This is a genomic window from Microbispora sp. CSR-4, from assembly GCF_008033685.1.
Lineage (GTDB): Bacteria > Actinomycetota > Actinomycetes > Streptosporangiales > Streptosporangiaceae > Microbispora.
In genome coordinates, this window is sequence record NZ_VJVX01000008.1 from 1 (window position 1) to 114947 (window position 114947).

At 71.7% G+C, this 114947-nt stretch carries 100 protein-coding genes and 1 pseudogene (1 of these 101 running past the window's edge); 55 read left to right on the forward strand and 46 right to left on the reverse strand.

What is annotated here, in order from left to right:
• Positions 1-1820, forward strand: a pseudogene (locus FLV34_RS40295) (DUF222 domain-containing protein); the annotation flags it as partial.
• 940 nt (positions 1821-2760) lie between these two features.
• On the opposite strand, the gene FLV34_RS09215 reads toward FLV34_RS40295, so the two are convergent.
• Positions 2761-3873 carry a L,D-transpeptidase gene (locus FLV34_RS09215; RefSeq protein ID WP_147942878.1) on the reverse strand — a complete coding sequence of 371 codons (1113 nt, stop codon included), beginning with the start codon at positions 3871-3873 and terminating at the stop codon, positions 2761-2763.
• 165 nt (positions 3874-4038) lie between these two features.
• Between FLV34_RS09215 and FLV34_RS09220 the strand changes: the two genes are divergently transcribed.
• Positions 4039-4647 carry a cupin domain-containing protein gene (locus tag FLV34_RS09220; RefSeq protein ID WP_147942937.1) on the forward strand — a complete coding sequence of 203 codons (609 nt, stop codon included), beginning with the start codon at positions 4039-4041 and terminating at the stop codon, positions 4645-4647.
• A 260-nt stretch (positions 4648-4907) separates the two neighbouring features.
• On the opposite strand, the gene FLV34_RS09225 is transcribed toward FLV34_RS09220, so the two are convergent.
• Positions 4908-5450: a hypothetical protein gene (locus tag FLV34_RS09225; RefSeq protein WP_147942879.1), complete on the reverse strand. Its 543-nt coding sequence runs from the start codon at positions 5448-5450 to the stop codon at positions 4908-4910.
• Positions 5451-5537: 87 nt separating this feature from the next.
• On the opposite strand from FLV34_RS09225, the gene FLV34_RS09230 reads away from it, so the two are divergent.
• Positions 5538-6968 (forward strand): aldehyde dehydrogenase, encoded by a 1431-nt coding sequence (locus FLV34_RS09230; RefSeq protein ID WP_221889946.1) that lies wholly within the window; start codon positions 5538-5540, stop codon positions 6966-6968.
• 128 nt (positions 6969-7096) lie between these two features.
• The gene (locus tag FLV34_RS09235) at positions 7097-7648 is read left to right on the forward strand and encodes a hypothetical protein (RefSeq protein ID WP_147942880.1); all 552 of its coding nucleotides are present in this window, start codon (positions 7097-7099) and stop codon (positions 7646-7648) included.
• 64 nt (positions 7649-7712) lie between these two features.
• On the opposite strand, the gene FLV34_RS09240 is transcribed toward FLV34_RS09235, so the two are convergent.
• From FLV34_RS09240 to FLV34_RS09255, 4 genes are all read right to left on the reverse strand, one after another.
• Positions 7713-12116: a cation-translocating P-type ATPase gene (locus tag FLV34_RS09240; protein WP_147942881.1), complete on the reverse strand. Its 4404-nt coding sequence runs from the start codon at positions 12114-12116 to the stop codon at positions 7713-7715.
• A 431-nt stretch (positions 12117-12547) separates the two neighbouring features.
• Complete coding sequence (locus FLV34_RS09245) at positions 12548-12898, reverse strand: STAS domain-containing protein (RefSeq protein WP_187280584.1); 351 nt, start codon at positions 12896-12898, stop codon at positions 12548-12550.
• A 148-nt stretch (positions 12899-13046) separates the two neighbouring features.
• Positions 13047-13904 (reverse strand): SAM-dependent methyltransferase, encoded by an 858-nt coding sequence (locus tag FLV34_RS09250; protein ID WP_142648996.1) that lies wholly within the window; start codon positions 13902-13904, stop codon positions 13047-13049.
• A 228-nt stretch (positions 13905-14132) separates the two neighbouring features.
• Positions 14133-14636, reverse strand: a complete 504-nt coding sequence (locus FLV34_RS09255) for a VOC family protein (RefSeq protein WP_142648997.1) — start codon at positions 14634-14636, stop codon at positions 14133-14135.
• A gap of 163 nt (positions 14637-14799) precedes the next feature.
• On the opposite strand from FLV34_RS09255, the gene FLV34_RS09260 reads away from it, so the two are divergent.
• The gene (locus FLV34_RS09260; RefSeq protein WP_147942883.1) at positions 14800-15012 is read left to right on the forward strand and encodes a hypothetical protein; all 213 of its coding nucleotides are present in this window, start codon (positions 14800-14802) and stop codon (positions 15010-15012) included.
• A 173-nt stretch (positions 15013-15185) separates the two neighbouring features.
• On the opposite strand, the gene FLV34_RS09265 is transcribed toward FLV34_RS09260, so the two are convergent.
• Together FLV34_RS09265 and FLV34_RS09270 are read right to left on the reverse strand one after the other, a co-directional pair.
• Positions 15186-15404, reverse strand: coding sequence for a hypothetical protein (locus tag FLV34_RS09265; protein WP_142648999.1), 219 nt, complete (start codon positions 15402-15404; stop codon positions 15186-15188).
• Positions 15405-15832: 428 nt separating this feature from the next.
• Positions 15833-17188, reverse strand: coding sequence for an ROK family transcriptional regulator (locus FLV34_RS09270; RefSeq protein WP_147942884.1), 1356 nt, complete (start codon positions 17186-17188; stop codon positions 15833-15835).
• A gap of 297 nt (positions 17189-17485) precedes the next feature.
• Here FLV34_RS09270 and xylA point away from each other — a divergent pair, with 297 nt between their 5' ends.
• The 3 genes from xylA to FLV34_RS09285 all read left to right on the forward strand — a co-directional run bounded on the left by xylA (position 17486) and on the right by FLV34_RS09285 (position 20809).
• Positions 17486-18631 carry a xylose isomerase gene (gene xylA / locus FLV34_RS09275; protein WP_142649000.1) on the forward strand — a complete coding sequence of 382 codons (1146 nt, stop codon included), beginning with the start codon at positions 17486-17488 and terminating at the stop codon, positions 18629-18631.
• 28 nt (positions 18632-18659) lie between these two features.
• Positions 18660-20030: a xylulokinase gene (xylB, locus tag FLV34_RS09280; protein WP_142649001.1), complete on the forward strand. Its 1371-nt coding sequence runs from the start codon at positions 18660-18662 to the stop codon at positions 20028-20030.
• Positions 20031-20155: 125 nt separating this feature from the next.
• Positions 20156-20809 (forward strand): DUF998 domain-containing protein, encoded by a 654-nt coding sequence (locus tag FLV34_RS09285; RefSeq protein WP_147942885.1) that lies wholly within the window; start codon positions 20156-20158, stop codon positions 20807-20809.
• A gap of 254 nt (positions 20810-21063) precedes the next feature.
• On the opposite strand, the gene FLV34_RS09290 is transcribed toward FLV34_RS09285, so the two are convergent.
• Positions 21064-21759: a type 1 glutamine amidotransferase domain-containing protein gene (locus FLV34_RS09290; RefSeq protein ID WP_147942886.1), complete on the reverse strand. Its 696-nt coding sequence runs from the start codon at positions 21757-21759 to the stop codon at positions 21064-21066.
• A gap of 133 nt (positions 21760-21892) precedes the next feature.
• On the opposite strand from FLV34_RS09290, the gene FLV34_RS09295 reads away from it, so the two are divergent.
• Positions 21893-22831, forward strand: a complete 939-nt coding sequence (locus tag FLV34_RS09295; RefSeq protein ID WP_142649004.1) for a LysR family transcriptional regulator — start codon at positions 21893-21895, stop codon at positions 22829-22831.
• Positions 22832-22932: 101 nt separating this feature from the next.
• Here the strand turns inward: FLV34_RS09295 and FLV34_RS09300 are convergent, their stop codons facing one another.
• The 4 genes from FLV34_RS09300 to FLV34_RS09315 are packed head-to-tail and all read right to left on the reverse strand — an operon-like array spanning position 22933 to position 26815.
• A complete protein-coding gene (locus FLV34_RS09300; RefSeq protein WP_142615891.1) occupies positions 22933-23508 on the reverse strand; it encodes an ATP/GTP-binding protein in 576 nt (191 codons plus the stop codon).
• The gene (locus FLV34_RS09305; protein ID WP_142615892.1) at positions 23489-23854 is read right to left on the reverse strand and encodes a DUF742 domain-containing protein; all 366 of its coding nucleotides are present in this window, start codon (positions 23852-23854) and stop codon (positions 23489-23491) included. Before FLV34_RS09305 ends, FLV34_RS09300 begins: the two co-directional genes overlap by 20 nt.
• 13 nt (positions 23855-23867) lie before the next feature.
• Entirely contained in the window at positions 23868-24275 is a 408-nt protein-coding gene (locus FLV34_RS09310; RefSeq protein WP_030507694.1) for a roadblock/LC7 domain-containing protein, read from the reverse strand.
• Entirely contained in the window at positions 24272-26815 is a 2544-nt protein-coding gene (locus tag FLV34_RS09315) for a nitrate- and nitrite sensing domain-containing protein (protein ID WP_168066114.1), read from the reverse strand. Before FLV34_RS09315 ends, FLV34_RS09310 begins: the two co-directional genes overlap by 4 nt.
• A gap of 186 nt (positions 26816-27001) precedes the next feature.
• Between FLV34_RS09315 and FLV34_RS09320 the strand changes: the two genes are divergently transcribed.
• Together FLV34_RS09320 and FLV34_RS09325 are read left to right on the forward strand one after the other, a co-directional pair.
• Positions 27002-27817 carry an SDR family NAD(P)-dependent oxidoreductase gene (locus FLV34_RS09320; RefSeq protein WP_142649006.1) on the forward strand — a complete coding sequence of 272 codons (816 nt, stop codon included), beginning with the start codon at positions 27002-27004 and terminating at the stop codon, positions 27815-27817.
• A gap of 307 nt (positions 27818-28124) precedes the next feature.
• Complete coding sequence (locus FLV34_RS09325) at positions 28125-29174, forward strand: acyltransferase family protein (protein ID WP_147942887.1); 1050 nt, start codon at positions 28125-28127, stop codon at positions 29172-29174.
• Between the two features lie 131 nt (positions 29175-29305).
• On the opposite strand, the gene FLV34_RS40300 is transcribed toward FLV34_RS09325, so the two are convergent.
• Positions 29306-29443, reverse strand: a complete 138-nt coding sequence (locus FLV34_RS40300) for a hypothetical protein (RefSeq protein WP_168066116.1) — start codon at positions 29441-29443, stop codon at positions 29306-29308.
• A 92-nt stretch (positions 29444-29535) separates the two neighbouring features.
• Here FLV34_RS40300 and FLV34_RS40305 point away from each other — a divergent pair, with 92 nt between their 5' ends.
• From FLV34_RS40305 to FLV34_RS09340, 3 genes are all read left to right on the forward strand, one after another.
• On the forward strand, positions 29536-29898 hold the full coding sequence (locus FLV34_RS40305) for a M23 family metallopeptidase (RefSeq protein ID WP_168066118.1): 363 nt from the start codon (positions 29536-29538) through the stop codon (positions 29896-29898).
• 247 nt (positions 29899-30145) lie between these two features.
• A complete protein-coding gene (locus tag FLV34_RS09335) occupies positions 30146-30346 on the forward strand; it encodes a hypothetical protein (protein ID WP_030507699.1) in 201 nt (66 codons plus the stop codon).
• Positions 30347-30394: 48 nt separating this feature from the next.
• Positions 30395-31903: a flotillin family protein gene (locus tag FLV34_RS09340; protein ID WP_147942888.1), complete on the forward strand. Its 1509-nt coding sequence runs from the start codon at positions 30395-30397 to the stop codon at positions 31901-31903.
• Between the two features lie 49 nt (positions 31904-31952).
• Here the strand turns inward: FLV34_RS09340 and FLV34_RS09345 are convergent, their stop codons facing one another.
• Positions 31953-32795 (reverse strand): helix-turn-helix transcriptional regulator, encoded by an 843-nt coding sequence (locus FLV34_RS09345; protein ID WP_187280585.1) that lies wholly within the window; start codon positions 32793-32795, stop codon positions 31953-31955.
• 161 nt (positions 32796-32956) lie between these two features.
• Between FLV34_RS09345 and FLV34_RS09350 the strand changes: the two genes are divergently transcribed.
• Entirely contained in the window at positions 32957-33988 is a 1032-nt protein-coding gene (locus tag FLV34_RS09350; protein WP_312845753.1) for an aldo/keto reductase, read from the forward strand.
• A gap of 19 nt (positions 33989-34007) precedes the next feature.
• Here FLV34_RS09350 and FLV34_RS40310 read toward each other — a convergent pair whose 3' ends face one another.
• Positions 34008-34166, reverse strand: a complete 159-nt coding sequence (locus tag FLV34_RS40310; RefSeq protein ID WP_168066120.1) for a hypothetical protein — start codon at positions 34164-34166, stop codon at positions 34008-34010.
• Between the two features lie 22 nt (positions 34167-34188).
• Complete coding sequence (locus FLV34_RS09355) at positions 34189-35019, reverse strand: AraC family transcriptional regulator (protein ID WP_222709458.1); 831 nt, start codon at positions 35017-35019, stop codon at positions 34189-34191.
• 76 nt (positions 35020-35095) lie between these two features.
• On the opposite strand from FLV34_RS09355, the gene FLV34_RS09360 reads away from it, so the two are divergent.
• Entirely contained in the window at positions 35096-36499 is a 1404-nt protein-coding gene (locus FLV34_RS09360) for an MFS transporter (RefSeq protein ID WP_147942890.1), read from the forward strand.
• Between the two features lie 22 nt (positions 36500-36521).
• Here FLV34_RS09360 and FLV34_RS09365 read toward each other — a convergent pair whose 3' ends face one another.
• The 6 genes from FLV34_RS09365 to wecB form a co-directional block, all read right to left on the reverse strand.
• Positions 36522-38054: an MDR family MFS transporter gene (locus tag FLV34_RS09365; protein ID WP_221889947.1), complete on the reverse strand. Its 1533-nt coding sequence runs from the start codon at positions 38052-38054 to the stop codon at positions 36522-36524.
• 114 nt (positions 38055-38168) lie between these two features.
• A complete protein-coding gene (locus FLV34_RS09370; RefSeq protein ID WP_142649013.1) occupies positions 38169-38828 on the reverse strand; it encodes a response regulator transcription factor in 660 nt (219 codons plus the stop codon).
• Complete coding sequence (locus FLV34_RS09375) at positions 38816-40069, reverse strand: sensor histidine kinase (protein ID WP_185949004.1); 1254 nt, start codon at positions 40067-40069, stop codon at positions 38816-38818. The genes FLV34_RS09370 and FLV34_RS09375 overlap by 13 nt, the downstream gene beginning before the upstream one ends.
• Before the next feature lie 46 nt (positions 40070-40115).
• Positions 40116-41105 (reverse strand): CPBP family intramembrane glutamic endopeptidase, encoded by a 990-nt coding sequence (locus FLV34_RS09380; protein ID WP_147942891.1) that lies wholly within the window; start codon positions 41103-41105, stop codon positions 40116-40118.
• 168 nt (positions 41106-41273) lie between these two features.
• The gene (locus tag FLV34_RS09385; RefSeq protein WP_142649015.1) at positions 41274-43343 is read right to left on the reverse strand and encodes a glycosyltransferase; all 2070 of its coding nucleotides are present in this window, start codon (positions 43341-43343) and stop codon (positions 41274-41276) included.
• Positions 43344-43453: 110 nt separating this feature from the next.
• The gene (gene wecB / locus FLV34_RS09390; protein ID WP_142649016.1) at positions 43454-44581 is read right to left on the reverse strand and encodes a non-hydrolyzing UDP-N-acetylglucosamine 2-epimerase; all 1128 of its coding nucleotides are present in this window, start codon (positions 44579-44581) and stop codon (positions 43454-43456) included.
• 98 nt (positions 44582-44679) lie between these two features.
• Here wecB and FLV34_RS09395 point away from each other — a divergent pair, with 98 nt between their 5' ends.
• From FLV34_RS09395 to hisC, 8 genes are all read left to right on the forward strand, one after another.
• On the forward strand, positions 44680-46347 hold the full coding sequence (locus FLV34_RS09395; RefSeq protein ID WP_147942892.1) for a glycosyltransferase family 4 protein: 1668 nt from the start codon (positions 44680-44682) through the stop codon (positions 46345-46347).
• A 110-nt stretch (positions 46348-46457) separates the two neighbouring features.
• A complete protein-coding gene (locus FLV34_RS09400) occupies positions 46458-47720 on the forward strand; it encodes a nucleotide sugar dehydrogenase (RefSeq protein WP_147942893.1) in 1263 nt (420 codons plus the stop codon).
• Positions 47721-47734: 14 nt separating this feature from the next.
• Entirely contained in the window at positions 47735-48823 is a 1089-nt protein-coding gene (locus FLV34_RS09405; RefSeq protein ID WP_187280586.1) for a glycosyltransferase, read from the forward strand.
• A gap of 113 nt (positions 48824-48936) precedes the next feature.
• Positions 48937-50763, forward strand: a complete 1827-nt coding sequence (locus tag FLV34_RS09410; RefSeq protein WP_147942894.1) for a DUF4434 domain-containing protein — start codon at positions 48937-48939, stop codon at positions 50761-50763.
• Positions 50764-51052: 289 nt separating this feature from the next.
• Positions 51053-51640: a hypothetical protein gene (locus FLV34_RS09415; protein WP_142649020.1), complete on the forward strand. Its 588-nt coding sequence runs from the start codon at positions 51053-51055 to the stop codon at positions 51638-51640.
• A gap of 160 nt (positions 51641-51800) precedes the next feature.
• Positions 51801-52457 (forward strand): NUDIX domain-containing protein, encoded by a 657-nt coding sequence (locus FLV34_RS09420; RefSeq protein WP_079314646.1) that lies wholly within the window; start codon positions 51801-51803, stop codon positions 52455-52457.
• Positions 52458-52796: 339 nt separating this feature from the next.
• A complete protein-coding gene (locus FLV34_RS09425; RefSeq protein ID WP_142649021.1) occupies positions 52797-53273 on the forward strand; it encodes a hypothetical protein in 477 nt (158 codons plus the stop codon).
• 75 nt (positions 53274-53348) lie between these two features.
• Complete coding sequence (gene hisC / locus FLV34_RS09430; RefSeq protein WP_142649022.1) at positions 53349-54413, forward strand: histidinol-phosphate transaminase; 1065 nt, start codon at positions 53349-53351, stop codon at positions 54411-54413.
• A 271-nt stretch (positions 54414-54684) separates the two neighbouring features.
• Here hisC and FLV34_RS09435 read toward each other — a convergent pair whose 3' ends face one another.
• The 8 genes from FLV34_RS09435 to purD all read right to left on the reverse strand — a co-directional run bounded on the left by FLV34_RS09435 (position 54685) and on the right by purD (position 62409).
• Positions 54685-55134: a Clp protease N-terminal domain-containing protein gene (locus FLV34_RS09435; RefSeq protein ID WP_147942895.1), complete on the reverse strand. Its 450-nt coding sequence runs from the start codon at positions 55132-55134 to the stop codon at positions 54685-54687.
• A gap of 427 nt (positions 55135-55561) precedes the next feature.
• Positions 55562-56524, reverse strand: coding sequence for an EamA family transporter (locus FLV34_RS09440; RefSeq protein WP_147942896.1), 963 nt, complete (start codon positions 56522-56524; stop codon positions 55562-55564).
• 36 nt (positions 56525-56560) lie between these two features.
• A complete protein-coding gene (locus FLV34_RS09445) occupies positions 56561-57790 on the reverse strand; it encodes a transcriptional regulator (RefSeq protein ID WP_142616314.1) in 1230 nt (409 codons plus the stop codon).
• Positions 57791-58067: 277 nt separating this feature from the next.
• Positions 58068-59345 (reverse strand): UDP-N-acetylglucosamine 1-carboxyvinyltransferase, encoded by a 1278-nt coding sequence (gene murA / locus FLV34_RS09450; RefSeq protein ID WP_142649025.1) that lies wholly within the window; start codon positions 59343-59345, stop codon positions 58068-58070.
• 173 nt (positions 59346-59518) lie between these two features.
• A complete protein-coding gene (locus FLV34_RS09455) occupies positions 59519-60367 on the reverse strand; it encodes a phosphoribosylaminoimidazolesuccinocarboxamide synthase (RefSeq protein ID WP_147942897.1) in 849 nt (282 codons plus the stop codon).
• 69 nt (positions 60368-60436) lie between these two features.
• Positions 60437-60562 carry a hypothetical protein gene (locus FLV34_RS42270; RefSeq protein ID WP_260617349.1) on the reverse strand — a complete coding sequence of 42 codons (126 nt, stop codon included), beginning with the start codon at positions 60560-60562 and terminating at the stop codon, positions 60437-60439.
• A 4-nt stretch (positions 60563-60566) separates the two neighbouring features.
• Positions 60567-61082, reverse strand: coding sequence for a DUF262 domain-containing protein (locus FLV34_RS09460; RefSeq protein WP_147942898.1), 516 nt, complete (start codon positions 61080-61082; stop codon positions 60567-60569).
• A gap of 85 nt (positions 61083-61167) precedes the next feature.
• Positions 61168-62409, reverse strand: coding sequence for a phosphoribosylamine--glycine ligase (gene purD / locus FLV34_RS09465; RefSeq protein WP_147942899.1), 1242 nt, complete (start codon positions 62407-62409; stop codon positions 61168-61170).
• Positions 62410-63042: 633 nt separating this feature from the next.
• Here purD and corA point away from each other — a divergent pair.
• From corA to FLV34_RS09480, 3 genes are all read left to right on the forward strand, one after another.
• Positions 63043-64164 carry a magnesium/cobalt transporter CorA gene (gene corA, locus FLV34_RS09470; protein ID WP_147942900.1) on the forward strand — a complete coding sequence of 374 codons (1122 nt, stop codon included), beginning with the start codon at positions 63043-63045 and terminating at the stop codon, positions 64162-64164.
• Positions 64165-64350: 186 nt separating this feature from the next.
• Positions 64351-65547, forward strand: coding sequence for a cytochrome P450 (locus FLV34_RS09475; protein ID WP_147942901.1), 1197 nt, complete (start codon positions 64351-64353; stop codon positions 65545-65547).
• Between the two features lie 20 nt (positions 65548-65567).
• Complete coding sequence (locus FLV34_RS09480; RefSeq protein WP_147942902.1) at positions 65568-65762, forward strand: ferredoxin; 195 nt, start codon at positions 65568-65570, stop codon at positions 65760-65762.
• Between the two features lie 181 nt (positions 65763-65943).
• Here the strand turns inward: FLV34_RS09480 and FLV34_RS09485 are convergent, their stop codons facing one another.
• From FLV34_RS09485 to fbaA, 4 genes are all read right to left on the reverse strand, one after another.
• Positions 65944-66870 (reverse strand): glycerophosphodiester phosphodiesterase family protein, encoded by a 927-nt coding sequence (locus FLV34_RS09485; protein WP_142649031.1) that lies wholly within the window; start codon positions 66868-66870, stop codon positions 65944-65946.
• Between the two features lie 73 nt (positions 66871-66943).
• Complete coding sequence (locus tag FLV34_RS09490) at positions 66944-68227, reverse strand: adenylosuccinate synthase (protein WP_142649032.1); 1284 nt, start codon at positions 68225-68227, stop codon at positions 66944-66946.
• A 194-nt stretch (positions 68228-68421) separates the two neighbouring features.
• Complete coding sequence (locus tag FLV34_RS09495; protein ID WP_142649033.1) at positions 68422-68844, reverse strand: DUF3151 domain-containing protein; 423 nt, start codon at positions 68842-68844, stop codon at positions 68422-68424.
• Between the two features lie 108 nt (positions 68845-68952).
• Positions 68953-69975 (reverse strand): class II fructose-bisphosphate aldolase, encoded by a 1023-nt coding sequence (gene fbaA, locus FLV34_RS09500; RefSeq protein ID WP_142649034.1) that lies wholly within the window; start codon positions 69973-69975, stop codon positions 68953-68955.
• 176 nt (positions 69976-70151) lie between these two features.
• On the opposite strand from fbaA, the gene FLV34_RS09505 reads away from it, so the two are divergent.
• Positions 70152-70832: a DedA family protein gene (locus tag FLV34_RS09505; protein WP_260617350.1), complete on the forward strand. Its 681-nt coding sequence runs from the start codon at positions 70152-70154 to the stop codon at positions 70830-70832.
• A gap of 132 nt (positions 70833-70964) precedes the next feature.
• A complete protein-coding gene (locus tag FLV34_RS09510; RefSeq protein ID WP_147942903.1) occupies positions 70965-71402 on the forward strand; it encodes a hypothetical protein in 438 nt (145 codons plus the stop codon).
• Here the strand turns inward: FLV34_RS09510 and pyrE are convergent.
• On the reverse strand, positions 71374-71931 hold the full coding sequence (gene pyrE, locus FLV34_RS09515) for an orotate phosphoribosyltransferase (RefSeq protein WP_147942904.1): 558 nt from the start codon (positions 71929-71931) through the stop codon (positions 71374-71376). The genes FLV34_RS09510 and pyrE overlap by 29 nt on opposite strands.
• Before the next feature lie 189 nt (positions 71932-72120).
• On the opposite strand from pyrE, the gene FLV34_RS09520 reads away from it, so the two are divergent.
• Together FLV34_RS09520 and FLV34_RS42275 are read left to right on the forward strand one after the other, a co-directional pair.
• Complete coding sequence (locus FLV34_RS09520) at positions 72121-76440, forward strand: sigma factor (protein WP_187280587.1); 4320 nt, start codon at positions 72121-72123, stop codon at positions 76438-76440.
• A gap of 262 nt (positions 76441-76702) precedes the next feature.
• Complete coding sequence (locus tag FLV34_RS42275) at positions 76703-78739, forward strand: NYN domain-containing protein (protein WP_261985714.1); 2037 nt, start codon at positions 76703-76705, stop codon at positions 78737-78739.
• Between the two features lie 58 nt (positions 78740-78797).
• Here the strand turns inward: FLV34_RS42275 and FLV34_RS09535 are convergent, their stop codons facing one another.
• On the reverse strand, positions 78798-79424 hold the full coding sequence (locus FLV34_RS09535) for a two-component system response regulator (RefSeq protein WP_142649038.1): 627 nt from the start codon (positions 79422-79424) through the stop codon (positions 78798-78800).
• Positions 79425-79427: 3 nt separating this feature from the next.
• On the reverse strand, positions 79428-83639 hold the full coding sequence (locus tag FLV34_RS09540; protein WP_142649039.1) for a HAMP domain-containing protein: 4212 nt from the start codon (positions 83637-83639) through the stop codon (positions 79428-79430).
• Between the two features lie 152 nt (positions 83640-83791).
• On the opposite strand from FLV34_RS09540, the gene FLV34_RS09545 reads away from it, so the two are divergent.
• Positions 83792-85330: a PP2C family protein-serine/threonine phosphatase gene (locus FLV34_RS09545; RefSeq protein ID WP_142649040.1), complete on the forward strand. Its 1539-nt coding sequence runs from the start codon at positions 83792-83794 to the stop codon at positions 85328-85330.
• Between the two features lie 97 nt (positions 85331-85427).
• On the opposite strand, the gene FLV34_RS09550 is transcribed toward FLV34_RS09545, so the two are convergent.
• The gene (locus FLV34_RS09550; protein ID WP_147942906.1) at positions 85428-87224 is read right to left on the reverse strand and encodes a prolyl oligopeptidase family serine peptidase; all 1797 of its coding nucleotides are present in this window, start codon (positions 87222-87224) and stop codon (positions 85428-85430) included.
• A gap of 359 nt (positions 87225-87583) precedes the next feature.
• Positions 87584-88414, reverse strand: a complete 831-nt coding sequence (locus FLV34_RS09555; RefSeq protein WP_261985715.1) for a putative RNA methyltransferase — start codon at positions 88412-88414, stop codon at positions 87584-87586.
• Positions 88415-88487: 73 nt separating this feature from the next.
• Between FLV34_RS09555 and FLV34_RS09560 the strand changes: the two genes are divergently transcribed.
• From FLV34_RS09560 to FLV34_RS09605, 9 genes are all read left to right on the forward strand, one after another.
• Entirely contained in the window at positions 88488-89219 is a 732-nt protein-coding gene (locus FLV34_RS09560) for an MBL fold metallo-hydrolase (protein ID WP_261985716.1), read from the forward strand.
• A gap of 74 nt (positions 89220-89293) precedes the next feature.
• Positions 89294-89569: a DUF1778 domain-containing protein gene (locus FLV34_RS09565; protein ID WP_260617352.1), complete on the forward strand. Its 276-nt coding sequence runs from the start codon at positions 89294-89296 to the stop codon at positions 89567-89569.
• Positions 89566-90150, forward strand: coding sequence for a GNAT family N-acetyltransferase (locus FLV34_RS09570; RefSeq protein ID WP_147942907.1), 585 nt, complete (start codon positions 89566-89568; stop codon positions 90148-90150). The genes FLV34_RS09565 and FLV34_RS09570 overlap by 4 nt, the downstream gene beginning before the upstream one ends.
• Positions 90151-90523: 373 nt before the next feature.
• Complete coding sequence (locus tag FLV34_RS09580) at positions 90524-90955, forward strand: ester cyclase (protein ID WP_147942908.1); 432 nt, start codon at positions 90524-90526, stop codon at positions 90953-90955.
• Positions 90956-91114: 159 nt separating this feature from the next.
• Positions 91115-92350 (forward strand): YbfB/YjiJ family MFS transporter, encoded by a 1236-nt coding sequence (locus FLV34_RS09585; RefSeq protein WP_187280588.1) that lies wholly within the window; start codon positions 91115-91117, stop codon positions 92348-92350.
• Positions 92351-92403: 53 nt separating this feature from the next.
• On the forward strand, positions 92404-93384 hold the full coding sequence (locus tag FLV34_RS09590) for a GlxA family transcriptional regulator (RefSeq protein WP_147942910.1): 981 nt from the start codon (positions 92404-92406) through the stop codon (positions 93382-93384).
• 30 nt (positions 93385-93414) lie between these two features.
• Positions 93415-93888, forward strand: a complete 474-nt coding sequence (locus FLV34_RS09595) for an NUDIX hydrolase (protein WP_142649047.1) — start codon at positions 93415-93417, stop codon at positions 93886-93888.
• A gap of 73 nt (positions 93889-93961) precedes the next feature.
• Positions 93962-94186 (forward strand): hypothetical protein, encoded by a 225-nt coding sequence (locus FLV34_RS09600; RefSeq protein WP_147942911.1) that lies wholly within the window; start codon positions 93962-93964, stop codon positions 94184-94186.
• A 154-nt stretch (positions 94187-94340) separates the two neighbouring features.
• Positions 94341-96749 (forward strand): LuxR C-terminal-related transcriptional regulator, encoded by a 2409-nt coding sequence (locus FLV34_RS09605; RefSeq protein ID WP_147942912.1) that lies wholly within the window; start codon positions 94341-94343, stop codon positions 96747-96749.
• On the opposite strand, the gene FLV34_RS09610 is transcribed toward FLV34_RS09605, so the two are convergent.
• Entirely contained in the window at positions 96712-97227 is a 516-nt protein-coding gene (locus tag FLV34_RS09610; RefSeq protein ID WP_142649050.1) for an ATP-binding protein, read from the reverse strand. The two genes, FLV34_RS09605 and FLV34_RS09610, sit on opposite strands and share 38 nt — an antisense overlap.
• Positions 97228-97265: 38 nt before the next feature.
• Positions 97266-97457: a DUF5999 family protein gene (locus tag FLV34_RS41350; RefSeq protein WP_147942913.1), complete on the reverse strand. Its 192-nt coding sequence runs from the start codon at positions 97455-97457 to the stop codon at positions 97266-97268.
• A gap of 469 nt (positions 97458-97926) precedes the next feature.
• Here FLV34_RS41350 and FLV34_RS09620 point away from each other — a divergent pair, with 469 nt between their 5' ends.
• The gene (locus FLV34_RS09620) at positions 97927-98388 is read left to right on the forward strand and encodes a PPOX class F420-dependent oxidoreductase (protein ID WP_147942914.1); all 462 of its coding nucleotides are present in this window, start codon (positions 97927-97929) and stop codon (positions 98386-98388) included.
• A 16-nt stretch (positions 98389-98404) separates the two neighbouring features.
• Positions 98405-98659, forward strand: coding sequence for a hypothetical protein (locus tag FLV34_RS09625; protein ID WP_222709459.1), 255 nt, complete (start codon positions 98405-98407; stop codon positions 98657-98659).
• Here the strand turns inward: FLV34_RS09625 and FLV34_RS09630 are convergent.
• Positions 98635-99462 carry an AraC family transcriptional regulator gene (locus FLV34_RS09630; protein ID WP_261985717.1) on the reverse strand — a complete coding sequence of 276 codons (828 nt, stop codon included), beginning with the start codon at positions 99460-99462 and terminating at the stop codon, positions 98635-98637. The two genes, FLV34_RS09625 and FLV34_RS09630, sit on opposite strands and share 25 nt — an antisense overlap.
• Before the next feature lie 66 nt (positions 99463-99528).
• On the opposite strand from FLV34_RS09630, the gene FLV34_RS09635 reads away from it, so the two are divergent.
• Positions 99529-99939, forward strand: a complete 411-nt coding sequence (locus FLV34_RS09635) for a DUF2000 domain-containing protein (RefSeq protein WP_142649052.1) — start codon at positions 99529-99531, stop codon at positions 99937-99939.
• Here FLV34_RS09635 and FLV34_RS09640 read toward each other — a convergent pair.
• Entirely contained in the window at positions 99914-100576 is a 663-nt protein-coding gene (locus FLV34_RS09640; protein WP_142649053.1) for a GNAT family N-acetyltransferase, read from the reverse strand. The two genes, FLV34_RS09635 and FLV34_RS09640, sit on opposite strands and share 26 nt — an antisense overlap.
• A 228-nt stretch (positions 100577-100804) precedes the next feature.
• Here FLV34_RS09640 and FLV34_RS09645 point away from each other — a divergent pair, with 228 nt between their 5' ends.
• The 8 genes from FLV34_RS09645 (at position 100805) to FLV34_RS09685 (ending at position 111675) form a co-directional block, all read left to right on the forward strand.
• Positions 100805-101677, forward strand: a complete 873-nt coding sequence (locus FLV34_RS09645; protein WP_147942915.1) for a GNAT family N-acetyltransferase — start codon at positions 100805-100807, stop codon at positions 101675-101677.
• Between the two features lie 704 nt (positions 101678-102381).
• Complete coding sequence (locus FLV34_RS09655; protein ID WP_222709460.1) at positions 102382-103956, forward strand: class I adenylate-forming enzyme family protein; 1575 nt, start codon at positions 102382-102384, stop codon at positions 103954-103956.
• Between the two features lie 65 nt (positions 103957-104021).
• Positions 104022-105590 carry an NAD(P)-binding domain-containing protein gene (locus FLV34_RS09660; protein ID WP_222709461.1) on the forward strand — a complete coding sequence of 523 codons (1569 nt, stop codon included), beginning with the start codon at positions 104022-104024 and terminating at the stop codon, positions 105588-105590.
• A complete protein-coding gene (locus tag FLV34_RS09665) occupies positions 105587-106669 on the forward strand; it encodes an alpha-hydroxy acid oxidase (protein WP_205830502.1) in 1083 nt (360 codons plus the stop codon). The genes FLV34_RS09660 and FLV34_RS09665 overlap by 4 nt, the downstream gene beginning before the upstream one ends.
• Positions 106663-108039: a cytochrome P450 gene (locus tag FLV34_RS09670; protein ID WP_147942917.1), complete on the forward strand. Its 1377-nt coding sequence runs from the start codon at positions 106663-106665 to the stop codon at positions 108037-108039. Before FLV34_RS09665 ends, FLV34_RS09670 begins: the two co-directional genes overlap by 7 nt.
• Positions 108040-108178: 139 nt before the next feature.
• Positions 108179-109567, forward strand: coding sequence for a cation:proton antiporter (locus FLV34_RS09675; RefSeq protein WP_147942918.1), 1389 nt, complete (start codon positions 108179-108181; stop codon positions 109565-109567).
• A gap of 138 nt (positions 109568-109705) precedes the next feature.
• A complete protein-coding gene (locus FLV34_RS09680; protein ID WP_205830503.1) occupies positions 109706-110359 on the forward strand; it encodes a response regulator transcription factor in 654 nt (217 codons plus the stop codon).
• Positions 110356-111675: a HAMP domain-containing sensor histidine kinase gene (locus tag FLV34_RS09685; RefSeq protein WP_205830504.1), complete on the forward strand. Its 1320-nt coding sequence runs from the start codon at positions 110356-110358 to the stop codon at positions 111673-111675. Before FLV34_RS09680 ends, FLV34_RS09685 begins: the two co-directional genes overlap by 4 nt.
• Before the next feature lie 131 nt (positions 111676-111806).
• Here FLV34_RS09685 and FLV34_RS09690 read toward each other — a convergent pair whose 3' ends face one another.
• A complete protein-coding gene (locus FLV34_RS09690; RefSeq protein WP_261985718.1) occupies positions 111807-112583 on the reverse strand; it encodes a TetR/AcrR family transcriptional regulator in 777 nt (258 codons plus the stop codon).
• A gap of 82 nt (positions 112584-112665) precedes the next feature.
• Here FLV34_RS09690 and FLV34_RS09695 point away from each other — a divergent pair, with 82 nt between their 5' ends.
• Entirely contained in the window at positions 112666-113127 is a 462-nt protein-coding gene (locus FLV34_RS09695) for a nuclear transport factor 2 family protein (protein WP_205830525.1), read from the forward strand.
• A gap of 267 nt (positions 113128-113394) precedes the next feature.
• On the opposite strand, the gene FLV34_RS09700 is transcribed toward FLV34_RS09695, so the two are convergent.
• On the reverse strand, positions 113395-114132 hold the full coding sequence (locus tag FLV34_RS09700; protein WP_147942919.1) for a hypothetical protein: 738 nt from the start codon (positions 114130-114132) through the stop codon (positions 113395-113397).
• A gap of 285 nt (positions 114133-114417) precedes the next feature.
• Between FLV34_RS09700 and FLV34_RS09705 the strand changes: the two genes are divergently transcribed.
• Together FLV34_RS09705 and FLV34_RS09710 are read left to right on the forward strand one after the other, a co-directional pair.
• Positions 114418-114933 carry a hypothetical protein gene (locus FLV34_RS09705; RefSeq protein ID WP_205830506.1) on the forward strand — a complete coding sequence of 172 codons (516 nt, stop codon included), beginning with the start codon at positions 114418-114420 and terminating at the stop codon, positions 114931-114933.
• Positions 114933-114947, forward strand: the 5' end (the start) of a protein-coding gene (locus tag FLV34_RS09710; RefSeq protein ID WP_187280589.1) for a hypothetical protein. 1611 nt of this gene lie beyond the right edge of the window; only the first 15 of its 1626 coding nucleotides appear in the window; its start codon is at positions 114933-114935; its stop codon lies beyond the right edge, outside the window. The genes FLV34_RS09705 and FLV34_RS09710 overlap by 1 nt, the downstream gene beginning before the upstream one ends.

Here is a 114947-nt window from a genome sequence, read left to right on the forward strand (position 1 = left end):
CGCTGATCGCCCTGCTGGAGCAGAAGATCGCCGCCGAGCTCCTCGTCGTGGTCAGCGCCGAATCCCTCCCCACCGACCCCGAAACCACCGACCCCACCGCCGACCCGGCCACCCAAGACCCCGCTGCCCCGGCCGCCGACGACGACATCAGCGACCACTTCGCAGACCTCGACGACAGCACCCCCAGCGACTCCGCCCCCGCCCCCGCCGCAAGCACTGACGAGCCGAGCCAGGCCGACGACACCACCGACCACTCCGAAGACACGCGGGACGCCAAGGACTTCGAGGAAGGCCAGGACCACACGGACGACCCTGCACCCGGCGAGGCCGACGGACTCGACATCCCGGAGGAGTTCGACACTGCCGAAGCTGAGGCCGAGGCGGATGCCGGTGCGGACAGCACCGACGCCTCCGCCCCTGCGCCCGGCGAGGCCGACGACATCAGCGACCACTTCGCAGACCTCGGCAACAGCACCCCCAGCGGCCACGCTCACCACGCGACCGGAAACCCCGAGGCCCCGAACGAGACCGTTGCCACCGGCGACTGCGAGGGCGACGCCGAAAGCACCGACCCCGCCACCAACTCTCCCCAAGCCTCGAGCGGACTTCGCGACGGGGAGTCTCGCGGCTGTGGAGCCGGTGAGCGCGGGGCCGGTGAGCGCGGGGCCGGTGAGCGGCGACTCGGCGAGTGCGAGCCGCGCGACACCGTGAACACCGCCTCTACCGAGGGCGACCACACCGCGAACGCCGCCTCCCCCAAGGGCGACGAGATCATCAGCACCAGTTCTGCCGAGCGCGACGAGACCGCGATCGTCAAGGGCGCAGACGGCGACCGTGCCACGACTCAGTCAGGAGCACCGCACGCCACACGGCACGCGTCAGCATGGCCAGCCGACGGTGGCGAGCATTGGCCCACAGCACCTTCGGACACAGCACCTTCGGACACAGCACCTTCGGACACAGCACCTTCGGACACAGCACCTTCGGGCGCGACGGCTCCGGACGCACAACCATCGCAGGCAGCACCCTCGGTGGCGGCGTCTTCGGAGGCGGCGCGGCCGGATCCTCCGCCCGAGGACGTCTCCGCATGTCACACCCACGCCGGGCCTCGGCCTGCGGGGGACTGCCGGCATGGCCAGGACACGTGCTGGTGCGACGGTGAGGCGCGCTGCTGCTGCGCGACCGGGGCAGCGGAAATGTTGGGGACACCTGGAGCCGGGCGTGGGACGCCGGGGACGGCGCAAGCAGCGTCGCAGGGTGCGTCACCGGGAGCAGCTTCCGGGGTGTCACCCGGAGCAGCTCCGGGTGCGTCGGCGGGCACGATGCCCGGGGCGTCGCTGGGGTCGGCGCTGGGAGCGTCGGCAGGCACGCTGCTGGGGGCGTCTCTGGGAGGGGCGTTGGGGATGGTGCCGCCGGGGTTGTTGCTGGCGACGGGGCAGGTGCTGCCCGTCTCCAGCGTGCACCGGCTCGCCCGCACCAGTACGTTGGTGCGGATCGTCATGAACGCCGACGGGCAAGTCCTCGACATGGGGCGCAAGGTCCGTCTGGCGACTCCTGCCCAGCGGCGGGCCATCTTCGCCCGGTATGCCACGTGCTGGGTCGACGGCTGCCCGCTCCCGGCGACCATGTGCCAGATCGACCACGCCGACAACTGGAGCACCGGCGGGCTCACGGACCTGAAGCTGCTGGGCCCGGCCTGCCAGTTCCACAACCGCGACCGCTACCAGCACCCCGACCGCTACACCCGCCGCAACGTCGGCGAAGACCGCTGGGCCTTCACCTACCACCGCCTCGGACGAGCCCGACGACTACACGAGTAAGGCCGAAGGCGCGGGGGTGAGCGATGCGCAGGGCAAGCCCGGGCGACACGCGGACAGGCCTAGCGGCTGCGGGCGGGAGGCGGGAGGCGCGAGCGCGGACGACGCACAGTGCAGGGCCGCGCGGCTGCCGGAGTGAGGTCGGAGGCACAGTGGACAACGCACAGGGCAGGCCCGGGCGCACGCACGGGCAAATCCGGGCGGCGCGCGGACAGGCCCCGCCGGCTGCGCGCGTGACCACCCGAGCCGAGGGTCGAGGGGCAACACGGGGATCGACGGGAGGCGTGAGGAAAGAGTCGCCGGTGCGCTGGCCACTGGGCTCACAGTCCTTCACAGTGCGCCGCTGGGCCTCACTGTGCGCCGACGGTTCTCACACTGTGCACGAAGCTTCGCAGCGCGGCGCAGGGCTTCGCCGTGCGCCGTAGGGCTTCGCAGCGTGCTGCAATGCTTCACGCGCGCCGGAGTTCGGTCATCGCTCCCGTCCGCTCCGCTCCCTCGAGCCTGGCGGGCCACTGTGAAACACGGCCTCGCGTGGCACCGCAGCATGGCGTCCGGGGTCACGACGCCTTGACCGCAGATCTGAGCCGCTGGGCGGCACTGTGAAGCCCCGTGGGGTGGACGGCGAAGCCGAGCGCCGCCTGGTGCCGGAAGCAGGCGGCGCCCCGCCCAGGTCGTGCGGACCGAGGGCGGGAGCGCCGCGCGGAGCCAAGCGAAAGGACATCGCGGGGGTAGTACGGACCGAGGGCGGGGAGCGCCGCGCGGAGCAAGGGAAGGGGCACCGCGGGGGGGTAGTCCGGACCATGGACGGGGCACCGCCCGGAGCGCGGAAGGGAGCGCCCGTGCGGGGCAAAGGGAATGGGCACCGCGCGGAGCGCGGAAGGGCGCACCGCGCGGTGCTGGGGAAAGCGCCCTGCGGGGTGGTGGGCCTTCCCTGAAGGGCGTCCTATCCCTGGAGGGCGTCCTGTCCCTGCGGGGCGTCCTGGTCGGGGGTCGGGGACGCGGAGGGCGAAGCGGACGCTGACGCCGAGGCCGAGCCGGCGGGCAGTGCGCTGCCGCGCTTCCACTGGTTCCAGCTCAGCTGCCAGTAGCTCCAGCCGTTGCGCCAGTCGAGCTTGCGCTTGGTGCCGGTGACCGTGATGACGTCACCGCGCTGGCTGATGCCGTAGAACCACTGGGCTCCAGCGGGGGTGGCGCGCACGCAGCCGTGGCTCTGGTTCGACTTGCCCAGGAACTGGTAGTCGCCCGCGCTCTGGTGGACGTACTCGCCGCTGTCGGAGATCCGGACCGCCCAGGGGATCTCCAGCTTGTAGTAGAGCGGGTCCTTGGGGTCGGTGACGCCGAGCCAGGACGAGGTCATCGTTTCGACCCGCTTCTTGCCCATCGCGAGGTGCACGCCGGTGGTCGTGAGGTAGACGTCGACGCCGTTGCGCTTAAGGCCGCCGCGGCCCGCGCTGATGGGGATGGTCTTGGCGAGCTTCCCGTCGCGGCGCACCTTCATCACGTGCCTCTTGGTGTCGACCACCGAGATGTTGGCGGTGCCGACGGCGAAGCGGCGCGAGACGTCCTTGGCGGCCTCGTTGCCGGGGATCTGGCTCAGCCTGGCGGTGAACAGGACCTTCTGGTGCGGCTTCCAGTAGGTCTTGGTGCGATAGATGACCTTGCGGTCGGAGATCCAGCGCCATGCGCCCTCGACGGGCTTTTGGGCCTGGACCTGCAGCACCGCTTCCGCGGCCGCCTTGTTTCGTACGGCGCGGTCGAAGGTGACGATGATCGGGAAACCGACGCCGACCCGCTCGACCTTCTCGCCCATGGGCGTGATGTCGGCGATGCCGAGCTTCGGCTTTCCTGTCTTGCGTGCCGTCTTGGACGCCGCGCGCGGGGCGAGTGCCGCCGCCTCGACGCCCTGGGCCTGAGTGGCCGGGGCCTGAGTGGTCGTACCGGCCGCACCAGTGACTGATGCGGCGGGAGCGGTTGTGCCTCCCGCCGAGCAGGCCGTAGCGACGGCGATGGCGGCAACGCTGAGTGTTACGTGGGCCGCCCGCCGGAGGGTATTCACGGTCTACTCCTCATAGGGGGTGTTCACAGCGAATTGCACTGAGTTGGAACGTGCGAAACGGTGGTTTTGTGCGGCCGATTCTGTAACGATCAAGTAACACCGATATGGGTGGTCCCGGTCGGATTTGCCGGGCCGCTCTGCCGTACGATCGGCCGCGTGCTGCTGATGACGCTGGACGCCTGTCCCGGCGGGCCCGGACTCTCCGCCCGCGACGACGAGGAGGCGCTGCGGATCGCCGCCGAGGCCTTCTCCGGGACGGATCCCGTCGTGGCGGTGGACGAGGACGACCGGGACGCGCCCCTCCGCTTCCTGCGGCGTGACGTCACCGGCGCGTTCGTGGCGATCCAGACGCGTCCCCCGATCGCCGAGGCTCTCGGCCTGCTGCCGCACCCCGAGGGCGGGTGGTATCGCGAGACGTGGCGGACGGCCGCCTCCGTCGAGCCTCCCGGGTACGGCGGCACGCGGGCGACGGCGACGGGAATCTATTTCCTGTTGGAGCCGGGCGAGGAGTCGGTCTGGCACGCCGTACGGTCCGACGAGGTGTGGTTATGGCACCGGGGCGGGCCGTTGACGCTCGTGCTCGGCGGTGCGGGCGAGCGGCCCGGCCGGGAGGACGTGATCGTCCTGGGGCCGGACGTGGAGAACGGGCAGGTCCCGCAGGCGGTGGTGCCGGCGGGCACCTGGCAGGCGGCCCGCCCGGCGGGAGACGAGGGCGTGCTGGTGAGCTGCGTCGTGTCACCCGGCTTCGACTTCGCCGACTTCACCGTGCTCTGAGGCCCGACTTCACCGTGCTCTGAGGCCCGACTTCACCGTGCTCTGAGGCTGATTCACCGTGCTTTGAGGTCGGCTGCGCCGCGTCCAGTGACGGGTCGCCCCTGTGTCCATAAGGTGGCGCGGCTCATGAGGTTGCGCTGCTCATGAGGTTGCGCTGCTCATGAGGTTGCGCTGCTCATGAGGTTGCGCTGCTCATGAGGTTGCGCTGCTCATGAGGTTGCGCTGCTCATGAGGTTGCGCTGCTCATGAGGTGGTGCGGCTCAGGTGGTGGTGCCGGGGAGGCCGACTCGGTCGGGCACCTGGCGGGGCAGGCCGCGCAGCCACCCTTCCACGTCGGCGGGCCACCAGCGGCCCGCGGACAGCCCGCGCAGCGTCTCCTTGACGGCGCCGGCCGAGGCGGGGCTCGGCACCACCCGGGTCGGCGCGGCCCCGGCGAGCACGCCGAGCCACCAGTGCCGCCACGTGGGCGTGAGGCTGTCGGGGTCGAGGACGATGTAGTAGTCGGGGAGCACCAGCCGGTAGGCACGCAGCGCCCCGGCCGCCGCCTCGATGGCCACCTCCAGGCCGCCCACCGGCGTCGTACCGTCGAAGAAGCCGGTCCACGCCTCACCGACGTCGGCCAGCGGATCGGCGTCGTGCAGTACGTACGTCGCGCTCGCGCGCGTCACCACGTCGGTCATCTCGGCGGGCGTCCGTTCCCCGCGCAGAATCGCCCGCACGTTGTGCAGGCCGTCGAGCCCCGCGATCACCTCGGCCGCCCGGTCACCCACCACCACGACCACCGTGCTGCTCAGCCGTCGCATACGGGAAGTCTAGGAAGCCTGGTGATAACCGTACGGACCCGGGGGTAGGCGAGCACGGGTGGAGCGAGCAGCGGGGGGAGAACCGGGGTGCGGGACAGGGACCGCTGGGTGCTGACCGACGGCGCGTGGACGGCGAGCGCGAGCGAACGTGACCGTACGGTCGCCGACCCGGCGACCGGAGAGCCGGTGGGCGACTTCCCCGCCGGGTGCGCCGAGGACGTGGAGCGGGCGGTCCACTCGGCTCGCCGCGCCCAGCCCGCATGGGCCCGTACGGCTCCCGCCGACAGGGCGGCGTGCCTGCACCGGATGGCCGGCCGGATCGAGGCCCGCGCGGACGAGCTGGCCGCGCTGGTGACCAGGGAGATGGGCAAGCCGATCGGCGACAGCCGCGGCGGTGTGGCGGCGGCGATCGGCACGCTCCGGCAGTATGCCGAGCTGGGGCCGCTGCACCGGGGACGGAGCCTGCAGGGCGGCTGGGACGCCACCGATCTCATGGTCCACGAGCCGCTCGGCGTGGTCGCGGTGATCACACCGTGGAACGACCCGGTGGCCATCGCCTGCGGGCTCGTCGGAGCGGCCGTGGTGACCGGCAACGCGGTGGTGCACAAGCCGTCGGAGCGCACACCGCACACGGGGGCGCTGCTCGCGGAGCTGATGGCGGCGGAGCTGCCGCCGGGCGTGCTGACGATGGTGCCGGGCGACCGGCATCCGGGCGAGACCCTGGCCGCGCACCCGGGTATCGACCTCGTCGCGCACGTCGGCTCGACCGCCGCGGGCCGGGCCATCGCCGCCGTCGCCGCGCGCACCGGCGCGAGGACCCTGCTGGAGAACGGCGGCAAGGATCCGCTGATCGTGGACGCGGGCGTGGACGTGAAGTGGGCGGCGGGACAGGCGGCGACCGGCTGCTTCGCCAACGCCGGGCAGATCTGCACCTCCGTCGAGCGGGTCTACGTCCACCGCGACGTCGCCGAGGAGTTCCTCGCCGCGCTCGTGCAGCGGGCCGAGGAGCTGCGCATGGGGCCTGGCATGAACGAGGAGACGACGCTCGGCCCGCTCGTCGACCGGGCGCAGCGCGACGTCGTCGACCGGCACGTACGCGGCGCGATCGAGGCGGGGGCGCGGCTGCTGACCGGGGGATATGTGCCCGAGGGGCCGGGGGCGTTCTATCCGCCGACCGTCCTGGCCGACTGCACGGAGAACATGGACGTCATACGCGAGGAGACGTTCGGCCCGGTCGCGGCGGTGCGGGTGGTGTCGTCGTTCGACGAGGCGCTCGAGCTGGCCCGCGAGTCGCGGTATGGCCTGGCGGCCACCGTCCTCACCCCGTCGATGGCCAACGCCCAGCGGGCCTGGCGCGAGCTGCCGGTGGGCACGGTGAAGATCAACGCCGTCTTCGGCGGAGCGCCCGGCGGCGCGGCCCAGCCGGTGCGCGCCAGCGGGCACGGGTTCGGGTACGGCCCCGAGCTGCTCGACGAGATGACCCACACCAAGGTCGTCCATCTGAGCCCGCTCCCCTGAGTCGATCACCGGGACCGGCTGTCAAGAGATTCTGAGCTTTGACCCGACACTGAGCGCGGGGCGCGCGATCGGCGGTGACGTGCTGCCTACGGTCTTTCTCGTACGATCCGTCACCTCGGGGGAGACTCATGATCATCAGCTCGGCCGCCGCCGCCCTCGCCGCAACCCTGATCGCCGGACCGGTCGCGTTCGCGGACCCAGCGCCGCCCGGGGGAGCTTCCGGGGACGACGCGATCCCGGTCGCGACCACGATCTCGGCGCCGCTCGACACGGCGGTCTACGACCCCCGCTACACCAGCGAGTACGGCCCCTCCGGCCCCGACGGCCTGGGGATGGCCGGCACCGCACCCGCCGCGCTGCCCGTCACGAGGCCCGTCACCATGCCGGTCACGAGGCCCGTCACGAGTCAGGCCATGGAGCCGAAGCAGGCCGTCTATCACACGAAGGGCAAGGACGGCGTGCGGCACGACGTGTACGTCGTCCCGATTTCGGATGATCCCTCCCAGCCGATCACGCTGCCCGACTTCGGCTTCAAGACGTTCCACGTGGCGAACAAGCCGCGCGCCCACACCAAGCAGCGTGCGCACAAGCCGAAGAAGGCCCAGCACCGTACGGCCGTCCGCGGTGGGGGGAAGAAGAAGCACCGCCACGGCGGCAAGGGCATACACCGCGGCCGCTGACCGATCACGCGCTGACCGATCACGTGCTGACCGATCACGTGCTGACCGATCACGTGCTGACCGATCACGCTGCCGGTGCGGGCAGGTGGGCGGCGGCCCTGCGGCGTTCGGCCTCGGCGCGGGTCGCCGCCTCCCTGACCGGGCGCTGCACGAGCATTCCGGCCAGTGTGGCAGCGGTCGCGCTGCCCAGCCCGATGACCCAGCCCACCGGGCCGAGCGGCCGGCAGCCGAAGACGGCGCTGACCCCCGGCACCGTGACGATGAACCACAGGACGGCCAGCGACGACAGCGACGCGAGCACGACGATCCTGTCCCGGCCGCCCCCCGCGAGCGTCTGCAGGAGCTGCGCGGACACGAGGGCGACCAGGCCGATCGTGTTCGCGCGCCCGCGGGTGCCCGTCATGCGTCCGAGGATCCACGCGACCGTCGCCGCCGCCGTCGTGACCGCCGCCCGCAGGTAGATGTCGCGGGTCAGCGACGCGCCCAGCGACGCCTCGGGGCCCTCGGCCAGCAGCTCGTCCGGATCGGTCGACGCGGGCGGCCGTACGGCGACCGCCATGGCCGGCACCATGTCGGTGAGCAGGTTCACCAGCAGGAGCTGCCGGGCGTTGAGCGCGCTCCCGCCGGCCAGCAGGTTGGACCCCACGGTGAACGCGATCTCGCCGATGTTGCCGCCGAGGAGGATGCTCAGCGAGTCGCGCACCGAGGTCCACATCGCCCTGCCCTCGACGATGGCGTCCACGATCGTCTCGATGCGGTCGTCGGTGACGACGAGGTCGGCGGCGGACCGCGCGGCGGGCGTCGCGCGGGAGCCGAGGGCGATCCCGACGTCGGCCGTACGGATGGCGGGCGCGTCGTTGGCGCCGTCACCGGTGACGGCGACGACCTCACCGGCCCGGCGCAGGCACGTGACGATCCTGGCCTTGTGCGCGGGGGTGGTGCGGGCGAAGACCGCCACCTGGGGCAGCACCTTGGTCAGCGTCTCGTCGTCGAGCTCGTCCAGCTCGGGACCGGTCATGACGCGCCGGCCGTTCAGCGCGTTCAGCTCGACCGCGATGGCCTCGGCGGTGCTGGGGTGGTCGCCGGTGACCATGACGATCCGCACCCCGGCCCGCATGAGGCGCCCGACGCTCTCCGCGGCCGTGGACCTGACCGGGTCGGCCAGGCCGAGGAAGCCGAGGAAGCACAGCTCGTCGATGCGCGACTCGTCGAGGTCGCTCCGGTCGGAGGCGGGCCGCTGCGCGACGGCGAGCACCCGGTAGCCCTGCCGGGCCAGCCGCTCCACCTCGTGCTCCAGCTCCGCGCGTACGGTCTCGTCGCAGGGGACCGCCCCGGTGTCGCGGTGCACGGTGGTGCAGTGGGTGAGCACGATCTCGGGCGCGCCCTTCACGCTGAGCAGGTGCCCCTGCTCGGTGCGGCCGAGCACGGCGTGGTAGCCCCGGCCCGGCTCGAACGGCATCTCGTCCACGCGTTCCCAGCTCTCGAACCCTTCGGCCGGCGTGACGTCCATCCGATGGGCGCCTTCGAGCACCGCGCGGTCGGTCGGGTGGGCGATCACCCGTCCCCCGCCGGACTTGGGGCTGGCCCGGACGGCCGCGGCGAGGACGCGCCGCAGCCACGCGTCCGCCTCCTCCAGCGGACGGCCCGACCACCCGTTCGACAGGTGCCGCAGGCTGATGCGGCCCTCGGTCAGCGTGCCGGTCTTGTCGAAGCACAGCACGTTGACCCGGCCCAGGGCCTCGATGGTGGACGGGTTGCGCACCAGGGCGGCGCGCCTGGACAGCCGCCGTGCGGCGGCCAGCTCCGCCACCGTGGCGACGAACGGCAGCCCCTCGGGCACGGCGGCGACCGTCAGGCTGACGGCGGGCGTGAGCGCCGCGGCCAGCGGCCGTCCGCGCAGGAGGTCGGTGAGGAGCAGCACCACACCCGAGGCGATCGACAGCGGCAGGATGCGCCGGCTCAGGTCCCGAAGGCGCAGCTCGACGCCGGTCGGCGGGCTCGGCTCGCCCGCGAGCCTGGCGCTGCGCCCCGACTCGGTCATGTCGCCGGTCGCGACGACCACCGCCCGGCCGCTGCCCGCCGCGATCGAGGTTCCCTGGTAGACCATCGAGCTGCGGTCGGCGACGGCCGCCGCCACGGTCGGCGCGGCCGTCTTCGTGACGAGCTGCGACTCGCCGGTGAGCGTCGACTCGTCCACCTCCAGCCCGACGGCCTTGATGACGCGGGCGTCCGCGGGCACGGCGTCCCCTGCCCGCAGCTCGATGACGTCGCCGGGCGCGAGGTCGGCCTTCGTCGTCTCGACGACGCCGCCGGGGCGGCGCAGCCGTACGAGGACCTCGGTCGACTCGGTCAGGCTCAGCAGCGCCCGGTCGGCCTTGAACCGCTGCACGCCGCCGAGGAACGCGTTGATGACCATGACCCCGCTGATCAGCACGGCGTCGAGCACCGAGCCGACGAGGGCCGAGATGCCCGCGCCGGTCGCGAGGGCGGGCGTGAGCGGGTTGGCGAGCTCCTCCAGCGTGGCCCGGGCCAGCGAGTGCGGCCCCTCCGCCTCCTCGGGCACGGCCTGCGCGCGGCGCCTGCCCGCCTCCTGCTCGCCGATGCCCTCCGACGAGGAACGGAGCCGCGCGAGCACCTCACGCGCCGACATGGCGTGCCATGGTGTGCTGTCGGCGCGGGCCGGGGTGGAGACGCGGCCGGCGTTCTGCCCGTCCCACTCGCCGAGCACGATGGCGCCCAGCGAGACGGCGGCGCTGGCGAGCTGCGCCCGGCGCAGGGCGGTGGCGGCCGGGCCCGCGACGGCCAGCAGGGTGCCGACGCACGCGCCCGCCGCGCCGAGCCGTACGGCGTTCGCGCTGTTGCCGCGCGCCCGGGGCAGGCAGCGCAGGAACAGGTGGACGCCGTTCAGCTCGCCGGCGATGTCGGCGTCCCACGGCACCACGTGGCCGGGTTCCTCGGCAGCAGGATCGACCACACCGACGCCGATGTCGGCCTGGGCGAGCGCGTGCCAGGCGTTCTTCGACACGACGGCCACGCAGCGGCCCGCCGCCTGCAGGTCGTGCACGTGCCCGGCGAGCTCGGGGCCTCCGGGCAGCGTACGGACGATCCCGAGGCGCTGGGCGAGGCCCTCGTCGCCGCCCGCGAGCATGACCGTGCCGGCCGCCTTGGCGGCGCTGACGACGGGCACGGCCAGGGCGTCGATCTCCGGGGCGAGACCGGCGACGGCGACCCGTGAGCCGTCCCTCGACACCTCCACCGCCCGCAGTCCGCGTGACCGCCAGAGGTCGGCGTCCGAGAGCAGGAGATCGGGGTCGGGCAGCGGACGGACCGACCAGTCCTCCACGGTCGCCGTGTGGCCGGGGTCGGAGAAGTCGATGAGCGAGTAGAGCCGGGAGTACAGCTCGCCGGTGTCCTCCCCCTCACGCAGCGGCTCGACCCGGTCGATCGTCCACGAGCCGGTCGTCAGCGCGTCGGCGTGCAGGATGACGGTGTCGACGCGGTCCATCTTGCGCAGGCAGTCGGCGTCGAAGACGACCGTGTCGTGCTTGCCGAGCGCGCGGGTGATCGCGCCCGCGAACGCGTCGCGGCTGAGGTCGGCGACCCGTGGAGTGCCGGCGACGAGGATCGACACGGCCCGTTCGCCCCGCATGAGCGCCCGCGTCAGCGCGTACGCGGCGGCGCTGATCGGGGCGACCACGTCGGCGTAGCGCTCGATCGGCCCGTGCGGCAGGTGGGTCGGCCGCTGCCGGGTCTCGGCCCTGATGTGGTGGTAGGCGCCCGGACGCGTGGCGAGCCGCTCCTCCAGCCTCTCCCACGCGTGCCGGCTGGCTCTGGTCTCGACATAGCGGCCCACGTTGGCGACGGCCTGCACGAACAGCGCGGTGGGACGGAGCGTGAGGGTCTGGGTGACGAGGTTGGCGGTGTTGAACAGGGCGTCGGTGGGACCATGCCCCAGCCTGCGGTCGAGCTGTTCGCGGATCGCGGGCGTGGCGTTGACCAGTTGCAGCAACGCGGGCACGGCCACTGGGAGCTGCGGGGCCCGGATGGCCCTTCCCAGGAAGATCAGCCCGATTCCGGCGATGCCGGCCGTCAGCCGTACGGTCGCCCGCAGGTGCTCCTCGACGAGCTGGACGGGGCTCTCGTGGGCGTGCTCCTCCTGCTCGTCCAGCTCCGTGACGAGGGTCAGCAGCTTGTCGTGGTCGACCCGGTCCGGGTCGCAGGCGACGAAGACGGCGGAGATGCGGCCGTTGACCTCCGCCCGCTCGACGCAGGGGAGGGCCTCGAGCCGCTCCTCCAGATGACTCGCCGCGTCCTCGGAGCCCGGCCGGCCGATCCCGCGCAGGTCGATGCGCACCCCGCCGGGGCAGACGTGCATGTCGCGCGGGCAGGGAAGCAGCTCCCGGAACGGCTCGGGCAGCACGCCGCGCAACAGGGTCAGGGACGTCGTGAGCGCCTGGTTCAGGAACATTCGGCTCTCCAGCAGATGGGAGCCCGGACGCCGGGTCCGGGAAGGAACGGGCGGCCGCACCGGAGGGTCAGCCGGTGGGGGCCAGGTCGCCTCGTCACCGCGGCGCGAGCGCGCGGCTGCGGCTGTGCCACGTCGGCGGACGGCCGCAGACATCGGTGGCGGGCTGCCGGAGTGCCCGGAAACACCTCATCCCCCTCCTCGCGAGAGTCGGGGGGAACTCACGAATGGATTCCGCCTGAACCCATACGAAGGCTCAGGCGGCGGTCATAACGGTCGTGTGCGACCGTCCTCGGATACTTTTCCTCCATCCGGAGCCCGAGAAACGCGGGAATGCGAGAAACGCGGGAATACGGGCGTGAGGGGAAAATCCGGATGAGGTGGGAGTGAGGGAAACTGATCGGCGCGCCGAGGGGGCGCGCCGGGCCGCGGAGTCACCCGATGGTGAACGCGGGCCAGTCGAGCAGGGTGAGCAGCTTGCGCAGGCTCGGCTTGACGTTGTCGAGCCGGATCGGCCGGCCTAGGGGAGAGTCGGACAGCAGGGCCAGGGCGCGCAGGCCGGAGAGGTCGATGAACTGGAGCTCGGCGACGTCCACGGTTCCCGTGCCCGGGCTCGCCCACTGCCGGTGCAGGGCGTCGGCCATCGCGTCGCCGTTGGTGAGGTCGATCTGTCCGATCAGCCGTACGCCGCCGTCTTCGGAGGAGCGTACGACCAGTTGCTCGTCGAGATAGAGCAGAGTTCTCTTGCTCTGGGCCGATTCGAGCGACCCATTGACGATCATCATGTCGGTGCCGCCTTCCATGTAGAGGGGCAGCCACCTCCGAGCATCACCGTCGCCGCTCACCGGTGTCAACCCGGCCGCCGTACGGCCGAGAGCGGTTCCGTCGCCGAATGGCCCGCTGCCTGCGGCGACGCGCTCCCGGCCGTACGTTTCAGGCTTTGTGCGCGACGCCGCCGACGAACGTGTGATAGGTGATGCCGGGCTCGAAGACCTCACCCGGGTCCGGCCGCCACTCCGGGAGCGGCACCAGGCCGGGTTCGAGGAGCGGCAGGTCGCCGAAGTAGGCCAAGATCTCCTCGCGGGTGCGCCACCGGCCCGTGCCCAGGTTCTCGTTGAACAGCTTTTCGGCCGTGGTCGCCTGCGCCGACACATCGGGCATGCTCGGCCCCGGGTTGTGGAAGTGGGACAGCGCCAGATAGCTGCCCGAGGGCAGGGCCTCGCGGAAGCGCGCGGCGATCCCCTGGGGGTCCTCGTGGTCGTTGACGTGATGCAGGATCGCGAACAGCAGCAGGGCCACCGGCTGGTCGAAGTCGATGAGCGCGCGGACCCCGGGGTGCCCCAGGATCGACTCCGGGTCGCGGATGTCGGCCTCGACGACCGTGGTGCTCCCGTTGGTCGCGAGCAGCGCCCTGCCGTGCAGGAGCACGATGGGGTCGTTGTCGACGTAGACGACGCGAGCCTCCGGGGCGACCTTCTGGGCCACTTCGTGCACGTTGCCCTGCGTGGGCAGGCCCGAGCCGATGTCGAGGAACTGCCGGATGCCCGCCTCGGCGGCCAGATGGTGTACGACGCGCCGGAGGAAGGCGCGGTTCGACCGGCCCGCCGCGGGGGCGTCCGGGGCGATCCGCAGCGTGGCCTCGCCCACCTGCCGGTCGATGGCGTAGTTGTCCTTGCCGCCGAGGAAGAAGTCGTAGACACGGGCGATGCTCGGCTTGCTCGTGTCGATCCTGGCGAACGCCTGGGCGCGTCCGGCAGGGTCGTCGCCCGGGTGCTGGTCGTTGTCGGCCATGATCCGTCCTGTTCCTCGCCGTGCCGGTTCAGATCATGATCATGCTATGAGCTTCCGGGGCCGCAGAGAAGGATGTTTGCGCTAAATGGCGCGAACCGGTCGGCCAGCGAACAGCATCGGCCGGCGAAGTGTCCGGTCGGAGGGTGAAGTGTCCGGTCGGTGGGCGAGGGCGGCCGTGGTGGGCGGCCGTGGACAGCGGGCCGCCCACGGGTGCGCACGAGTGCCGGATCAGACGCTGACGCCGACCCCGCCGCGCGTCTGCGCGCCGTAGCGCTCCAGCTCCTTCGCGAGGTCGAGCGGCCTGATCTGGGCGCGTCCGTCGAGGACCTCCTGGGTGATCAGGTCGGCGGGCACCAGCCAGGACACCTCGAACTCCAGCCCGTCCGGATCCTTCGCGTAGAGGGCCTTGGTGGTGGAGTGGTCGGACGCGCCGACCAGGGCGTTCATCTCCGTCAGCCTGGTCGCGATCCGGTGCAGCTCGGCGAGCGTGTCGACCTCCCAGGCGAGGTGATAGAGGCCGACCGTCGCGCGCCCGGCGGCCGACGGCCCCGCCTGCGCCCCGATCTGGAACAGCCCGAGGTCGTGGTCGTTCGAGGAGCCCTCGGCCTGCAGGAAGGCCGCCCCGGGGAACGACTGGACGACGCGGAAGCCGAGGGCCTCCTGGTAGAAGGCCACGCTGCGGGAGACGTCCCGCACGTACAGCACGGCGTGGTTGAGTCGCTGGACCGGCATGACGCCCTCCCGAAAACTTGAACGCTCAAGTAATTGTACCTCGGTGGGTTTCCCGGAAACTGTCGGTGCCAGGTCGTACGGTTGCCACCGGGCAGCGCCGGGGGCGCTGGCCGGGAGCGGTCCGGAGATCGGTGCCGGCGAGAGGCCGGCGGAGGGGGACGACATGATCGTGGATAGGGCGACGCGGGAGCACGAGGACAACCTGGTCCTGTTCCGGGCGGTGCACGAGGTCGCGGTCCGTCATGCCGGCGCGCCGTACCACCAGGTGATCTCGGCGCTGGCCGCCTGCCTGCCCGACACTCCCCGATTGGCCGACGACGAACTGCGGCGCATCGCCGAGGAGATCACCCTCGGCCGCGATCCCTCGGGCTTGTGAGCCGCCGCCTGCGGCATCGCGAACGCGTGCCGAGGCGTCGGGCTCAGGGACCGCCATGGTTGACGCTGTGAGCCTCCACCGCCCGAGGCCGGCACTCGCCTGACCGGCGTGCTGCCGGTCGCCGCTGCCGACGCGCAATGCCCCACGGGTGGCGCGGAGCGGACGGCGAGGTGTCAGTCCATCTCGCGGACCGGCATGCTCTGCTCCATGGTGCAGGCGGTGGGCTGCGATCCGCAGAACGCGGCCTGCAGTTTGAGCGAGTGTGTCTTGGTGATCGGTCCCTGCGACCGCCCCATCACGAAGGCGGGGGAGACGGATCCGTTGAGGCTCTGGTTGAACCGGCCCGAGGCGGACCTGCCCTGGACGGCGTTCGCGCGCCCTCCTGCGATCACCTGACGTCCGCCTCCACCGGTTCTGCCGACGCGGCCGGCCGTGGGCTCCTCGTGTACGGGCGGCGGGGTGGCACGCACTGCTGCGGACGGTCGGGGGCCATGCGTCGCTGCCGGCGGTGAGGCGAGATGCGCCGTCGCGGGCTGTGCGGCGCAGATTCCCGCCGCCGGGATCATGAGTGCGGCCATGGCCAGCCGCCGGGCCGTGAGGACTACGGCGTCGACGGGGGGCCGCGTCCAGTAGCGGGACATATCGCTATAACGCCTTCCTGCTGGACGGCCGGCGAAGAGCGCCGGCCGTCCGGGTTCCGTGGATCGGCGGCCTCATACCCGGCCGGCGCGGGTCCGTGACCTGTGCTGGGCAAGATCGGCACAGGTCCTTACGGCTTCTTGGCGCCCCGGTCCACGGTGCCCGGCCGGGGTGCTCGAGGTCAGGTGTGCAGGAGCGCGGCGGGGTCGGCCATGACCTGCTCGATCACCTGGCCGGCCGCGCCGAGGGCGGCGGCCTCTGCGCCGAGCCGTGACACGACCACGGGCGGCACGGCGCCGCGCATCTGGCCGAGCCGGTCCTTCAGCGTGTCGGCGACCATGTGGCCGATCCAGGGGAAGAGCGGCGCGTAGATGCCGCCGAGGACGATCGCGTCGGGGTCCACGAGGTTGACCGCCGACGACAGAGCCACGCCGAGCGCCCAGGCCGCCCGCTCGCAGGCGGCACGCGCGTCCGCGTCGCCTTCCTGGAGCCGGGACAGCACCCACGCCACGCCCTGCTGAGCGGGCAGGAGCATCTCGGGTGAAGACGACGGTTCGCGCGGCTCCCCCGACGTGCCTGTCTCCTCCGACGTGCGTGTCTCTCGCGATTTGTCCGTCTCTCCTGCTTTGCCGGCATCCTCGCGCGGCGGCATCCCGCCCGGCGGGTTCCCGGGCGCCGCAGCCGGGGGCACGGGGGCGGGCCGGACCGAGGCGGCGGCGCGGGCGGCGGTCAGAAGGGCGTCCTGGCCCGCGTACTGTTCGAGGCAGCCCCGCCCGCCGCAGCGGCATGGCGGGCCGTCGGGGGAGACGACGACATGTCCGAGCTCCCCGGCGAAGCCGTGCGCGCCACGGAAGAGCCGGCCGCGGACCACGAGGCCCGCACCGATGCCGATCTCTCCCGACACATGCAGGAAGTCCGGCAGCCCCGACCCGAACCACAGCTCGCCGAGCGCGGCCAGGTTGGCCTCGTTCTCCACACGTACGGGGAAGGGGAACCGCAGGAGCGACGCCAGCGGCACGTCGCGCCAGCCCAGGTTCGGCGCGTTGTGGACGACGCCGCTGGTCATGTCCACAGGGCCGGGTACGGCCAGCACGCCGCCGACCACCCGCAGGCCGTTCTCCACAGCTTCATCCACAACCGCGGAGGCCAAATCCCCAAGTCGCGCGATCACATCCACAGGGGGTGCGGCCCTGTTGTCCACAGCCTGTGTGCGACGCAGCCGTACCGTCCGGGCGAGATCGACCACGCACACCGCGAGATAGTCGACGTTCACCTCCAGACCGAGCGCGGCGACGTGCTGACCGCTGATCCGGATCTCGACGCCGGGCCTGCCGCGCTCGCCGTCCCGGACGGCGCCGGTCTCCACCACGAGCCCGCCTTCGATGAGGTCGCCGACGAGCTTCGACACGGTGGTCTTGGTCAGGCCGGTCATCTCGGCGAGGGCGGCCCGGGTCACCGACTCCCGGGCGCCGACCGCGGCGAGGACGAGCGCCAGGTTGCGGGCGCGCATCGCGTCATGCCGCAGGGCCTGCGTCATCGCACCCTCCACGCCACCTCATCACGGTCGCGGCTCTCGCGCCCGTGCCGTCCGTAGCTCTCGTGCTCGTGCTCGTACCGCCGGCTGCGCTCGCGCTCCTGCACACGTGCGGCCCGCCTCACGCCGTTCCCGCCCGCGTCATCGCACCCCTCCACGCGACTCCCGCCGCACGCCCGACGGGCTGTGCCATCACATCTTCCACTGCCGGAGGTTGATAACCCGGACACACCCCCTTGACCCTGCGGCTCCTCACGTCCGATATTTAGTCCACAACATAGACTAATTCGGAGGCGACCCATGTACACCCCCACTCCCGAGGACCGCTTCACGTTCGGGCTGTGGACCGTCGGCTGGCAGGCGCGCGACCCGTTCGGCGACGCCACCCGGGCCCCGCTGGACCCGGTCGAGAGCGTCCACCGCCTTGCCGAGCTCGGCGCGTACGGTGTGACCTTCCACGACGACGACCTCCTCGCGGTGGAGCCGGACCGGACCAAGGCCATCGAGAGCTTCAAGAAGGCGCTCAGCGAGACCGGCATGAAGGTGCCGATGGCCACGACCAACCTCTTCACCCATCCGATCTTCAAGGACGGCGGGTTCACCAGCAACGACCGCGACGTCCGGCGCTACGCCCTGCGCAAGGTCATGCGCAACATCGACCTCGCCGCCGAGCTGGGCGCGAAGACGTACGTGTGCTGGGGCGGCCGTGAGGGCGCCGAGTCCGAGGCCGCCAAGGACGTGCGGGTCGCGCTCGACCGCTACAAGGAGGGCTTCGACCTCCTGTGCCAGTACGTGATCGACAAGGGCTACGACATCCGGTTCGCCGTCGAGCCCAAGCCGAACGAGCCGCGCGGCGACATCCTGCTGCCGACGATCGGCCACGCCCTGGCGTTCATCAACTCGCTGGAGCACCCCGAGATGGTGGGCCTCAACCCCGAGGTCGGCCACGAGCAGATGGCCGGGATGAACTTCGTGCACGGCATCGCCCAGGCGCTGTGGCACGGCAAGCTTTTCCACCTCGACCTCAACGGCCAGCACGGCCCGAAGTACGACCAGGACCTCATCTTCGGCCACGGCGACGTGAAGAACGCGTTCTTCCTCGTCGACCTGCTGGAGAACGGCGGCTACGACGGCCCGCGCCACTTCGACTACAAGCCGCTGCGCACCGAGGACAAGAACGACGTCTGGGAGTCGGCCGCCGCCAACATGCGGACCTACCTCATCCTCAAGGAGAAGTCGAAGGCCTTCCGCGCCGACCCCGAGGTGCAGGAGGCGCTGGCCGCCAGCAAGCTCACCGAGCTGGCCCAGCCGACCCTGGCCGAGGGCGAGACCTACGACGACATCCTCGCCGAGTCGATCGACGTGGACGAGGTGGCGGCCCGCGGCTTCCACTTCACCCGGCTCAACCAGCTCGCGCTGGAGCACCTCCTCGGCGTGCGCGGCTGACCGGTACGACGAGAGCGGAGGGACGACTGTGACGCTGGTCGCGGGGGTCGACTCGTCGACCCAGAGCTGCAAGGTCGTCATCCGGGACGCGGAGAGCGGGGCCCTCGTGCGCGAGGGCCGCGCCTCCCACCCCGACGGCACCGAGGTCCATCCCGAGCACTGGTGGTCCGCGCTGCAGAGCGCGATCGAGCAGGCGGGAGGGCTCGCGGACGTCGCGGCGGTGAGCGTGGGGGCCCAGCAGCACGGGATGGTCTGCCTCGACGAGGACGGCGAGGTGGTCCGGCCCGCGCTGCTGTGGAACGACACCCGCTCGGCCGGAGCGGCGGCCGACCTGGTCGCCGAGCTGGGCGGCCCCAAGGCGTGGGCGGAGGCCGTCGGCAGCGTCCCGGTGGCCTCCTTCACCGTGACGAAGCTCCGCTGGCTCGCCCGCAACGAGCCGGACAACGCCGCCCGCACACGGTCGGTGTGCCTGCCGCACGACTGGCTCACCTGGCGGCTCGCCGGGCGGCCCGGCACGATCACGACCGACCGGGGCGACGCCTCCGGCACCGGTTATTGGTCGCCGGCGACCGGTGAATACCGCACCGACCTGCTCGAACTGGCCATGGGCAGGGTGCCGGAGCTGCCCCGTGTGCTCGGTCCCGCCGAGCAGGCGGGCACGGCCGAGCAGGGCGGCGCGCTGCTCGCGCCGGGCACGGGCGACAACATGGCGGCGGCGCTCGGCGTCGGCATGCGGCCCGGTGACGTGGTCGTGTCGATCGGCACCTCCGGGACGGCGTTCGCCGTCGCCGAGGGGCCGTCCGCCGACCCGTCAGGGGCCGTCGCCGGGTTCGCCGACGCCACCGGGCGCTACCTTCCGCTGGTCTGCACGCTGAACGCGGCACGGGTGCTGGATGCGGCGGCCCGGATGCTCCGGGTCACGGTCCAGGAGCTGAGCGACCTGGCGCTGCGGGCCCCGGCGGGCGCGGACGGGCTGGTGCTCGTGCCCTACCTGGAGGGGGAGCGCACGCCGAACCTGCCCGACGCCACCGGTTCGCTGCACGGCCTGCGGCTGGGCAACTCCACGCCGGAGCACCTGGCCCGGGCGGCGGTGGAGGGCATGCTCTGCGGGCTCGCCGACGCGCTCGACGCCCTCGGTCTCGAACCGCAGCGGGTGCTGCTCATCGGCGGCGGTGCGCGGTCGGAGGCGGTGCGCCGCATCGCCCCGACCGTCTTCGGGCGTCCGGTGCTCGTCCCCACCCCCGGGGAGTACGTCGCGGACGGCGCGGCCAAGCAGGCCGCCTGGCTGCTGTCGGGGCAGCCGGAACCCCCGCATTGGGACACGGGCGACACCGAGTCCTACGAGGCCGATCTGACGCCTGACCTGCGCGAGCGCTACCACGAGGCCGCGCAGCAGTAGCCGTCCGAGGTGGGGCCCGGGCCGCAGGTCTGGGCCCCACCCTGAGACGACCCTGACCCCTTCTCGGGGGCATCTACGCGTTGTCCCGGATGCCGGGAACGGGGCGTGCGCGGGATCCTGACCATATGGTCAAGAGGATCTATCCCCTGCTCGCCGGTGGCGGCATCCTGTTCGCGGTCGTCACCGTGGTGGCGGCGCAGGTGGCCGGGGACTCCTCCTTGGACCCCGTCTCCATGACGATCAGCCAGTACGCCGCCCGCGACGGGGGCGGCGCCATCGAGACGGCCATGGCCGTCCTCGGCCTGGCCTCGCTCGCGCTGCTGGCCGGGATGCGCGCACTCGACGCGCCGGTGCACGGCTGGCCCGCCCGCCTGATCGGCCTGTGGAGCGTCTCGCTCGTCGGCGCGGCCGTGATCCCGTCCGGCACGGTCTGGCAGGGGGACGTTCACGGCGCCCTGTCGGTGGCGGCCTTCGTGAGCGTGCCCGCCGCCGCCATCCAGCTGGTGGGCCGCCTGGGACAGGACGAGCGGTGGAAGGCCGTCGCCCGGCCGCTGGAGTGGCTGACGCTCGCCTCCGGTCTCGGCCTGGCGGCCATCACGTACGTCGCGCTGCCCGGCCACGGCGTCATGATCGGCCTGGTGGAGCGGCTGCTGCTGACCGCCGAGGTGGCCGTCCTCGGCGTGCTCGCCGTACGGCTCGCGCAGCTCGTCTGGGGGCCGACGCTCAGGGCGTGGATCGGCGGACGGCGCGCCGCGCGCGACTTCCTGGTCCACCGCTGAGCAGCGTCCGCTGGAGGGGGCGGCACGCCGGATCGTGCGGGCGCGGGGGCGCCGCACGATCCGGCCGCGCCGTCAGTGACCTGCGGGGATCACGGATCGCCGAGCAGGTCGCGCAGGCGCTCGGCGTACGGGCGCCAGTCGAGGCCCCTGGCCGCCGCCCAGGCGTCGTCGTGGCACGGCCGGCCTTCCCCCCAGGCCATGGGCCCGCAGACGGCGGCCGATCGCGACGGACGTCGCTCCGGTGCCCGCCCCGATCAGCCGAGGGTCTTGAGCAGTTCGGCGGCCAGCGGGGCGGAGGAGGCGGGGTTCTGCCCGGTGAGGACGTTGCGGTCGACGACCACGACGGGCGCCCAGGGCTCGCCTGCGGAGAACCGCACGCCCAGGGCGACCAGCCGGTCCTCCAGGACCCACTTCACCCGGTCGGCGAGCCCGGCCAGGGTCTCCTCCGCCCTGGTGAAGCCGGTGATCTCATAGCCGGTGAAGGGCGAGGCGCCGTCCGGACCCTCGGTGGCCAGGAGGGCGGCCAGGCCGTGGCAGACCAGGGCCACCGGCGTGCCCGCGGCCATGACGTCGGTCAGCAGGCGAGCCGAGTGCGGATCGGCCGCCAGATCCTCCATCGGGCCGTGCCCGCCGGGGTAGAACACCGCGGCATACTCGGCCGGATCGACGCTCTCCAGCGCGATCGGGTTCCGGAGCTCCGCGGCGGACCGGAGCGTGGCTGCCATCGCGTCCGCGCCGTCCTGGCCGCCGTTGACCTCGGGGGCGAGGCTCGCCTGGTCGACCGGGGGCACGACGCCGCCGGGGGTGGCGACGACCACCTCGTGCCCGGCCTCGGTGAACGCCAGGTAGGGAGCCGCGAACTCCTCGGCCCAGAAGCCGGTCGGATGCTCGGTCCCGTCGGCCAGCGTCAGGTGGCGCGCACCGGTCATCACAAAAAGGATCTTCGCCATTACTCGTGCTCTTTCCGGAGTCCTCGCTCAAGGCGAGGGTGAGGTGAGCCGACGACGCCCTGCGGCCCGTCAGCGAGGGAACGAGCTGGATCGTAGGCGGCTCAGGCATCAGAGAACCAATAGCATTCGCGGCATGAGCCATAGGAACGCCTATGCGTCGGGAGACCGGGCGGCGGGCGGGCCCCTGGATCTGATGCTGCTGCGGACCTTCCTCGCCGTCTATCGCGCCGGCTCCTTCACCGCGGCCGCCGCACTGCTCGGGCTGTCGCAGCCGACCGTGACGAGTCAGGTGCGCACGCTGGAGGAGCAGCTCGATCGCCAGTTGTTCGAACGGCTGCCGCGAGGAGTGGCCGCCACGTCGGTGGCCGACGAGCTGGCCGCACAGGTCGCGGGCCCGCTGGACGAGCTGGCGGTGGTGGCCGGACGAGGACGCCTGGGCGGGGAGTCCTCCGAGCCGGTGCATCTCGGGGGTCCGGCCGAGATGCTGAGCGTCCGGGTGCTGCCCGCCCTGGCACCGCTGGTCGAGCAGGGCCTGCGGCTGCGCGTCACGGCCGGGCTGGCCGACGACCTGCTGGAAGGCCTGCGCGCAGGGCGTTTCGACCTGGTCTTCTCGGCGATTCGGCCGAGGGGCCGCACCGTGGTGGCCACACCGCTCATGGACGAGGAGTTCGTGCTGGTGGCCGCGCCCGCCTGGGCGGACCGGATCGGCCCCGTCGCCTGCGATGATCCCGGCGCCCTGAACGACGCCCCGCTGGTCGCCTACGCCGAGGACGTGCCCATCCTCCGCCGATATTGGCGCCACGTCTTCCGTACGCGCCTGACCAGGTCGCCCGCGGTGACCGTGCCCGATCTGCGCGGTGTGCTGGCGGCCGTCGTCGCCGGAGCCGGAGTCACCGTGCTGCCGCGCTACCTGTGCGCCGGCGAGCTCGACAGCGGCGAGCTCGTCCTGCTCCTCGACCCGGACGACCCGCCCATCAACACCGGCTTCCTCGCGCAACGGGCGGGCGCATCCGTACGCCGCCAGGTCACCCTCGTCCGAGACCGGCTGGTGCAGGAGGCCCGCCACTGGTGAGAGCCGGAGCGCTCGTCATCGACGACGGCTGACGGACGGGAGCACCGCCCGCCGGCGCGTACGGAGTGGTCAGTCCAACATTGACGGGGGTGGGCCCGGTGCTAGCGCTGGGCCGCCGTCAGCATCTTGAGCGCGTGCTCCACGAGCGTGACGAGCACGACCTTGGCCGAGGCGCGGCGCCGTACGTCGCAGAGCAGGACGGGGACGTCCGGGTCGAGGTCGAGGGCGATCCGCACGTCCTCGGGCTCGTGCTGCTCGGCGCCGTCGAAGCAGTTGACCGCGACGATGAACGGCGTGCCGCGCTGCTCGAAGTAGTCGATCGACGGAAAGCAGTCGGTCAGCCTGCGGGTGTCGGCCAGCACGACGGCCCCGAGCGCGCCGTAGGACAGCTCGTCCCACATGAACCAGAACCGTTCCTGTCCGGGGGTGCCGAACAGGTAGACCACGAGCCCTTCCCTGATGGTGATGCGGCCGAAGTCCATGGCCACCGTCGTGGTCGTCTTGCCTTCCACGCCGTCGGTGTCGTCGACGCCGACGCCGCGATCGGACAGCACCTCCTCGGTGCGCAGGGGGCGAATCTCGCTGATCGCGCCGACCAGCGTGGTCTTGCCGACGCCGAAGCCGCCGGCCACCAATATCTTGAGGGCGACCGGCTCCTCAGAGGGCGCGAAGGCCATTGATCACTTCCTTGAGAATGCGCTCGCTTGGCAGCGGCGCCACCTTGCCCGGAGCCCGTACGTCGACGAGTCCGAGGTCGTGCAGATCCCCGATCAGGACGCGGACCACGCCCAGCGGCAGGTCGATGTCGGATGCGATGTCCGCCACCGACGCGCCTCTGCGCGCGATATCGAGGATCCGCCGCTGCTCGGGGCCAATGCCGGGGACGTCCCTCGGTGAGCCCTTGGTGGTCACCATGGTGATCAGGTCGAGCTTGGCCCCGGAGTGCCGTGCCCGGCCCCCCGTCAGCGCGTAGGGCCGGACCAACGGCCCGGCCTCCTCGTCCATCCACTGGGGTCCCGTCATGTGGCCACCAATCTCATGGGGAGATCCGCCGCGGGTTGGTGGAGATGTGCTGCCCCACCCGCTTGACCAGCATCGCCATCTCGTAAGCGATGTGCCCGACGTCGGCGTCGGAGGCGGCCAGCACGGCCAGGCAGGTGCCCTGGCCGGCGGCCGTGACGAACAGGAACGCGGCCTCCATCTCCACGATGGTCTGCCTGACCTCGCCCCCGCCGAAGTGGCGTCCCGCGCCTCGCGCCAGGCTCTGGAACCCGGCGGCGACCGCGGACAGGTGCTCCGCGTCCTCCCGGCTCAGCCCCTGGGAGGCTCCAACGACGAGACCGTCGGTGGAGAGGATCACCGCCTGGCGGACGGCGGCGACCCTGCTGATGAGATCGTCGAGCAGCCAGTTCAGTTCGCCGGTCGACGTCGCTTTGCCGGTCATTCGTCACCCTTCTCGCCGTGCGTGTTGTGTGCGTGATCACCGGGTGCGGCCCCACCCGGCTGATCGGAGTCCTCCCGGCCTCGCAGCGCGCCGCGCTGGAAGGCGCTGAACATCGCCCTGGCCTCCTCCGGTGACCGCTCCTCCACGGTCGGGGCGGACAGCGGCGGCGTCTGCGGACCGGTCTCCTGCGACTGGGCGCGAAGCTGCGGGGCGATGTTGGCCTGACGGACCCGGCGCGGCAGGCCGGCGTGGGTGCCGTTGGAGACGGGGCCCCTGGCCCGCTGCCTGCTCGTCCGCTGCGCCAGGCCGTTCGCGCCCACCCCGGCGGCGGCGGTCGCGGGCTCGGCGGCCGGTGCGGGGGTGGGGCCGGAGCCGTTGGGCCGCGGGGAGAGGTCGTCGCGCGCGGCGGAGGGCACCGCGTCGGTCCGCAGGGCGGCCGGCGTGAAGAACGGGGACGGCTCGGACGCGCCCGTGCGCTCCTCCCGGTCGCCCGTCTTCCCGGAAGCGTCACCCGATGCGGGAGCGTCGTCGGGAACGTCCTTCGCGACCTCCCCGACGAGCGTACGGACCTCGCGGGGCTCCCCGGTGGGGGCGGAGCCGCGCAGCCCGAGATCGGCCTGGAGCGTGTCGCTGAGCGAAATGTCGGTGTCGCTGCCGCCGGCGGCCAGCGCGGGCTTCGCGTGGGAGCCGCGCGAGGGCGGGCCCGCCAGCGCCGCGGGCGAGCCCTCGTCCACCACCAGGGACCGGGGCATGAGCACGATCGCCGTCGTCCCGCCGTACGGCGAACCGCGCAGGACCACCCCGATCTCGTGCCGGGCGGCGAGCTGGCCGACGACGAAGAGCCCGAGCCGGTCGCTGTCCGCCAGGTCGAACTCCGGCGGGTCGGCCAGACGCCGGTTGATCTCGTCGTACTCCTCGGGCGCCAGGCCGAGACCACGGTCCTCGACCTCCACCGCGAGCCCGTTGGCGACGACCTCCGCGCGCACCTCCACCCTGGTCTGCGGAGGCGAGAAGATCGTGGCGTTCTCCAGCAGCTCGGCGATCAGGTGCACCACGTCGGCCACGGTCGCACCGGCGATGGCGATCTCCGGCATCGGGGCCATCGTGATGCGGGTGTAGTCCTCGACCTCGGAGATCGCGGCGCGGACCACGTCGATCAACGGCACCGGCTTGCGCCACGCCCGTCCGGGCACGGAGCCGGACAGGATGATCAGGCTCTCCGCGTGGCGGCGCATGCGGGTGGTCAGGTGGTCGAGCCGGAAGAGGTCCTCCAGGCTCTCCGGGTCCTCGGTGCGGCGCTGCATCGTGTCGAGGAGCGTGAGCTGGCGGTGCAGCAGGGTCTGGTTGCGGCGGGCCAGGTTGAGGAAGACCTGGCTGACGCCGCGGCGGAGCGCGGCCTGGCCGACCGCGGCCTCCACCGCCGTGCGCTGGACGGAGCTGAACGCCCGCGCGACGTCCTCGACCTCGTTGGACCCCGTCGCCTTGATCGGGGGCGCCTCGGTCTCGACGTCCACGTCCTCGCCCCGCCGCAGCTTGCCGACGACCTGCGGCAGCCGTACGAGGGCGAGTTCGAGCGCGGCGTCGCGCAGGCCGGCGAGGTCGCGGGCGAGCCGGCGGCCGAACCGTACGGAGAAGATGATCGTGGCGATGATCACCACGAGACCGAGCCCGCCGGCGATCAGGATGCGGAGCATGATCCCGGTGGCGACCGTGGTGGCGGAGCCGCTGAGCGCGTCCGAGGCCTTCACCCGGGCCGAGTCGAGCCGGAGGATCAGCTGGTCGACGGTCGGCGACCACTTCTCGGCGTCCGCCGGGAGCGGGCCGCCGGAGCGCACCTGGTTGACGATCTCGTTCTCCAGGGCGGTGAACCGGTCGAACAGCGGCGAGGTGAGCACCTGCTCGTACGGCGCCCGCATCTCACCGCTGAGGATGGGCCGGTTCTTGCTGTAGAGGAACCGCCGGGTGGCGACCCACTCGCTGAAGGCGTTCTGCTCGTCGGCCGTCATCGTGCCGCTGGCGAGCGCGCCGCGCACGAGGGCGTCCTCACGAGTGATCATCTCGTGCGCGTTGCCCATCCCCTGCATGGCGCTGGCCTGCTGGAAGGTGGTCAGGTCGGGCACCGAGACGAGCCGCTCGTAGAGCGCGAACAGGTCGTCCATGATCGCGTTGTACGCGGTGATCGTGGTCAGCCGGTCGGACCTGCCGAGCGAGACGCCCTCCCGGATCGTGGGGAGGCGTTCGAGGGAGGACAGCAGGGACTTCAGGGGCGCCTCGAGCTCCTCGCTCATGGCGTCGCGGGTGGCCTCGTCGGCGGCGGACTTCTTGAACTTCTCCGCGGCGGCGGTGGTCTTGGCCTGTTGGGCGGTGAGCGCGGCCGACGTCGTGCGGCCGCTGCTGAGGACGCCGGCGGTCAGCGCGCGCTCGGCCTGGATCTGGGTGCCGAGGTCGGTGGAGGTGACTCCGATGGTGTCGTACAGCGTCTTGGAGTGCAGGAGGACGAGGCCGTCCCCGACCGTGAGCTTTAGGGCAAACCCCCACATAGCACTCAACATGAGCAATGGCAGGAGCAGCAACAAGAAGATCTTGAACCGAATCGACCGGTTTCTCGAACCCATGGCCACTCCTGCATTGCTGGAGGCTCGCGCCGCATTTATGGGGGAATGCACCTCCGGAAGATCGCACAGAAGGCTAGCACCGATACAGTTCTGGCGCAGTGGGAGGAACTGATGATTACTGTAATCACTGGGGCAGGTGCCGGAATCGGTGCAGCGTCTGCCCTTGATCTCGCCCGGCGAGGTCACCAAATCGTGCTCGTCGGACGCACCCCGGAGAAGCTCCGCGCCGTCGCGGACCGCGCGGAGCAGGCCGGCGGAAGCCGTCCGGACACGCTCGTCGCGGACTTCTCCTCCCTCGATCAGGTGCGCCGGCTCGCCGCGGACCTGCTCGCGCGCTACGAGCGCATCGACGTGCTGATCAACAACGCCGGCGTGATGACGCCCGACCGCCGGACCACCGTGGACGGCAACGAGATGATGATCCAGGTCAACCACCTGGCGCCGTTCCTGCTGACTAACCTGCTCCTCGACCGGCTCACGGCGTCCTCCGCCAGGGTCGTCACCACCTCGTCCCGGGCCGGGAAGTCGGGCCGCATCGACCCGGCCGACCTGTCGAGGGAGCGGCGGCGCTGGAACGGCTGGCTGCAGTACGGCGACACCAAGCAGGCCAACGCGCTGTTCACCGTGTCGCTCGCCGAGAGGGGCCTGGCCGCCACGTGCCTCCACCCCGGCGTGCTCAAGACCTCGTTCGCCGAGGGCACGTTCTTCATGAAGCTGGTGTGGCTCCTGCCGGGCATGGGCGAGCCGCCGGAGGCCGGGGCCGAGCGCATCGTCCATCTCGCCACCCACCCCGACGGGGTCGATCACCCGGGCCGGTACTTCGTCAAGAACGCTCCCGCGCGGGTGCCGGAAAGGATGTCCGACCCCGCCCTCGCCGCCGCACTGTGGGACGCGAGCCTCGCCGCCACCGGCCTGGCCGCCTCATAGGGCTCCCGCCTGGTATCGCCGGTCGCGGGAAGACCAGGAAGACGGGGCGTCCGGCTGTTCACCCTGCCGCCTCCGCACCCTGGAGTCGCTTCCGGGCGGAACTCGCCGCCTTCGGCGGCCAGAGCGTCCGGCTTCGCCACCCGCTATCGGACCGCCCGACCCGGCGGGCCGGGTCCGGGTGGTCGCGCAGGGCGGGGGTGACGGGAATGGCGGGGATGGCGGGGTGCGGACGGGCGCGGGAAGAGTTCGGGGACTGTTCGCCCGCGGTTGCGCCGGTGCTCACGGACGGTGACTAGGGTCCGGGCGCATGACCGTGATCGCCCCCGTCCGCCTGGCCGGAAGGTCCGCCGCTCGTGACCCGCTGCTGGACAACGCCAAGTTCCTGGCCATCGTGCTGGTCGTTTCCGGGCATCTCGTCGAGGACCTGCGGGACGTTCCCGCGGCGCATGCGCTCTACTTCTTCGTCTACCTCTTCCACATGCCGCTCTTCATCGTCGTCAGCGGCTATTTGTCCCGAAATTTCACGTTTTCTCCTGGTAAGGCGCGCAAGCTCATCAGCGGCCTCGCGGTGCCGTACGTCATCTTCGAGGTGGCCTATTCGCTGCCCCGCTACTTCCTGTACGGCAAGCTCGAGATCAGCCTGCTCGACCCGTACTACCTGACCTGGTTCCTGATGTCGCTGTTCCTGTGGCGGCTGTCCACGCCGGTCTGGCAGCAGTTGCGTCACCCTCTGGTGATCGCGGTCGGGCTGTGCCTGCTGTCGGGCACCAGTGCCCTGCCCGACGAGTTGTCGATGAACCGCACGTTCGGCCTGCTGCCGTTCTACGTGCTCGGCCTCATGCTCACGCCGGAGCACCTCGACCTCCTGCGCGGGCGGCGGGCGAGGATCGCGGGCGGGGCCGTCCTGGCGGCGGCGCTCGCCGCCGCGTTCGCCGTGCACAGGCTCGTGCCGACGGAGTGGATCCGCTGGCGTCACTCCAACCACCAGATCGGCGTGGACGACCTGACCGGCACGCTGATCCGGCTCGCGCTGCTCGCGGCCGGAGCCCTGCTGGTGGCGGCGTTCCTGGCGGTCGCGCCGAGCCGCCGCACCTGGTTCACCGGACTGGGCGCCGCCACGATGTACGCCTACCTGCTGCACGGGTTCGTCGTGAAGGTCGCCGAGCGCTTCCACGACGTCCTCGTCAACCCGCTCGGCGTGACCGCCATGGCGGTCTCCGGGGTGGGGCTCGCGGCCCTGCTCTGCACGTCTCCCGTACGCAGGGCCTTCCGGTGGGCGGTGGAGCCCGACATCTCCTGGGCGTTCACCCGGCTGCGCCGGCCCGGGAAGCGGGAGCCCGCCGCGCCGGCCCGATAGACGGCACCGCGGATTGTTTCGTTGGTGCGAGCCACGGCGTGGCCGGTGCGCACCAACGATCACGCTCGTACACCGGAACTCAGTCCACAGGAGGCGCACAGGAAGCAGAAAGGACGACGATGAACGCTTCGTCAGCAGCGGTGAGAGGCCTGATCCTGCTCGCCGCACTGGTCGCCGGCGTGCTCGGGGTCGCCGTTCCCGCGCAGGCGGCCACCTATCACGTGACCGGTGCGGACGCCCAGGGCCTCGCCATCCAGAGCGAGCCTCACGTCAACCATGTGATCCGCTACGTGCCCAACGGCACCGCCCTCAACGTGACCTGCCAGATCAACAACGGCGACCAGGTCGACGGACTGACCCGGTGCTGTCCCCCGGTGGCGCGGGGACGGTCAGGTACGCCGGTTGGGCGCCTTCCGGGTGGGAGAGCTGCGGGCAGTACATCGTCGTCGACCACGGCGGCGGGTGGTGGAGCGTCGTGTGCCACCTCAGCGCCGTGTACGTCAGGACCGGCCAGACGGTCACGAACAACACGATCATCGGCCTGGTCGGGTCCACCGGCACGTCCGAGGCCCACCTGCACTTCTCCCTGGTGAAGAACGCCTCCATCACCGCGGCGGGCGGCGTGTACGGCGGGCAGAGCGCTCGTCCCCGGCACCTCTACCACCTGGGCTGCGGCGGCGGCTACTACGACTGGATCTCCCAGGGCATGCGGGTCTGCTACTGACCTCCGCATTCATCCGGCGCATTCATCCGGCGCATCCGGCCGGGCTCCGATTCGGGGCCCGGCCCCGGCCGCGTACGGAACTTCCGACGGCGCCTTCCCGTTCTGTCAAGTGATGGTGCGAAGTAGGGCGGATTGCGCAGCCGGCGGGCCCGGGAACGGAACTCGGCTCTGTCACGGCGCGGTGATACGGGGTAACCTGCGCATTCGCGGTGCAGCCAGGAGCGGTGGAAACGACGGGGTGACGCGGGTGGTCGGCAGACAGGGCAGGGTCACGGGCAGGATCGGCCCGGGCCTTGTCGGCGAGGTGATGGTGCCTATCCGCGGGGGTGTCGAGGCGTTCTACGCCTATCCGAGCATTCCGGACGAGGAAATCCCGGTGGGGTCCATCGTCGTCGTCGTGGAGTATTCACCCCCGCGCACCGTCTACGTCGCTCGCGCGGTCGTCTGACCCGCGCCCTCCTCCACTCCCTGATCCCCCCACTACACGGAGGCTCCAATGTCACCGGAGATCCTGGTCGTGGGCGGTGTGGCCATTGTCGCCGTCATCGTCCTCATTCTCCTGTTCAAGGCCATCTGGCGGGTGGCCGAACCCAACGAGGCGCTGATCATCTCGGGCCTCGGCGCCCACACGAAGAACGAGCTGGCCGACAGCCTCGGCTTCAAGATCATAACCGGCAAGGGCACCGCCGTGCTGCCCGGCTTCCAGACCGCCCGGCGGCTGCGGCTCGACAGCCGGGCCACGAACCTGCAGGTCAACTGCGTGACCCAGCAGGGCATCCCGGTCCAGGTGCGCGGCGTGATCATCTACAAGGTGGGCGACGACTTCACCAGCATCGCGAACGCCGCCCGGCGCTTCCTCGACCAGCAGGACTCGATGAACGGCGCCATCCACGAGCTGTTCACCGGTCACCTGCGCTCGATCATCGGCAACCTGACCGTCGAGGATCTCATTCTCAACCGCGAGCGGCTCACCAGCGAGACCCGCAGCTCCGCCGCCGACGAGATGAGCAAGCTCGGCCTGGTGGTCGACTCGCTGCAGATCCAGGAGATCGAGGACGAGACCGGCTACATCACCAACCTCGGCAAGCCGCACGCCGCGAAGATCGCCGCCGCGGCGCGCATCGCCGAGGCACAGCGCGACCAGGAGGCCACCGAAGCCGAGCAGATCGCGGCCGCCAAGAAGGCCGCCGCCGTCCGCGAGTCGCAGATCCAGCAGGCCGGCTATCAGGCCGAGGTGGACCAGGCGGCGGCCAAGGCCCGGCAGGCAGGCCCGCTGTCGGAGGCGACCGCGCGGCAGGAGGTCGTCGTCCAGGAGACCAGGGCAGCGGAGCTGGAGGCCCAGCTCGCCGAGCAGCGGCTCCAGTCGCAGGTCCGCAAGCCCGCCGACGCCAAGGCGTACGAGACCGTCACGCTGTCGCAGGCGGAGCGCGACGCCCGCATCGCCCAGGCCGAGGCCGAGGCCAGGGAGACCGAGCTGCGCGCCGCGGCCCAGGCGTCCCAGGTGAAGCAGGCGGCGGCGGCGGACGCCGAGGCCGTGCGCGTGCGTGGTGAGGCCGCCGCGGCGGCGACCAAGGCGACCGGTCTCGGCGAGGCGGAGGCCGCCAAGGCGCGGGGTCTCGCCGAGGCCGAGGCGGCCAGGGCGAAGGGTCTCGCCGAGGCGGAGGCCGCCAAGGCCAAGGGTCTGGCCGAGGCCGACGCGATCAGGGCGCGTTCCGAGGCGCTGCGCGAGAACCAGGAGGCGGTCATCGCCCAGCAGCTCGCCGAGAACTGGCCGCAGATCGTGGAGGCCGCCTCCAAGGCGTTCGGCAACGTCGATCACATGGTGGTGCTCAACGGCGCGCAGGGCATCGAGGAGATGCTGGCCAAGGCGCTCACGCTGGGCGGCACCGGGCTGGGCCTGGCCCGCGCCCTGCTGTCCGGCGGCACCCCCGGCTCGGCCAAGGACGGCGCGAGCGTCAACGGCGCCGAGCCGCCCACGAAGGACGCCATCGACGCCGCCTCCTGACGGCCCACGTCCGTCCCCGTCCCGTCTCCGTTCGCCGGGACGGGGACGTTCAGCCGTGGGTCAGGTCCTGGAGGCCGACCACGCGCAGCAGCTCCAGCCGCTCGTACGACTCGCTGCCCGGGCGAGCGGTGTAGACGATCAGCCGCTGGTCGTGCTCCGGGCTCAGCAGCACCTCGCAGTCCAGCTCCATCAGCCCGACCACCGGATGCAGGAAGCGCTTGACGTCGGAGCGGCGTACGGCGACGTCGTGGGCCTCCCACAGCGCCGCGAACTCCTCGCTGCGGGCCCGGAGCCGGCGTACGAGCGCGGCCAGCCGCGCGTCGCCCGGGCGGCGGGCGGCCGTGGCGCGCAGATCCGCCACCGCCGTGCGGGCGGCGTTGTCACGGTCTTCGGGCGGGAAGAGCTCCCGCGCCGACGGGTCGGTGAAGTAACGCCAGATGATGTTGCGCTCCGCCTCGGGGCGGGCGGACGCGTCACCGTGCAGTGCCTTGTCCATCGCGTTCTGCGCGAGGACGTCGCCGCGGTCGTTCACCACCTGGGCGGGGGTGTCGACCAGCCGGTCGAGCACGAGCAGCAGGCCGGGACGGACATGCTCCGTGGCCGTACGGTCCCGCGGCGGCTCCTCGCCGGCCAGGTGGAAGAGATGGTCGCGTTCGTCGCCGGTCAGCCGCAGCGCGCGGGCGACGGCGGCGAGCATCTGGCGGGACGGGTGCGAGCCCCTGGCCTGCTCCAGCCGCGTGTAGTGGTCGGTGGACATGCCCGCGAGCTGCGCGACCTCCTCGCGGCGCAGTCCGGGCGTACGCCGCCGCGGGCCCTGCGACAGCCCCACGTCGGCGGGGGTCACCCGGGCGCGGCAGTGGCGCAGGAAGTCGGCGAGTTCGGTTCTGTCCACACCCTTCACCATGCCCCCGGAAACCGGACGTTGCCAGGGACGGCCTGTCCCCGGATAAGGGCGTCTCTCCCGCCGGCGCCCGCACCGCCGGAGGCTGGGAAACGGCTCGGCGGACCCGCGCCGGAGCCACGGATGACCCGCATCCTTCGACGAAAGAAGGCATGGTTCGCATGCACTACCGCACGCTCGGCCGCACCGGCATCAAGGTCAGCCCCTTCGGACTCGGCGCGCTGATGTTCGCCACGTCCATCGGCAACCCCGATCCCGACGACACGGTTCGCATCATCCACAAGGCGCTGGACGCGGGGATCAACCTCATCGACACCGCCGACGCCTACGGCGACTCGGAAGAGATCGTGGGCAGGGCGCTCAAGGGACGGCGGGACAACGTCGTGCTCGCGACCAAGGTCAGCCGCCCCGTCGGCGACGATCCCAACCAGCAGGGCGCCTCGCGGCGCTGGATCATGACCGCCGTCGAGAACTCGCTGCGCCGCCTGCAGACCGACCACATCGACCTCTACCAGATCCACCGGCCCGACCCTGCCACGGACATCGAGGAGACGCTCTCCGCGCTCTCGGACCTGATCCGCAGCGGGAAGGTCCGCGCGATCGGGACGTCCGGCATGCCGGCGTCCGACATCGTCGAGGCCCAGTGGGTCGCCGAGCGGCGCGGCCTGGCCCGGTTCCGCACCGAGCAGCCCGCATACTCGCTGCTCAACCGCGGCATCGAACGCGAGGTGCTGCCGGCCGCGCAGCGCTACGGAATGGGCACGCTCGTGTGGGGCCCGCTCGGGCAGGGACTGCTCACCGGACGGGTCCGCAAGGGGCGGCAGAACGAGCTGCGCCGCGCCGGCTTCGTCACGCACGTCAAGGACGAGCAGCGCATCGAGGTCGTCGAGCGGTTCATCGCGCTCGCCGAGGAGGCGGGCCTGCCGCTGACCCATCTCGCCTTGGCCTTCGTCATCGCGCATCCCGGCGTGACCAGCGCCCTCCTCGGGGCGCGCACGATGAGCCACCTCGACGACCTGCTCGCGGGCGTCGACGTCACGCTCACCGACGACATCCTCGACCGGATCGACGCGATCGTGCCGCCCGGCACCGACGTCGGCACGCTCGACCAGGCGTACGTGCCCCCGGCGCTCCAGCAGGAGAGCCTGCGCCGCCGTCCCCTCGCCGAACGCGCCGCGGCCTGAAACCTCCCGTACGACGTGGTCATTCGTCGTGAAGGTCGTCGAGATCCACCAGATGGACGTCGTCCCTGCGGCTCGCCTCCGCGAGCAGGTCGGCCGCGAAGCCGGACTCGCTGAAGACGGCGTAATGCGTGGCCGAGACGTCGATCTTGCCGATGGAGCGCATCCGCTTAGATGACATCAGCTAGATGACATCAGCCTGGTTAGATGACATCAGCCTGGTGCCGCTGCTCGGCGGGTGAGCTCACCAGGCAGGCATTCGGTGACAACAGCCGACGGATGTGGCCGGGCGGGCGGCCGAGCTCGGCCCGCATGGTGCGGGTGAGGTGGGCCTGGTCGGCGAAGCCGAGAGCCGCGGCGAGGCCCGCCAGGTCCTGCTCTCCCTCCTCGATGCGGGCGAGGGCTCGGCCGACCCGCACCCGGTTGCGGTAGCGGCTGACCGTCATGCCGACCTGCCTGCGGAAGGTCCGGCTCAGGTGGGAGGGCGAGACCCCGAGCGCCCGGGCCAGCCGTACGAGATCGGCCGAGTCGGGGTCGTCCGCCAGGATGGCCTCTCGCGCCCGGTCCGCCAGGACTCCGCCGCGGTCCGGGCTTCGCCGGTCGGCTCGCGGGCGGATCGTCGTGACGAGCGTGTGCACCAGCCGTTCCGCGGGGTCGGCCGAGTCGTGCGCGGTGCGCAGGAGAAGCCGGTGTGCGAGCTCGGCCCGGCCGTCGATCGCCAGCGACGGATGCGGCGGCTCGTCGCCCACCACCGCGTGCCACAGCGAGGGCCGCACCCCGACGAACGTGCAGACGTCGCCGCCGGCGGGGTGCGCGAACGCGTACTCGCCGCCCGGCCACTGCGCGTAGCCCATCGTGGGATCGGCGACCATGCGGCGACCGTCGCCGCGCACCCGGAACATCCCGCGGCGCACGAGGACGATGCCGTACGACCCGCCCTCCTCGGGCGTCGACCAGGTGTGATGCCGGGCCGTGCAGGAGACCACGTGGACGGAGAAATCCGGCGTATCGATGACTGACCTCGATGTCCGCACCGGTCCACTGTACGGATCCCCGCACGGGCAAAAATGTTCAAGACCCCGGGGCCCGCGATCGCGGAGCCTGAGGGCCATGTCGAGATTGACGAGGCCACGGCCGTGGGGGGTGCTCACCGTGCTTCTGGCCGGGCAGATGATGGCGTCGATGGACGGCTCGATCGTCACGGTCGCGCTGCCGTCGATACAGCACGATCTGCGGGTCGATGACGCCGTCCTGCAACTGGTCCCGTCGGCGTACCTGCTCACGCTCGGGGTGCTCAACGTGACCGGCGCCCGTACGGGGGATCTGATCGGCCATCGGCGGGCCTTCCTCGGCGGACTGGCGGCCTTCACACTGGCGTCGCTGCTGTGCGGGCTCGCACCGGCGGCGCCGGTGCTGGTGGCGGCCCGGGTGGCCCAGGCCGTGGCGGCCGCGCTGATGGTGCCGCAGGTCTTCTCGCTGATCCAGCTTCGCTTCGACGGCTCCGCCCGCAAACGGGCCATCGGCGTCTACTCGATGGTGCTGGCCCTGGGCGTCGCCCTCGGTCAGGTGATCGGCGGCCTGGTGGTCGGGGCCGACCTGCTCGGGCTGACCTGGCGGCCGGTCTTCCTGGTCAACGTCCCGGTGGGGGCCGTGCTGATGGTCGTGGGGCTGCGCGCGCTCCCGGAGAGCGCGCCGGTGGCCCGCAGGCTCGACCTGGGCGGGGTCGCGCTGCTCACCGCGGCGATGTCGGCGGTGATCGTCCCGCTGATCTTCGGCAGGCAGTACGGCTGGCCGGAGTGGGCCTGGGCCTCGCTGCTCGCCGGCCTGCTCCTGCTGGTGGTCCTCGTGAGGTTCGAGGGCCGGGTCGTCCGCCGGGGCGGCCTGCCGCTTCTCGATCTCTCTGTCCTGCGGCCTGCGGGGGTGGGAGCCGCGCTCGCCACCTGTGTCGCGGTGATGGGCTGTTACACCGCGTTCCTGTTCGTGCTGACCCTGCATCTCCAGAACGAGCTCGGGTTCGGCCCGCTCGCCGCCGGGCTCGCCTTCGTGCCGTACGCGATCGGGTTCGCCACGCTGAGCCTGACCTGGGCCCGGCTGCCCGAGGGGGCGCAGTCGGTCCTTCCGGTCGCCGGGCCGGCCGTCTTCGCCGCGGGCGCCCTGACAGTGGCCGCGCTGCCCGGTGACGGGTGGCCCCCGGCGCTCATGATCCCGGTGTTGTTCCTGGCCGGCGCGGGGCACGCGGCCGGTTACAGCCCGCTGGTGGCACGGGTGGCCGCCATCGTGGGCCCGGAGCGCGCATCGGCGTTGTCGGCGTTGAACTCGACCGGGCCCGTGCTGGCCGGCGTCAGCGCCGTCGCCGGGCTCGGCAGCCTCTATCTCAGCACCGGCCTCGGCTTCGCCTTGGTGGCCGTCGCCGCGCTGCTCGCGGCCGGGGCGTTGAGCGCCGCCGCCGCGCGTGCGACGTGGCGGAGCGGCTCCCATGCCCCCGAACGCGCGGCGCGGACACCGGGCGGCTGATCGGCCGCGGCGGGCCGTCCCGTCAGTCGAACGACAACTCGGTCGTACGGCGGGGCATGAGCAGCAGCGCGGCGACGCTGAGCACGGCCACGACGACGAGCGCGATGAAGATGTGGTGGACCGCGTCGTACAACGCGCCCCGGACGAAGGTCGCGGCGGCGGAGTGGGCCGCCGCGCCCTGGGCCTTCAGCACCAGGCTCGTGGCGTCGAGGCTGTCCGGCAGGTGTCCCGCGACGTCGGCGGGCGGGTGGGCGAAGCGGTCCGACAGCGTCGAGTTGGCGATGGCGCCGAGCACGGCGGCCCCGACCGTGCTGCCGAGCGAGCGGCAGAACATGTTGGTGGCGGTGACCACGCCGCGGCGTTCCCAGCCGACGACCGACTGCACGGCGACCATCGTGGGGCTGGCCGACAGGCCGAGGCCGACGCCGACGACGAAGCAGGCGGCCGCGACCTGCCAGATCATGGCGTTCTGGCCGAGCAGCGCGCACAGCACGGAGCCGGCCACCACCACGACGATGCCGATCAGCGCGGTGTCGCGGAACCCGATGCGCATGTAGAAGCGGCCGGAGAACGTCGCCGCGAGGGGCCAGCCGACGGTGAGCGCGGCGAGGGCGAAGCCCGCCACCAGCGCGCCGGTGCCCAGCACGCCCTGCGCGTACGTCGGGACGTACGAGGTGAGCCCGATCGTGAGGGCGCCGATGCCGAGGGAGGTCAGGTTGCCGCCGGTCAGCGTGCGGCGGCGGAACACCCACAGGGGCAGCACCGGCTCGGCCGCGCGGCGCTCCACGAGCACGAAGGCGGCGATCAGGAGGAGGCCCGCCGCGAAGATCAGCAGACTGGGCGCCGAGTCCCAGTCCCAGGAGACGCCGCCCTCCAGCAGGCCGAGGATGAGCAGGGAGGAGCCGCCGGTGAGCAGCACGGCGCCGGTGTAGTCGATCCGGTGGGAGCCCCGCTTCACCTGCTCCTTGAAGCGCCGGGCGAGCATCCAGGTGGCCAGGGCGCCGAGCGGCAGGTTGATGAAGAAGATCCAGCGCCAGGAGACGTACTCGGAGAAGACGCCGCCGAGCGTCGGGCCGACCACCGCCGAGATGCCCCACACGCTGGCGAGGTAGCCCTGGACGCGGGCCCGCTCCTCGACCGTGTAGAGGTCGCCCGCCATCGTCATGCTGATGGGCTGCACCGCACCGGCGCCGATGCCCTGGATCGCGCGGAACGCGATCAGCGCGGGCATGCTCCAGGCCACCCCGCACAGCACCGACCCGAGCAGGAACGCCCCGATGCCGAAGAACATCACCGGCTTGCGCCCGAACACGTCGGCGAGCTTGCCGTAGATGGGCACGGTCACGGCCTGGGTGAGCAGGTAGATCGAGAACAGCCAGGGGAACTGGGAGAACCCGCCGAGGTCGGTGACGACGGACGGCACCGCGGTGGCGATGATCGTGCTGTCCAGCGCCACCAGAGCGGTGCAGAGCATGATGGCGGCGAGCACGGGACCGCGCTCCGACCGTAGCCCGATGCCTTTCGATGCCGTCGTCGTGGTCGACTTCGTGGTCACGTGGTGGCTCCCCTGTCCCTTCGCGCACGTACACGGGACTCTTCCGCTTGAGAGCGGAAGAGTCCCGAAACAGGGCAACTATCGCAAACCGCCCGGCATTCCTCGTTGGCACCCTCAGCCGCGGCGCTGGGTGTCCTCCAGGTAGCGCAGGACGGCCGTGACCCTCCGGTCCGCGCGGTCGGTGGGCGCCAGGTCGAGCTTCGCGAAGATGTTGCGGATGTGCTTGTGCACGGCGCCTTCGCTGATGAACAGCCGCTCGGAGATGGCGGTGTTGCCCAGCCCCTCGGCCATCAGGGCGAGCACGTCGCGCTCGCGGGCGGTCAGCCGTTCCAGCCCGCTGTCGGAGCGGGTGCGCGTGAGCAACTGGGCGACGACCTCGGGGTCGATGGCCGTGCCTCCGGCGGCGACCCGGTGCAGGGCGTCGAGGAACTCGCCGACCCGGCCGACCCGCTCCTTGAGCAGATAGCCGAGCCGGTCGGTCCCCCCGGCGAGCAGCTCGGTGGCGAACGCCTGCTCGACATACGCGGACAGCACGAGCACCGCCAGACCGGGCAGCCGGCGCCTGGCCTCCACGGCCGCGGCGATCCCCTCGGTGGTGTGGGTCGGCGGCATCCGGACGTCGACGATGGCCACGTCGGGCCGGTGGGCGTCGACGGCCGCCAGGAAGGCGTCCGGGGAGTCGGTCGTCGCCACCACGTCCAGGGACTCCGCGCGCAGCAGCAGCGCGACCCCCTCACGCAGCAGCGGGTCGTCTTCGGCTATCACGATCCGCACGGCAACTCCACGTCGATGGTGGTCGGCCCACCGGGTGGGCTGGTCAGGGTGAGACGGCCGTCGTGGGCCTCGATCCGGCTGCGCATGCCGGTGAGCCCGGAGCCCTGGCGTTCGTCCGCGCCGCCGACGCCGTCGTCCTCGATCCGCAGGCGCAGCCGGCCGCCCTCACGCCGTACGGTCACGGTGGCGTGCCGGGCCCGGCTGTGCCTGGAGATGTTGGTGAGCGCCTCGGCGCTCACGAAGTAGGCGGTCGCCTCGATGGAGGCGGCGCACCTGCCGGGCGCGTCGACGTCGACCCGGCAGGGCACCCCGCAGTTGGCCGCGAGCCCGGCGAGCGCGTCGGCGAGCCCCCGGTCGGCCAGCACGGGCGGCAGGATGCCGCGCACGACCGTACGGAGCTCGGCCAGCGCCTGCTCGGCGGTCTCCTGCGCGCGTTCGAGCATGTCCTCCGCGCCCGGCCGGTTCTGCGACAGCGCGCGGCGGGCCGCGCCGAGCAGCACGGTGACGGCGACCAGCCGGTTCTGCGTCCCGTCGTGCAGGGAGCGTTCGATCCGCCGCAGCTCGGCGGCGTGGGCGTCCAGCGCCGCCGCGCGGGTGGCCGACAGCTCCGCGACGCGCAGGGAGAGGTCCATGTCCGCGGTGGGCGCCAGGAGCCGGCGTCCCGGCCACGCCTGCAACCGGGCCATTCCGCTCCCGAGCGCCAGGAAGCCGACGGCAAGCCCCACGCCGAGGAGCGCGACCGCCCAGGCGTCGGCGTCGTCGCGCACGTCCCAGAACACCAGCGTCGGGGCGGGGTCCTCCGCGGGCAGCGTCCGCCACCACAGCGGATAGGTGACGTCCTGCACGGCGTCCACCACCAGGGTCAGCGCCGCCAGGCCGAGGAACAGGCCCAGCGTGGCGTGCACGAGGAGCCAGCCCAGCTCCCGCCGCACCGCCCGGTCGGCGAAGGCCGCGCGCACACCGGCCGGTGCGGGCCCCAGGGCGACGATCTCCGGCCCCCACCGGGACAGCCGGCCGCGCTCCCGCTCGGCGACGGACCGTACGACCCGTGGCACGGTGGGCGCGAGGAGCAGGCCCACACCGATCACGCAGGTGAGCGCGACCACGACGAGCCACAGCAGAGCGGCGAACGCCAGCAGCGCGGTGCCGAGACCGCCGACGAGGTGTTCGAAGGCGTCGAAGAGGCCGCGGGCGTACGCGGCGACGCCCCTGGCCGGTTTCCGCTGACGCGCCGCCATCATGCACCCCCTCGGGCTGACGAGCTTAGGGTCTTCGCGCGGTGGCCGTTCACCGCTGCGCGGCGAGTCCCGGTGTGAGCTCCGGTGTGAGCTCCGGTGTGAGCTCCGGTGTGAGTTCCGCCGTGCGCTCCGGCGCGGGCTCCTCGGCGGGACGGTAGCCGAGGCGTCCGCGGGTCGCGATGAGCACCAGGACCGCCGCCGTGGTGCCCGCGAGCAGGGTGACGTGGCTCGCGTGCTCGGGGGTGCCGAGCGACGGGAACATGTCCGAGTAGACGATCGACATGAAGTTGTTGACGCTGACGTGCAGCACCATGATCAGCGGCAGGCTCTGGCCGGTGCGGTTGAACACCCAGGTGACGACCACGCTGAAGACGGTGGCGAAGGCGACGAACTCGCCGATCCTCGTCCAGGTGACGTCCGGCCAGCCGCCCCACTCGCTCAGGAACAGCGGCAGGTGCCAGACGCCCCACAGCGGGCCCAGGATGGCGGTGGCGCCCAGCGGGCCGAACCTCCGCTGCATGCGGGGCAGGGCGAAGTCGCGCCAGCCGGGCTCCTCGGCGAGACCGGTGGTGACCATCTGGAGCAGCAGGCCGGGCACGTACGCGACCAGCGCGGCGACGGGCGGCATGTGGATGTTCTCGCCGGAGAGCGCGAGACCGGTGACGATGATGAGGGCGGGCACACCGAGGGCGGTCCCGAGGTACCAGAGCCGGCCGACCCGCCACTTGGTCATCCGGCCGACCCACCGGCGGACGCCCTCCCTGCCGTCCGCGACCCTCGTCACGACGTACGCGGCGAAGATGGGGCCGAGATAGGCGCCGGGGAGAACGCCGGCGAACTGGGTGGTGCCGAGCACGGCGGGGAAGTCGAAGTCCCAGACCCCCAGGCCGTTGTTCGAGAGCACGTAGGGTGACCAGGCCGCCCAGCTCATGAGGTTGGCCAGGGTGAAGAAGGCGACCAGCGGGTGGCGGCGGATGAAGCCCTTGATCCCGGTCGCGTTCGTGTGGTGCCCGGCCCGCGGCCGGCTGTCGAGTGCCATTTCACGTCTCCTGTGGGAGTGCCGACTGACAGTGATCAGCACACCAGCCGGAGGCTCTCCCGGTCGCTCCCGCATGCTGCCCAATGGAGGTACAGCCAGGGGTACCAAGCGAAGACCGCCCAGAGCCGCGACAGGCCCTGAGCGGTCTCCTCCCACAGGAACGCCGGGTCAGATGAGGACGTGCGCCTCGGGGTTGCCGGCGAAGCAGAACTGCGCGTTGCGGGTCAGCTTGTAGTCGGCCGCCTGCCAGGTGTGGGCGGTGGCGTCCGAGCCGCGCATGTAGATGAAGTTGTATCGGTCGGCCGAGTAGATCCGGACGCCCTCCGCCTTGCAGCGCCGTACGAGACGGGTGTCCTCGCCCGCGTTGACCGGTTCGAACGGGAACGCCCGCAGCAGGTCGGACTTGGCCAGGATCGTCGCCCCCTGGATGAGGTGGGCGTAGCGGTGTTCCAGCCCCGGCAGGCGGAAGATCGTGACGTCCTGGTCGGGGAAGTAGGTGTAGTGCGCGCCCTTGCCGACCATCTCGGCGTCGGCGTAGTCGAACGCGCGGACCAGGTCGGACAGGTAGTGCTCGCCGTAGATGTTGTCGTCGTCCATCTTGGAGATCAGCTCGCCCTCGGCGTGGGCGATGCCGTGGTTGAGCACCTCGCCCAGCGTCCAGGACGGGTCGGCGGTCAGCACCTTCACGGCCGGGATGCCCGCCGCGAGGGCCTTGTCGCGCACGACCGCCGGGTCCTCCGACAGGCCGTGCATGACCAGCACGAGCTCCAGGTTGCGGTGCCGCTGCCGCGCCACCTGGCTGATCGCGTGTTCGAGCTGACCGGCCCGGTTGGTCGGCAGCACCACGGAGATCGACCGCGAGCGCGAGACGACCGGCAGGCCGAGGTCGGTGAGGATCTGGTCGACGCGGTGGGAGAACAGGTGCTTGTCGAACACCTCGCGCATCGCCAGGTGGCCCTGGCGCGCCCGCAGCTCGGGGCTGTTGATCAGGTAGATCGCCCGGTTGTACGCCTCCTCCTGGGAGTGCGCGACCGGGATGAGCGGGCCGAACGTCTCCTCGATGGCCCGCGACCACCCCGACAGCACCGTGGTCGAGCAGGCCGACAGCTCGAAGACCCGGCGCGCGCACATGGTGGGCGAGTCGATCACCGAGTTCACGTTCAGGAAGACCTTGTACATCTTGTACGCGGCCAGCATCTGCTCGTACGGCAGCTCGCCCACGATGTGGGGGCGATACTCCTCCGGCCAGGCGTACTTGTCGGCCACGGAGGCGTTCCTGGCGTAGATGTGCAGGCCGAGCGGGCGCACCGGCGCGAGGATCGTCTCCATCTGCTCGCGCCGCTCGGGGTGCTTGTCGCGGAAGTACATCCCCGCGAAGACCACGTCGTACGGCCGGCCCTGCTTGGTCTGGATCGGGTTGTGGATCCGGGGCTGGGCGGCGAACTGCAGCACACCGACACGGTCATGACCCAGCATCTCGCGATATTTCGGGATCATGTCGCCGTCGCACGTGTACACGTAGTCGAACAGCTTGGCCGTCTCGATGAAGAAGTCGAAGTTGGGCGGGTCCTCCTTGTTCCAGAAGACCGTGGGGATGCCCTCCTCGCGGCACCAGGCGATCAGGTCGCGCAGCTCCTGCTTGGGCGCGTTGGTCCCGGTCATCTGGTAGCGCCAGCGGCCCTGGTTGCCGTGCCAGGCCGACTCGCAGAACAGCATCTCGGGCCGCTTCTCGGCGAAGATCTCCCGCCAGTCCTGCAGCCCGAACTCGATCTGGTCCCACTCGTACTTGAACGCCATGCGGGAGAAGTCGTCGAGGATGACCGCGACGCGCAGGTCGGGCCGTACGACCGGGCCGTCGGGCCACTTGAGGCCGGGGATCTTGACCTCGGGGCCGCGCTTCTCGGCCTCGGCGGCGACCTCGATCGCGGACGGCGGCGCCTGCGGCGGCTTCTTGCCGTCCTTCATCGCCTTGCTGAGATCACGCGGCAGCCTGACGATCTTCTTGGGCTTCGCCGCGTTCGTCAGCACCTGCGCGACCCGGTAGGGCTTCTGGGTCTGGGTGGCCTGCAGCCGCCAGAGGGCGTAGTCGGCGCGGGCCTCCTGGTAGGCGAGCCGGTTCTCCAGGTCGCGGATCCGCTGCTCGTACTGCTCGATGTGCTTGCGCTCCTCGGGCAGCCAGTTCACCGGCCCCAGTCGCTGGAAACGGGGCTCTTCAGGAGTCTCTTCGGTCTCAGCCATACCTCTCCCCCTTACGGACAAGCCATCGTAAAGGGCCACAGAGACCTTTGTGCCGATATAGGGGATTCAGCCGAGCGAGGTCTTCCCCCCGTCCTGAACCGTCCTGAGAACTAACGCAGGATGCCCTTGGCGGCGGGGGAGAGGTTGTCGCCACGCAGCCAGGCCTCGATGACGCGGGCGATCCGCGGCCCGGCGGCGCCGTCCCACAGCGGCGGCAGGTCGCCGCTCGGCGTGGCCGCGCCGTCCGCGAGCGCCTTGGACGCCGCGGCGGGCAGCGAGGCGGGCGTGACGAGCCGGTTCGTGCCGTGGGTCACGGTGATCGGCCGCTCGGTGTTGGGCCGGACGGTCAGGCAGGGGACGCCCAGCATGGTCGTCTCCTCCTGCACGCCGCCGGAGTCGGTCACCACCAGGGCGGCCCCGCGCACAAGGGACAGGAAGTCCACGTAGCCGAGCGGGTCGACGATCTTCAGGTTCGGCCGGTTGACGAGACCGGCGTCCGCCAGCCGCTGCCGGCCGCGGGGGTGCAGCGGCACGACGACCTGCACCTGCTCGGCCACGCCGAGCACGGCCTCGACCAGCTCGCGGGCCGCCTCGGGGTCGTCCACGTTGGCCGGTCGGTGCAGCGTGGCCACCGCGTAGTCGCCCTCGATCCCCAGCCGCTCCCGCACCGGCGCCGGGTCGAGCTTGGGCAGCGCGGCGAACAGGCTGTCGATCATCGGGTTGCCGACGAGGTGCACCTTCGCCGGGTCCACGCCCTCGTTGGCCAGGTGCGACAGCGCCTCGGGCGAGGTGGCGAACAGCAGGTCCGACAGCGCGTCGGTGACGACCCGGTTGACCTCCTCCGGCATCTCCCGGTCGAAGGAGCGCAGGCCCGCCTCGACGTGCGCGGTCGGCACGTGCAGCTTGGCGCAGACGAGGATCGCCGCGAGCGTCGAGTTCACGTCGCCGTACACCACCACGAGCGCCGGGCGGTGTTCGAGCACGACGTCCTCAAGCCCGGTGAGCAGGGCGGCCGTCTGCCGGGCGTGGGTGCCGCTGCCGACGCCGAGGTTGGCGATCGGCTCGGGCAGCCCCAGGTCGGCGAAGAACACGTCCGACATCAGCGCGTCGTAGTGCTGGCCGGTGTGGATGATGCCCTGCCGGACCCCGAGCTCGGCCAGCCCCCTGACGACCGGGGCCGCCTTGACGAAGTTCGGCCGGGCGCCCAGTACGTGCAGGACGAGGGGGTTGTCTCTCATCTGCCTCGCCTTTCGTCTCTGGTCGTGCTCACAAGCCGTGCCCTGCCGCGCGTTTTCGCACTCCCTGGCACAAACGTTGCCTATGGTACGGTCGCGCCGTGGAAACCGAGGCCAACAAGCCCGCAAAGGCCGTGTCCGCCGCGTCCGCGAAGGCCGGCCTCGGCGGCTTCCTCCGGGGGTTCGCGAGGAACCCTGTCCTCGTCTCCCGGATCTTCGTCAGCAAGGTCAAGTCCGACCCGATGCGGGTAGCCCAGGCCGCCGCCGACGCGATCCCTCCCGGCATGCGCCCGGTCGTCGGACGCGTCGCCTGGCCCGCCGCCCGGTTCGTCAAGGTCAGGACCCGCAAGATCCTGCAGCGCGCGGCCAAGGGCCCGCTGCGGGACGCCAAGGCCCACTTCGACGCCGGCCGGCTCACCGAGGCGGTCCAGGTGCTCAAGCCGCAGTCCCGGTGGCCGTTCGTCCGCCGCAGGATGGCCTACTACGAGGGGGAGAAGGCCGCGCTCGGCCCGAACCCGATCCCGCCCAAGCCGAAGATCATCATGGGTGAGCGGGTGACCGGCCGGGTGCTGCACATGGTCACCAACGCCCTGCCGTACACGCAGGCGGGCTACACCGTGCGCACCCACCGCATCGTCACCGCCCAGAAGGCGGCGGGGCTCGACCCCCACGTCGTGACGAGCTGGGGCTGGCCCATGCTCCAGGGCCACACCGACGCCGAGCCGTACGAGGAGATCGACGGCATCCCCTACTACCGGCTCCTGCCCAAGGGCGAGGTGCCGTTCGAGAGCCAGGGCCGGATGATCCGCGGCGCCGCGGACGTCTCCGAGCTGGTCAGGACCCTCCGCCCGCAGGTGCTGCACGCGGCGACCGACCACCGCAACGGCTCCGTCGCGCTCGCCGTGCGCGAGCGGACGAACACGCCCTTCGTGTACGAGGTGCGCGGCTTCCTGGAGGAGACCTGGGTCTCCCGCGACCCGGCGAGGGTCGGCAGCGAGCGGCACAGGCTGCAGCGTGAGCGTGAGGCGCAGATCATGCGCGAGGCCGACGCGGTCGTGACGCTCGCCGAGACGATGGCCGCCGAGATCGTGGAGCGCGGCGTGCCCAGGGAGCGCATCTTCCTCGCGCCCAACGCCGTGGACGACGCCCTGCTGACGGCCGACTACGACGGCGAGGCGTTCCGCGACCGGTTCGGGATCGGGCGCGACGAGATCGTCGTGGGCTCGGTGTCGAGCATCGTCGCCTATGAGGGCTTCGCCACACTTCTGAGCGCCGCCGCGCTGCTGCGCGAGGCCGGGACGCCGGTGAAGGTCCTGCTGGTCGGGGACGGCGCCGAGCGGCCCGCGCTGCTCGAACAGGTCGAGAAGCTGCGCCTGACGGACGCGATCCTGCCCGGCCGGGTGGGCCCGGACGAGGCGCTGCAGGCGCAGGCGGCCATCGACATCTTCGTCTGCCCGCGCGAGGACCTGCGGGTGTGCCGTCTCGTCACCCCGCTGAAGCCGGTCGAGGCGATGGCGCTCGGCAAGCCGGTCGTGCTGAGCGACCTGCCCGCGCTGTCGGAGCTCGTCGGCGGTGAGGGCGCCGGCCTGCTGGTGCCGCCCGGCGATCCCGCCGCGCTGGCCAAGGCGCTCGCCGCGCTGCGCGACGATCCGGAGCGCCGGAGGATCATGGGCGAGGCGGGCAAGGCCGAGGTCGCCGCGCACCGGACCTGGAGCAGCCTGGCCCGCACGTACCAAGGGATCTACCAGTCCTTGACCGAAAACCGATAAACAGCAGAAAGTCGGATGTGTTGCATCAGGCATGCTTGGTTCCGAGTTGAGATAACCTTTGCCACCATGAAGTGTTGTTTCCGCCCCCAGGTTCCCCCCAAGGCCTCGTCGTGACAGCCTTCGATCTCACGATCATCGGGCTGGGATACGTGGGCATGCCGCTGGCCAAGGAGGCCACGGCGGCGGGCCTGCGGGTGGCTGGTCTGGACGTCGACCCCCGTAAGGTCGAGGCCCTGAACGCCGGCCGCTCCTACATCGACGACCTGACCGACGCCGACCTCGACGCGATGCTCGCCGCCGGCTTCACGGCCACGCTGGACGCATCGGTGCTGTCGAAGTCGCGCACCATCGTCATCTGCGTCCCGACGCCGCTGGACGAGGACCACCGTCCGGACCTGTCGGCCGTGGAGGGCGCCACCAAGGCCGTCGCCGAGCACCTCCAGGAGGGCACGCTCGTCGTGCTGGAGTCCACCACGTGGCCCGGCACCACCGACGAGCTGGCGCGGCCGATCCTGGAGCAGTCAGGTCTGGTGGCGGGCAAGGACTTCTACCTGGCGTTCTCGCCGGAGCGGATCGACCCGGGCAACGCCAAGTTCGGCCTGCGCAACACTCCCAAGGTCGTCGGCGGCTACACCGCAGCCTGCAAGGAGCGGGCCGCCGCCTTCTACTCGCAGTTCGTCGAGCGGGTCGTGCCGGTCAGCGGCACCCGCGAGGCGGAGATGGCCAAGCTGCTCGAGAACACCTACCGGCACGTCAACATCGCCCTCGTCAACGAGATGGCGATCTTCTGCGACGAGCTCGGCGTCAACCTGTGGGAGGCCATCGAGGCCGCCTCCACCAAGCCGTTCGGTTTCCAGAAGTTCCTGCCGGGCCCCGGCGTCGGCGGGCACTGCATCCCCGTCGATCCGTCGTACCTGTCGTACACGGTGCGCAAGCTCGGCTATCCCTTCCGGTTCGTCGAACTGGCCCAGGAGATCAACGAGCGGATGCCGTCGTACGTGGTGGCCCGCGTGCAGCGGCTGCTCAACCGGGCACGCAAGCCCGTGAACGGCTCGCGCGTGCTGCTCCTCGGCGTGACGTACAAGCCGGACATCGCCGACGAGCGGGAGACACCGGCCATCCCCGTGGCCGAGGCGCTCCTCGAACTGGGCGCCGAGCTGGCGTTCTGCGATCCGTACGTGAAGGAGTGGTCGGTCGAGGGCAGGCGGATCCCCCGCGAGGAGGACCTGGCCGAGGCCGTGGCCGCCGCCGACGTGGTGGTCCTGCTCCAGCAGCACTCGGCCTTCGACCTCGACATCGTGGAGGAGCGAGCCCCTCTCGTCCTGGACACTCGCGGCGTGCTGGCCACGAGCGAACGCGTCGAGCGGTTGTAGGAAGGGTTTCGCGCGTGCACGTGCTCGTCATGACGGTGGTGCATCACCCCGAGGACGCCCGGATCCTGCACCGGCAGATCCGGGCACTCGTCGACGCCGGTCATGAGGTCACGTACGCCGCGCCGTACACCGCGCGGGGAGTCGTGCCGCGCTCCTGGGTGACGGGTGTGGACCTGCCCCGGGCCGCGGAGCGGCGCCGCGTGACCGCGGTGCGGGCCGCCCGCAAGCTCTTCAAGAGCATGCGGGGCAAGGTCGACCTGGCCCTCATCCACGACCCCGAGCTGCTGCTCGCGGTCGCCGGGGTGCGCGGCCGCCCGCCGGTCGTCTGGGACGTCCACGAGGACACGCCCGCGACGCTGTCGCTCAAGCCGTGGCTGCCGGCGTTCCTGCGCCCGCCGGTGCGCTTCCTCGCCCGGCTCCTCGAGACCACCGCCGAGCGGCGGCTGCACCTGCTGCTGGCCGAGGCGGCGTACGCGGGCCGGTTCAAGCAGCAGCACCTCGTGGTGCCGAACGAGACCTGGGTGCCCGACCGGGTCAGCCGGCCCGGCGACGACCGCGTCGTCTATCTCGGCTGGCTGTCGGAGGCCCGGGGCGTCCAGGAGGCCGTCGAGGTGGCGCGCCTGCTCCAGCCCCATCGGGTGGCCGTGGAGCTCATCGGCTACGCCGACCCGCAGAGCCGCCCCCTGCTGAACGAGGCCGTCGCCCAGGGCGTGCTGGAATGGCGCGACTTCATGCCGAACGACGAGGCGCTCAAGCGGCTCGACGGCGCGCTCGCCGGGCTCTCGCTGCTGCACGACGAGCCCAACTATCGCCACTCGATGCCCACGAAGATCGTGGAGTACATGGCGCACGGCATCCCGGTCATCACCACCCCCTCGCCGCGGGCCGTGGAGCTCGTGGAGCGCTACCGGTGCGGCCTCGTCGTCCCCTGGCAGGACCCTCAAGCGGTGGCGCGGGCGGTGCTCAAGCTCAGGGACAACCCCTTCGAGCGGATCGGCACCGGTGGACGCGGCTACGCCGCCGCGCGGGCGAACCACCACTGGCCCAACTCCGCACGCCGCTTCGTCACCCAGTTAGAGGCGTGGGCGGGCGTCAAGAGCTGAACGCGTGGTGAACACTCCCGCAGGCGGCCGCTGAGGCCGGCCCGGCAGTGCGCACATCCGGGTAGGCTGGGCGCGGCAAGATCATTTGAACGACGGGCGGTAGTGTCCTGAAAGTGCGCTGGCTCACTCTGATCCTGGGTGTGGCGATCCTCGCCGGCGTCGCATCAGTGGTGATCGTCCTCCGTGACGGAAGCACCGGCTCCGGCACCGCCAGCGCCGGGCAGACCGTCCCCTCGACCCCCATGGTGGGGTCGCCGACGCACAGCGTGTTCACCGACCCCTGCGGGACGTTCGAGACCGCGGCGACCACGCCGTACGCCGTGAGCGGCTACTGGCTCATCCCGACCTCCGACCCCTGCACCTGGCGACGCCAGCTTGAGGCCATCCACCGCCTTGGCGGGGACACCGTCGTACGCCTCGGGTTCGGCCTGTCGCCGCGCAAGACCGACGATGAGGGGCAGGTCCTGGAGGCCTCGACCCCCGAGGGCAAGGCGCCCAAGCCCGACGCCAGGTTCGCCCGCTGCGTCGAGAACGGGCTGCCGTGCATGAAGGCGGCGGAAAAGGAGCTCCAGGCGGCCAACCCGGGCAACCGCATCACGAGGACGTACGTCTACCGCACCGACGAGCGCTTCGGCCCCGGCATCTTCCGCTGCCCCCAGATGGAGCACGAGGTCGTGGTGGGGGACGCCGTCTTCTTCCGGCTCATCGCGCCCGAGGACGGCTCGGACGACCCCACCTGCGACTTCAGCCGTGAGGGGCGCGGCTATCACCTGATCCTCGTCTCGGCGGGCACCAGGGACAGCCTCAGCGAGCTCCTCGACCTCGGCGACCGGTTCGGCATCAAGGTCTTCCCCGCCCTGCCGCTCGCCCCGCGCGACCCCGAGGAGTCGACCCGGGCCGACCCCCGCCACATCGGCACGCTCACCACGCTGACCCGGCGGGTGCTCCAGGACTACGGCGACCGGTTCAAGGGCCGCGAGTCGCTGGGCGGCGTCTATCAGCCGTTCGAGCTGCAGTTGCGCGACTGGCCCGACCCGAGCAAGGTCGACACGCTCCAGGTGTACGCCGAGCAGCACCTGATCGTCGAGCAGGAGCTGCCGGACAAGCCGATCCTCGTGAGCCCCTACATCGACAGCCGCAGGCGGGTGAAGTACACCTCCACGCCCGCCCAGGTGGCGCAGGGCTTCAAGCAACTGGCACGCACCGGAGTCGAGATCATCGCGCCGCAGGACGGCCGGGGCACGGGCAAGGTCGGCCTGTTCTGGCCCAACTGGAAGAACAAGCCGGTGGACGACACCCTCAAACCGGTCGTCGGGGAGAGCACGTACGCCACGGCCTACTACGGCAGCACCCGCGACTACTACCGCGCGATGTCGCAGGCCCGCCAGGACCTGGTCCAGGAGGGCATCCAGGTGGAGCTGTGGGCCAACGTCGAGGCGTTCGAGCCGTCCACCTCGGCGGAGCCCTGCGGCCGTCAGGGCACCCGCGGGCGTACGGACAAGCCCCGGCTGGACACCCAGGTGACGCTCGCCGCGCCGTACGTGTCGAAGATCATCTCGTACATGTGGAGCGACTTCTTCACCTGCGGCTCGCCGTCGCTGTCGGAGGAGATCGCGGCCGACTGGGACCGCCCGATCCCGATCGAGGCGCAACGGCGCGCGCGGCAGATACAGGACGGCCTGGAGATCCGCGGCTACCACCTCGGCTCGGCCAAGGTCACGCTGAGCTGGCCGGGCCTGGACACGCCGCGCGTCGTCGACTCGGCCACGGTCGGCTGGCACGACACCACCCCGATCCCGGGGCTGCCCGCGGGCACGGAGAAGATCTGGATCCCGGTGGACTGGGCCACGGTCCCCGGCGACGTCTGGGTGCGGGTGGAGGTCACCTCCGCCGACGGCAGGAAGTCCGCCGAGCCCGTCTACTACCACAACACCGGCTGATCTCCCTGCCGCCGTGTCGCGCCGGAGGCGCGCAGTGGGTACGCGCCGGAGGCGCGTGCGGTGCAGGGGCGTGATGCGCGTGTCAAGCGTAGGGTGCGGCAATGTCCGGGCAAGGAACGGGCAATGCCGCGGCGGGGCTCGCGCGCGGCGCGCCCAGCCCGCTGATCTCCTTTGCCTGCGCCGCCGCCAGTGGATCTCCATGTCGCGGCGGCGTGATGGCCGGCCCATCCCCGCCGGCGCCGAGGTGCCTCCGCAACAGGGCACCCGACGATCGACAAGGAGACCGCACATGAACCGACTTCGTAACCTCCTGCCCGCGGGTATCGCGGCGGGCGCGCTGGTGACCGGGATGGCTCTGGCCGCCCCGGCGGCCACCGCCGCCCAGACCGCGAGCGGGCGTGCGAACGTCGTCACCGCGCTCGACTACAACAGCACCGGCTGGACCTACCGCCAGGTGCCCCCCACGACCCAGGTGCCGGACTTCGCCGACCGGGGGTTCGACGACAGCGGCTGGCCGCTGGGACAGGCCGGCTTCGGCACCACCAACGGCACCTGCTCGTGGAACAACGAGAACACCGTCAAGACCCCGTGGGCGGTCGACACCGACATCCTCGTGCGCCACTGGATCCACCTGCCGCGCGACGCCCAGCAGGTGCGCATCCAGGGCACGGTGGACAACGACGCGCAGGTCTACTTCAACGGCCACCTCGTGCAGAGCGTCAAGAGCGGCAAGTGCGCCGCCGGGGCGATCGACGTCGTGGTGCCCGTGGCCGACCTCGACTGCTGCAACCTGATCGCCGTACGCGGCCATGACGGCGGCGTGGCGACCTATCTCAACCTCCGGGTGACCTACGTCAAGCCCACGAACGCGTTCTGACCCACCCGGCCGTGCGTGGCCCGGCATCGGCCCTACGGTGCCGGGCGACGCCCGACGGGGGTTACGAGGGTGTGGAGCGGTGATGAAGCTCCCGTGCGGGGCCCGGCCGGCCTACCCAGGACGGCTCGAGCCGAGGCCCGCGTCCTGTAGCGTCATGGGCATGATCCCGCGTATTCCTGTCAGCGTGGATCTTGTCGTGCTCACCGTCAGGTCCCAGCAGCTCAGCGCACTCGTCTGGCGGCGCGACCGGCCGCCGTACGAGGGCCGGTGGGCGCTGTCCGGCGGGTTCATCAAGCTGGAGGAGGACCTGCCCGCCGCGGCGGCCCGCGTGCTGGCCGAACGGGCCGGTCTTCCCGGGGCCCCGGTCCATCTGGAACAGCTTCAGACCTACGGCTATCCGGACCGCGACCCGCGCCAGCGGGTGGTCAGCGTGGCCTATCTGGGTCTCGCTCCCGACCTGCCCGCGTCCACCGAGGCCCACATGAGCTGGCAGCCGGTGGCCGAGCTGACCGAGATGGCCTTCGACCACCGCAGGATCATGCTCGACGGCGTGGAGCGGGCGCGGGGCAAGCTCGAATACACCTCGCTCGGCGCGGCCTTCTGCCCGCCCGAGTTCACCGTCGCGGAGCTGCGCCGCGTCTACGAGATCGTCTGGGGACGCCCGCTCGACCCGCGAAACTTCCACCGGAAGGTCACCAAGACCGAGGGCTTCCTCGTGCCCACCGGGCGCACCACGACCCGCGACGGCGGCCGTCCCGCCATGCTCTACCGCCGGGGCCCCGCCGTGCTGCTCCACCCGCCCATGCTGCGCACCTGACCGGCCGCGCCGGCCGTTCCCCCGGACCGTCCCGGTTGCGTGCGCGACCTGCTGCGGTTCTGCGCGGTCCTCGGAGTCGTCCGCTTCCCCTGGCGAGACACACGCCTGGGACACGCTTCACCGTTTCGGCGGGTGGCTGTTCCCCCTGGCTGTTCCCCCTGGCTGTTCGTGGGCGCTTCCGCGTGCGCGAGCGGCGAAGCGCGCGGCCGCATGCGGGCGGCGGGCGTCGTCGGTTCAGCGGGCGCGGTACGGCGGGCGTTGTCGGTTCAGCGGGCGTCAAGGGCCTTGAAAGCGGCCCGGGACACACTGCCGGCAACGACGAGGAAAGGACCCCCAGCCATGACCCTCACCCGCTCCCTCGCAGGCATCACGCTCGCTGCCGGCATCCTGGCCCTCGCCCCGCTCGCGACCGCGACGGCCGCCGAGGCCACCGCCGCCAAGTCCTGGGGCCCCTACTACGCCACCGGGTCGAAGGCCAAGGTCAGCGGCTCGCTGATCGCCGCGGCCAAGAGCGACCGGAGCCGGCCCGCGCCGTACGTCAAGGTCACCGGCAAGGTCACCAGCCTGAACCACACGTCGTCCACCTGCGGCTGGGCCCTGTTCCGCGTCAGCTACTTCGACGCCGCCAACAAGCCGCACCTGGCCTACCGCAACTACCGCACCTGCTCGTACGGCGCGAAGAAGACCTTCGCCTTCACCATCAAGAACGTCGGCGAGGTCGAGCTCAAGGTCTGCTCCGAGCGCAAGGCCACCAAGCCGTCCCTCACCTGCCAGTACGCCGGCAGCTGGAAGACGCTCTACGCCTACTACCAGTAAGACCGGGGCAGGAGAGTTATCCACAGGGGGCGTGCGGGGTGCCGCCGGGACAGGCGGATCTCCTATCGTTAGGGCATGCCTCGATTCCGCTCGATCCTCGACACCGTGCCGGCCTACAAGCCGGGCAAGGCCGTGGTCTCACCGGACGGCCGCTCCTACAAGCTGTCCTCCAACGAGAACCCCTTCGGACCCCTGCCGTCGGTGCTTGAAGCGATCGCGCGGGCGGCCACGGACGTCAACCGCTACCCCGATCCCGGCGCGGTCCGGCTCACCGAGACGCTCGCCGAGCGGCTCGGCGTGCCGTACGACCACGTGGCGCTGGGTGCCGGATCGGTCGCGGTCGCCCAGCAGATCCTGGAGGCGGTGGGCGAGCCCGGCGCCGAGGTGATGTACGCCTGGCGCTCGTTCGAGGCCTACCCGATGCTGGTCGGCTTCGCGGGCGCCACCTCGATCGAGGTGCCGCTGCGCGACGAGACGCACGACCTCGACGCCATGGCCGACGCCATCACGCCGGAGACGCGCCTGGTCTTCGTCTGCAACCCCAACAACCCGACCGGCACGGTCAACCGGGCCGACGAGCTCACGCGGTTCCTCGACCGCGTGCCCGAGAACGTCCTCGTCGTCCTCGACGAGGCCTACCGGGAGTACGTCAGGGACGCGGACGTGCCGGACGGTCTCACGTTCTATCGCGAGCGCCCCAACGTCGCCGTCCTGCGCACGTTCTCCAAGGCGTACGGCCTGGCGGGGCTGCGGGTCGGCTACCTGATCGGGCAGGAGCCCGTGGCCGCCGCGGTCCGCAAGACGCTGCTGCCGTTCGCGGTCAACCACCTCGCCCAGGCGGCCGCGATCGCGTCCCTGAAGGCCGAGGACGAGCTGCACGAGCGGGTCGAGACCGTGATCAAGGAGCGCGCCCGGGTCAGGGAGACGCTGCTGTCGCAGGGCTGGACCGTCCCGCCCACCGAGGCCAACTTCGTCTGGCTGCGCCTCGGCGAGCGCACGATGGAGTTCGCCGAGAAGTGCGCGGCCGTCGGGGTCGCGGTGCGCCCGTTCGCCGGCGAGGGGGCCCGGATCTCCATCGGCGACAGCGAGGCCAACGACGTCTTCCTCGCCGCCGCCGAGGCGTTCCGGAAGGACTCCTAGCAACGTCCACGGGGTGGAGGGAGCGGAGCGGAAGGGAACGAGGACCGCAGCGAAGGCCCAGCGGAGCGGGTTTCGCGAGGACCGGAGTTTCCTTCCGGCGCAGTGACCGACTTGCCCCAGGCCCGTGGATACGTCTGGTGCAGACCGGCAACGGTCTCCGCCACCTGCCGGCTTGCCCAAGATCTGTGAACGTCCCCCAGGCTTCGCGAGGAGCGGGGTTTCCGCACCCCGCCAGGGGGCCGTTCGCGAGGGGCGGGGTTTCCGCACCCCGCTAGGAGGCCGGGTAGTACTGCCGGATGAGCTCCTCCGTGGCCCGCGCCGCGTGGCCGGGATCGGCTCCGGAGGCGACCAGCACCCGCGTCGCCACGGTCTCGTGATCGCGGAGGAGCGCGAGCAGGATGTGCTCGGTGCCGATGCGGTCGTGGCCGCGCCGCACGGACTCCTCGTTCGACGCCTGGAGGACCGCGGAGGCGGTCGGGGTGAACGGCAGGGGCTCCGCCGTGGCGGACCGGCCGTGGCCGATGGTCTCCTTGACCCGGAGGCGCGCGTCCTCAAGGCTCAGGCCCAGGCTCGTGAGAACCTGGGCCGCCAGGCCACCGCCTTCGCGGAGCAGACCGAGCAGGATGTGCTCGGTGTCGATGGATGAGTGGCCGAGCGTCCGGGCCTCGTTCTGGGACAGGACGACGACCTGTCGTGCTCGATCGGTGAACTTCTCGAACATCGCGCGGTTCCTCGCAAAGCAGTGTCAGTGAACCCTTCCGGGTCCTGTCATGATCCGGTTGTCAGCGATCTTGTATATCGCGTGCGGCCGTCCATGGAGTCGCCCACCCTGACCGCCGCGGGATGCCCTCGCATTTGTCGTGCGAATATCGCGGGATAGTCGGCGGATCGCAGCGAAATCATGCGTCCGATTCGCGCGCGGCCTCGAATTACCGATTTCGCTCTCATGCCTCGCCAAGCCGGCCCCGTTTCCCGTTCGGTCCCCGTTTCCCGGTTCGGCCCGGTTTCCGGTTCGGCCCGGTTTCCGGTTCGGCCCGGTTTCCGGTTCGGCCCGGTTTCCGGTTCGGCCCGGTTTCCGGTTCGGCCCGGGTTCCAGGTCCGGCTCGGATTCCCGGCCCGGCTCATGCTCACGGTGCGGCGGCTCGCATTCACGGCTCGACGGCCGGCTGGGGCGCCGTGACGCGTCCGGGGCCCGCGGGGGCCTCCTCCTCCGGCGGCGTCGCGGGCCTCCCACGGCGCTCGGTGGAGACCACCAGCGCGACCCCCACGACGATCAGGACCCCCGCCACGAGCATGGCCGCGGTGACCGGCTCCGCCAGCACCGCCATCCCGAGCAGCACCGCCACCACGGGGTTCACGTACGCGTAGGTGGACACGAGCGAGATCGGCGCGTGGCCGAGCAGCCAGATGTAGGAGGTGAAGCCCACGAGCGAGCCCACCAGCACCAGGTAGGCCAGGGCCGTCCACGACTGCCAGCTCACCTCGGCGAGGTGCAGCCGTTCGCCCTGCACGAGACCCATGACCAGCAGGGCGACGCCGCCCACGGCCATCTCGACCGTGCTGGCCACGAAGGGGTTCTTCGGCATCGGGATCCGGGGGGAGATGAACGACCCCACCGACCACGACAGCGAGCCCAGCAGCACGATGGTGATGCCTACGCCGCTGCCGGACGCGCCGCCGCCCCGCAGGGAGAGGAAGGCGACCCCGGCGAAGCCCACCAGCACGCCGGCCAGCGTCAGCACGTGCGGCCGGTCCCTGAACATCGTCCTGAGCACGATCAGCCACAGCGGGGTGGAGGCGACGAGCAGCGCGGCCAGGCCGCTGGAGATGTGCTGCTCGGCCACGGCGACCATGCCGTTGCCTCCGGCGAGGAGCAGCAGCCCGACGAGCGCGGCGCCGCCGAACTCCTTCCACCGCATGCGGAGCGGCACGGCCCTGACGAGCAGGACCGTGCCGAGAACCAGCGCCGCCGCGACGAAACGGAGTCCACCGCTTGTCATCGGCGGAAGGGTCTGGATGGCGATGGCGATGCCGAGGTACGTCGAGCCCCACACCACGTACACGGCGGCCAGCGCCAGCCACACCCGTGCGTCATGACCGTTTCGTTCCATGGGTCATGACAATAGACCGTTGTTTCCGGACGGCGATTACCGGTTCAGCTTCTCCACGATCAGCCGGTAGAGCTGCCGCGGCCGGCCCGGCTGGGGGGTGCGGTTGGGCGGAAGCGGCCACGCGAGTCCCTCGTCAACCAGCGTGCGCAGCAACCGCCTGGCCGTGCGGGGGGTCACCCCGAGCATGCGTCCGGCGCCCTCCGCGTCGACGACCGTGTCGCCGCCCTCCAGCTTGGCGGCCAGGCGCGCCAGCACCTCGACCCCTTTGGGCTTGACCGGTCCGCCCGGCTGGGGAGGCATCCGGGGCGGCGGCACCAGTGCGCGGCCCTCCCGGTCCACGGCGAAGCCCTGCGGCTGCTTGCCGCCCTGGGTGCGCGCGAGCGCGCCCCTGGCGTGCGTCTCGGCCTCGTGCGTGGTGCGGCCCATCCCCACACCCACCTCGACCGCCAGACCCAGCTCCTCGCGGATCCTGGCGGCGAACGGCAGCACCCGGAACCCGTCCGTGGCCGTCGAGATCGAGCCCTTCGTCGCGACCACGAGATAGCTGTGGTCGTCGATCGGCCACACGCTCGCGTTGATCCGGTTGGCCTCCTGCACCAGCAGGCGGTGCAGCGACAGCCGCAGCTCGTCGCGCCAGTAGCGCGGCGCGGCCCGCCGTACGGGCTCGCGCAGCGTCGGCACCTCGACCAGCACGACCGTGAGCTGCGACTCCTCCAGCCGGTGGCGGGCGCCGAGCAGCGCCGCCGTGTGCAGTGCCGTACGGACGGCCGCGGAGGTCGGCCTGACGGGCACCACCGGCACCCCGGCGGCGGTCAGCCGGTCGGCCACGCCCTGGACGCACGTGAGCGCGCCCGTCGTGGCCCCCTGGCGGAACAACCGCTCGTGGAAGGCGGTGATCGTGCCCACCGGGCCCGGCTCGTCTCGGCTGTGGACCTCACCGGAGGAGAGGTTGAGGTCCGTGTACGCCTCGTCGATGTCCGGCCGGCCGAGCACGTCGAGGCTCACCCGGCGCGGATCGATCCGCTCGTCCAGCGCGGCCCGTGCGATCGCCGCCACGAGCGCGGCCCCGCCGAGCTGCACATGCGTGGCCGGCATCGTGAGCACGCCGGCTCGCCGGGCGAGCTCGAAAGGCACCGGACTCGCGAACAGGCATGCGTCCACACCCGGACCGAGCCGGGTCACCTTGTCCGCCGCCTCCTGCTCGTCTCGGTATGCGGCGGCGACCAGCCGGCAGGGCACCGGGGCAGCCGAGTGCCCCATGAGCATCACCCGCTCGACCAGATCGTGTGACCCCACCACGCCGATGGTGAGGTCGGGTGTCACCGTGCCCAGACGTGACCCGCGCGGAGTGTCTTCCGTGCGTTCGACCAATGTTCGTCCCATCCCACGTCGCCCTCGTTGTTGTGGCTTCTCTTTGGAACGATCGCTGGTTAAGGCCGTAATGTCACGCCCAGATTTACCGGAATACCATTCTGGGTGGTCTGGGGGGTTCCTTAAATCGGAAGATCTGCGCTGGTCAGGGCATTAGTAAAGGTTTCCGGACTCACCCCTCGTCCGAAGTGGAAATTTCACGCACCACATCTGCGCCGAGAGCCTGCATACGCTGCGCGAGCGCGGCGTGGCCCCGGTCGATCAGATATCCGGACCCGATCGTGGTCTCGCCCTCCGCCGCGAGCCCGGCCAGCACGAGCGCGATGCCCGACCGCAGGTCGTGCGCCGTCACCTCGGTGCCGTGCAGCGGCGTCGGTCCGTGCACGACGGCCCGGCTGCCCTCGACCTCGACGTTCGCCCCCATCTTGTTCAGCTCGCCCGCGAGCGCGAAGCGGCCGTCGAAGATCCGCTCGTGGATGTAGCTGGAGCCCTCGGCGAGGCAGGCCACGGTCATCAGCGGCGACTGCAGGTCGGTCGCGAAGCCGGGGTAGGTGTCGGTGATGACGTTGATCGGCCGCAGCGGGCGGTTGCGGCGCACCTGGAGGACCGCGCCGTGGGTCTCGAACTCGACGCCCATCTGCTCCAGCTTCCACCGGACCACGCCGAGGTGCTCCAGGGAGGCGCCGACCAGGCTGACCTCGCCACCGGTGATCGCGGCGGCCATCGCGAAGACGCCCGCGTCGAGCCGGTCGGGCATGACGGTGTGCTCGACCGCGGTCAGCTCGTCGACGCCCTCGACCGTGATGAAGCCCGTGCCGCCGCCGCGGATGCGCGCGCCCATCCGGGTCAGCATCGTGATGACGTCGAGCACCTCGGGTTCGAGGGCCGCGTTCTCGATGACGGTGGTGCCCCGCGCCAGCGAGGCGGCCATGATCAGGTTCTCGGTGCCGGTGTGCGACGGGGTGTCGAGGTAGAGCGGGGCGCCGATCAGGCCGCCGGCCTTGATGTGGATGACGGATTCGCCCTCGTCCACCATCGCGCCCAGGCGCTTGTAGCCCAGGTAGTGGAAGTCGAGGTTGCGGCTGCCGAGGTTGCACCCGCCGATGCCCTCGATGATCGCCTCGCCCAGGCGGTGGAGCAGCGCGGGGACGAACAGCACCGACCCCCGGAACCGGCGGGCGATCTCCGCGGGCAGGACCGGGCTGGTCAGGCGGGAGGCGTCGATGACGAGCGTCCGCTCGCTCTCGTGGAACTCCACCTTCGCGCCCACGGCCTGCGCGAGCTCGACCGCCCGGCGCACGTCCTCGATGACGGGCACGTTGCGGAGCACCGTGCGGCCCTCGGCCGCGAGCAGCGCCGCCCCGATCATGGGCAGTACGGCGTTCTTCGCGCCCTGGATGAAGGCGGTTCCACGCAGTACGTTGCCACCGCGCACGCGGTAACGGACCATGAATTGCTCCTATTTCGGGGGAAGGATGGGGGACTCCCGTCAGCCGGCACCCGACGCGTCGGCGAGGACGATCGGCCTAGAGTAGCCGCTGTTCCAGGAGTTTCGGGGAGGAACTACCCCCAGAACGCATGGGGGAACGAGTCACTTGAGACTACTTGCGTGACCTGTGTGATTCAGCCGCGGAAACGCTCGCCGGTGAGCCGCTCGTACGCCTCGACATAACGGCTGCGGGTGCGCTCGACGATCTCGTCGGGCAGCGGCGGGGGCGCCTCGCCGGACGACCTGTCCCAGCCCGATTCGGGGGACAGCAGCCAATTTCGGACGAACTGCTTGTCGAACGACGGCTGGGAGTGGCCGGGCTCCCACTCGTCCAATGGCCAGAAGCGGGATGAGTCGGGCGTCAGCACCTCGTCGCCCAGCGTCAGCACGCCTTCGGCGTCCCAGCCCAGCTCGATCTTCGTGTCGGCCAGGATGATGCCGCGTTCCAACGCGATCTCGGCGCCGCGGCTGTAGACGTCGAGGGTGATCCGGCGCAGCTGCTCGGCCACGTCCTCGCCCACCTCGCCCACGACCTCCTCGTACGTCATGGGCTCGTCGTGCTCGCCCATGGGGGCCTTGGTCGACGGCGTGAAGATGGGCTCGGGCAGCCTGGACCCGTCGGTGAGCCCTTCGGGGAGCGGCACGCCGGAGACGACGCCCTCCCTGCGGTAGTCCACCAGCCCGGAGCCGGTGAGGTATCCGCGTGCCACACACTCCACCGGCACCATCCGCAGCCTGCGGCACAGCACGCCGCGGCCGGCGAACTCCGCCGGGACGTCGGTCGAGACCACGTGGTTGGGGACCACGTCCTTGAGCTGCTCGAACCACCACAGGGACAGCCGGGTGAGGATCTCCCCCTTGTCGGGGATACCGGGTTCGAGCACGTAATCGAAGGCCGAGATGCGGTCGGAGGCGACCATCAGCAGCAGCCCGTCGGGGGTCTCGTAGAGGTCACGTACCTTGCCGGAGTGCAGGTGCTTCACCGTTCCATCTTCCCAGCTCTTCACCGCGCCTTGAGCAGCGGGAGCGTCCGCGGCCGCACCTCGATGTGATCACCCACGAACGGCGGGAACGGGCCCTCGGTCCGTGTACTCGAAGGTCACCCGGCCCGCTCGCATCGTGAGCATGCCGACCGGGCGTTCGCCGAGCAACACCTGAGCGGTGGTCTGTGTGCTCATGCGCTCACTCTGGCCTGATCAGATCGGGACCGTCCGGGAAACCGAAGAGCGCGTTCTCCTGGACGTGCTCCTCGATCGCCGTCGCGAGCTGGTCGAAACGGCGCGCGAGGAAGAGGTCCTCGTGTTCTGGAAGATCGCGCAGGGCGGCCTCGTCGATGACGTGGCTCCGCAGAATCTCGGGGTCCGCCTGGCCGATCGCCGCACGGATGGCCCGAGCGGGGACGTCACGAGGATGAACGAGGTGCTGGCCGTCCACCACCCAGCACGCGTCGGCCGCCTCGGGCGCGTCGATCCTCAGCGGCCCGATGTCTGGACGCGCGGCGGCGGCCGGACGCTGCCACATGAGCAGGGCGCCGATGGGATAGCCGCGCAGGACGCTGTCGAACAGCCTGACGACGTCGTCCCGGTCCCAGCGGAAGGAACGCTGGAAGGACGGAATGCGCAGCCGTCCGTCGCGCACCAGGCCAGGGAGGTGCGCGAGACGGATCTCCTCGACCCGTGGCCTGGCGACCGCGGCCATGCGCCCTCCCCTCCGCTGATCAGATCGTATGTCCGCACACCGGTCGTGCACCAACCGTTACGCGGACATCACCGATCGTCAGGCGTCAGGAGGACGCTGCGGCGAGGGCGATGTCGGAGCGGTGGTGGGAGCCGCGCATCGTGATCTGCTCCAGCGCCTCGTAGGCCCGGGCCCTGGCCTGGGCGACGTCGGCGCCCGTGCCGACCACGTTGAGCACCCGCCCGCCGTTCGACACGACCCGGTTGGCCTCGTCGAGGGCCGTGCCCGCGTGCAGCACGTACGCGCCCTCGACCGTCACAGGGAGCCCGGCGATCGGGTCGCCCTTCACCGGGTCGGCCGGGTAGTTCTCGGCGGCGAGCACCACGGTCACGGCCGCGCCGTCCCGCCACCGCAGCGGCGGATGCCCGGCGAGCGTGCCGGTCGCGCACGCGAGCAGCAGCCCGCCCAGGGGGGTCTCCAGCCGGTCGAGCACGACCTGGGTCTCCGGGTCGCCGAACCGCGCGTTGAACTCGATGACCCGCGGCCCGGACGAGGTCAGCGCCAGCCCGGCGTACAGCACTCCCGTGTACGGCGTGCCGCGCCGCGCCATCTCGGCCACGGTCGGGCGCACGATCTCGGCCATCACCCGCTCGGACAGGCCCTCCGGGGCCCACGGCAGCGGGGTGTAGGCCCCCATGCCGCCGGTGTTGGGGCCCTTGTCGCCGTCGTAGGCCCGCTTGAAGTCCTGGGCGGGCTGCAAAGCAACCGCATCGGTCCCGTCGCACAGCGCGAACAGCGACACCTCGGGGCCGTCGAGAAACTCCTCGATGACGACCCGGCCGCATGCCCTGGCGTGCTCCAGGGCCTCCTCGCGGCTGTCGGTCACGACCACGCCCTTGCCCGCGGCCAGCCCGTCGTCCTTCACGACGTACGGCGCGCCGAACGCGTCGAGCGCCGCCGCGGCCTCCTCCTGCGTGGTGCAGGTGTACGCACGGGCGGTCGGCACCCCGGCGGCGGTCATCACGTCCTTCGCGAACGCCTTGGACCCCTCGATCCGCGCCGCCTCCGCCGACGGGCCGAAGCAGGCGATCCCGGCGGCCCTGACCGCGTCGGCGACCCCGGCGACCAGCGGCGCCTCGGGGCCGATCACGACGAGGTCGGCGCCCAGCCGTTCGGCGAGCGCGGTCACGGCCGCCCCGTCGGTGGGCGTGACCTGGTGCAGGGTGGCCACCTCGGCGATCCCGGCGTTGCCGGGGGCGCAGTGGACCTCTACGACGGCGGGGTCGAGCCGCAGGGCCCGGCACAGAGCGTGCTCACGACCCCCGGAACCGATGACAAGTACGCGCACCCGACCATTGTCGCAGTCTTTGCCCGCCACACCTCCGGCGCGGCACCACCGCCCCCGCGCCATCGCCCCCGCGCCATCGCCCCCGCGCCGCCGCCCCCGCGCCGCCGTCCCCGCGCCACGCCCCCGCGCCGCCGTCCCCGCGCCGCCGTCCCCGCGCCGCCGTCCCCGCGCCGCCGTCCCCGCGCCGCCGTCCCCGCGCCGCCGTCCCCGCGCCGCCGTCCCCGCGCCGCCGTCCCCGCGCCGCCGCCCCCGACACCCGCCGGCGCGGCGACCCCGGCGTCGCGCCGTCCCCGCGCCCAGGCGGAGCGGTTTGGGGGTGGATACACATCGATGGCCAGTTTGTACGGGCGCTTTTTGGCAAGAAGTGCATGATCGACGGCACTTGACGCGGGTACGCTGGAACAGGTGTCCAACGGCCGTGTGGTAGGTTAGACAGGCTTCGCGCTGTCTCGTGGCGATTGGAGGTGGTCTGGGATGAATTCTGGTGATCCCGTCAGTACGTGCTCGCGCACGTACGTCGTGCGCATTCCCGACCACTCCGAAACTGAAGCCCGAGGGGCAGCTCACGCCTGTATGAAGGGGTGACATCACGTCGCGCGTAGAGCGTGCCGGCTCGGGCGGGAAGGGACCGCCATGCGCTCCTCTCTGCTCTTTCCCCGCATCAACAGGCACACCCGGGTCATGCCCACGCGCCTCGGCGCGGCGCCCATGAAGAACGTGGAGCCGATCGTCCGCTGTGTGCCGCCGAGCAATTCCCTCGTCGAGTTCGGCGCGTACGTCGGCGGCAAGAAGGTCGAGGCCGGCGGCATTCCCGAGGCCGTGCGCCTGGTACGCGAGCACAACGAGGTCAACGAGGTGCCCGACGCGTACGTCTGGGTCGGGCTGCACGAGCCCGCCGCGCCCGAGGTCGAGTGGCTCGCCGAGGTGTTCGGCCTGCACCCGCTCGCCGTAGAGGACGCCATCAAGGCCCACCAGCGTCCCAAGGTCGAGCGCTACGGCGACTCGCTGTTCGTGGTGCTCAAGACCGTGGCGTTCCTCGACCACGAGGTGGCGGCGGCGAGCAGCGAGATCATCGGCACCGGCGAGATCATGGTGTTCGTCGGGCCCGACTTCGTCGTGACCGTACGGCACGGCCGCTACTGCCCGCTCGGTGAGATCCGCGAGAAGCTGGAGGCCAAGCCGAAGCTGATCGCCCGCGGCCCGACCGGCGTCCTGCACGCCATCGCCGACCACGTCGTGGACAAGTACCTTCAGGTCGCCGACCTCATGCAGGCCGAGCTCGAAGAGGTCGAGGCGGCCGTCTTCGCGGAGGTCAGCTCCCGCGACATCAACCGGATCTACCAGCTCAAGCGCGAGATGCTGGAGCTCAAGCGCGCGGTCGGACCGCTCCAGACCCCCTTCAACGCTCTTCCCCAGCGGCGCAGCATCCCCTCCGAGATGCGTGAGTACTTCCGCGACGTCGGCGACCACCTGTCCCGCGTGTGCGAGGCGGTCCAGGCGTCCAACGAGCTGTCCGACTCGATCCTCCAGGCCGCGCTGGCCCGCTCCAACGCCCTCGCCAACGAGGACATGCGCAAGATCTCCTCGTGGGTGGCGATCATCTCGGTCCCCACGATGATCGCCGGCATCTACGGGATGAACTTCGAGCACATGCCCGAGTTGCGGTCGGTCTACGGCTACCCGATCGTCATCGGCGTGATGGTCGTCGCCTGCACGCTCCTGCACCGCGCCTTCCGCCGCAACGGCTGGCTCTGACCTCCCCTTTTCCCCCGGGACGCCGCCCCACGGGCGTCCCGGCGGGTGCCGACCGTTTCGGACTGCGTACGCTTCGTGACCGGAATCATGAACAATCGGTCATTGCTATCTGTCAAATGATGTTGTTAGGTGGGGGGAGCGGGCCGCTCGACACATCGACCGTTTCCACTCTCGCAGGAGCGTGTCATGACAGAGGCGACACCCCGGCTGGCCACCTATCCCCTCGCTCGCGAACGTGCCTTCGACCCACCGGACGAACTGGCACGCCGCCGCGCCGAGGCGCCGATCCAGCGGATGACGTACGCGGACGGGCACGAGGGCTGGCTGGTGACGGGTTATGCCGAGGCGCGTGCCATCCTGGCCGACAACCGCTTCAGCACCCGCCCCGAACTGTTGCACTCGCCGATCCCCCAGCGCAGCGAGTTCCGCAGTGAGCCGCTGACGCCGGGGTTCTTCATCCGCATGGACGCCCCCGCCCACACCCGCTATCGCCGCCTGCTGACCGGGCAGTTCACGGTGCGGCGGATGAAGCAGCTCGAACCGAGGATCCAGGAGATCACCGAGAGCCGCCTCGACGCCATGGAGCGCGAGGGCGCCCCCGCCGACCTCGTCGAGTCGTTCGCACTCCCCATCCCCTCGCTGGTCATCTGCGAGCTGCTCGGCGTGCCGTACGAGGACCGGGGGAAGTTCCAGCACGACTCGGCGGTGCTGCTGAACCTGAGCTCCTCGATCGAGGAGGGCCGGGCCGCGGTGCAGGACCTGTACTCCTACCTGCACGGCCTCGTCCTGGCGAAGGCCAAGGAGCCCGCCGACGACATCCTGAGCGGCCTGGTCGCGGGCGGGGAGCTGACGCACGAGGAGATCGGCGGCGTCGGGCTGCTGCTGCTCATCGCGGGCCACGAGACGACCGCCAACATGCTCGGCCTGGGCACGTTCGCGCTGCTGACGAACCCCGACCAGCTCGCCGTCGTGCGGGACGACCCGGCCGCCGTCGAGAACGCGGTGGAGGAGCTGCTGCGCTACCTCAGCATCGTGCACATCGGACCCACCCGTACGGCCCTGGAGGACGTGGAGGTCGGCGGCTGCCTGATCAGGGCAGGCGAGGCCGTGACGCTGTCGGTGGCGGCGGCGAACCGCGATCCCGAGCGGTTCGAGGGCGGCGACACGCTCGACGTGACCCGGCCGGCGCACGGGCATCTGAGCTTCGGGCACGGCATCCACCAGTGCCTCGGCCAGCAGCTCGCCCGGATCGAGATGCGCATCGCCTATCCCGCCCTGCTGCGCCGCTTCCCCAACCTGCGCCTGGCCGTGCCCGCGCACGAGGTGCCGATGCGGTCCAATATGGCCATCTATGGTGTGCACCGCCTGCCGGTGCTGTGGTGAGGAAGGTCGCAGGGGGAACGATGAAGATCAAGGCGGACACCGGACGGTGTATCGGTGCGGGGATGTGCGTGCTCACGCTGCCCCGGGTGTTCGACCAGAGCGAGGACGACGGCACGGTCGTGGTGCTCGACGCCGAGCCTCCGGCCGACCTCGAGTCCGGGGTGAAGAGGGCCATGCAGCTCTGCCCGTCCGGCGCGCTGTCCGTGGAGGAGTGAGCCGAGCGGGCCGTGTGACGGCGACACGCAGGGGCGGGTGACGCTCGGCTACTTGACGGGCACGGTCCGGTGCGCTTGGCTGTACGTCGGCTGTGAAGCCATTCTTGTGGGTGACCCTGGAGCCCCGCCTCGGTGGTTGTGAAACCGCCCACGGCGGGGCTCTTCCTTTGCGCTGTACGGCTCAGGCTCCTACGGGCCGTAGCGGGGTCACCGGGCCGGGCAGCGGCAGGCCGCGGGCCTTCCAGAGGCGGCGCATGCGGTCGGGGTAGTCGGTGACGATCCCGGCCACCCCCATGTCGATCAGCCGGGCGGCCTCGTCGGCGTCGTTGACCGTCCAGACGACGACCGGCAGGTTCTGCCGGGCCGCCCCCGTCATCAGCGCCTCGTCGACGAGCACGCGGTCGGGGGACAACGCCGTCGCCCCCACCGCCGCGGCCGCCGCCGCGAGGTCGCCGCCGACCTCGCCGAGACGGATGCCGTTCATCCAGGCGGGGGTCATCGTGTCGCGCTCGACCAGGGCGTACCGCCGCTCCAGCATCGGCCGGGCGATCTCCAGGAGGCGCCAGTCGAAGCTGAGCAGCGCCGCCCTCGACAGCCGGTCGTGCCGGTCGAGCTCGTGGACGACCTCCTCGACGAAGCGGCGCGGGTCGGCGCACAGGTCGGGACGGGTCGGATCGGACTTCAGCTCCACGTGGAGGCGCACGTGGTCGGCGCCGAGGGCGCCGATCAGGCCGAGCACCGCCCCGAGCGTCGGCATCCGGGTGTCCGGCAGCGGCACCTGCGTGAGCGCGAAGCGGTCGTCCGGCCGCTCGGGCAGCCGTACGCCGACGTCGAGGGTGCGCAGCTGCGGCAGGGTGAGCGCGATGATCGGCTTGCCGACGTAGGGGAACATCTCGTCGCCGGGAACGGCCATGCCCGTGTCGGCGCTGGTGACCGCGGACACGTGCAGGTCGTGGGTGAGCACGAGCTGTCCGTCCGCGGACATGGCGACGTCGAACTCGAGTGCGTCGACCCCCAGCTCCAGCGCGAACGCCAGGCCGGGCAGGGTGTTCTCGGGCCGCAGGCCCCGCGCTCCACGGTGCCCGTGCAGCTCAACGTATCCATGCACAGCGGCGTACCTTACCGCCTCGCCCGTCCGCGGCCCGGAACCCGCCGGTTCCGGGCGCGTACCCCACGAACCATCAGATCAGGGAACGAATCTGGATGGTCTGCGTGCGGCCCGGACCGACGCCGATGGCGGAGATCGGGGCGCCGCTCATCTCCTCCAGCGCCCTGACGTACGCCTGCGCGTTCGGCGGCAGGTCCTCGAACGTCTTGGCGCCGGTGATGTCCTCCTGCCAGCCGGGCAGCTCCTCGTAGATCGGCGTGGCGTGGTGGAACTCGGTCTGCGTCATGGGGATCTCGTCGTGGCGGACGCCGTCCACGTCGTACGCCACGCAGACCGGGATCCGCTCCAGGCCGGACAGCACGTCGAGCTTGGTCAGGAAGAAGTCGGTCACGCCGTTGATCCGGGTGGCGTACCGCGCGATGACCGCGTCGAACCAGCCGCAGCGGCGGTTGCGGCCGGTGGTGACGCCGTACTCGCCGCCGGTCTGGCGCAGCCAGTCGCCCTGCTCGTCGAGCAGCTCCGTCGGGAACGGCCCGGACCCCACGCGCGTGGTGTACGCCTTGAGGATGCCGATGATCCTGGTCAGGCGGGTGGGCGGGATGCCGGAGCCGGCGCAGGCGCCGCCGGAGGTGGGCGAGCTGGAGGTCACGAAGGGATAGGTGCCGTGGTCGATGTCGAGCAGCGTGCCCTGCCCGCCCTCCAGAAGCACGACCTTGTCCTGGTCGAGCGCCCGCGAGAGCACGAGCGAGGTGTCGGCGATGTGGGGGCGCAGCCGCTCGGCGTAGCCGAGGTACTCCTCCAGCACCTTCGCCGGGTCGATCCCGCGACGGTTGTAGATCTTGGTGAGGATCTGGTTCTTCTCGCCCACCGCGGCCTCGATCTTCTTGCCGAGGATGCCGGGGTCGAGCAGGTCCTGGACCCGGATGCCCATGCGGTAGATCTTGTCGCCGTACGCCGGGCCGATGCCGCGGCCGGTCGTGCCGATCTTGGCCTTGCCCAGGAAACGCTCGCTGACCTTGTCGATGGCCTTGTGCTGGGGCATGATCAAATGAGCGTTGGCCGAGATCAGCAGCCGGTCGCAGGAGATGCCCCGCTCGGCCAGCCCGTCGATCTCGCCGAGCAGCACGCCCGGGTCCACCACCACGCCGTTGCCGATCACCGGGACCACGTCGGGGGAGAGCACGCCCGTCGGAAGCAGGTGCAACGCGTACTTCTGGTCGCCGATGACGACGGTGTGGCCCGCGTTGTTGCCACCCTGGTAACGCACGACGTAGTCGACGTCACCACCAAGCAGGTCGGTGGCCTTCCCCTTGCCCTCATCGCCCCACTGGGCGCCAACGAGAACGACAGCCGGCATGGTTCAACTCCCGCACCAAGACGAAAAGCCCCTGACGCAAGCGCGGCAGGGGCCTCTTGCACACAGAGACTACCTGAGGGGCATGCCGACGGTGAACGGAGTCTTAAGTCACAAGACGGATTGATTGTCCCGCTTAATGCCCCGTTTGGGCGGTTTGTCCAGGAGTCATCCAGGCAATTCGTTAAAGAGATCGTTCAGGGGTTGGGTGCGAGCGCCTCCGCGGCCTCCCGGCTGCTGTCACGCAGGAACTGGGCGCAGCGCTCGGCCTCGTCCTTCTCGCCGATCGCCTGTGCCGCCCGGGCCAGGGCGTTCAGACAGCGCAGGAACCCCCGGTTGGGCTCGTGCTCCCACGGGATCGGCCCGTGCCCCTTCCAGCCCGCCCGGCGCAGCTGGTCGAGACCCCGGTGATAACCGGTGCGCGCGAACGCGTACGAGGTGACGGCGTGACCCGCGGCGAAGTAGTCGTCGGCGAGAGCGGCCCAGGCCGCGGAGTAGGCGGGGAAACGGGCTGCCACGTCGGCCGCCTTGGCGCCCGACTCGAGCATCTGCCGCGCTTCGGGGTTGTCCGGCAGCAGGGTGGGCGGCGGGCCGGCAAGGAGGTTCTCGTGCGATTCCATGGGGACAGTCTTACCCGTCCAAGAGCCACACGGGTATGGGCGGCCCGGTGGGAACCGAAGACCGATACAAGAATGCGGCTTCGCGTTTCCCGCCGGGCCGTGCCCTGACTACTTGAGCTTGGTGCCCGCGGACTTGAGCTGCTGGCACGCCTCGACGATGCGCGCGGCCATGCCGGCCTCGGCGGCCTTGCCGTACGAGCGCGGGTCGTAGGCCTTCTTGTTGCCGACCTCGCCGTCGACCTTCAGCACGCCGTCGTAGTTGCGGAACATGTGGTCCACGATCGGGCGGGTGAAGGCGTACTGCGTGTCGGTGTCGATGTTCATCTTCACCACGCCGTACGAGATCGACTCGCGGATCTCCTCCAGGGTGGAGCCGGAGCCGCCGTGGAAGACCAGCGAGAACGGCTTCTCCTTGCCGTACTTGGCGCCGACGGCCTCCTGGATCTCCTTGAGCACGCTCGGGCGCAGCTTGACGTGGCCCGGCTTGTACACGCCGTGGACGTTGCCGAAGGTGGCGGCCACGATGTAGCGGCCACGCTCGCCGAGGCCGAGGGTCTCGGCGACGGCCAGGGCGTCCTCCGGCGTCGTGTACAGCTTCTCGTTGATCTCGCCGACGATGCCGTCCTCCTCACCGCCGACCACGCCGATCTCGATCTCGAGGACGACCTTGGCGGCGGCGGTCTTGTCGAGCAGCTCGCTCGCGATCTGGAGGTTCTCGTCCAGCGGCACGGCGGAGCCGTCCCACATGTGCGACTGGAACAGCGGGTCCTGGCCGCGCGCGACGCGCTCGGCGGAGATCTCCAGCAGCGGGCGGACGAAGGAGCCGAGCTTGTCCTTCGGGCAGTGGTCGGTGTGCAGCGCCACCGTCACCGGGTACTTCTCGGCGACCACGCGGGCGAACTCGGCGAACGCCACCGACCCGGTGACCATGTCCTTCACGGTGGTGCCGGAGAGGAACTCCGCGCCACCGGTCGACACCTGGATGATCCCGTCACTTTCCGCCTCCGCGAAGCCGCGCAGCGCGGCGTGCAGGGTCTGCGACGAGGTCACGTTGATCGCCGGGTAAGCGAAACCGCCCGCTTTGGCGCGGTCGAGCATCTCGGCGTAGACCTCTGGAGTCGCGATAGGCATGCGAAGTCATCTCCTTCTGACGGTATGCGGCGTGGCAAGTATCCCGAAGGGCGGGCCGATCGGGAAAGCCGGGTATGCGGGGCACCGGGAAAGCCGCGGTCATTCCGCGATTCACGGTTTTCCACAGCCCTGCCGCTTCTCAGTCTGATCTCACCCGGGACGGGTAGGCTCGCCCCGTGGACGTGCTCTTGGACCTTCTTGACCCGAAGTGGTGGCTGAGCATGCTCGGCGCCTTCGCGACGATCGGCGTCATCGCCATCGTATTCGCCGAGACCGGGCTGCTCGTCGGGTTCTTCCTGCCCGGTGACTCGTTGTTGGTGACCGCTGGGATTTTCAGCACCGTCGCCGCAGCGGAGGGATTCGGGATCGCGCCGCTGTCACTGCCCACTCTGTTGATCGGCGCACCGCTCGCGGCCATCGCCGGAGCGCAGTTGGGCCACTTCCTGGGGGCGAAGGTCGGGCGAAAGATGTTCGACAAGCCCGACTCCCGGCTGTTCAAGAGGGAGCACGTCGAGAAGGCGGAGTACTACTTCGAGAAGTTCGGCCCCGCGAAGGCCGTGGTCGCCGCGCGGTTCATGCCGATCGTCCGCACCTTCATGAACCCGGTGGCCGGCGTGCTGGAGATGGACGCGCGCCGTTTCTTCGTCTGGAACGCCCTCGGCGGGGTCGTCTGGGTCGAGGCCCTGCTGCTGCTCGGCTATTTCCTCGGCAGCAAGGTCGAGGGCATCGACAGGTTCATCCTTCCGGGCGTCTTCGTCGTCGTCCTCCTGTCGGTGATCCCGATCGTGCGCGAGGTCCTGAAGAACCGCAAGGCCGCCGCCGCCGTCCCCAAGGGCCGACACCACGCACCCCGGTAAAGCGTCCGGCGGGGCGGTGCCGCCGTGGGCCGTCCGTACGGGGAGCCGGGGATGACCTGCGGGAAAGTGCTGCCGCACAAGAAGTGACCGGTCAGTACTGAGATATGCCTCACACCCGCTACTCTCCCGATTGTGGGACGCCACAGGTCTGATCCCCTCGGTGTCGCCAGGCTGGCGCTGGTCGGCCTGGCGGCAGTGCTGCTGCTCGCGGTCATCGTGGTCGGCGCGAGAGCGCTGCTGTCCACGTTCGGCTCGGAGGAACCCGCCTCCGACACGGCCTCCACCTCGCCGGCGCGGCCCACCGCCGAATCCTCCAAGCCTCGCGTGCCCACCGTACGCGTGGTCTGCAAGGCCGACCTGTGCCCCGTGTTCGTCCGGGTGCCCGGTGGCGACGTGCTCATCGACCGCGACCTGGCCCGGGGCGAGGAGGCGTCCTACTTCCAGCCCGAGCTCGACGTCGTCCTCGACGACGCGAGCACGGTCCAGGTCTTCGAGAACGGAACCGCCAGGTCACCCGGGCCGGCCGGTGAGCGGCAGGCGTTCAGCGTGAAGCGGTCCGAGGATCAGTGAGCGCCAGGTCCGCGAGCGAGTAGGCGGAGCGGTAGGGGATTCCCGTCGCGGCCAGCGCCTCGTCGCCGCCCCGGTGCACGATCGTCGCGATGCCCACGACCTGCGCGCCGGCCTCGCGCAACGCCTCCACGGCGGTGAGCACGGACCCGCCCGTCGTGGTGGTGTCCTCCACTGCGAGCACCCGGCGCCCGGCGACGTCCGGGCCCTCGATCCTGCGCTGCAGGCCGTGGGCCTTGCCCGCCTTGCGCACCACGAACGCGTCGAGCCTGCGGCCACGCGCCGCCGCGGCGTGCAGCATCGACGTCGCCACCGGGTCGGCGCCCAGCGTGAGCCCGCCGACCGCCTCGTAGTCCAGGTCTTCGGTGAGGTCCAGCATCACGCGGCCCACCAGCGGGGCCGCCACGCCGTCCAGGGTGATGCGGCGCAGATCGACGTACCAGTCGGCCTCCTTGCCGGAGGACAGCACGACCCGCCCGTGCACCACGGCCTTGTTCTTGATCTCGTCAAGCAGTCTCTCGCGGTCACTCATGAGCCTCAGCGTACGGCCGGCCCCGCGGTGCGGGCCGTACGGGGCGGGTGGGGTGGGCGTGGCGTGCGATGACTACTGAGAGTAAAGAGGGTCCAGCGGTTTAGCCAGGACATGGACTGCGGAATGTATGGCCGTGCAACTCATCGTAATCGCGAGGTCGCAATGCGTAGAGAAGTCCGGCATACCGACATGGAACTGCTTGAGGCCGTGCGGGGAGGCGACACGGCGGCCTTCGGGACCCTCTACCGGCGTCACTCGGCCGCCGCCCGGTCCTTGGCGCGGCAGGTCGTGCAAGGCGAGGACGCGGTCGAGGATCTCCTCGTCGAGGCCTTCGCGAGGGTTCTCGAAGCGGTGCGGCGGGGCGGCGGGCCCGCCTGCGCGTTCCGGCCCTACCTCTTGGCGTCCGTGCGCCGCTACGCCGCCGCCGGAGTGGCCGATCTGGCCGACGGCGACTCCCTCTACGTGGACCCCGAGCTCACGGGGCTGGAGCGCTCGCCGCTCGCCCGTGCGTACCGCTCGCTGCCGGAGCGCTGGCGCGCGTTGCTGTGGCACGTGGAGATCGAAGGCGGCAGGCCCGCCGACGCGGGGCCGCTGCTCGGCCTGTCGGGCAGGGCCGCGGCCCTTCTCGTCCGGAGGGCCCGCCAGGGGCTGCGGGAGGCGTACCTGCGGCTGCATCTGGAGAACGGCCCGCGCGCCGAGTGCCGCCCGATCCTGTCCATGATTCTGCGGTACGTCGAGAACGGCCTGCCCAAGCAGGAGGCGGGTGAGGTCGACGCCCACGTGGCCGAGTGCATCGACTGCCGGTCGGTCTTCCTCCAGATGATCGATCTCACCCAGGAGCTGCGGGCCGTCGTCGGGCAGCTCGTCGCCGGGCCCGCCGTGGACGGCTACCTCGCCGATCTCGCCACCGCGACCGTCACGGGAGCACGGTCGTACGGCGGCGGCATGACGGGCGGCACGAGCGGGCGCGGGCCGAACGGCAGGGCAGGCGGCAGGGTGGGCCGCAGGGTGGGCGGCAGGGCAGTAGGCGGGGCAGTGGGCAGCGTGGGCACCCGGGCGCGGGCGCGGCTGGAGGCCGTGCGCCAGCACATCGGGGCGTTGGCAGGCCGGGCGGACCTCCGCATGCGGGGCGCCGTCCGGGCAGCCGAGGACGGGACGGGCACAGCGGGGCCCACGCGCGGCCGGGCGGACGCGCTGCGCGCGGCCTGCGGCCGGGCCCTGGCGATGATCCGGCGCGCGTGGGCGAAGGCGAGCGCGGCGCCGGGCGCGGTCTGGAGCACGATCTGGGGCACGGTGTGGGGCCGTGCGCGGGCGATGACCGGGCGCGTGTACGCGAAGGTCGGCCCGGAACCGGGCTCGCGAGCGGGCCTGACCACGGGCCTGATCGCGGGCCTGAAGACGGGCTCGAAAGTGGGCCCGGCGATCGGCAGGGCGCTGAGGATGGCGTTCGCGCGGGTGCGTGCGGCGCTGGTGTGGCTGTCCGAGCTGGTGCGGAGCGTGCCGACGCCGCATCGGGCGGTGCTGGGAGGCATCGCCGTGGCGGCCCTCGCGACGGCCGCCTTCCTGCTCGTCGCCCAGCCGACGGGCGTGCTCTTCACCGGCGGCACGAGGGAACAGGACGGAACACGGGCCCTGGACCGCCCGCAGCCGGCGGCCGGCCCCTCGCGTTCGCAGGCCGCCACGGGCGACACCAGCGCGGCCGGCGTCCCGTCCGATCCGCAGACCCCGAGCGGGGAGGCGTCCCATACGGCCGCGAGCGGCCCGGCGCCGGAGATCGTGGACGACCCGGCGGCGGAGAGCGATGCCGATGGGCCGGGCGCGGGCATCGCGCTCGGCATGCCCGAGATCACCGGCGAGGTGACGCCTGGTGCCGATCAGCGGTCGCCACGCGCGGAAGGCCGTGGTAGCTCGGGTGAGCTTCCGTCGGCCACAGGTCACGACGACGGACGATCGGCGGCCCCCGGTGTCCAAGGCCGCGAGGGCGGACAGCACGCGGACGCAGGTCGGGAGAGCGGTCGTCTCACGGGTCGCGGGCAGGACGGCAGGGGACAGGGCAGCAGAGCGCAGGCAGGCACGGAGCAGACGGGCACGGGGCAGGCGGGCACAGGGAAGGGCACGGAGCAGACGGGCACGGGGCAGGCGGGCACAGGGAAGGGCACGGAGCAGGCGGGCACGGGGCAGGCGGGCACAGGGAGCACAGGGCAGGCGGGCACAGGGAAGGGCACGGAGCAGGCGGGCACAGGGAGCACAGGGCAGGCGAGCAGGGGGCAGACGGGCTCGGAGCGGGCGGGCACAGGGAAGAGCACAGGGCAGGCGGGCAGGCGACCGGTTAGCGAGCCGGACACGACCGTCCTCGCCGATCGTGAGCGGGCTTCCCGCCCTGCGGATGCCGCGAAAGCCTCGACTCCGGAACGGGAACAGGTGCGACGTCAGCTCTCTCGTCACCCGTACCAGGACCACCGTGCCCAGGCCGGGGCGCAGGGTGGTGCCCAAGGCGGCCAGGCCGGGGCGAGAGGCAGCGTTGGCAGCGCGCAGCGCAGTGTTCAAGGCAGCGCTCAGCGCAGTGCTCAGGGCAGTGCCGAAAGCAGCGCCAAGGCTGGGGCGCGGAGCAGCGCTCAGGGCGGGCAGCCTCGCTCGAAGGCGGACGCGAGCGGTGCCGAGGCCCGTGCGAAGGGCGGGGCTCGGCAGACGTCGGAGGGGGCTCGTGAGCGGCGCGAGCCGCAGGCGGGCCGTCCGGCAGCGGATCGCGCCCCGAAAGTGCGGCCAGGAACCGCTCAGGGCCCCCGGCAGGCCGGTGAGCGAGGCCGTGAGGCCCGTGAACACGCCAAGTCGGGCGGGAGCCATCCCGGAGCCCAGAAGGCCGCAGGGAGCGGGAAGAAGGCGAAGGAGGCGCTCGTCGCCGCCGTCGATCCGCTCGGCGCCCTGCTGCGCGGCCAGACCGGGCTCGTCGCCGTACGGCTGCGCAACGCGGGTGATGCGGCCACCGGCGAGATCACCGCGACGGTGACTCTGCCGCCCGGCGTCCGCTACCTGGGTCAGGACGGAGGTCGAGGCCGCGCGGCGGGCGGCGGCAAGCGACAGGGCCACGAGACGAAGCCGGGCGTCACCGGGCAGAACGGTGCAGCCCCCGAGCCGGGCGGCGGCACAGGTCAGGGGCGTGCGGCAGGGCGTACCGAGGGCGCGCGCTCGGGAAACGCGGCGAGCGGTAGCGCGGGTCAGGGGCGTGCGGCAGGGAGCACCCAGGGCGCGAACGCGGGAAGCGGGGTCGGTCCGGGGCGTACGGAGGGCGCGCGCTCGGGAAACGCGGCGAGCGGTAGCGCGGGTCAGGGGCGCGCCGCCAGCGGGGGCACGGAGGGCGCGAACGCGGGGAGCGGGGCGAGCGGTAGCGCGGGTCAGGGGCGCGCCGCCAGCGGGGGCACGGAGGGCGCGAACGCGGGAAGCGCGGTGGGTGACGGCTGGTCGTGTGAGGCGTCGGGCCGCTCGGTGACGGGCCAGGTGGTGCGGTGCGTCCGGGGACCGCTCGCCGCCGGTGAGGTGACGGCGATCTTCCTGAAGGTGGCCGTGGCGGCGGACGCGCCCACGGGACGGGCCTTCACGGTGCGGATACGGTCGGGGCGGCTGGAGACCACCGCCTCGTCGACCGTGGGAGTGCGGGCCTCGGGCGCGGCCGCGCGCTTCGCCGCGGACGGCCGCCTCCTCGCCCGGGTCGTCGGCAACACGCTCGTGGGCACCGCGCCGGCCGCTCCCTGCGGGGTCGCCACGGGCGGCCGGGGCCGGGCCTCCGGCGTGAGTGTGCCGGTGGACCTCGACAAAGACCCCTCGACGCGTACGTCCAGTTGCGCCGATCTCGACCTGCCCGCCGGAAGCCGGGTGTTGTGGGCGGGTCTCTACTGGTCCGGCGGCGGCCGGGGTGCGGCCCCCGCGGGCGACATCAAGGTGCGCGCGCCGAAAGCGCCGGGATACGCGACCCTGCACGCCGCCGAGGTCACCCGGAGGGATCTGCCCTCCGGGTCCGGCTATCAGGCGTTCGCCGACGTGACCTCTCTCGTCCGTACGGCGGGCGGGGGCCGCTGGTGGGTCGCCGGAACCCCGGCGCGTACGGGATCGGTCCGGCACGCGGCCTGGGGCCTGGTGGTGATGGCCGAGGACGAGCGGCAGCCGTACACCCGGGCCGTGGTCCTGGACGCCGCGGCGGTCATCGGGAGCGAGGAGAAGGCCCTGCGGCTCCCGCTCGACGGGCTGGCCCCCGGCGGCGCGCCCGCGCGCATCGACCTGATGGTGTGGAACGGCGAGGGGGTCAAGGCGGGGGTCGTCAAGATGAGTGATCGCGCGTCCGGCGGCGGAGCGGACCGGAGCCCGGAGGGTGTCCTCGGCCAGGGAGACGCCGGAGGCGTCGCGGTCGACACCCTGCACGCCCTGCTGGGACCTCGCCCCGCGCTTCAGCTCGCCACCCGGCGCGACCCCGTCTTCTTCGGCGTCGCGGTCGTGAGCGCGAGAACGTGGTCTTGACAGCCTCCCTTGCTGCACAGCCCTTGCCGCAAGGGGATTTCGAGCCGTGGCCGGTCGTTCCCGGGGTGCTTTTTTCCATACCAAATTGGTGAGAGGCGATACCCGGACAAACTGGTACGGTCGGCGTGAACGCTTGCGATCCCAGGGTTGTCGGCGTCCTGATCCCCCACCAGGCGGGCGAGGGCTGAATCGCCGGGAATCACCCTCGCGGGAAGACACGCTTGTCTACCCTGAGAGAGCCACGTAGGAAGGGCGGTGTCGCGTGGATCGCTGCGCGCTGTTCGTTGACGCCGGCTACTTGCTGGCAGACGGCGCGATGGCCGTCCACGGGACTCGCCATCGCGAGTCCGTCTCCTGGGACTATCCGGGCCTGCTGCAGCTCCTGACCAACCTGTCAAGAGAGCGCACGGGCCTTCCGCTCCTGCGCTGCTACTGGTATGAGGCGACCGTCGAGGGCCGCCGCACGCCGGAGCACGACGTGCTGGCGGACATCCCCGGGCTCAAGCTCCGCCTCGGCCGGATCCGGCCGGGCCGCCGGGAGGGCGTGGACGCCCAGGTCCACCGCGACCTCATGACGCTGGCGCGCAACAACGCGGTCTGCGACGCGGTCGTGGTGAGCGGCGACGAGGACCTCGCCCAGGTGGTGAGCGACGCGCAGGACCTCGGCATCCGCGTGACCGTCATGCAGATCGCCGCCGACGGCGCATGGTCGGCGGCCCGCACTCTGCGGCAGGAGTGCGACGACCTCGTCGAGATCGCGAGCGGCCACCTCCGGCCGTACGTCACGATGCTCACCGGAGCGGACCCGGGCCCCGGCCTCGGCAACGGCCAGTCGCACGGCAACGGCCTCGTTCCCCTCGGCAACGGCTCGCTGTCCAACGGGACGCACCTCAACGGCTCCCAGCCGAACGGCTCCCTGCAGAACGGCTCCCTGCAGAACGGGACACAGCACAACGGGACACAGCACAACGGGACACAGCCGAACAGCTCCCAGCAGAACGGCATCCCGTCGCAGGGGAGCCACTCTCCCGGCCTTCCCAGTGGGACGGCCCCGGTGGCGGGAGCGCACGGCGCCCTCCCCCAGAGCGCGTCGTACGACCTGGGCGTTTCCGGCGGGGTGTCGAACCTCCCCCAGCCGAACGCCACTGGAGCGCCCGGCACGGGCACCCCCAGCGGCGGCTCGCATGGCACCGGCGTCCCCGGGAGCGGCACTCCCGCGGACAGCGCCCAGGGAAGCGGTGCGCAGAGAGGCGGCGCTCACGGCACGGGCGTCCCCAATATGAGCGTCCCCAATATGAGCGCCCCCAATATGAGCGCTCCCGGTATGAGCACGCACGACTCGGGCGCCCATGGCATGGGTGCGTCCGGCATGGGCGTCAACGGCATGGCCACTCATGACTCGGGTGTCCCCGGCATCGGTGCTCCCGGTCCAGGCGCGAACGGCATGGGCACCAACAGCATGGGTGTCAACGGCATGGGCACGCACGACTCCGGTGCCCACGGTGCCGGCTCTCATGGCGTCGGCTCCCAGGGCACGGGTTCTCGCGGCGCTGGTTCCCCCGGCTCGGGTTCCCCCGGCTCGGGTTCTCACGGTTCGGGTTCTCACGGCGCGGGCTCCCAGAGCACGGGCTCCCAAAGCACGGGCTCTCACGGCACTGCTTCGCACGGCACGGGCTCTCTCAATGCCGGCTCCGCCGGCAGCACTGGGGCGCACAGCGGCGGGCGGTCCTCGGCCGCCCACGCGCGTCCGGCGCTGCCCGCGCAGCCGTCCCCGCCGGTCTACAACGGCTACTCGCCCGAGTCGCAGCAGCCCGCCCAGCCGCCCCAGCAGCAGCGCCAGGCCCAGCCGTCCGCGAGCACCCCGCTGCCTGCCCCACCGGCGTCCACCCCTCCGTCACCACCGTCGCCGCCCGTCCAGACCCCGCCGAGCAGCCCGGTGGGCAGCCCGGCGCAGAGCCAGTACGGCTCCGGCTCCACGGGCTACTCGCCCTCGCAGCTCGGGCCGTACACGGGTCCGCAGCCCGCGCCGGTGCCGGTCCACACGGGAGGCACCACGACGCTCGCCGAGGCGGTGAAGGCGGCGCACAAGGAGGGCCACGACTTCGGCGAGTCGGTCGCCAGGGACGCCCCCGCGCTCTGGTTGGAGGCCGTGCTCGCCCGCAAGCCGCGGATGCCGTCCGACCTGGAGGCCCGCCTGCTGCAGGGGTCCTCGCTGCCGATCGACTTCCTGCTGCACGACGAGGTCCGGCACGCCCTGCGCCGCGGCTTCTGGGACGCCCTGGAGCGCGCCCGCCGCTGATCCCCTCGAAACGCCGGGCCGCGACCGACCGTAACGGTCCGGTCGCGACGCGCGGTCGTCAGCCGAGGGCGTCGAACCCGGCGCGCAGGTGGGCGACGCGCTCGCCCAGCTCGGTGACGGCGCCGTTCAGGGGCGTGTCGCCGGACTTGTCCGCCAGCTCCCGCACCCGCCGCAGCTCGTCCTCCACGGCGGTGACGCGGCTGGACAGCTCGGCCAGCACGGAGGTGTGGTCGCCGCCGCCCGGCAGCTCGTTCGACAGGCGTTCGCGCAGCAACGCGGCCTGCTCGGCGAGCCGCCGGTTCATCGTGTAGAGCTCCACGAACACGGCGACCTTGGCCCGCAGCACCCAGGGGTCGAACGGCTTGGTGAGGTAGTCGACGGCCCCCGCGGCGTACCCGCGGAAGGCGTAGTCGGGGGCGCTGTCGACCACGGTCAGGAAGATGATCGGGATGTTCCTGGTGCGCTCTCGCCGCTTGATGTGCGCGGCGGTCTCGAAGCCGTCCATGCCCGGCATGCGCACGTCGAGCAGGATCAGGGCGAAGTCGGTGGACAGGAGGGCCTTCAGCGCCTCCTCACCGGACCGGGCCCGTACGGGCACGACGTCCAGCGAGCTGAGGATCGCCTCCAGGGCGATCAGGTTCTCCTCGCGGTCGTCGACCAGCAGGACCCTGGCGCGGTCGGGCATTGATCATGCCTCCTGGGAGTCTCGGGACTCTGGGGACGGCACGCCCCTCGATCGTTCTGTGCCCCCGCTGCGCCCGCGCATGAGCCATCCGCGCAGGCGTTCAAGGAGCCGGTCGACGTCGACGGGCTTGGGCACGTAGTCTGACGCGCCCGACGCGATGCTCTTCTCGCGGTCTCCCCGCATGACCTTCGCCGTCAGCGCGATGATCGGCAGGTCGGCGAACTGCGGCATGGTGCGGATCGCCGAGGTCGTGGCCCAGCCGTCCATCTCGGGCATCATGATGTCCATCAGCACGAGCGCCACGTCCTCGTTGCGTTCGAGCTGCTCGATGCCCTCGCGGCCGTTCTCGGCGTACACGACGGTCGAGCCGTGCCGCTCCAGCACGCTGGTCAGCGCGAAGACGTTGCGGATGTCGTCGTCCACAATGAGGATCTTTGCCCCGGACAGCGGATCTTCACCCTGCCAGTCGTTGCCGTCCACCAGCGGCGTGTACGGGGGGACCGGGAGGTCGGTCGGGAGGGGGATCTCCGGGAGGATGTCCTTGATGTGCAGCTCGGGCACCTCGTCCTCACGGACGTCCGGCTCCGTGGGGGTGGCGATCGCGCCGCCGTCGGGCGCGGCGAGCGGCCCCGAGTAGTCCGAGGGCAGATAGAGCGTGAACGTGCTGCCCTCTCCGGGGACGCTCTGCACGTGGATCTCGCCGCCGAGCAGGCGGGCGATCTCCCGGCAGATCGACAGGCCGAGGCCGGTGCCGCCGTACTTGCGGCTGGTCGTGCCGTCGGCCTGGCGGAACTGCTCGAAGATCACTTCGAGCTTGTCCGGCGCGATGCCGATGCCGGTGTCGACGACACGGAAGGCCAGCATGCCCTCCGGCGAGCCCTGCAGCTTCTCGTCCACGTAGGTGACGTCGGCGGGCGCGCGGGTCACCTCCAGCCTGACCTCGCCCTCGTGGGTGAACTTCACCGCGTTGGACAGCAGGTTGCGCAGCACCTGCTGCAGCCGCTGCTCGTCGCTGCTCAGGTCGTCGGGAACGGAGGGGTCGACCTGGACCGTGAACGACAGGCCCTTGTCCTGTGCCAGCGGCGCGAAGGTGGCCTCCATGTAGTCGACCAGAGCGGACAGCGACATCGTCTGCGGATGGATGTCCATGCGGCCGGCCTCGACCTTCGTCAGGTCGAGGATGTCGTTGATCAGCTGGAGCAGCGCGGAGCCGGCGTCGTGGATGGTCCGGGCGAACTCCACCTGCTGCGGGGTGAGGTTGCCCTCGTCGTTCTCGGTCAGCAGCTTGGCGAGCACGAGCAGGCTGTTGAGCGGGGTGCGCAGCTCGTGGGACATGTTGGCGAGGAACTCGGACTTGTAGCGCGAGGACACCGCGAGCTGCTCGGCCCGCTCCTCCAGCGTCCGCCGGGCCTGCTCGATCTGGAAGTTCTGGATCTCGATGGCGCGGTTCTGCTTGGCCAGCAGCGCCGCCTTGTCCTCCAGCTCGGCGTTGGACCGGCGCAGCTCCTCCTGCTGGCGCTGCAGCTCGTCGGAGCGCTCCTGCAGCTCGATCGCGAGCCGCTGCGACTCGGTGAGCAGGTCTTCGGTGCGGGAGTTGGCCATGATCGTGTTGATCGTGACCCCGATGGTCTCGACGAGCTGGGTGAGGAACGCCAGGTGGACCTCGCTGAACTGGGTGAACGAGGCCATCTCCAGGACGCCGAGCACCTTGTTCTCGAAGAGGATCGGCAGCACGACGATCTGCGCCGGGTTCGACCGGCTGAGCCCGGTCTCGACCGTGATCGAGTCGACCGGCACGCCTTCGAGGATGACCTGCTTGGCCTCCAGCGCGGCCTGGCCGATGATGCCCTCGCCCAGCTCGAAGCTCGGCTTGGGGGTGGAGCCCGGCTGGATGCCGTACCCGGCGATGAGGTTGAGCCGGCCGTCGTCGTACAGGTAGCAGGCGCCGTGGCTGGCCGAGACGAGCGGGGTGAGCTCGCTCATGATCAGGCGGGCGACCTCGATCAGGTCGCGGTGGCCCTGCATCAGGCGGGAGATCCTGGCCAGGTTGGACTTGAGCCAGTCCTGCTCCTGGTTGGTCTTGGTCGTCTCGCGCAGCGTGGCGACCATCGTGTTGATGTTGTCCTTGAGCTGGGCCAGCTCGCCGGGCGCCTCGACGGTGATCGACCGGGTCAGGTCGCCGCGGGCGACCGCGCTGGTCACCTGGGCGATCGCGCGCACCTGGGTGGTGAGGTTGCCGGCCAGCTCGTTCACGCTCTCGGTGAGCCGCTTCCAGGTGCCCTCGACGCCCTCGACCCGGGCCTGGCCGCCGAGCTGGCCCTCCGAGCCCACCTCGCGGGCGACGCGGGTGACCTCGGAGGCGAACGAGGAGAGCTGGTCGACCATGGTGTTCATGGTGCTCTTGAGCTCGAGGATCTCGCCCTGGGCGTCGACGTCGATCTTGCGGGTCAGGTCGCCGTTGGCGACGGCGGTGGTGACCTGGGCGATGTTGCGCACCTGATAGGTGAAGCTGTTGGCCATCGAGTTGACGTTGTCGGTGAGGTCCTTCCAGACGCCCGACACGCCGGGAACGCGCGCCTGGCCGCCCAGCCGTCCCTCGGTGCCGACCTCGCGGGCGACGCGGGTCACCTCGTCGGCGAACGCCGAGAGCTGGTCGACCATCGTGTTCATCGTGTCCTTGAGCTCAAGGATCTCGCCCTGGGCGTCCACGGTGATCTTCTTGGACAGGTTGCCCTGCGCCACCGCGGTGGACACGACGGCGATCTGACGGATCTGCGACGTCAGGTTGTTCGCCATGAAGTTGACGTTGTCGGTGAGGTCCTTCCAGATCCCCGACACGCCGCGCACCTGTGCCTGGCCGCCCAGCCGTCCCTCGGTGCCGACCTCGCGGGCGACGCGGGTCACCTCGGAGGCGAACGAGGAGAGCTGGTCGACCATGGTGTTCATGGTGCTCTTGAGTTCGAGCATCTCGCCCTGGGCGTCGACGTCGATCTTGCGGGTGAAGTCGCCGTTGGCGACGGCGGTGGTGACCTGGGCGATGTTGCGCACCTGATAGGTCAGGTTGTTGGCCATCGAGTTGACGTTGTCGGTGAGGTCCTTCCAGACGCCCGACACGCCCTTCACTTCCGCACGGCCGCCCAGCTTGCCCTCGGTGCCGACCTCGCGGGCGACGCGGGTGACCTCGTCCGCGAACGCCGAGAGCTGGTCGACCATCGTGTTGAGGGTCTCCTTGAGTTCGAGGATCTCGCCCTGGGCGTCTACGGTGATCTTCTTGGTCAGGTTGCCCTGCGCGACGGCGGTGGAGACGACGGCGATCTGGCGCACCTGGGAGGTCAGGTTGTTGGCCATGAAGTTGACGTTGTCGGTGAGGTCCTTCCAGACCCCCGACACGCCGCGCACCTGCGCCTGGCCGCCCAGCTTGCCCTCGGTGCCGACCTCGCGGGCGACGCGGGTGACCTCCTCGGCGAACGCCGAGAGCTGGTCGACCATCGTGTTGACGGTGTGCTTCAGCTCCAGCATCTCGCCGACGGCGTCGACGGTGACCTTGCGGCTCAGGTCGCCTCGCGCGACTCCGGTCGTCACCTCGGCGATGTCGCGGACCTGCGCGGAGACGCGGTCGGACATCGTGTTGACGGCCTCGGTGAGATCGCGCCAGCTTCCCGACATGCCGCGCAGGTTGGCCCGGCCGCCCAGCTTGCCCTCGGTGCCGAGGTCGCGGGTGACCCGCGTCACCTCGGAGGTGAACAGGGAGAGCTGGTCGACCATGCCGTTGATGGCCTTGCCCAGGCGGCGTACCTCGCCCCGGGCCGCGCGGTCCACGTCGATCCGGCGGGACAGGTCGCCCTTGGCCACCGCGTCGATGACGTCGGCGGCGCCGCTGACCGGCGTCACGATGGCATCGATGAGCTCGTTGACCGAGCCCACGCTCTCCGCCCACGCGCCGACGCCCGGCCCGGGGCTCAGCCGTTCGGTGAAACGGCCCTCCTTGACGATCTCGCGGCGGACCCGGGCGAGCTCGTTGGCGAGGTGTTCGCGCCGGTCGGCCACCTCGTTGAGCAGCAGCCGGATCTCGCTGAGGATGCCCGGCGGGGCGTGGGAGACGCGACGGCGGAAGTCGCCGTCACGCCATGTGATGAGCGTTTCCAGGAACGGCACGAGATCGGATTCGCGGTAGACCCGTTCGGTCCCGGCCAGCTCGGCGTTGGCGGGCGACATTTAGCCTCCTTTACCCCGACGGGGCTGACGCGACCAAGGCGTTCGGCCTGATACGGCCTGTCCAGCCGCGGACTCCATGCCAGTCTGTCACGTTCCGTGGGGTGCGGGGCCCCTTGCTTGACCCGAAGTCAGCAGGAAGTGTGGTAAGCACAATGGTGGTGGCGACTACCCCTCGAGCCGTCCTCGCGGCGTCCTTCACGCCGGGCGAGACGGCCGTACCCGAAGTAAAGCGGTTCACGCGCGAGGTGATGACCGCGTGGGCCGCGATGTCCGTGTATCCCCAAGCCGAGCGCCTGGTGGGCGAACTGGTCGCGGACGCCGTCGGCGCGCCCTTCGAGGTCGTGTGGCTCCACCACGGCGAGTCCGTCCAGATAGAGGTGCGGGAGAAGGCGGACGGCCACGACTTCGGGCCGCCGGCCGACGCGATCACGTGGGGCGTCACCTTCACCTCGTCGTTGCGCACCCGCTGGGCCCGCCTGGAGCTGCCGGGCGGGGAGCCGGTGCAGAGCGACGAGTGGCTGCTGGAGGCCGCGCACGGCCCCGGCTGGCTGGGCTTCCTCGCCGACGCGAGCGACCTGCTCGCGGGCACGCTCAACCCGGACATGGTCCCGGCGATCATCGCCCAGATCGTGGTGCCCCGCCTGGCGAGCTGGTGCGCCGTCTACACCGACCAGGACGGGATGGGGGAGCTGCGGCCCGCCTACCTCTGGCACGCGGACGAGACCCAGATCGACCCCATGCGCGACGAGCTGGAGGAGATCGCGCTGCCGGGCGACGACGACCCCGCCGTGCTGCCGATGAGCGACTGGCAGGCGCTCGCCTACCCGCTGACCGCCCGGGGGCGGCGGCTCGGCGTGATGTGCCTCGGCCGGCGCGACCGCTTCCCCGACGAGGCCATGCAGATCGCCGAGGACCTCAGCAGGCGCGCGGCGCTCGCGCTCGACAACGCCCGCCTGTACGCGCAGCAGGCGGCGGCCAACCGGGCGCTGCAGCGCAGTCTCCTGCCGCCCGACGAGCCCACGACCCCCGGGCTCGACTTCCACGTCATCTACGAGCCGGCCGGGGAGAACAACGAGGTCGGCGGGGACTTCTACGACCTGTTCCCGATCGCCGACGGGGTCTGGCGCTTCGCGATCGGCGACGTCTGCGGCACCGGACCCGAGGCCGCCGCGGTCACCGGCCTGGCCCGGCACACGCTGCGGCTGCTGGCCCGCGAGGGGTACGGCGTGGCCGCCGTCGTGGGCCGGCTCAACCAGGCCATCCTGGAGGAGGGGGAGCGCGCCCGCTTCCTGACGCTGCTGCACGGGCAGATCACGGTCGTGCCGGAGGGCCTCGACATCCGCCTCGTCTCGGCCGGGCATCCGGAGGCCCTGCGGCTGCGGCCGAACGGCGTCGTGGAGGTCGTCGCCTCGCCGCAGTCGTTGCTCGGGGTGTTCCCCGAGGCGAAGTTCCAGGAGGACAACCTGCGGCTCACCCCCGGCGACGTGCTGCTGGGCGTGACCGACGGGGTGACCGAGCGGCGCGCGGGCGATCGGCTGCTCGACGACGACGGCGGCCTCGCCAAGCTGCTGGCGGAGTGCGTCGATCTGTCCGCCCGCGCGGTGGCCGAGCGCATCCGCCGCGCCGTACAGGACTTCGCGCCCGAGCCGAGCGCCGACGACCTGGCCATCCTCGTCCTGCGCGCGCCCTAGCCGGAGGGTTTTCTTCCGGCGCGCGGCTGCCGCCCCGCCGAAGACGGAGGTTCCTTCCGGCGCGGTGACCGGCCGGCAGAGGTTCGCGGGACAGCCGCTAGGAACGGCCCAGGGTGCGGACGGCGAAGTCGATCGACGCGGCCATCTGGTGCACCCGCTCCTCCACCATCGACGTGCCCGGCCCGGCGCCGCACCGGTGGACGCACGCCTCCCTGCCGTGGTCCGCCAGGGCCCGCACGTAGCGTTCGACCTGCCGCGCCGGGCCGCGCGGGTCGTTCGCGCCCGTGAGGATCAGCAGCGGCGCCTGCACCATGTCGGCGTAGGTGATCGGGGAGGACGCGGCGTATCGCTCGGGCACCTCGGCCGGGGAGCCGCCCAGCAGCGCCCGGTGGGCCGCGCGCAGGCATTCGGCCTCGTCCTCGTACGCCGCCGCGTGGTCGGCGATCGGCATGGCGGCGATCCCCGCCGCCCCCGACTTCGGCTGGGTGCCGAGCGCCAGCAGGGTCAGGTAACCGCCCCACGCCCGGCCGGCGAGCACGAGACGGTCGGGGTCGGCGATGCCGCGCTCCACCGCCCACTCGCGTACCGCCGCCCCGTCGGCCAGCTCGATGTGGCCGATGTCGCCGCGCAGGGCGTCGCGCCAGGCCGAGCCGTACCCGGCCGAACCCCGGTGGTTCACCCTGATCACCGCGAAGCCGCTGTCGACCCATGCCGCGACCTGCGGCCGGAACGAGTCGTCGTCCTGGCCGCCCGGGCCGCCGCCGAACCCCGGCAGCGTGCTGCGCAGGAGGAACACCGTGGGGTAGGGCGCGGCCACCCGCTCCGGCCGGGAGACGAGGGCGTGGATGCGCCCGCCGGGGCCCTCCACGTCGATGTCCTCCAGCGGCACGGACGGCGGCGGCGTGCGCCCGGGGCTGAAGACCACGTGGCCGTTGCTCGACTTGACGACCGGCGGGTGGGCGGCGCTCGACCAGGCGTACTCGACGGTGCCGTCGGGGCGCGGCGCGGCCGCCTCGATCACCCCGTGCGGGCTCTCGATCGGGGTGAGGCCGCCTCCGGCGAGGTCGTAGCGGAGCAGTTCGGTGCGTCCCCGCTGGGTGTGGATGATGAGCAGCGCCCGGCCGTCGTCGTACCAGTCCGCGGAGATCTCGCCGCGCACCCGCAGCCAGATCTCCCGCTGCTCGCCGGTGACCGGGTCCCACACGAGCGGTTCGCGGCGGCCCCGGCGCTCGTGCAGGACGAGCAGGCGCCGGTCGCCGGGGACGGGGGCGAACCTGCCGCCGGTCACACCGCGGCCCGGCCCGTCGTTCAGCTCGGCGACCGTCGAGCCGTTCGCCCTGATCACCCGCAGGGCGGGGTGCATGACGTCGCCGTGCTCGCTGTGGTTGACGGCGATGAGCGAGCCGTCGAGCGACATGTCCGCGACCGCGGCGTACTCGTCGTTGCGATACAGCGTGACCGGCTCGCTTCCCGGCCTGGCCAGCAGGATCTCGAAGCCGTCCCGGGAGGAGCGGCCGACGGCCGCGGCGCCGTCGGAGGCGAGCGCGAGGCCGCAGGGGTGGCCGGGCGGCATGGCGAGGGGCACGTCCGGGCCGCCGTGGAACGGCTGGCGCGACCACACACCGAACCCATCGTCATAACCGTCGGTGTCGCCGGGTGTGTCGCCGAACCACCAGATCCACTGGCCGGTGGGGTCGATCGCGCCATGGCGGGTGCCGTGGGGGCGGTCGGTGACCTGGCGGGTCTGGCCGCTCGCCCGGTCCCAGGCGTAGATCTCCCAGGAGCCCGAGGCGTTGCCGCGATAGACGGCCCGCTGCGGCGCCTGGCGCGCCCACGTGGGCAGGGTCACGCGGGGTGCCCGGAACCTGGCCTGCCAGCGTTCCTCGGCCTTCATGCCGGCCCTCCCCTGCGCTTCTACGGGGTCGGGTTCAGTATGTCCCGCCAGACGCGACAATGCCTGACAAACAGGTGATGTCGGGCCACAAGTTCGGCGGCGTGCCCGTCAGGACAGGTCCAGCCCGGCGAGCTGGGCGCGGCTCGCCACGTCGAGCTTCGGAAACGGCGGTCACCCCCGCGATCCGCGCCATCCGTGCCATCGCACCATCCCACCAGGGGCGTGGCGATCCTGCGCGCGTGACCGGTGCCGCGTGGTCAGGACGTGGCGGTCCTGTGGGTGAAGGAGCGGGTGATGATCCAGCGGGTGAGGATTCAGCGGGTGAGGGCTCAGCGGGTGAGGGTTCAGCGGGTGAGGGTTCAGCGGGTGACGGCCCAGCGGGTGATGTGGAAGGACGCGGTCACCGGCACCGGGTCGGGCAGCCCGCCGATCTTCGCGGCCAGCTCCTCCGGGCGGGTGTGCCAGGCGCTCGGGCCCATCCCGACCACCGCCTCGATCTCCTCGTGGCCGAGGGAGAGCGCGATCTCCTGGGTCTCCTCCGCGACGCGGGTGAACCGGCCGCCCAGGGCGTCGTCCAGGCGGCGGTCCTTGTCCTCGTCCACGTTGAGCAGGCCGAGCCGTTCGACGAGCGGGCTCAGGTGGCCGGGGCCGGGCGTGACGACGACCAGCGTGCCGCCCGGCCGCAGCACCCGGGCGAACTCCTCCGCGTTGCGCGGCGCGAAGACGTTGAGCAGCACGTCGACGCGGTCGTCGGCGACGGGGATCGGCCGCCACACGTCCGCCACCACGGCGCCGATGCGGGGATGCGCGCGGGCGGCCCGCTTCAGCGCGTGCTTGGACACGTCGAGCGCGATGCCCACGGCGGCGTCGCCGAGCGCCGCGGCCAGGTAGTAGCCGGTGCCCGCGCCGGCGTCGGCCACCACGGCGGCGCCCTCGCACAGCCGGGCGAGGCGGCCGGCCAGCGGGGCGTAGTGGCCCGCCTCCAGGAAGCGCGCCCGCGCGGCCACCATGGCGGGCGTGTCGGCCGTGCCGGCCGGGCGGGTCAGCATGTTCACGTATCCCTGGCGCGCCACGTCGAAGGAGTGGCCGTGTGCGCATCTGACCGACCCCTCGGCCAGGTGGATCGCCGTACGGCAGGCCGGGCAGACGAGGTGGTCGATGACGTCGGCGAGCACCCGTCCATCATCCACCCCGAGCGGAGTGCGAACCGGCGGCAAGCCGGCTTTCCCAGGGGAGACCGACATTGGCCTCTATGGTGGTGCGATGTCGCACCATGAGCCGAGAATCGTGTCCGGTGCCGAGATCGTGCCGCTCTGCGATGCCGTGGGGCCGATGAAGGATCCGGTCCGCAAACCGCTGCCCGAGATGTTCGCCGGTGCCGCGTTCGCGCCCGACGAGGAGTGGGTGCTGCACTTCCACTGCTACCTGGTGCGGGCGGCGGGCCGTACGGTCCTGGTGGACACCGGGATCGGCGGCGCGGACTCGCCCGCGACCTGGGCGCCGCTGCCCGGCCGCCTGACCGAGGAGCTGGCCGCCGCCGGGACCGCGCCGGAGGACGTGGACGTCGTGGTGCTCACCCACCTGCACAGCGACCACATGGGCGGCGCGGTGGCGGGTGGCGCGCCCGTCTTCCCGAACGCCCGCCACATCGTGCAGCGAGCGGAGGTCGAGTGGGCCTCAGCCCCGGTGCGCGAGCTGATCCTCGATCCCCTGCGGGACCTGCTCGACGTCGCCGACGGCGACGTGGAAGCCGTGCCCGGCGTCCGGGTGCTGCACGCCCCCGGGCACACGCCCGGCCACCAGTGCGTCGAGGCGGGCGACGTCGTCATGAGCGGCGACGTCCTGCACCACCCCGTGCAGCTCGCCGATCCCACGATCCGTTACGTGTACGACGAGGACCCCGGCCTCGCCGTACGGACGCGCACGGACGTCCTCGCCCGCGCCGCCGTCCTCGCCCCCGCCCACTTCCCCGACCCCTTCGTGTACATGAAGTAATCATCCGGTCGCTCTTCGCTCATCTTCTTGTTAAGCTCTTGGTTATGGCTGCACAACGTACGTACGCTCTAATCGTGGGTGCCAAGGAGGAGCGCATCAACCTGCGCGTGGATGCGGAGACCAAGCGGCTGCTGGAGAACGCGAGCGAGGCTGCCGGGGACACCGTCTCCTCATTCGTCCTCGGTGCGGCTACCACGGCCGCCCGCGAGTTGCTGGCGGACCGGACGGTTTTCCGGCTTGATGAGGAGCAGTGGCAGGCCTTTGACGCGGCCCTGTCCCGGGAGTCCCGTGACGTGCCGGGGCTCGCCGAGCTCATGAGGGCTCCGACGATCCTGGACGAAGGCCCGTGAAGCTGTCTCAGGTTGCCCCCGTCACCAAAGACGACGACCTCGACGGCTTCGACTGTGGTTCTCCCGCCCAGAGTGAGTGGCTGACGCGCCATGCGCTACAGGCGCACGCGAGCGGGGGATGTCGCGTCTATGTCGTCCGCGACATCGGTTCTGGCAAGGTGGTGGGTTACTACGCGCTCGCGGCCGGGAGCGTCAGGCTCGGCGAGGCTCCTGCGCGGCTGCCCAAGGGGGCCGGTCGTCACGCACAACCCGTGGTGATCCTGGCCAGGCTGGGAGTGGACAGAGCCGCACAGGGCATTGGGCTCGGACGGGCGCTCGTGGTGGACGCTCTCCGGAGAGTGGTGCGGGTCGCAGATCAGATCGGTGTGCGAGCCATGCTCATCCACTGTGAGAGCGAGACGGCACGGGCCTTCTATCTGCGGCTCGCCGCGTTCGAGCAGAGCCCGAGCGACCCGCTGCACCTCCTGCTGCTGATGAAGGACCTGCGACGGGCAGTTCCCGGCGGTGCGTGGGATGACGTGCCGGGGACGATCCCCGGCTGCACGGTGGCGGTTGACGTGGAGAACGGCCGCGACAGTTGACGCGGGCGGGCTTTGGTGAGGCGGGGGCCGGGACGGCGGGGGTGCGCGGAGCGGCGCGGCGGCGGGCGCGATAGCGGATCACCTGTACGGCCCCGAGCAGCCAGATCGGATACTGCACGGCGAACGCCCAGCGGAAGTCGTTCTGCAGGTCCATGACGATCCCGACGAGCGCGATCAGGGACATCGAGGCGGCGAAAACCACCGCCGTTGACGATGCCGGTCGCCACGCCGATGTGCTCGGCCGGGTTGAAGGTGCGGGCGTAGTCGAAGCCGACCAGCACCCTCCCGGCGACGGTCTCCGGGAGGCCGGTGGCGTTGATTTTCCTCCTTGTTTGTCGGCATTTCGATACGCTTGTCCGGAGAGGGGGCTCCGATGTCCGACGTCGTGAACCGCATGATCGCCGCGATGAACGACCATGACATCGACGCCGTGTTGCGGTGCTTCACGCTGGACGCGGTGGTGGTCGGGCCGGAGTTCGAGGCGGGGAACCCGAATGAGATCGCTTCCTACTTCCTGCAGATCTGGGAGGGATTTCCGGATCTGCGGCTCCTGCTCTGGGGGAGGGTCGGCCACGGTGACGCGCTGGCGACGGAGCTGCTGGCCACGGGGACCCATCGGGGGCCCTACCTGATCGCCGACGGCCAGGTCCTGGAGCCGACGGGACGCTTCACCTCTCTGCGCGTCTCCTGGTTCTGGCACATAGCGAACGACCTCATCGTCAGCCAGCGCTACTACTACGACCAGCTGGGGCTCTACACGCAGCTCGGGCTGCGCATGCCGCTGACCTTCGACCCGACCGCCTGACGGGTCTTCTCCCGCACGGACCCCGGCGAGCGTATGTGCGGGCACATGCCCCTATGGCCGGATCCGAGGGATGCGTGTCCCATACGGCGGCGATGGATCGCCCGGCCGGGCGCATTGATGCCAGGTGATTCCTGCACCCGTTCATCAGGAGGACATGGCATGCGTCCTGTCGATTCCCCCGGCGTCGTCGCCGGATCCCCCGCGCCCGTCGGCGCGTCACCCGCCCGGCAGGCCCTCACCGCGCTCGGCCTGGCCGCGGGACCGGTCGTCGCGCTCGGCTTCACCCGCTTCGCCTACGCGCTGCTGCTCCCCGCCATGCACGAGCGGCTGCACTGGTCGTACGCGCAGGCGGGCGGCATGAACACGGCCAACGCGCTGGGCTACATCATCGGTGCGGGCACGGCCGCCTTCTGGGCGCGGCGGCTCGGCAACCGCGCCGCGTTCCTGTGGGGGCTCGTGGTGAGCGCGCTGTCCCTGTGCGCGACGGCGGCCACGGCGGACTTCCCCGTGCTGCTCGCCCTGCGCTTCGCCGGGGGATTCACCACTGCGGTCGCGTTCGTGGTCGGTTCCGCTCTCGCCTCACGTGTCGCGACCGGCGCCGGCCGCGGCCGTGCGGCGCTGCCGGTCGCGATCTACATGGCGGGCGTCGGCGCGGGCGTGGTGATCTCCGGGCTTGTCGTGCCGGCCGCGCTGTCGGCCGGGCAGGACGCGGGCTGGCGGCTCGGCTGGCTGCTCATGGGCCTCGCCTCGGTCGCCGCCCTGCTGCCCGCCTGGCTCGGCGCCCGCGCGGTCGCGGAGCCCACCGGCCCGCACGCGGCCATGCTCACCGCAGGTCAGGTGCGCCGCCTCGCCCCCACACTGGTCTGGTACGTGCTGTTCGGCGCCGGATACGTCAGTTACATGACGTTCGCGGTCGCACTGCTGCGCACCCAGGGACTGGGCTCCTCGATCGTCTCCGTGTTCTTCGTCGTGCTCGGCGCGGCCTCGGCGGTCGCCACGCTGACGGTGTGGAGCCACCTCGCGGGACGGCTGCGCGGCGGGCGCGCCCCCGCCCTCGTCGCCGCGCTGGTCTTCCTCGGTGTGCTGCCCGTGCTGCTCATGAGCCCCGGATCGGCCGCCGCGCTGCTGTCGGCCGTCGTCTTCGGCGCGAGCTTCATGGCCGGTCCCACGGCCGCCACCGTGATCGCCCGGCGGATGCTCCCCGCGTACGGCTGGACGGCGGGCATCGCGGTGCTGACCGTGGCCTTCTCGCTCGGCCAGGCCGCCGGGCCCCTGGTGTCGGGGTTGCTGTCCGACGGCCAGGGCGGCATCGCCCGGGGCCTGTGGCTGTCGGCGGTCCTGCTTGTCCTCGCCGCCGTCGCCGCCCTGTTCCAGCGCGAGCACACCCCGTCCTGACCGGCTCTCCGGCGGGGTCGGCGATGCGGAAGGGGGTGGCGCAGACTGGACGCATGGGCGTCCGGACGCGGGCGGGTCACTGCGTGGTCGTCGTCGTGTACGACGGCGTCCGGCTGCTGGACGTGACCGGCCCCCTGGAGGTGTTCACCGTCGCCAACGAGCACGGGGCGACGTACCGGCTGCGGACGGCCTCCCCGGGCGGGCGGGACATCAGGACCAGCGGCGGCGTCCGGCTCGGCGCCGACCTGGCGCTGGAGGACCTGGGCGGGGAGTCTCCCGACGTGCTGCTCGTGCCGGGCAGCCCGGACGTCGCGGCCACCGAACGCGACCCGGTGCTGCTCGACCAGATCCGCCTGCTGTCGGAGCGGGCCGGGTGCACGGCGTCGGTGTGCGCCGGGGCGTTCGTCCTCGCGGCGGCCGGGATCCTCGACGGACGCCGGGCGGCCACCCACTGGGACCTGGCCGACCGCCTGGCGCTCAGCTATCCCCGTGTGACGGTCGACCCGGACGCCATCTTCGTCCGGGACGGCCGCGTGATCACCTCGGCGGGGGTGACGTCCGGAATCGACCTGGCGCTGGGTCTGGTCGAGGAGGACTACGGCCCCGGCCTGGCCCGGACGGTCGCCAAGCACATGGTGGTGTTCATGCAGCGGCCGGGCGGCCAGTCGCAGTTCAGCGTGCGGTTGCGTTCCGGCGGCACGGGCGGCGGGACCCTGCGGCAGGTGCTCGACGCGGTGACCGTCGACCCGGCCGCGGATCACGGGCTGACCGCGATGGCCGCCCGGGCGGGGCTGAGCGTCCGCCAGCTCACCCGGCTGTTCAAGGGGGAGACGGGCATGACCCCCGCCCGGTACGTCGAGCTCGTGAGGGTCGAGACGGCGCGGGGCCTGCTGGAGGCAGGGAACGACCCGCTCGACGTGGTCGCGCGGCATGCCGGGTTCGGCACGCCCGAGACCATGCGGCGGGCGTTCGTCCGGGAGATCGGCGTGCCGCCCGCCGCATATCGGTCGCGTTTCCGCACTACCGGCGCGTAGCTAGGCTCGGGGCATGAGATCGGAGCTGCGATGATCCCGGCGGACGCCTTCTACGCGGGGCTGTTCAAGGTGGCCGCCGCTGCGGCCGGTTTCCTCACCGACTCCTCCGGGCGGGTCCTGCTCGTGAAGCCCGGCTATCGCGACCACTGGGGCTGGCCGGGGGGCCACATCGACGAGGGCGAGTCGCCCGAGGCGGCCTGTGGCCGCGAGCTGGCCGAGGAGCTGGGCCTCACCCGGCAGGTGGGCCGCCTCCTCGTGGTCCAGTGGGTGCCGCCGCTGGACGACCGGCCGATCCCCCTGGTCCACTTCCTGTTCGACTGCGGCACGTTCGAAGACGGCACAGGCGTCGTCCTCCAGGAGGAGGAGCTGGACGACTACGGGTTCTTCACGGCGGAGCAGGCCGCCACCCTCATGCCGGCCTACCTGGTGGCGCGGCTGAGGGCCGCGCAGCGGGCCCGCGCGACCGGCGAGACCGTCTATCTCCCTGTCACCGTCGCCGAATAGTTTGCCGTCCCCGTGGAATGGGGTGGACGAACACGCCACGGCGAACGCGCGTGACGCGACGGGACGGTGAGGCATGGACGATCCGGAGCTCAAGAAAGAGCTCGAAGAGCTGGAGGCCCAGATCGAGCGCCTGCGCAGGGAGACCGCGCAGATGCGCGAGGAGATCGGGCAGAGCTGGGACGCGCCCACGGATCCGGCGGAAAGGGCCACCCTGCTGACCAACGTCGAGCAGCAGGAGGCGCTCATCGACGACCTGGAGCTCAGGCGCGAGCAGATCCTGCGGCGGATGAAGGGCTGAGCCCGCCGCCCGGGCGCCCCACCCGGCGAAGGGCGGGGCGTACGCCCCGACGAGCGGGCAGAGCACGGCCTGACCTGCGTTTGTACGCTGGTATGTGCCACGACGTGGTGGTTTGTGCCAGGACGACGGGGGCGGCGTGGGCGTCATGACCGCGATGCGAACGAGAGTTGCCAGGGGGGAACTGGACGGGCTGCCCGCGGAGGTGACCAGCTTCGTGGGGCGGCGCCACGAGCTGGCCGAGCTCAAACGCCTGATAGGGATCTCGCACGTGGTCACGCTGATCGGCGCGGGCGGGGTGGGGAAGACCCGCCTCGCGCTGCGGGTGGCCGAGGAGGTACGCAGGACCTTCCCCGGCGGCGTGCGGTTCATCGAACTGGCCGCGCTCGAAGATCCGGATCTTCTGGTGCAGGCCGTGGCCGAGGCGCTGCCGGTCAACGAGCACTCGACCCGGTCGCCGCTCGACGCGCTGATCGAACGCCTGCGGGGCAGGCAGACCCTGATCGTGCTCGACAACTGCGAGCACCTCCTCGCCCAGTGCGCGGTGCTCGTGGACACGCTGGTCCACGCGCTTCCCGAGCTCCGGATCCTCGCCACGAGCAGGCAGGCGCTGGGCATCGCCGGCGAGCAGATCGTGGAGCTGTCGCCGCTCTCGACGCCCACCCCGGACGGCGACTCGGCGGTGCCGCTCGCCGAGTCGGACGCGGTCAGGCTGTTCGCCGAGCGGGCCGCGGCGGTCGTCCCCGGGTTCGAGGTGACCGAGGAGAACGAGGACGCGGTGGCCGAGATCTGCCGCCGGCTCGACGGCCTGCCCCTGGCGATCGAGATGGCGGCCGTACGGCTGCGCGCCCTGTCGGTGCGGCAGGTGCTGGAGCGGCTGGACGACCGGTTCCGGCTGCTCACCGGGGGTTCGCGGGCCGCGCTGCCCCGGCAGCGTACGCTGCGGGCGCTGTTCGAGTGGAGCTACGACCTGTGCACCGAGCAGGAACGGCTGATGTGGCAGCGGGTCTCGGTCTTCGCCGGCTGCCTCGACCTGGAGGCGGCCGAGCAGGTGTGCGCCGGCGACGGGATCGCCCGCGAGGACGTGCTCGAACTCATCGCGGGCCTGGTCGACAAGTCGGTCCTGCTCCGCAGGGAGTCCGACGGCATGGTCCGCTACTGCCTGCTCGACACCGTGCGGCAGTTCGGCCGGGAACGGCTGGCCGAGTCCGGCGGGGAGGCGACGCTGCACCGGCGCCACCGCGACTACTACCGGAAGATCACCTCGCGGGCCTGGGCGGAGCTGTTCAGCGCCGCCCAGCAATCGTGGGTGGAACGTCTCCAGCGCGACCACGCCAACCTGCGCAAGGCCCTGGACTGGTCGCTGCGCGAGCCGGGAGAGGCCGAGACGGGCCTGGCGATGACCGCCGAACTGCTCTACCACTGGAGCGGCTACCACCTGTCGGAGGGGGCGGGCTGGTTCGACCGGAGCCTGGCCGCCGCGACCGAACCCGGCGAGGTGCGCGCCCACGCGCTGTGGGCGGGCGCCTGGATCTCCCTGCTGAGGGGCGACTACACCACCACGCTCGCCCGGCTGGATGAGGCCGCGTCGATCGCCGAGCGGCTCGGGCTGCGGGTGACGCTCGGCTACATCGCGTTCCTGTACGGCATGGCGGCCGTGTCCGGGGGCGACCTGGAAAGCGGCATGCGGCGATATGAGGAGGCGGAGGCCATCCACCGCGCCGCCGGCAACCCCATCGGCCTCGCGCTGGCACTCAACCGGCTCGCCCTGGCCAACGCGTTCCTCGGCCGTCCGGCCGCCCGTGATCTCGCCGAGGAATGCGTGGCCCTCTGCGACCTGCACGGCGAGGTCTGGCACCGGGCGTACGCGCTGCTGGCGCTGGCGATCGACGCCTGGCACCGCGGCGACGTGCGCGCGGCCTGCGCGATCGACAACGAGAGCCTGCGCTATAACACGGCGTTGGGCGACCAGCTCGGCATGGGCATGAACCTGGAGGCCCACGCCTGGTTCGCCGCGGGTGAGCAGAAGTACGAGCGGGCGGCCCGGATGCTCGGCGTCGTACAGACCTGCTGGCAGGCCGTCGGCGCGCGACTGGCGGAGTTCCGCCACATGAGCCGATATCACGACGAGTGCGAGGCGGTGACCCGGGAGGCGCTGGGCGAGCGCGCCTTCCAGGCCGAGTTCTCCCGGGGCGCGGCCCTGACGAGGGAAGAGGCCCTGGAATACGCGTTGCTCGAACGAGCGCCCGCCGCCGCGCGGGGGCCCGCGCCGTTCGAGGGCCGGATCGCGCCGCTGACGCGCAGAGAGACGGAGATCGCGCACCTTGTCGCCGAGGGACTGAGCAACAAGGACATCGCGGGGAGACTGGTGATCTCTCAGCGCACCGCGGAAGGCCACATCGAGCACATCCTCGACAAGCTGGGGTTCAAGTCGCGCGCCCAGGTCGCCGCCTGGGTGAAGGAAAGACTGAGCGAGGGCGCGGACGGCCAGGTCGCGGACGGTGCCGCAGGCCCGAAGACCGGGCCGGTCAGTGGAGGGCGTAAGCCGGCAGCTCGAACCAAGTGATCTTGCCCTGGCGGGTGCGCTCCGCGCCCCAGCAGCAGGCCAGCGTGTCCATCAGCCGCAGTCCGCGCCCGTGCTCCTCGCCCGAGGAGGGCTGGGCCATCTGGGGCATCGTGCCGTCGGTGTCCTCCACCTCGCAGCGCAGCAGCCCCTCGACGGCCGACAGCCGTACGACAAGGTCACCGCAGCAGGTGTGGCAGACCACGTTGGTGACCAGCTCGGTCACGAGGAGCTGGGTCACGTCGGACAGGTCCTCCATGCCCCAGGTGGTGAGGCGCTCGTGGACCAGCCGCCGGGCCAGCCCGGCGGAGGTGACGTCGGCGGGCAGTCGCCAGGACGCCGTCTCCACGTCGGGCTCCTCCACAAGCCGGATCGCGAGGTCGCCCACCCGCTTCCGCAGCGCGTCCCAGCGGTGCCGGATCGCGGAGTGCCGGTGCTGCCGGGCGGTCTGCGTCTCGCCGCTCTGCGCTGACGGTGACACGGATGACAACGAATCGTCCTGAACAGGAGTGAGCAGACTCATGCGGCACACCCCAAAGAAGCGCGAGCCGGGATGCTGCGACCATCCGGCATGAGCTCACCGCTGTCGTCGAAGAGCACCACGCCGTTGCAGAGCAGGCCCCATCCCTGCTCCGGGTGGAAAGCGATCAGACAGGCCGCGTTGCGGTCAGGTGCGTCCGCTGACGGGCACTGCGGGTGGTGCTGGCACATGATCGGTCCCCCTGACTCTCATGCACTCTTTAGGACGTTTTCAGACTGCCCTCTTGTGCCTTGGTGCGAGGAGGGGGAAAACACCCGTATCGATACCTGTTCGCGACATACGTACGTAGTGGGTGCTAGTCGGGTAGAGGACAGGTAAAGAGCCACGGGTCCCTCACTCGTCCAGGGAGATCGGGTCCTTTGCCCGGTCAACGGACGCCTCGGACGCCCCACGGCCCGGGTTCTCCGTGGCCCGCGCCTGGTTCTCGGCCTCCGGCTCCTGCTCGGCGGCGTCACCTGCCTGGTGGAGCGGAGCCCCGCCTCCGGACGGTCACTAAAGTGACGGGCATGAATGAGCGGAGCGGATCAAATGGGCACGACATGCCGCTCCGCATCGGAGGCGAGGAGAGCGCATGAGTGAGCGGAGCGAGAGGCATGGCGCCTGGCTCATGCCACTTCGAGCCGGAGGCGAGGAGACAGCATGAGTCCGAGGATCGCGACCGCAGAGAAGGTTTCCCGTGAGGAGCTGCTCGACTTCATCCGGGGTCACCACCGGGCGATCCTGATCACGACGAAGCGTGACGGCGGTCCCCAGGCGTCTCCGGTGACGTGCGGAGTCGACGCCGAGGGCCGCATCGTCGTGTCCACCTACCCCGAGCGCGCCAAGACCCGCAACGCCCGCCGTGACCCGCGCACGAGCGTCGTGGTGCTGTCGGAGGACTTCGACGGGCCGTGGGTGCAGGTGGACGGCACCGCCGAGGTGCTCGACCTGCCGGAGGCCCTGGAGCCGCTGGTCGAGTATTACCGCTCGATCTCCGGCGAGCACCCCGACTGGGAGGAGTATCGCGCGGCGATGGTCCGCCAGGGCAAGTCGCTGGTGCGGATCACCCCGACGTCCTGGGGCCCGGTGGCCACCGGCGGGTTCCCGCCGCGCCTGGCGTGACCCATCGCACCGGCCTGTGAGCCGCGCGTGCCTGTGGCCCTTGTACGCCGCCGGGTTCACCACCGCCTTCGGCGCGCACGGCATCGCGGCCGGTCTCGGTGTGGCCGGTGACGGCGCGGGAGCGTCCCCGCTCCGGCCCGGCCTGCTGCTCGCCCTGTATGACGGCGCCGAGGTCGTGCTCGAACCGGCGTTCGGCACCCCGGCCGACCGGATCGGCCCGCGCCCGGTGCTCGAGGGCGGCGTGAATCAGGCCGCCGCGGCCGCCTGGTAGTTGCCCGGGCTTATGCCATAACAGCGGACGAACCAGCGGGTGAGGTGGCTCTGGTCGGCGAACCCCGCCTCGGCCGCCGCGTCGCTCAGTGAACGGCCCTGCGCGATCAGCCGCCGGGCCGTACGCAACCGGAGCAGGCGCTGGTAGTCGCTGGGCGCCATGCCGTACACGGCACGGAAGGCGCGATAGACCGCGAACCTGCTGCGCCCGGTCACGGCGGCGAGGTCGTCGGCGGTGACGTCGGCGAGCGGGGCGTCCTGGAGGTGGCCGCGCACCCGCTCGGCGATGCGGCGGGCGTCCGCGGAGGTGGCCTCCCGAGCCCGCACCGGCCGGGTGGCGGCACGCCGGACGATCGAGGAGACGACGGCGGTCAGCAACTCGTCGCGGCGGAGGACGCCGGCGCCCCCGAGCAGGGCCCTGTGCAGCGCCCGGAGCCCGGCCGCGAGCGCCGGGTCGCGTACGACGGGGTGGGGGAACAACGGCGGCCCCGTCTCCCGCCCGGCCACGTCGCCCAGCACGCCGGTGACCAGCTCGGGCCCGATGTGGACGATCCGATAGGTGAACCCGAGGGCGTCGGCGGCGTGCCCGTCGTGCGGGTCGTCCGGGTTGAACGCCATGACCATGCCCGTCACGCTCGTGTGCGCGGCTCCACGGCAGGTGAACGCCTGGTGGCCCTCCTCGGTGACGCCGAAGGAATAGGTCTCGTGGCTGTGCCGGTGATAGACGTGCTGCGCGAAGTGGGCGTGCATGGCTTCCAGCGACCGGTCGGGAGAGCGCCAGTAGCGGGACCAATCCTGTGCCACCCCACCATTGTGCGGGGCGCACGAGCGTACAAGACCGCCCGGGTGCGTGCGGGCAGGCTGGGGCGCATGCGTTTCGACACCAAGATCGGGATCGTGGTCCGGGAGGACCTCGCCGTGTGGCAGAAGCTGAACGTGACGGCGTTCCTGGCGAGCGCGGTCGCGGGGGGAGCCCCCGAGGTGATCGGGGAGCGGTACGAGGACGGCTCGGGCACCTCTTATCTGCCGATGTTCCGCCAGCCCGTGCTCGTCTACGCCGCCGACCCCGCCGGGCTGGCCCGCGTGCGCGCCCGTGCCGTCGAACGCGGGCTCGCCGCGGCCGTCTACATCGAGGAGATGTTCAAGACCGGCAACGACGTGGACAACCGCGCCGCCGTACGGGCCGTCACGGCCGAGGAGATGCCGCTCGTCGGGCTGGCCGTCTACGGTCCCAGGAACGCCGTGGACAAGACGCTCAAGGGGCTCCCCCTGCATCCGTGATCCCCTCCGCGACTCCGAACAGGGGGAGGCAGGGTGCGAGGTTGTGGATCTCGAACCCGTCCGGCGTCCTCCACTCGTCGCGTGACAGGCGCACCCGCTGCTGGACGACGGCCTCGCCCCTGCGGTTGAAGACCCCGATCCCGTCCTCCCGATAGCCGAGCTTGCGGGAGACCGCCAGCGAGGCGGCGTTGTCGGCGAAGGCGGACGACCGGGCGTACCGCGCGCCGAGCCCGGCGAAGGCGAGGTGCAGGACGGCCGCGCGCATCTCGGTGCCGATGCCCTTGCCGTGGAAGCGCCTGCCGAGCCACGAGCCGGTGGCGACCTCCCGGGTGACGGCGAAGTCGACGGCCCGCATCTCCTGTACGCCGACCACCTGGCTCTCCCACACCGTCACGAACGAGCACGCCCAGTGGCCGGGAGACCAGGTGCCCCACTGCCGGAAGTGGACCTGGACGGTGGAGCGGGCGCGTTCGTGCGGCGGGGCGTCCGTCCACGGCTCGCCGAACGGCATCTCGCCCGAGTCGTGCACCCCCTCGGCGGCCCGATCGGCGAGCGCGTCCAGGTCGTCGAGGCCGGGCAGGCGCAGCTCCAGCCGTGGGGTGGTCAGTCGTAGTGCCAGGAGCGGCCAGTGTCGCATGGCACGATCGTGACAAGATCGGCCGCCCGCTGGACAGCGGTTTTTGCCGAAATAATCGGTTTCCGCCGGTCCGGGGGTGCGGCTAGTCTCTGGTGCCGCCCTGAGCGCCGGGGCCGACGGGCCCGGCGCCGACCAAGAGCGCCGACCAAGAGCGCCGACCAAGAACGCGGACGGAGAACGCGGACGAAGAACGAAGAACGCGGGCAGAAACCGGGGACGAGAAACCGCATGCCCGACCCGCTCAACACGCCGGCCGCCGAGCTTCCCGTACGCCGGCTCGGACCCGGGGACCTGGATCGATGCGTCGCCCTGAGCGTGGACAGGCACTGGGCCCCGGAGGAGCGCAAGTGGCTGTTCCTCCTGGAGAACGCCGAGGTCTACGCGATCGACGCCCCTTCGGGAGATCTCGCGGGCACGGTCGCGCTCACCCGATATGGCACGACAGCGGCGGGCATCGGCATGATGCTCGTCGCCACGCGGTATGGCGGACGCGGGCTGGGCCGCCGGCTGATGACGCACGTGCTCGACACGGCCGGTGACGCGACCGTCTTCCTCTGGGCCACCGAGTTCGGCCGGCCGCTGTACGAGAAGCTCGGCTTCGAGACCGTGGGCGTGACCGAGGCGCGCGTGGGGCGCCTGCGCGTCGGGGACGACCCCGTACGGACGAGGCCGGCCGACCTCGACGCCGACCTCGACGCCGATCTCGGCGCCCTGCTGGCGCTCGACGGGGAGGTCTTCGGCGCCGACCGGGCCGAACTTCTGACGCGGTTGTTCGCCTTCGCCGAGGAGGTAAGGGTCACCGAGGACGAGACGGGGCTCACCGGTTACGCCGTGTCGTGGCGCAACGGCGGCACCCTGTTCATCGGGCCGGTGGTCGTCGACGACGAGGAGGCCGCCCACGCGCTCGTGATCGACCTCGCACGCCGGGCCGACGGGCTGGTGCGGATCGACGCCGACCGCTCCCGGCCGAGCCTGCTGCGCCGGCTCGGCGAGCGGGGCCTTTCAGAGGCGTTCTCGACGTCCTTCATGGTCCGCGGCGGCAGGCCGATGCCCGGCGACCGGGCCCGCATGTTCGCCCCGATGATGCTCGCGATGGGCTGACCTCGGTCGATCCTCATCGGGCCGCTCCGATCGGGCCGCTCCGATCGCCGTTCCGGCCGGGCTGCTCCCGCCGCCGCCTCCGGGAAGCCGCTCCCACGGAGCCGCTTCCCCTGGTTGCTCTCGCCGGGCCGCCCCCACCTGGGCCGTTGCCAGCGGGCGGCGCGGGCGCGACGCGGCCCTGGTCTGGGCGGCTCTGATCCGGGCGGCTCTGATCCGGGCGGCTCTGGTCTGGGCGGCTCTGGTCTGGGCGGCTCTGATCCGGCTCTGATCTGGGCCGCCTACCGTCGCGACAGCCGGTGGCACACCGGCGCCCGCGCCGCGGCGGGTCGTGTCGTCGCCGCGGGCGGGTGCCTCGCGAGACGAAGGAGCCGGACGTGAACGATCCCGTCATCCACGCCACGCACCCGGAACGCGCCGAGCCGCGCATTGCGCCACCCACCGCGCCACCCACCGCGCCGCACACCGCGCCACCCACCGCGCCGCACACCGCACCACCCACCGCGCCGCAGGCCCTGCCGCACACTGCGCCGCAGGCCCTGCCGCACACTGCGCCGGACGCCGGGCCCCGCACTGCGTCACTTGCTGCGCCGGACGCCGGGCCCCGCACTGCGTCACTTGCTGCGCCGGACGCCGGGCCCCGCGCTGCGTCACTTGCTGCGCCGGACGCCGGGCCCCGCGCTGCGTCACATGCTGCGCCGGATGCCGTGCCGGATGCCGTACCGGATGCCGTGCCGCCGGACTCCGGTGGGCCGTACGAGCAGGCCGCGGATGCCTTCCCGCGCCTGCTGCTGGAGGCGCTGCGCGGCGCGCCCGGCACCCCCGCCTTCGAACATGGCGACAGGATCGTCTCCCGGGGCGAGCTGCTGGACCTCATCGGACGCATGGCCGGTGCGATGCGCGAGGCGGGGCTCGGCCCCGGCACGGGCGTCGCGATCCGCACCGGGCTGTCACCGGAGGCGTTCGCCGCCCAGACGGCCGCGCACGTGCTGGGCTGCCGCGTCGTCAGCGTACGGCCCGGGTATACGCCCGGGCAGCTCGCCGACGTCCTCGGCGTGGGCGTTGACGCGGTGATCCTTGATCGATCGACGGCGACGCCGGACCTGCTCCACGCCGCCGGACCGGCCACGGTGCTGTCGCTGGGGCCCGTTCCCGGCGCAGAAGACCTGGTGGCTCATCCCGGCGACGGCCGCTTCCCCGGCGTGACGGCACGCCCGGACGACGTGGCCCTGCTGACCTTCACCAGCGGCAGCACGGGCCGGCCGAAGGGCTGCGTGCTCACCTATCGGGCCATGGCGGCGCACTGGTCCAGTTATCGCGGCTGGTCGTCGATCGCGCCCGGTTTCGCGGAGTCCTTCGAGCGCTACCTGCTCTTCGGCACCCTGTCGAGCCTGGTGGTGCTGGAGTTCCTGGCGCCGTGCCTGCTGTCCGGCGGCACCGCGGTGATCCCCGAGGAGGACGGCCGTCCCCTGTTCCCGTACGCGATCGAGCGGCACCGGATCACCGGCGCGATCGTGACCGTGCCCCGGGTGTGCCAGATGCTCGACCTGCTCCGCGAGGAGCGGGTGGACGTCGGCAGCCTGCGCGCGCTGACGGTCTCGGGGTCGCCCTTCAGCCCGCACCGGCTGCTGGAGGCGCTCGACCGGCTGGGCCCGGTCGTCCATGTCGCGTACGGCGCGACCGAGGCCGGGATCATCTCCCTGCTCACGCCAGGGGAAGGCCGCGACGCGCCCACCTCGGTCGGCCGCCCGCACCCCAGCGTGGAGATCAGCGTGCGCGACGAGGAGGGCCGCCCGGTCGGCACGGGACGCCCCGGCGAGATCCACGTGCGCAGTCCCTTCCTGATGGCGGGCTACTGGAACCTGCCGGAGGAGACCGGCGACGTGCTGCGGGACGGCTGGCTGCGCACCCGCGATCTCGGGCATCTCGACGAGACCGGCCTGCTGCACCTGGCCGGCCGCACCAGAGACGTGATCATGGTGAACGCGATCGTCGTCTACGCCGGTCCCATCGAGAAGGTGCTGGCCGGTCACCCCGACGTGGCCGAGGCGTACGTGACCGGCGCGCCGGACGAGCGGACCGGGGAGGCCGTCCACGCGTTCGTCGTGCCCGCTCCGGGCCGCGCCCCGGACCACGCCGCCCTGACGGAGCTGGTGCGCGCCGAGCTCGGCGCCGACAGCGTGCCCCGGACGATCACGACGGTGTCCTCCGTGCCGGTCGCGCCGAGCGGAAAACCGGACAAGCGTGCCCTGCTGGAGCGGCATCTGTCGTCTGCGCTCTGATCCGTCTCTGAGAATCACCCGCCAACACTGGTGAAACTTCAAGCACCCCAGTGAGGGAGGCGTCAGTGCCGGACAACATCCTGGACTACCTGGTGATCGGTGCCGGACCGGCGGGCCTGCAGATGGGCCACTTCCTGCACCGGGCGGGGCGCAGCTACCGGATTCTCGAGGCGGCGCCCGAGCCCGGCGCGTTCTTCCGGACCTTTCCCCGCCATCGCACGCTCATCTCCGTCAACAAGAAGTACACCGGATGGGACGACCCGGAGCTCAACCTCCGGATGGACTGGAACTCGCTGCTGTCGGACGACCCCCGTCTCCTGTTCACGCACTACAGCGACCGGTATTTCCCCGCCGCCGAGGACCTCCTCCGCTATCTGGAGGACTTCGCCGCCTTCCACGGCCTGCACGTCACGTACGACGCCCGGGTCGCGGAGATCACGCGCCCGGACGCCGCGGGGCCGTTCACGGTGACCGACGAGCACGGCCGGACCTACCGGGCGCGGCGGGTGATCGTCGCGACGGGGGTCACCCGGCCCAACGTCCCGCCCATCCCCGGCATCGAGACGGCCGAGCCGTACGGCACGCACTCGACCGACCCCGCGAACTACACGAACCTGCGGGTGCTGATCATCGGCAAGGGCAACTCGGCCTTCGAGACCGCCGACAACCTCGTCGAGACGGCCGCGGTCATCCACGTGGCCGGGCCGCGCTCGGTGCGCCTGGCCTGGCGGACCCACTTCGTGGGTCACCTGCGCGCGTTCAACGCCAACTTCCTCGACACCTATCAGCTCAAGTTGCAGAACGCCGTGCTGGACGGCGACGTCAGGCGCATCGAGCGCCGGGCCGACGGCTCCTACCTGGTCACGGTGGCCTTCGTCCGGGCCGACGAGGTCACCAAGGACATCCCGTACGACAAGGTGATCGTCTGCACCGGATTCCGGTTCGACGCCGCCATCTTCTCGCCCGAGTGCCGTCCCGAGCTGACGATCGGGGACCGGTTCCCCGCGCTGACCCCGGCGTACGAGTCGGTCAACGTGCCCGGTCTCCACTTCGCCGGCACGCTCACCCAGTCGCTCGACTTCAAGCGCGGCACCAACGCGTTCATCCACGGTTTCCGCTACGGCGTGCGCGCCCTGCACCGCTTGCTGGAGCACCGGAATCACGGCGTCCCCTGGCCGGGCCGCGACCTGCCCGCCGACCCGGACGCCCTCGCGGCGGCCGTGCTCGAACGGGTCAACCGCAGCTCGGCGCTGTGGCAGCAGTTCGGAGTGCTCGCCGACATGATCGTCCCGCACGGGAACGGCGGCATGCGCTACCTGGAGGAGCTGCCGCTCGACCTGCAGGGCCCGCCGCTCGGCGACGCGGGCCACTACGCGATCACCCTGGAGTACGGCCCGCACCATGACAAGATCGACCCCTTCGACATCAGCGTGGGGCGGATCAGGCAGAGCGACGCGGAGCGGGCGGACGAGGGCCACTATCTCCACCCGGTCGTACGCCGCTACAGAGGCGGCGTGGTGGAGGCCGTCCACCACGTGACCGAGAACCTGGAGAACGACTGGACCTCGGAAGAGGTGCACCTGCGCCCGCTCCGGGACTTCTTCCAGCGTCAGAGCCTCCCTGTTTCGGTGTGACGGCCGTGCTGGCGACGATCCGGGACTTCGAGGCGGCGGCCCGCGCCCGGCTGGACCCCGCCCACTACGACTATTTCGCCGGTGGGGCCGGCGACGAGGTCACGGTGAAGGCCAACGAGGCGGCGTTCGCCCGGCTCGGGCTGCTGCCGCGTGTCCTGCGCGGCGCGGGAACCCCGCAGATCGGGGTCACCCTGCTGGGCAGCCGCATGGCCATGCCGGTGCTGGTGGCGCCGACCGCGTTCCACCGGCTCGCCGACCCGGAGGGGGAGAAGGCCACGGCCCGCGCGGTGGCCGCCGCGGAGACCATCATGATCGTGAGCATGGCCGCCACGGTCGCGGTCGAGGACGTCGCGGCGGCGGCGCCGGGCGCCACCCTGTGGTTCCAGCTCTACGTGCAGCCCGACATGGCGTTCACCGAGGCGATCGTCCGGCGTGCCGAGAAGGCCGGCTGCGCGGCGCTGGTCGTCACCGTGGACTCGCCTGCCCGGGGACGCCGGGACCAGGACGTACGCAACGGCTTCGACGACCTGCCCGAGGGCATGCACTGCGAGAACCTGCGCGACGGCGACGGCGACCACGACGCTGACGGTGACGGCGACCGGGGCCCGGTGCGGCCGATCGTCATGTCACCGGCGATCTCCTGGGAGCATGTCGATCTGCTGCGGCGGATGACCCGGCTGCCGATCGTGCTCAAGGGCGTCACGCATCCCGCCGACGCGCGCCTCGCCCTCGACCACGGCGTCTCGGCGCTGTACGTCTCCAATCACGGCGGACGGCAGCTCGACACCGTTCCCGCCACCGTCGATCTGCTGCCGGAGATCGTGGCCGCCGTCGGCGGGGCCGTCCCGGTGCTGGTGGACGGCGGGATCCGGCGCGGCACCGACGTGGTCAAGGCGCTGGCGCTGGGCGCGTCCGCCGTCGCGGTCGGCCGTCCGGTGATCTGGGGCCTGGCGGCGGGCGGCGAGTGCGGCGTGGCCCGCGTGCTCGAAATGCTGCGGGACGAGGTCGAGCACGCGCTCACCCTGTGCGGCCTCGCCTCGGTCCGTGACCTCGAACCGGGATTGGTGCGGCGATGCTGACGGCGGTGTGGGCGGCCGCGGCCGTCGTGGTCGTGATCAGCCTGCCCCGGTGGCTGCCCGGGCGGGTCGTCGCGCTGCGCGGCTGGGTGTTCACGAGGATCAACGGCGAGGAGAGCATCACGGTGCCCGGCGACCTCGTCGGCGTCGACCGGTTCAGGGAGGTCTACTCCCATCCGGCCGCCTCCGGCCGGAGCGAGGGCGCCGCCCTGTCGGACCTGTTCTGGTATTGGCTGTCGCCGGGGCCCGAGATGCACCAGGAGCACCTGGAGGCCGGGGAGCGGTACGACGCCGTCGCCCTCGCCACGCGCCGCATCCTGTCCGTGCCGCGGGCGCGGGTGGAGGAGCTGACCCGATCGTGCGTCGTACGGGCACTGGAGGGCGGGCGCGGGGACAGACGTCGGGTGGTCCGGCTGCGCGACCTGATGATGCCGGTCTGGGCGGAGTTCTCCTACGAGCTCGTCTTCGGCGAGCCGTGCCCGCCGCATGCCCGTGATCTCATCGTCGGCAACGCGGACGACGTCGTGACCGCGCTCAAGTGCTGCGGCCTGCGGCACATGGACCGGCGCGACCGGCTGACCGCCTATCTCGTCGAGTCGCTGCCCCGCGTGAAACACGAGCTGCCCGCGGGCCTGACCACCCGGGAGTGCGCGCTGTATCTCCAGGGCGCCTTCTTCAACACGGCCGTCGTGCAGATGTCGGAGGCCACGGCCCATGTGCTGATGGCGCTCGCCCGGCACCCGGACGTACAGGCCAGGGCGCGGGCCGGAGACGACCGCTACCTCGACCAGGTGATCGCGGAGACGCTGCGGCTCTATCCGCTCTTCGGCATCGCCCACCGGATCACCACAGGCGACATCCCCCTCGGCGAGGACGTCGTCATCCCGGCCGGTTCGGTGCTGTGCTTCGACTACCCCGCCTTCCACCGCGCGGGCTTCCCCGACCCCGGGCGTTTCGATCCCGGCCGCTTCGCCCCCGGGCACGCCCCGGTCAGGGAGCTCAACCACATCCCGTTCGGCATGCCGGCGAACCGTCCCTGCCCGGCGTGGCGGCTCGCGCCGCTCGCCCTGCGGGTCGCGGTCCGGGAGATCCTGCGGGCGTACGAGCTCGACTCCACCGCCGCGCACACCCGGTCGCTGCCCAACCGGGGACCGTGCCTGCTCACCCCCCTGGATCCAGCAGGCTCGGCGGCGGCGCGGCACGGGCCGGGACGCCGCCTGACGCTGCTGTACATGCGGCTCAAGGACGGCTGGGAGGACGTCTGGCGCAGCCTGGTCCAGCTCGTCCTCGGCACGTACATGGTGTGGGACGCGCGGCGGCTGCGGCTGTGCGAGCGCCACTTCTCCGGCCACGCCCGTCCCGAGGGCACGTAGACGACCCGCCGATCTCCGGCTCCGGTCAAGATCTCAGGCCCCGCCGGATCTCCGGCTCCGGCCCGCCGATTTCAGGCCCCGAACGAGTCACAGGTTCCGAACGAGTCACAGGTTCCGACCACGAGCGGAGGCACTTGCCATGCCCGTTCCGGCCCTTCTCTCCGTTTCCGCCCCTGATTCTCCCCCCGCCCTCGCCGCCCTTGCCGAGCAGGCCCAAGCGGTCGATCCCAACCTGGAGCTGGTCCTCAGGGTGCTGCCTGCCCTGGCCGTCATCCTGCTGACCGCCGCGGTGTGCGGCCGGCTGGCCAACATGGTGCTGCAGCCGCGTGTTGTCGGCGAGATGGTCGCCGGCGTCCTGCTCGGGCCGACGCTGCTCGGCGCGGTGTTTCCCGACGCGCAGGAGGCACTGTTCCCCGACGAGGTCAGGCCGGTCCTGTACGTGCTCAGCACCCTCGGCCTGACGTTGTACATGTTCCTGGTCGGGGCGGGGATCGACCACGACGCCCGGGAGCCGGGCGAGCTGCGCAAGGCGGGCGTGCTCGCGGCGGCGGGCATCCTCTCTCCGGTGGTGCTCGGCGGCGCCGCCGGTCTCGCCCTGTGGGACAGCCTCTCCCGCCCGGACGTCGGCCGGATCGAGTTCGCCCTGTTCCTCGGGGGAGCGCTGTCGCTGACCGCGTTCCCCATGCTCGCCAGGATCCTGTACGAGCGCGGGCTGCAGAACTCCCGTATCGGCCGGGTCGCCCTGCTGGCCGCCTCGATCGACGACGCCGCGGCGTGGTGCCTGCTCGCGGCGCTGTCGGCGGTGCACCTGGGCGGCGGCACCGGTGACACGCTGCGCACCATCGCCCTGGCGGCGCTGTTCGCGGTGGTGATGCTCGGGGTGGTGGCCCCGCTGCTGCGCCCCCTCGGCCGCCGCGTCGCGCGGACCGGGAGCCTCAGCGCCGGAGCCGTGTACGTGATCGTGCTGGTGCCGCTCACGGCCGGATGGATCACCGACGCGATCGGCGTCTACTCGGTCTTCGGCGGCTTCATCGCCGGGTTGTCGATGCCGCGCGATCCGGCGTTCCGCGCCGTTCTGCACGGCCGGATGATGGACGTCGTATCGACCCTGCTGCTGCCCGTCTTCTTCGCGTTCTCGGGGCTGAACACCCATCTCGGCGGCATCGCCGGAAGCTCCGCGCTCCTGACGTTCGCGCTTATTCTGGCCCTGGCCTTCTCCGGGAAGTATTTCGGCTGTTCGCTGGCGACGCGGGCGTTGGGATTCGGCTGGCGTGAATCCTGGGCCATGGGCGCGATGATGAACGCCCGCGGACTGATGATCCTCATCTTCATCAACATCGGCCTGGCACAGGGCATGATCACGCAGGAGCTCTTCGCCATGCTCGTCCTCGTGGCGGTGCTCACCACCGCGGGGGCCATGCCCCTGTACAAGCTCGCGCTGCCGGAGCGCCACGAGCGGGCAGGCGCGGCGACCACGGGGAGCGCGACCCCGGTGGGCGCGGCGGCCGGCGAAACCGGTTTCAACTAATTTCATGTGTGAATTCGGACATTCGCAGAACACGGAGGGAGGTTTCCGGGGAAGGCGTTCCGAAGTCTGGAAATTTCCCAATTGTGGTGCCACGGTGGTCCGGTGGCACGGATATCGGGGACATCCGAACCGCGCTCCATGCGCCTGCTGCTCGTGGAGGACGACCGCGAGCTGGGAGACATGCTGGTCGAGGTGTTCGCCGACCAGGGCTACACGGTCGACCTGGCGCTGGAGGGCCAGCGGGGCCTGCATCTGGCGCTGAGCCGCGGCTACGACGTGATGATCATCGACCGTGGGCTGCCAGTGGTCGACGGGCTCGATCTGCTGCGGCGGCTGCGCAAGCAGGCCGTCACCGCTCCGGTGCTGATGCTCACCGCCTTCGGCGCCCTCGCCGACCGGGTCACCGGACTCGACGCGGGCGCCGAAGACTATCTGGTCAAGCCGTTCGAGATCGAGGAGCTGCTGGCCAGGGTGCGCGCCCTGCACCGCAGAAACCTGGACCAGGCCGCGCTGCTGCCGCTCGGCGACGGCTGGCTCGACTCCGCGTCCTGCACCGTACGGCTGCCGTCCGGCGAGCAGGTGCCGCTGTCCGGCCGGGAGTGCCGGCTGCTCCACGCGCTGGCGGCCCGCCCCCGGCAGGTGCACACGCGTACGTCGCTGCGGCAGCGGATCTTCGACGGCGCCAGGACCGAGGCCATCGTGGACACCTACGTCTACTACCTGCGCGCCAAACTGGGGCACAACGTCGTCCGTACGGTGCGGGGCGTGGGGTATCGCCTGGGTGAGCTGTGACGGCCCTGCGGTCCTACGACCCCGAGCGGCGCCTGCTGACCCGGACACGCCGCCGGATCACCGCGCAGGTGGCGGCCGTGTTCTCGCTGGCGATCGCCCTCCTGGGCACGCTGGTCTACTGCGTGGTGGTGGACGAGCAGGACGCCACCGCCCGGCGTGATCTGGCCGTGGCCGCGATGTCGGCCCCGATGGACCACCCGCCGCCCTGCGTATGGCTGTTCGAGCTCCGGGCGGGCACCCTGCGGAGCACCCCGGGGGCGCCGGAGAACCTGCCGGTGCGCGAGGAGCTCGACCGGGTCGCCGCCGACGGCCGCACCCGGGTCGAGGTCGCGGAGATCGGCGGCGCGACCTACCTGGTCCGTACGCAGTGGCGCGGCGACGCGCTGCAGCAGGCGGTGATGGACCTGTACTACCCCGTCACCGAGCGGGAGCGGCTGCTGCGCACGCTCTGCGCGGCCGAGATCGCGGCTCTGCTGGCGGCGTTGCTGATCGGCCAGGTCCTCGCCCGCCGGGCGATCGCGCCGCTGGGCGAGGCACTCGACCGGCAGCGCCGGTTCACCGCCGACGTCAGTCACGAGCTGCGCAGCCCGCTGGCCCGGCTGCACGTCCGCGCGCAGCTCGCCGCCCGGCGCCTGCGGCGCGAGCCCGATCCCGATCTCGTCGCAGGCGACGTCGACCGGCTGGTCACCGGCATCGGGCAACTCGGCGAGGTGATCGACGACCTGTTGCTGTCGGCCCAGCTCAGGCAGCGCCGCCGGCCGTTCGAGCCGGTGGACCTGGGCGCGCTGGCCGAGGAGTCGGCCGACGCCGAGGCGGCCCGCGCCGGGCAGCGCGGGGTGACGATCGACGTGCGGCGGGGTCCGGGTGACCATGTCGTGCGCGGAGCGCCGTCCGCGCTGCGCCGGGTGATCTCCGCGCTCCTCGACAACGCGCTCCGCCACACCTCGGCGGGCGGCCACATCAAGGTGACCGTGTCTTCGGAGGAACAGACCGTACGGCTCAGCGTCCGGGACGACGGCGTGGGTCTGGACCCGCGTGACGGCGAGCGCCTGTTCGGCAGGCATGCCGGATTGCCCCACGCCGGAGGTCTCGGCATCGGCCTGGCCCTCGTGAGCGAGGTGATGGACGCCCACGGCGGCACGATCGAGGTGGACGGGCGGCCGGGAGCCGGGGCCGCCTTCACCATCCGCCTCCCCCGGGCGGCGCCGGACCCCGCGCCGCGTCTCGCCCGGGTCCTCCTGCCCCAGCAGGCGCACGGCGAGACGAACCGAACGCCCGAGGCGACCACCTCCGGCCACGGCGACGCCTCCCTGTAGTCCTCCGACCTGTAGTCCTCCGCGCCGTTTTCCGGGCACGGGCCGTACGCGGCCGGCTGCGAGACCCGGAGGCGGGCAGGGGGGCGGATACGGGACGGGTCGGCCGCGGGACGGGTCAGCCGCGGGACAGGTCAGCGGCGGGATGGGGCCGGTCGGCGGGCCGCCGACAGCAGGGCAAGCGCCGCGGACCGGGCCCGCTCGGCGGGGCCGGTGGCCGTGCCCATGGCGGCGGCGACGATGGCCCCCTCCACCAGCAGCAGGAGCTGGTCGGCGAGCGCGTCCGGATCGGCGGCGCCCGCCTCCGCCGCGAGCGTGCCGAGCCGTTCCCGCAGCCCGTTCTTGTGCGCCCGCGCCGCCGCGGCGACGGGCGGTGACGTCGGGCCGATCTCGCCGAAGGCGTTGATGAACGAGCAGCCGCGGAAGTCCGCCGTGCCGAACCACTCGGCGAGGAAGCCGAAGACGGCCGTCACCCGGTCGCCGGGTGCGGCGGCGCGGGCGACGTGCTCGTCCAGGGACCGCGTCCACCGCCGGTCGCGATGCTCCAGGTAGGCCTCCACCAGCGCGTCCTTCGAGGGGTAGCTCTGGTAGAGCCGCTTGAGCGAGACCCCGGCCGCGTCGCGGATCTGGTCCATGCCCACGGCCTGGATGCCCTGGGCGTAGAACAGTCGCTCGGCGGCGTCGAGGATGCGGCGGCGCGCCTCGTCGCCGTCGATCCGCCCGCGCCGAGCGGTGCCCGTGCCATCGGTGTCCCCCGACCCGCCCCGGCCGGCGTCCGCGTGCCGTACGACCTTCGACCCGCCCCGAGCGGGGTCCGTGCCTCGGTCGTGCACCGGACCGCCGCGAGCGGTGTCCGTGCCTTGGGTGTCCGCCGACCCGCCCCGAGCGGTGCCCGCGCTCTGTGGTGCCACCGACCCCCTCCTCGCCCGCGAAAACGGTCGTTCTCTAGGATACGTATGGAGAACGATCGTTCTCCAGCTTGGGAAGGAGAGCCTGATGAGCACACGTCCCCCGCTTCCGCCGTTCACCGAGGAGACCGCCAGGCAGAAGGTGCAGGCCGCCGAGGACGCCTGGAACACCAGAGATCCCGAACGCGTCGCGCTCGCGTACACGGAGGACTCGGTGTGGCGCAACCGCTCGGAGTTCCTGACCGGGCGAGAGGAGATCGTCGCCTTCCTGCGCCGCAAGTGGGAGCGCGAGCGTGACTACGCCCTGCGCAAGGACCTGTGGACCTTCGGCGGCGACCGCATCGCCGTACGGTTCCAGTACGAGTGGCACGACGCCGAGGGCCGGTGGTGGCGCAGCTACGGCAACGAGTTGTGGGAGTTCACCGCAGACGGCCTGATGAGCCGCAGGGAGGCGAGCATCAACGACGTGCCGATCGAGGAGAGCGAGCGGCGCATCCACGGCCCGCGCCCCGAGTCCGAACGCGGGGCGGCCATCCCGCTCGCCTGACCATGCGCTCGGTCATCTGATCGTGAGTGCGCCTGACCGGCCGGATCGCGCGGCCCGCCTGATCCGGGGCGCGGTCGTCCGATCGGGGACGCCGCTCGGGTGATCGGCCGGGCGACGTGGCCCCCTGATCGGGCGCGGTCGCCTGATCGGGCGCGGTCGCCTGATCGGGCGCGGTCCCTGAATCGGCCGGGGTGGCACGGCGCGCCCGGCCGAAACGTGCCCGCCTTGTCGACGGCCGGTTGTCCGCACCGGCCACCTGGGGCCGGGTCACCCGATCATGCTGCCGAGGGGCCCGGCGCCGAGGGGGCCCGTGCGGAGCGCGTCCGGCGCGCAGGCCGGGCAGTCGGGCGCCGCCGGATGGCGTGTGTAAACGTGCTGGTCCGGCGCGACGAGGTTGACGCCCGTGACGTAGCTCCCCGAGGTCGTGGGCATCCCGGTCAGGAACGCGATGACCGCCTGGGCGGTCAGGTGACCCGAGACCCCGGCGGAGGGCGCGATGACGTCCGGCCCGCCGAGGTCGAGGGGGATTCCCGGCGCGAGCGGGGCGTCGACGCTCGCGGTCAGGCACTCGTAGCACGGGCCCTCGGGTGTGAACGCCGCCACGCTCACCAGCGCGAGCCCGAGAACGAGCACGCGCGAGCGTTTGAGGCGCACCTGGGCATCCCAGCCGTGATCGCGTGGCGCGAGGCCGCTGCCGTGGAAGAACGCCGCGTTACGCGAGTAGCGTTCCAGCTCCCGCGGGCTGAGCTCCTCGGGCCGCGAGCCGGCGGCGTCCTCCACATATCCGGAGGTGAGCAGGCGATCGACGATGCCGGTCGCCTCGGCCTCCGTGAGCCGAGGGTACGCACGGCGCAGGCGGGCGACGACCTCCTGCGGAGTCCTGGTGCCGTCCATCGCGTTCAGAGCCGCCCAGACGTGCCCTTCCGGGTCGTTGATCTCCCGGGTGGTGCCGCCGATCCGGATCCGGTCGTTGCCGTACCGGTGGGGGCGGTGCTGGGTTTTCACACGGGGCAACCGCAAGGCGACCTCTCGGCATCGCGACCGGGACAGTAATCGACAGGTGGATCTTTCTGGACTTGACCATATATGTCAAGACGAATGCCGAAGCAGCATGCCCCCCTGCGTACGGCGGCGACGAGGTCGATTCGTCCGGCCCGAGCAGGTCAGGGCCGCCGGCCGGTGCGGGAGCCGTACGTGGATGGACCGGCCCGGACACGTACGTGACCGCATAATGCCTGGCAGCCCCACGTGCGCGGCTAAATGTCGTAGGGCTCGGCTACGTTCCGGATCATGACAGACCGTTCCCCCAACGGCTCCCCCAACAATGCCGCCGAGTGGGCGCGACACAGCAGGCTGCGGGTGGTGCCGCAGGTCCAGCCTCGCAAGCTGGCGAAGGTCCCCTTCGTCGAGCTGGCGGACGGCAGGCTGCAGGGCGTGGTGTCGAGCGGCTCGGACATCGGCCGGGTCTACGTCTCCTCCATCGCCGCCGGCACCCACAACTACAACTGCAGCACCAACAACAACCGCCCCTGCGGCGGCCTGTACGGCTCGCCGTGCAAACACCTGCGGGCCCTGGTCGCCGAGGCCGTCGTGCAGTACGGCGCCGACCGGGTGTCCCGTTATCTGCGGGTCGAGGTCCCCGAGGGCGCGGATCTGGCCGACTGCCTGGGCGGCGTCCACGAGCCCGCCCCCGCCGCGGTCGTGTTCAGCCGGTTCCTGCGCCACCTTGCCTATCTGGAGGTGCCCGGCACGACCCTGCCGATCCCGGAGCTGCACTGGTTCCCGGCCACGGGGACGGTGGGCTGATGCTCGCCGTACAG

What these genes read in the sequence shown, in the direction of transcription:
- FLV34_RS09220 (WP_147942937.1), top strand. Translation starts at nt 4,039, where the DNA reads ATGACGCTGGACGCCTGTCCCGGCGGGCCCGGACTCTCCGCCCGCGAC.
- FLV34_RS09225 (WP_147942879.1), bottom strand. Translation starts at nt 5,450, where the DNA reads ATGCGACGGCTGAGCAGCACGGTGGTCGTGGTGGTGGGTGACCGGGCG.
- FLV34_RS09235 (WP_147942880.1), top strand. Translation starts at nt 7,097, where the DNA reads ATGATCATCAGCTCGGCCGCCGCCGCCCTCGCCGCAACCCTGATCGCC.
- FLV34_RS09240 (WP_147942881.1), bottom strand. Translation starts at nt 12,116, where the DNA reads ATGTTCCTGAACCAGGCGCTCACGACGTCCCTGACCCTGTTGCGCGGC.
- FLV34_RS09245 (WP_187280584.1), bottom strand. Translation starts at nt 12,898, where the DNA reads ATGATGATCGTCAATGGGTCGCTCGAATCGGCCCAGAGCAAGAGAACT.
- FLV34_RS09250 (WP_142648996.1), bottom strand. Translation starts at nt 13,904, where the DNA reads ATGGCCGACAACGACCAGCACCCGGGCGACGACCCTGCCGGACGCGCC.
- FLV34_RS09255 (WP_142648997.1), bottom strand. Translation starts at nt 14,636, where the DNA reads ATGCCGGTCCAGCGACTCAACCACGCCGTGCTGTACGTGCGGGACGTC.
- FLV34_RS09260 (WP_147942883.1), top strand. Translation starts at nt 14,800, where the DNA reads ATGATCGTGGATAGGGCGACGCGGGAGCACGAGGACAACCTGGTCCTG.
- FLV34_RS09270 (WP_147942884.1), bottom strand. Translation starts at nt 17,188, where the DNA reads ATGACGCAGGCCCTGCGGCATGACGCGATGCGCGCCCGCAACCTGGCG.
- xylA (WP_142649000.1), top strand. Translation starts at nt 17,486, where the DNA reads ATGTACACCCCCACTCCCGAGGACCGCTTCACGTTCGGGCTGTGGACC.
- FLV34_RS09285 (WP_147942885.1), top strand. Translation starts at nt 20,156, where the DNA reads ATGGTCAAGAGGATCTATCCCCTGCTCGCCGGTGGCGGCATCCTGTTC.
- FLV34_RS09290 (WP_147942886.1), bottom strand. Translation starts at nt 21,759, where the DNA reads ATGGCGAAGATCCTTTTTGTGATGACCGGTGCGCGCCACCTGACGCTG.
- FLV34_RS09295 (WP_142649004.1), top strand. Translation starts at nt 21,893, where the DNA reads ATGAGCCATAGGAACGCCTATGCGTCGGGAGACCGGGCGGCGGGCGGG.
- FLV34_RS09300 (WP_142615891.1), bottom strand. Translation starts at nt 23,508, where the DNA reads ATGGCCTTCGCGCCCTCTGAGGAGCCGGTCGCCCTCAAGATATTGGTG.
- FLV34_RS09305 (WP_142615892.1), bottom strand. Translation starts at nt 23,854, where the DNA reads ATGACGGGACCCCAGTGGATGGACGAGGAGGCCGGGCCGTTGGTCCGG.
- FLV34_RS09310 (WP_030507694.1), bottom strand. Translation starts at nt 24,275, where the DNA reads ATGACCGGCAAAGCGACGTCGACCGGCGAACTGAACTGGCTGCTCGAC.
- FLV34_RS09315 (WP_168066114.1), bottom strand. Translation starts at nt 26,815, where the DNA reads ATGTGGGGGTTTGCCCTAAAGCTCACGGTCGGGGACGGCCTCGTCCTC.
- FLV34_RS09320 (WP_142649006.1), top strand. Translation starts at nt 27,002, where the DNA reads ATGATTACTGTAATCACTGGGGCAGGTGCCGGAATCGGTGCAGCGTCT.
- FLV34_RS09325 (WP_147942887.1), top strand. Translation starts at nt 28,125, where the DNA reads ATGACCGTGATCGCCCCCGTCCGCCTGGCCGGAAGGTCCGCCGCTCGT.
- FLV34_RS09340 (WP_147942888.1), top strand. Translation starts at nt 30,395, where the DNA reads ATGTCACCGGAGATCCTGGTCGTGGGCGGTGTGGCCATTGTCGCCGTC.
- FLV34_RS09350 (WP_312845753.1), top strand. Translation starts at nt 32,957, where the DNA reads ATGGTTCGCATGCACTACCGCACGCTCGGCCGCACCGGCATCAAGGTC.
- FLV34_RS40310 (WP_168066120.1), bottom strand. Translation starts at nt 34,166, where the DNA reads ATGTCATCTAAGCGGATGCGCTCCATCGGCAAGATCGACGTCTCGGCC.
- FLV34_RS09360 (WP_147942890.1), top strand. Translation starts at nt 35,096, where the DNA reads ATGTCGAGATTGACGAGGCCACGGCCGTGGGGGGTGCTCACCGTGCTT.
- FLV34_RS09375 (WP_185949004.1), bottom strand. Translation starts at nt 40,069, where the DNA reads ATGATGGCGGCGCGTCAGCGGAAACCGGCCAGGGGCGTCGCCGCGTAC.
- FLV34_RS09380 (WP_147942891.1), bottom strand. Translation starts at nt 41,105, where the DNA reads ATGGCACTCGACAGCCGGCCGCGGGCCGGGCACCACACGAACGCGACC.
- FLV34_RS09385 (WP_142649015.1), bottom strand. Translation starts at nt 43,343, where the DNA reads ATGGCTGAGACCGAAGAGACTCCTGAAGAGCCCCGTTTCCAGCGACTG.
- wecB (WP_142649016.1), bottom strand. Translation starts at nt 44,581, where the DNA reads ATGAGAGACAACCCCCTCGTCCTGCACGTACTGGGCGCCCGGCCGAAC.
- FLV34_RS09415 (WP_142649020.1), top strand. Translation starts at nt 51,053, where the DNA reads ATGAACCGACTTCGTAACCTCCTGCCCGCGGGTATCGCGGCGGGCGCG.
- FLV34_RS09420 (WP_079314646.1), top strand. Translation starts at nt 51,801, where the DNA reads ATGATCCCGCGTATTCCTGTCAGCGTGGATCTTGTCGTGCTCACCGTC.
- FLV34_RS09425 (WP_142649021.1), top strand. Translation starts at nt 52,797, where the DNA reads ATGACCCTCACCCGCTCCCTCGCAGGCATCACGCTCGCTGCCGGCATC.
- hisC (WP_142649022.1), top strand. Translation starts at nt 53,349, where the DNA reads ATGCCTCGATTCCGCTCGATCCTCGACACCGTGCCGGCCTACAAGCCG.
- FLV34_RS09435 (WP_147942895.1), bottom strand. Translation starts at nt 55,134, where the DNA reads ATGTTCGAGAAGTTCACCGATCGAGCACGACAGGTCGTCGTCCTGTCC.
- FLV34_RS09440 (WP_147942896.1), bottom strand. Translation starts at nt 56,524, where the DNA reads ATGGAACGAAACGGTCATGACGCACGGGTGTGGCTGGCGCTGGCCGCC.
- FLV34_RS09445 (WP_142616314.1), bottom strand. Translation starts at nt 57,790, where the DNA reads ATGCTCATGGGGCACTCGGCTGCCCCGGTGCCCTGCCGGCTGGTCGCC.
- murA (WP_142649025.1), bottom strand. Translation starts at nt 59,345, where the DNA reads ATGGTCCGTTACCGCGTGCGCGGTGGCAACGTACTGCGTGGAACCGCC.
- FLV34_RS42270 (WP_260617349.1), bottom strand. Translation starts at nt 60,562, where the DNA reads ATGAGCACACAGACCACCGCTCAGGTGTTGCTCGGCGAACGCCCGGTC.
- FLV34_RS09460 (WP_147942898.1), bottom strand. Translation starts at nt 61,082, where the DNA reads ATGGCCGCGGTCGCCAGGCCACGGGTCGAGGAGATCCGTCTCGCGCAC.
- corA (WP_147942900.1), top strand. Translation starts at nt 63,043, where the DNA reads ATGCGCTCCTCTCTGCTCTTTCCCCGCATCAACAGGCACACCCGGGTC.
- FLV34_RS09475 (WP_147942901.1), top strand. Translation starts at nt 64,351, where the DNA reads ATGACAGAGGCGACACCCCGGCTGGCCACCTATCCCCTCGCTCGCGAA.
- FLV34_RS09480 (WP_147942902.1), top strand. Translation starts at nt 65,568, where the DNA reads ATGAAGATCAAGGCGGACACCGGACGGTGTATCGGTGCGGGGATGTGC.
- FLV34_RS09490 (WP_142649032.1), bottom strand. Translation starts at nt 68,227, where the DNA reads ATGCCGGCTGTCGTTCTCGTTGGCGCCCAGTGGGGCGATGAGGGCAAG.
- FLV34_RS09495 (WP_142649033.1), bottom strand. Translation starts at nt 68,844, where the DNA reads ATGGAATCGCACGAGAACCTCCTTGCCGGCCCGCCGCCCACCCTGCTG.
- fbaA (WP_142649034.1), bottom strand. Translation starts at nt 69,975, where the DNA reads ATGCCTATCGCGACTCCAGAGGTCTACGCCGAGATGCTCGACCGCGCC.
- pyrE (WP_147942904.1), bottom strand. Translation starts at nt 71,931, where the DNA reads ATGAGTGACCGCGAGAGACTGCTTGACGAGATCAAGAACAAGGCCGTG.
- FLV34_RS09520 (WP_187280587.1), top strand. Translation starts at nt 72,121, where the DNA reads ATGGAACTGCTTGAGGCCGTGCGGGGAGGCGACACGGCGGCCTTCGGG.
- FLV34_RS09535 (WP_142649038.1), bottom strand. Translation starts at nt 79,424, where the DNA reads ATGCCCGACCGCGCCAGGGTCCTGCTGGTCGACGACCGCGAGGAGAAC.
- FLV34_RS09540 (WP_142649039.1), bottom strand. Translation starts at nt 83,639, where the DNA reads ATGTCGCCCGCCAACGCCGAGCTGGCCGGGACCGAACGGGTCTACCGC.
- FLV34_RS09545 (WP_142649040.1), top strand. Translation starts at nt 83,792, where the DNA reads ATGGTGGTGGCGACTACCCCTCGAGCCGTCCTCGCGGCGTCCTTCACG.
- FLV34_RS09550 (WP_147942906.1), bottom strand. Translation starts at nt 87,224, where the DNA reads ATGAAGGCCGAGGAACGCTGGCAGGCCAGGTTCCGGGCACCCCGCGTG.
- FLV34_RS09560 (WP_261985716.1), top strand. Translation starts at nt 88,488, where the DNA reads ATGTCGCACCATGAGCCGAGAATCGTGTCCGGTGCCGAGATCGTGCCG.
- FLV34_RS09580 (WP_147942908.1), top strand. Translation starts at nt 90,524, where the DNA reads ATGTCCGACGTCGTGAACCGCATGATCGCCGCGATGAACGACCATGAC.
- FLV34_RS09585 (WP_187280588.1), top strand. Translation starts at nt 91,115, where the DNA reads ATGCGTCCTGTCGATTCCCCCGGCGTCGTCGCCGGATCCCCCGCGCCC.
- FLV34_RS09590 (WP_147942910.1), top strand. Translation starts at nt 92,404, where the DNA reads ATGGGCGTCCGGACGCGGGCGGGTCACTGCGTGGTCGTCGTCGTGTAC.
- FLV34_RS09595 (WP_142649047.1), top strand. Translation starts at nt 93,415, where the DNA reads ATGATCCCGGCGGACGCCTTCTACGCGGGGCTGTTCAAGGTGGCCGCC.
- FLV34_RS09600 (WP_147942911.1), top strand. Translation starts at nt 93,962, where the DNA reads ATGGACGATCCGGAGCTCAAGAAAGAGCTCGAAGAGCTGGAGGCCCAG.
- FLV34_RS09605 (WP_147942912.1), top strand. Translation starts at nt 94,341, where the DNA reads ATGCGAACGAGAGTTGCCAGGGGGGAACTGGACGGGCTGCCCGCGGAG.
- FLV34_RS41350 (WP_147942913.1), bottom strand. Translation starts at nt 97,457, where the DNA reads ATGTGCCAGCACCACCCGCAGTGCCCGTCAGCGGACGCACCTGACCGC.
- FLV34_RS09620 (WP_147942914.1), top strand. Translation starts at nt 97,927, where the DNA reads ATGAGTCCGAGGATCGCGACCGCAGAGAAGGTTTCCCGTGAGGAGCTG.
- FLV34_RS09635 (WP_142649052.1), top strand. Translation starts at nt 99,529, where the DNA reads ATGCGTTTCGACACCAAGATCGGGATCGTGGTCCGGGAGGACCTCGCC.
- FLV34_RS09640 (WP_142649053.1), bottom strand. Translation starts at nt 100,576, where the DNA reads ATGCGACACTGGCCGCTCCTGGCACTACGACTGACCACCCCACGGCTG.
- FLV34_RS09645 (WP_147942915.1), top strand. Translation starts at nt 100,805, where the DNA reads ATGCCCGACCCGCTCAACACGCCGGCCGCCGAGCTTCCCGTACGCCGG.
- FLV34_RS09670 (WP_147942917.1), top strand. Translation starts at nt 106,663, where the DNA reads ATGCTGACGGCGGTGTGGGCGGCCGCGGCCGTCGTGGTCGTGATCAGC.
- FLV34_RS09675 (WP_147942918.1), top strand. Translation starts at nt 108,179, where the DNA reads ATGCCCGTTCCGGCCCTTCTCTCCGTTTCCGCCCCTGATTCTCCCCCC.
- FLV34_RS09680 (WP_205830503.1), top strand. Translation starts at nt 109,706, where the DNA reads ATGCGCCTGCTGCTCGTGGAGGACGACCGCGAGCTGGGAGACATGCTG.
- FLV34_RS09705 (WP_205830506.1), top strand. Translation starts at nt 114,418, where the DNA reads ATGACAGACCGTTCCCCCAACGGCTCCCCCAACAATGCCGCCGAGTGG.